This is a genomic window from Pseudomonadota bacterium, assembly GCA_039033415.1.
In the GTDB taxonomy this organism is placed as follows: Bacteria; Pseudomonadota; Gammaproteobacteria; order Xanthomonadales; family SZUA-38; genus JANQOZ01.
The window spans coordinates 1-115,343 of the sequence record JBCCCR010000003.1 but is presented as its reverse complement, the minus strand read 5'-3'; the positions used below and the strand labels follow the sequence as shown (position 1 = coordinate 115,343).

Sequence of the window (115,343 nt, the reverse complement as noted above, 5' to 3'; positions counted from 1 at the left end):
ATCAGCTATTCACCAAGGCAAATGGCGAAGGGACATTTCCTATGACGCCTATCGGAGACAACACTTTCCTTATTCGGGCGTACGGCAATAGAACCATGACTTTTCAGCAGGGCGCCGACGGTGTTGCCTCCGCTGTCGAGTACAACAACATTCTGGCGCCAAAGATCGTCCTGAACGACCGAGAAGAGGTTGCGAGCTACGCGGAATATGAAGGCGTTTACTACAGCGTGGAGCTGGAGTTGATGCTGAGTTTTGTGTTGGAAGAGCAGGGGCTGTTCGCCAACAGTATCCGCCACGGCAATTTCAAGCTAATCGCCGTCGAGAAGGATCTCTTCATGGGAGATGGGGTGGTAAGAAGCGTCAAATTTGCCCGCGACCAGGCGGGGCAGGTCATCGGGTTTCATGTGACTAACTCCAAAGGCGAGAACCGGGCCGCCTTCACCAAGGCCTAACAAGCCGCGACGTCATTCAATGCTTGTGATTACAGATGTAGTCCATTAGACTACATCTGTAATCTATGACAAAGCCAATCAACATCAGCGACGCCGAGATGCACATTATGAATGTGCTTTGGGACGAATCGCCTCTGACTGCGGCAGACATTGATGCGCGGCTTAGCACAAAGACCGGCTGGCATCGCAAGACGGTCAACACGTTAATCAGCCGGCTGGTCAGCAAGAATGCCGTGGGATTCACGCCGCACCGGTCGGGACGCCAATATTTCCCGCAGGTTGAGCGCGCCGATTACTCGCAAGCCGCAGCCATGCAAGTCGTCGACCGCCTTTTTGGTGGTCGGGTTGCGCCGCTTGTCGCACATTTTGTTGAGGAGCAGGGTCTTTCGAAAGAGGACCTGAAGGAACTCAGATCAATCCTCAAGGAGCTTCCCGATGATGACTGAAACGCTGATCGCGTTGTTTGAAGTAACCGTAGAGCTAAGTCTGTTGGTGCTGCTGGTTCTCGTGCTTCGAGAGCCGATTGCGCGGTTTTCTAACGTTCGTTGGGCCTACCTGATCTGGGCTCTCCCCGCAGTGCGGCTGATGATGGCGCTGCTGCCGGCCGAGCTCAGCGCTATACCGGCTGCGGTTGCGCAAAGTTTGGGCGTAACTCTGGCCGCCGGGACGGGCAGCTGGCTGGAGTGGCTGCCGGCAATTCCTGCGGTCCTGGCCGGAATGCTCCTTGGTATTTGGATAGTCGGTATGCTGGTGCTGGGCACGCGTCTCGTCGTTGCACAGGTACAGTTTCGTCGGCGACTGGTTGACTCAAGCCGGCCGCCTTCTATGCAGCAGCGGAAGCTGCTAGGCCGATTCTTCGATCGCATGCAGGTCTTCCCGATGATCGATTGCCGGCTTTCGGAGGCCGTGAAAAGCCCCGTGCTGTTGGGCGTCGTCAAGCCGCTACTGGTGTTGCCTGCAAGTTTTTTTGAGTCCAGCCGAGAGCCTGAGCTGGTGATTCGCCATGAGTTGGTGCATTTTCGCCGACGAGACCTTTGGGCAAACCTGATCGTTGCGATCATCCGCTGTGTCTTTTGGTTCAACCCCCTGCTGACCTGGGCCGAGCGCCGGTTTCGAGACGACCAGGAGATGGCTTGTGATCGAGTGGTGCTGGAGGATGAAAGCCCAGCGAAACTGCGCCGGTACGCGGCGGCGCTCGTCGGAGCGGCTGGCGGCCGAGAGGCACTTTCCGTAGCTTTCGTCAGCACCGAGCCGGCGGTCACGCAGCGCACGCGAGCCCTTGTTCGGCACCGTCGCAGCTACCTGAGGGATGCCCGCGGGGGTCTTGTGGCCGCGGTCTTGCTCGTTGGTACTCTGATAGTGGGCGTGGACTCTTCAGCCGTCGACCTCACTTTAGTCTCTCCGCTGACCTTTCCTGGGCCCATACCCGGCACCTGCGGCGGTTAGGCAACCGCTTCGATTGATGAATAGATTTCCGATTGCGAACGCAGCGGCAATGAAAATTGTCGCTACGTTCTGGATCGCGATTGTCCAAAGCTTGACGGCCCCCGCCTATGCCGCGGACTTCGACGCCGATCGGTTTGCCCAACGCTACTTCGACGCCTGGGTCATGAGCCAAAGTCCGGAGGCTACAAGGCAGAACCTTGAGCGCTATTTGGCACTGCTCGCCGACGACGTTGGTCATCAACACCTGCCGTACGACCCTGACGATTCTCGGATTCCAACCGGCAAGCAGGACATGCGCGACGGCATGGGCCGGTACCTCGGGGCCCACACACAACATGAAGCCAACCTGATTAGCTACATGGCAGGCCACGACGTTATTGTCATCCACTACAGCACCCTATCGAAGGATATCCACCCGCAAACCCACGAGGAAATTGCTCAGGATTACCTGACCGTAGAGGTGCTCGAAATCGAAGATGGCAAGGTTGCCATGATCCGAAAATACAGCCCGTAGCACAGGCAATTATCGATTCTGCGCGTGACTCATCCTTCAAAGTCCTCGCGGAAAATCAGTCTGCCGGGATTCGACTTGACCTCGACTGTCAGCCAGTCAGAACAGGCGCTTTCCGTCAGTGAGTCAGTGAGCGACGCGACGCAGTAGTCATAGGTCTGGCCTGGATACGAGAGCATATCCATGAATCCGTTGGTGGGCGTCACGCCGACCTGTATGACTTCGGATTCACCGGTGTTGCGTCGGTACACGCGAAACTTCGTCACCCGTGAGTCTTCAACCGAGCCCCACTCCAGGAATGCCGTGGTTCCGCTGCTGTCCAGAAAGGAGTCGATATTGGTTGGCGGCAGCAGTTGGTTGAGCGCCAACACAATTTGGTTATTGTCGCCAATCGATTCCTGGATCGTCCGGTCATCGTTGACGACCACATAGAGCAGGCGCAGCGTATCGGCGTTCACAGCCGCTGGAATGTCGATGGCGAACTCGACCTCGGTTTTCACCGGATCGGTGATCGTCACGGGCTCTGCGGTCCCAACGAAGCTGCCGATGCCGGGTGGCCCGTCAATAAACGCACTGATACTGAACTCGTTTTGCAGTGGGGCTCCAAGGTTGGCCACGATGACCTGCACGTCAGCCGATTCTTCACCATTCACGATGCTGGAGCCGAGAATCCGGGCGGAAGAAATTGTCAGGTCCGGACCGTCGGTGGCCTGAAACAGCGTGACGGCTCGGTCCGTGCCGAGCTTTTGCCGATTGACGCTGCCCAGGGCCTGGGAAACAAATCCAAATTTCTCCGCCTTGGCGGCAATCTGGTCTGCCTGGGCGCTGATGATCACGGCTGAGTCGTTAAGCGGGTCAAAGATTGCCGCGGTTTGCCAATTGACCAAGCCGTCGATCGTGACCGGATTGACCTGGACCGCCTGTTCCTCTGCGCCGGGGAAATCGGGTAGCGCCAGGATTTGCATAGCGGTATCGCCGAGGCCAGTCACTCCAAACGGATCGCCCTGCTTGATCTCTCCGCTGGTCCCCAGCCAGCGGTGTGCGACCATGGGCGTACCGCCGGCGCTGACCATCAATCGAGGCTTTTCCGAGAAGATATCCCTGCCGTGCTGGTCCTGCTGCTTCTGTTTGAGCCAGGTGCTGCAGATGCCTGTCTGGATGTTGCACGCGCCCCTTACGCCCCACAGTGCCCGGCGCGTTCCGATGAACGGGTCCTGAGAACCTGAGCTGGTATAGGTTATGGCAATTCCGGTGCCCAGCACGCCAGCGCTGGGAGAAGCGATACGGTTTTCCCCGGCTTCCACAAAGTTGCCTGAGGGGCTTGGGTTGAACACTTCTTGTGTGCCTCCGGTGCGCCGCAAGAACTGGTAGACCAGTCGGCGGCTTTCCGTCTGTAGTCCGGTAGCAGTGTTCCCGGCGTCGGTGTTGCGAACCCAGACGACGGCTGGGTCACCCATCAGATAAAGCGGTGATGGCTGCACGTCCTTGACGTTAGCGCCGGCATCGATCTCTACCGGCGCTGTCCAGACGCCATTGCCGAAGTAAGCGTAGAACAGCTTGATCTGGTTATCATCGAGGTCCGCGCTCAACGACCGGTGCCAGACCGCCAGCACTTCGCCGCCCAGCGGGCAGTCCACGTCAGCGCTGAGGCACGAGGCGAGCTTGACCCCTCCTTCGCCCATGGAGTTCACGTTCATCGGCGGCGTCAGATTCATGGGTTGGCTCCAGGCCAGGCCGTCCCAGAGTGAATACACCATGTGCTGGGATTGCTGGGCATCGAACAGTTCCTGGTCGGTGCACACCTGGCCATCCGCCGTTTCTTCGCTGGTGCACTGGTAGTCGGTGTTAACGAGCAGGTCAAAGTCTTCTTCGCTCAACCCGCTCTGAGCCCACACTGCAACCGCCTTGTTACCGTCGTAGAAGATCACCTCCGGCTGCATGGCGCCTCGTCCGGACGCGAGAGTGTAAACAGTACCCAGGAACTGGCCGGCAAGAATCTCCTGGATTTTGACGCCGGTGCTGTCGGTGCTTGCAACAAAGGTAAAGCCAAGGCCATTGGTGGCAATCCCGATGCTGTCCGACGAAGGTGCCTCAGCGATCGCCTTCTGAGATCGTTTGGCGTTAGCGGCGATTACGCAGTCGTCGGGGTTTGACTCCTGCAGAGGTGTGTCGGAGTAAGAACCTTTCACGCAGAATGGGCAGGGGCCTACGGAGACTTCAAACTCCAGCTCGAGTCCAAACTGAAAGCAGGTTCCGGAGGCATCCCTATCCAGCTCGCTGTCGATGATCACCATAGGCATGGAAACAGCAATCTCGGGGCCCGCGGCGACGCTGGCCTTCACCAGGCCAAAGATTGCGCTGAAATCGAAAAATACGGACAGGGTGACGAAGCTAGACGGCTCGGTGAGCGAGTCGACGCTAATATCAAAATCCGTTGCCTCGATGTAGGCGAAGTAGACAAACGACGCGCCGTAAATCAGGTCGGCGCCGAGTACCGCAGCAGCAATGGGCGGGACGCCCCATGCATAGCGGAACAGCGGTACAAAAGAAAAGAACAGCTCCTGCGGGACTTTACTCCCAACGTCCGGGTTGCCCGGCCGGTCAACCAGCGTCTGGACACTGCCTTTCTCCGGTTCCAGAAAATCGATCATGCCGTAGGCCTCGGCAACAGCGTTGATGTGGCCCAGTTTCTGGGTGGCCTTCGGGAGTTCGTTGTTGTTGTCGAATACGGTGACGGCCGCGTCGCGAGTGCGTGTCGGTTGATTTTGCGACGCGATACCAAAGGTTTGCCTGACCACGGCGGCCTCGAGGTTGTCGTTTTGGATGGTCCCCAGATCGAGCGTTGAACCAAAGCTGTTGCTAGCGTCTACGTCTTTGGTTTTTTCCTGCGCAGTTATGCTGGCCTGCTGCGGCGACCATGAAATGGCGACCGGCTGTTCATAGGCGACGTCGTCAAACCAGGTTGGGCCATCAATCGTGTTGATCTGGATCGGCTTTCGCCACAGGGTTTCACCCACGACCATAAAAACCTCGCCGTTGATGGGGCCCTTTTCAACCGCCAGCCCGGGGATAGTCGCTGAGTATGTCACTTCAGGGGCGCAAGGATTGCTCCCTTCTAAAACCAGCGGAAATTGGCCGATATTGTCGAGAGTCAGGAAGGAGCCGTCGGGCCCTTCATCGGGGTTGCCGTAGAGTTCTCCGGACCACAGCAGATGAATGCGGATCTCCTGTGTGTTGAGACTAGGGTTGTCTTTTTCGTTCGGGAACGTCAGCAGGCCATCCCAGACATAGGTGGAAAAGTCGTCTTTGGTCTCGCCGGGCACGTCGGTTGGTGGTGCGAGCCCATCGATCAAGATGTCAGACAGGATTTCGTTTTCTGTGCCGGGCGGTACGGGGCCAAATTGATTGGTCAGCAGTGTCTGCGTGAGCGGATTGAAGGACACGCCGTTTTGGTCGCAATCCAGGTCGGACTCCAGGCAAACCTTGTACTCGCCGGCATTGGTGCGCTCAAAATCGTAGCGAATGCCCCGGTATTTCGGGGTTGATCCCGGTTGGGTGTTGTCGGACGCCAAGATGCCAAAAGCATCGTCCAGATGCAGCGCAGAAATTCGAACGCGAAAGTAGTCTTCCACCTGGGCCGGTGCCGTGACGTAAGCGACTCCGGCCTCGGCCTGCTCAATCAGAAACGCTCGAAGCGCCTGAATGTAGTCGGTCAGCGCCGGCGAAAAGGTAAATGACCAGTCGCCGTTTTCATCGGTGGTGAAGGTCGACAGGGTCAGCGGGCAGTCTCCCGGCCTAAAATCAGGGGGCGGAACCTGCGAAGGATCTGCGAAGCCGATCACCTCCAGCGCGTCGCTCATCTGTGTGTCGGGGATATAGGGAGCAGCCGACCGGCTAATCAATGATTGGCCAGGGCCTGGTGGCTCAACGCCGGATACGCCAAAGAAAATGTCCTGGGGATTCCGGCCGATCTGTTCGGGATAGATCAGCTGCGTATCGGCGTTGATAGAAACGATAGCGCCTTGTATCGGAACCGTGATGGGGTTTTGGTCGGTCCCGCCAACTCTGCCCTCTACCCGACCATTGATGGTGATGCCCAGCTCGTCATCGTAGGGCAGGCCCTCCTGGATGACGATCAGGTTCCCGTCGATATCAACGTAGGCATTCTGAGCGAGCTCTGCGGCGCCGTTGGGGTCTGCGGGTTCGGAACCTACAAATTGAGGGATCTGGTAGAAAAGCCCAAGTCCGTCGACGCTTCCCTCGATGGGAATTTGGGTATAGCCGGACAACAGCCCAGGCAAGACGAACTCCACGGCGTAGTTGTGGATGTTGTCATCGCCTTTGCCCATCGTTGGCGTCCACTCGATTGGCCTGACGTTGATGGGCGATAGCGTGCCGTCCTGGCTGATCAGCACGAGGGTCCAGAGAAAAGACTCGGGATCCATGCCGTCGGGCAGACGCAGTTCGCCGCTCAGGGCGCGCAGGGCATTTCGTTCCAGTCGCTCGCTGGGCAAGCTGATGCTGAGGGGTTCAATTTGATTATTGACGGTTTGCGAACGGCGGAATGTGGTCTCGACTGACGCCAGCGTTCGGTTGCCGCCTTGGCTCTCAACGCGAACCGTCAGGACGCCCGCATCCCCGGCGGGTACGATAAAGCGCCGCTCAAGCAATCCGTCCGCAACGGTGACAGGCCCCACAATCGCCAGATCGTCCAGGAACACGGTCGATTGTCCTGCCGGCAGTCCGGTTACGCTGACTTCCACGGATTCACCGGAGAAAGCGCTGTCAGGTTCAACGCGAACCTGCGGCGGCTCCAGAACTTCCAGGCCAGCCACGTCAATGACCGCCCCGCCGCGCGCGGTCAGCATTTCTACCAGGTAAAGGCCGGGCGCCAGGTCTGGCAAGTCCGCGCGGAAGCTCGCCGAACCCGCTCGGTTGGTCGTGGCATCGCCGAGGGGAAACAGCGCGTCAGCACCAGGATCGCGGATTCGTAGCGAGCGGGCTATGCCTCCGGGTTGGTCAAATATCGAGAGGATGATCTCGGCTCCCGGGTAGAGTTGTGGCGGCAGCAGCTGGATATTGCCCGCACCGCTCGAGGCCATGCGGGGCAAAGTAGCGAGCGCCAGCAACAGGCAAAACGCGGTGCTAGAGGCCAGTTTTTTCACGGTTTTCTCCTAGGTCCTAGTCCAGACAACGCGCCTGGCCCTGGATATGCACAAAAATCTGGGGCGTTGGAGAAAGTTGCATTGTTAAGGGCCCAGAAGCAGGCTGGGTCGAAAAAAGGGCGAGTTCAGCGCATCACACCGATTCGATCAATCCACTCATGCGCGCAATGGCGAACACGATCACGCCAGCAGCGGCCACCAGATAGAGCGCGATGCTCAGATAAAATCTCGGCCCTACGTCAGAAGCCCCTAGATGAGGTGCACTGGGGTCGTAGAGCACCTTTCTTGTTGCGCCGAGCGTGTAAGAATTGCGATTCGTTGAATGGCCTGAGCTTCCCGGGATTCGGTGCTCGTTTCCCTCTTCGTCCTGGAAGGCCCAGATGGGCCTGTACATCACCTGCTTTCGTTGACCCAGGAACTCCTTGATCTCAACCACTTTTGCCACGGTTTCGACGCCCTCTTTCTGGAGTCGACGGTGTTCGCTGAAGCTACGCCATCCGGCCAGCAGCATGATGGCGCCAAAAACGATCAGTATTGCGTCGAGCATTTGCGAGGTTTCTCCTGCTGGGATATTGAACCCGCGTGGTGGCGCTAGAACCAGAATCGAATGCCGGCTACCCATGCGAACTCGTCGAGCTGGCGATCATCGACTGGCTCAAAGTCGCGCGTTTGGCCGAAGCTCTCGATCCAGCTGATACCCACGTATGGAGCAAACTCACGCCGCACCTCGTAGCGCAGGCGCAGCCCTAGGTCCGCCGTCGACAGGCCGGAACCCACACCGATTTCAGCATCATCCGAGAACGCGGCGTTGAGCTCCATGCGGGGTTGGAGAATGAGGCGCTGCGTGAGCCTCAGCTCATACTCGGCCTCGAATCTCAGGGAGAAGTCGCCTTGGTCACTCAGAAAGAGCTGACTATCGAGTTCAAACCAATACGGCGCCAGGCCCTGGAGGCCGGCTACTGCGTAGGTTCTGGACGGATCCGGTCGAGCATCGTGGCGCAGGCCCACCTGCAGGTCCCAGAATGGGCTTACGGCTCGGCTGTAAAGGGCCTGGAGTTCCGCCTCTTCGAATCGACCATCAGCATACTCACCCTCGGTTTTGAACCAGAGTTTGTGCTCATCCCCGCCGATCCAGCCTTGCGCCTCCCAAACCGTTTCGGTGTCGCCGTCCCGGGTTTGCGCCTCCAGGCGCTCACCGAGGATCAGCGAGTTGATCTGAGCACCATGCGAAGCCTTGAGCGCTGCGCGGGCTGCGGCCATGGCCGTCGGATCGTAGTAGGCGTCGGCAGCGGTTTGACTCAGCGCCGTCTCGGCCAAAAGCAATAAGGCCAGCCAAAGAAAAACCCGCCTCAAGTCATCGCCTCGGAATCAACAACCGACACAATGCGCATCATGCCGGCATGCATGTGGTAGAGCAGATGGCAGTGAAACGCCCAGTCGCCGACGGCTTCGGCGGTAATGTCCACCGACAGCTTCTCGCCGGGTTTGGCGACAACCGTGTGTTTCCGAGGCTTATGATTGTGATCGCCCGTCACAAGGTCGAAGAACATCCCGTGCAAATGAATCGGATGCGGCATCATGGTGTTGTTCACGAGCGTGAGCCGCAGACGTTCGTCCTTGTGGAAAACGATCGGTTCATCGACCTCGGAAAACTTGAGCCCGTCAAACGACCACATGTAGCGCTCCATGTTGCTCGTCAGGTGGAGTTCAAGTTCCCGACCTGGTGGGCGGGTGTCCGGGTTTCTCTCCAGCGCTTTAAGGTCGGTGTACACCAGCACTCGATGATCAACGTGCTGAAGCCCTAAAGGCCGCTCACTCAAACGATTGGTCGGGCACATCGCGCGCCCCACAATGCCGGGGCCCGATGGAAAATCATTGGCCGGATCCTGTTCGTCAATGCACTCCTCGGCGGGCCCTGCACCATGTTTCATCGCTCCGTGGTGGCCCATGGCGCCGTGATCCATGCCCCCGTGATCCATGGCGCCGTGATCCATGGAATCCATGTCGTGTTTCATCGCCATGTCTTTCATGGTCAGGGTCGGCCGCGCGCGGCGTTTGGGCACGGCGACACTGAGACCCATTTCCGGTGTCAGCGTGGCGCGGGCAAGCCCACTGCGGTCGTTGCTTTCGGCAATGAAGGAATAGGCCTGATGCTTGGTCGGTTGGACGACTACATCGAAGGTCTCGGCCGTGCCAATCTGAAACTCGTCGGTTTCCACCGGCTGAACGTTGAGACCGTCTGCCTGGACAACCGTCATCGGCAGCCCGGGAATACGCACATCAAAGATACTCATGGCCGAGGCGTTGATGATCCGTAGGCGAACCCGCTCGCCGGGCACGAACATTCCGGTCCAGTTATCGCGAGGACCGTGGCCGTTGATCAGATAGATGTAGGTGGCTCCGGTCACGTCGGCGATGTCGGTCGGGTTCATCCGCATCTGCCCCCACATCGCCCGATCATCCACCGTGCGGTCCCAGCCGTCGCTCCTTACGTCGTCAAAGAAGTCGCTAACCGTGCGCTGCTGATAGTTATAGTTGTCGCTCATCTTCTTGAGCTTCGCGAACACCCGGTGGGGGTCTTCAAAGGTCCAGTCAGACAGAAGGATGACGTACTCTCGGTCGTAGGCCACCGGATCTGCGTCTTTCGGCTCGATCACGATCGGGCCGTAATGGCCGGCCTGTTCCTGCAATCCGGAGTGGCTGTGATACCAATAGGTTCCGGCCTGCATCAGCGGAAAACGATAGGTGAATGTCTCCCTCGGCCTAATGCCCGGGAAGGTCACGCCGGGTACCCCGTCCATCTGAAACGGTAGGAGAATCCCGTGCCAATGAATGGAAGTATCCACATGCAGGTTGTTGTGAACGCGAAGCGTGATCTCATCACCCTCTCGCCATCGGAGCAGCGGAGCGGGCAGCTGCCCGTTCACGAGAATGGACCGACCGACGCGACCGTCGATGGCTGTCTTTGCCATTCCCACCGTGAGGTCAAACTCTGTGCCAGACATCGGCTGAAGACCAATCATGCTGTTCGCTTCACCGCTCCGCGCCCAGGCGGGCAATACGGACTGCAGCCCGAACCCGGCGCCAAGTGTGCTCGCCTGAGTCAGGAAACGCCGTCGAGATGGCTTAAGGGGTTGGTTATCTCGGCTCATGTGCGAAACTACATACCCCTAGGGGGTATATGTCAACTCATATGAGAGGCCGATGAGCAACGAAGCCGTGATCAGGCGCCTGCATCGAATTGAAGGTCAGGTGAGGGGTATTTCCCGAATGCTCGAGGAAGATCGCTACTGCATCGATATCCTGCACCAGATGCAGGCGGTGAAGTCGGCTTTCGCGAGAGTCGAAGATGCCATATTGAAAGACCATTCGGCCACCTGCGTTGAAGCTGCGATCGCCTCCGGTGACCCCGACGCGCAGCGGCGAAAGTTCAGCGAACTCGTCGATCTTATGTCCAAGGTCAAGAAATAGGCTCCATCACCACTGAGGACACAGGCGCGATCCGTTTTCGCTCTCTTCGATCTGCCAGCGGATGTCGGTCAATCCCGTCAAAAAGCGCTCGTCATGGCTGACCAGCAGCAATCCGCACCCGCACTGCCCGAGAGCGCCCTCCAGCGCCTCAATCGAGGGCAAATCGAGATGGTTGGTCGGTTCATCCATGATCAACAGATAGGGTCGGCGGGTCATGCCAAGCGCCAGCAGCAGCTTGCGCAACTCACCGGGGCTTGGCCGAACGCTTTCGAGCAGCATGCTGGGGTTCGATCCAAGTGAGCTGACGACGGTCATGGCATGGCCTAGGGCTTCCCGCGGCAAGGATTTCACGGCCTGGAGTATGGCTGCTCCGCGTTCCGCACGAATCTCCTGGGGCATAGTGACCACACGGTCGCGTTCGATATTGAGGTGTTCCTCCACATGCTTCAGCAGCGTCGATTTTCCGATGCCGTTAGCACCCATCACCGCGACCCGATCGGTGGGACGCAGGAAAAGGTCGGGAAAGCGCAACGTTCTGTCATCGCTCAGCGGCAGCTCCCCGGCCGAAAGCTGGAGCAGCGTGTCGCGCCGGCAGACAGTCCCCGGCATTTCAATGCCAATCGAATACGTCTTTCCGACGCGCGCCTCGGCGACGGCCCGTTCGGCTCGGCCGACCCGTCCGTCAAGCTGGCGAAGCCGCTGGCCGTCTTTGGCGTCAGTGTTTTTTCTGGCGTTAACCGCAGCTTTTGCTGAGTGGTCTTTCCGGTCGATGCCCCGTTTGGACCGAGCCCGATTGGCCCGCTGGGCCTGCTCTCGCCGAGTCGTTTGTTCTCGAACGATAGCCGCTCGATCGCGAACCGCCTTTGAGCGTTTTCTTTCTGCGGTCAGCTGATCTACGGCCCGCGTTTCCTGCATCGCGCTGTAACCCCCGGCGTACACTTGGCTGTTGTCCCCGAGCCAAAGGCACTGCGAGCACAGCTCATCGAGTAGCTGGCGGTCGTGGCTCACCAGTATTCCGATTCCCCTATAGCGGGCAAGGGCATGGATGAGCTGACGCCGAGCCATGCCGTCGAGATGATTGGTCGGCTCATCGATGGCCAGCACCGTGGGTTCGCGCCATAGCGCCACACAGATCTGCGCGCGTTTACGTTCACCGTGACTTAAAGTATGCCAGCGGTCCAGCCAGTCCGCATCCACACCCAGCCGGCTTCTGAGCGCATAGACAGCGGATCCGGTGTCGTCGAGAAGCGAGTCCAGGCCGTCGGGCGGATCATCCGTGCGTTGGGCGCAATAACAGGAGCCCGGCAGCACGCTGACGGTACCGCTTTCAGCCTCCAGCAAACCGGCCGCAAGTTTGAGCAGCGTCGTCTTTCCGGCGCCGTTTGCGCCCACGACGCCAGTGAACCCGGTTGGGAAGCACACGGACAGGCCCTTGATGATCGAACCGGGGGATTGAGGATAAGAAAAGCTAACGTCGCTGAGCGACAGCGTTGCAAAGGCCATAAGCACGCCTCCAAAAGCGGTGTAGTGGAAAACCGGGCAGTTGGAATTAGCTGTGCTTCATCAGACCTCTCGCTGCTTGTGAGGCGAGTATAGAGGAGTCAGCCGGAGACAAACAAATGAACCGGCCGCTGCTGGCCCCTTGCGCTGGTTGGCAATAATCGTCGGACTGGGACTTGGTCCCGGACCCTCGCACTTGCAGTGAAGGTAGGGCTAGGGCGACGTCACCGCAAGCTCGCGCTCCAGGAACGCCACCGAGGTCTCGTAAGCGGCCACCCAGTTCCGGTACAACAGAAATCCGTGCACCTCATCAGGGAAAACCAGTAGTTCGACGGGCGTGCCCTGACGCCGCAGCGCTTCGGTCAGACTCACGGACTCGCTGAAGGGGACGTTTCGGTCATCATCGCCGTGGATCAGCAGAACTGGCGCACGCCATCTCGACAGGTCTGAGATGGGGGACGACGCGGCGGCCAGTCGCGCAAACTCTTCGCGAGCCTGCGGATCATAATTTGACTCGAAGTTGCCGATCACCACGTTCCAGTCGTGCACGCCGTGCAGATCGACACCCGCGGTGAACAGATCCGGCGCGCGGGCCAGCCCCATGGCCGTCAGGTAGCCACCGTAGGAGCCGCCCCAGAGGCCGATGCGGTTTTCGTCGACGTCCGCTCGGCTAGCCAGGTACAGCCCGCCGCCTATCACGTCACGAAACTCCGACGCTCCGCGCGCGCCGTAGTCCAGCGCCTCGCGGAACTCAAGGCCGTAGCCGACGCCGCTGCGGAAGTTCACGGCCAGCACGACGAAACATCGCCGGGCCATCATTTGGTTGAAGGCGTAAGCGTTCGAGTAGTAGTTGCTCGGGTGGAAGCCGAGCATCATCTGACGGCGGGAGCCGCCGTGAAGGAAGAGCAGGCCTGGATGCGGGCCTTTGCCGCAGCGCCGAGGCGGCGTGAAAAGCTGGCCGGGGACGGTCATGCCGTCGGATGCCTGGAAGGTCACCGGCTCGGGCGTCACGATAGATTTTGCCGGGAAGTTATCGCCCGCTGCCTCAGTGAGGATACGACGGCCGGACCGCGTGCGCACGGCTGCATGGGCGGGCTGCCGCGCGCCAGACGCCAGAAATGTCAGCGTTTCGCTAGCCGCCGTCAGTTTCGGTGCCCACTCGATGCCATCGCCGTTGGTTAGGCGGGTGAAGGCGCCACCGCCGACCTCACTGCGCCATATATGGCGTCGGTCGATATCGCCATGGTTGGAGGCCAAAAGCATCGCCCGACCGTCGAGCGTAATTTCGGCATACTGCACCGCGCCTTCGCCGGGCGTGAGATCGACCGGTTCGCCGCCGCTCGCGGCGATCGACCACAGGTGCAGCCACCCGGTCTTTTCCCAGGTGAACACAATGCGCTCGTCAGTCCCCCACCAGAGGCGGTCACCCACAAACCAGTAGCCTGCACCCGGCGCGCTGCCGGGCCCCACCGATGCGCGGAAGATCTCGCGCGTCTCGCCGGAACGCGCATCACCGACGTGGATAGACCAGGGCAGCCCTTCACGTCGCGGCATGAAAGGCAATATCTGGGCCTCATGCGGGGTGCGCCGGAACGCCACCCGCATGCTGTCCGGGGACCATGCCGGAGTGTCGTCGTGATCGACGGAGGGGGCCAGCCATGTCAGCGATTTCGAAGCCATCTCGTAAACGCCAACGAAGCTGTGGTCTCCTCGGTCGGAAACAAAGGCAATGCGGGCACCATCTGGGGAGATAATGAACCTCGCGACACCGCGGCGCACAGAAAAAATCTGCTCTGCCCCGTCGCTAGCTTCGGTCGCAGCCAGCGGTTCAGACTCCTCGGTATTCTCCGAACTGGGCGCCTTAACAGGTCCACTAGCCAGGGGCATTACCCAGACTTGTTTGTCCTTCAGGTACGCAACCCTTTTGCCGTCCGGGAAGACTTCAAATGCCCCCGTATCAGCCAGCTTCCTCGGCGCCTCGGCGCCGTCGAAGGGCACCAGCCAGAGAGTCTGCTTTACGCCTTCGGGATCGCTGGTTGGATTTGGAAACTCACCGTTACTGTTGGCTCGTCCGCCCCGCAGGTAAAGCACCGACTCGCCGTCCGGCGTAAAGGCGAGGGCCGTGATCTCCTGTCCATCGTCCGCCTCGAGCGTCGTGATCGCCTGGCCTTTCCACTCGGGGCCTTCGGCTACCCAGACATTCCGAACGCCACGGTAATGGCTGACCCATGCGACGCGATCCCCCACCGTGGCTGCCGTTAGGGAAGTTGCGTGGGAAAAGTCTAACGCTGCTGTGACAGTATCAGGGCGCTCGGCAGCCCTACAGTCAATTGACGCACTCAGCAGCGCCGCGAGAACGCAAAAAAGGTACCTGGCGGCCATGGGTTCCATCTCGTCACGGGAAAGAGCGCTAAGTGTACCTCTGCACGGAGGAGACCCGAATTCCGAAGGGTCGTTTGAGCCGGGATCAGGCGGCATGGCTGAACCGCCACCGCGCCGGTCAAGGGAAGGTTCGGGAATGCCTCACGCCGACAGCAATTGTGTCACCGCCGAGCGTCGCCGGCTTAGCGAATCGCAACGTCTTTCAGCAGATTGGGTACCGGCGGAGTTTCCCCGGCCATCGCCAGTTCACCGTAAAGCGTAAAGCCGGTGGTTTCGTTCACGTACACGTCGAGCATCTCGCCCGTATGGCGCTGTCGGTTTCCTTCAAAAATCACAATCTTGTTCTGTGAGGTGCGGCCCATCAGGGTGTTCGGGTTAGTCTTGCTCACCCCCTCACACAGGATCTGGACCCGCTGTCCGACATAGCGGCGGTTTTTCTCTAGAGCGATCTGGTTTACCAGCTCCAGCAAGTCCTGATTGCGTTCTTCTTTGACGTGCTCAGGCAGCTGCAGCTCATCGGGCATTTCAGCGGCGGGTGTATCCCGACGTTTGCTGTAGCGAAAAACGAACGCGTTATCGAACTGCAGCTGGCGCACAACCTCTTTGGTGGCCTCGTAGTCCGCTTCTGTTTCGCCGGGAAAGCCGACAATGATGTCGGTACTGATAGCGATGTCGGGACGCGCCTCCTTCATCTTTTCGCAAATGCTGATGAATTTCTCGGCCTTGTAGGGTCGATGCATCGCCCGCAGAATGCGGTCGCTGCCCGACTGCATCGGAAAATGCACGTGGGATGCCAGCTTCGGCAGATATCGGAACGCGTCGATCAGGTCGTCCCGGTAGCCGATAGGATGCGGCGAGGTAAATCGAATGCGTTCGATACCGTCTACCTCGTGGACAGCCTCGAGCAGCTGCACAAACGGCGACTTGCCGTCCACTTTCGGGAACTCCTTGCGACCGTAAAGGTTGACGATCTGACCGAGCAGCGTGACTTCACGCACGCCTCGGTCGGCAAGCTGGCGAACCTCATCGGTGATTTCCGCAATCGGACGACCACGCTCGCGGCCTCGGGTATACGGCACAATGCAGAAAGTGCATTTCATGTTGCACCCTTGCATGATGCTCACGAAAGCCGTGGCCTGCTGCTCCTTGAGCTTGTGGTTACGGATGGTGTTTTGTGAGCCCTCTTCCTCGGCCACGTCCACGATAGAAAACCTGACGTCGTCCATCTGCTGCTGAAGACGGTGATTCAGGATCTCGTCCACGTGATCCACCACCTTGTGATACTTCTGCGTACCGGCCACCAGATCGAGGTGCGCAATGTTGTCGATGAGTTCATCACCGCGGCTCTGGGCCATACAGCCCAGAAAGCCATACACAACGTGAGGCTTACGCTTTCGATAACGCCCCATCAGACCCATCTTGCCCAGGGCCTTCTGTTCCGCCTGATCGCGGACGCTGCAGGTGTTGATCAAGATCACGTCCGCCTCTTCCTCTTTCGGAGTCATGGCGTAGCCACCCCGATCGAGGAACATCTGCGAGACCTGTTCCGAATCTCGCTCGTTCATCTGGCAGCCGTAAGTTTTTATGAAGACCTTGTGCATCGTTCTCAATCAGCTCTGCAGCGGTTTCGGCGCAGCCGTCTGTCGCTTAGCGACGCTCGATAAGGAAGGGATCTGCCCGGACCGCGTGAAAATTTTGCCCGGGTCTGCGGCGCTTCACGCCTTTGGAACCCAGGAGGCCAGGGATTTTATGCAATTCCTGGCGCTCAGAGAAGGGCGGTCGCCTGGATCCGTCGCTTCGCCACGACGTTTCGTGTCGGAGCAAGCCAGCGTACCTCGGCCATACTGCCCGTTCGCGCAGCGGCGATAGATGGCGCCGAACCAACGCGCATGATCAGCGGGCCAAGGTCAAAACAGCGTTACGGAAACTCTTGGAGTTCTAATGGCACAGTCTGTTCTTTTCCAACCGGCTGTCGGTATTGAACCTACTGCTGAATGATCCGGAGGCGGCCTATCAGGCGGCAGCAGCGTCTATTCACCGAAAAATAGATGTGCACTTTGGAGACTGGCCTCCGTTTGGAAAGAAAGTTTTCGAACGGGAGACATGATGGACCGACGTGCACTGACGCTGGCCGGCGTACTTGCTATCGCCGTGAACCCAAACAATCCACAGGCTGCTACGCATACCGTGTGCAGCGGGCCGTGTGACTTTACCTCCGTGCACGCGGCGCATGCTGCCGCCGCGCCCGGTGACACGATTCGGCTTGACTACGTAGGGGCACTCACGGAGCAAAACATCGCTATACGAAAAAGTCTCACGATTGAGGGTGAGTCGGCTGCGGTTACGTGGCTCCAGCCCTCCCAGTTTCCGTTCGTCGGTGGTGGGCGCGTCATCCTGGTTTCTGCTCCGAATCCCGACACGCCCATTACCGTGACTCTGCGCGGTTTTACCATCCGCCACGGAGATAGCGGCGCCCAAGCGGGTGGAGGTTTGCTCATTCAACAAGGCGCCACCGTGCACCTAGAGGACATGATTCTCACCGCAAACAACGCCCGTCTGGGCGGCGCCATGTCGATTGTTGGTGCGGCGACCATCACTCGAAGCGAGCTGAGCCTCAATTCTGCTGAGCTGGGCGGCGGCATCTTTCAGACCAGTGCGCTGTCGATCCCCCTGATCATCCGACACAGCGCGTTGACCGATAATACCGCTGAGTCCGGTGGGGCTGTCTATGCTAACGAGCCATTGGACATTGAGGACTCCACTTTGGAATTCAATGACGCTTCGGATTTTGGTGGAGCACTGCTCCTTACAAGTTCGATTGGCGATATGACCCGGGTTCAAATGAATGACAACGTCGCCCGCTTAGACGGGGGTGGTATCACTACGCTGACCGGGCAGGTTTTGCGAATTCGGGACTCCGCAATTTATGGCAATTCCGCAGGTCGCGATGGAGGAGGGCTGCTCAATGACTCTGGCGTGCAGATCAGTCTTACCAACGTTCACATCGACAACAACTCCGCAGAGAGAAGCGGTGGCGCTATCTACCAACGTGGAGGCACGCTGGAGTTGGCCCACACGACAATCCGCTCCAACCTGGCTGACGCCAACGGCAACGGTGAAGGAAACGCTGGTGGGGTCTTTCTCGCGGAGGGCACGGACAGCCGGATCGTGAGTTCCATCCTCGCGCTCAATAGCGACAATGGGCAGGAATATCCGGACTGCGCGGGTCGGTTTAGCTCGGGTAATTACTCCCTCATCAGCGATTCCGGACCAATTCTTGGCGGACTGCCTTGTTCTGTCTCCGGTTTCACTGCCGGTATGCTTTTCGACGTTCCCGCTGGGCTTGCTCAAATTGCGGGAACCGGACAGTTGCGAACGTCGCCTCTTGCTGCGACTAGCCCTGCCATTGATGCCGGGCGCTGTGTGGACGCTGCTGGCGTTTCGTTGAGCGCCGACCAGCGGGGCGCGCCCATGCCGGTCGACGGAGACAGCAGCGGCTCAGCCCAGTGTGACATGGGGGCGTTCGAGTTTCTTAGCTCCGCTCCGGCGGAGGCGTTGGTCTTCAGGGATGGATTTGAGGACGGTCCGTGATTCTCCGACTCCCGGTTGTTGTCGGTGTGGTGTGGTTCGCTGCATTTGTTGTAGCTCATGCGCAGCCGGAGATGGTACTGGATATCAACCCAGGGCCCGCAGGATTGCCGCTACCGCTTGGCCAAGTGCGCGACGAGCAGCTTTTTTTCCAGGCGTTGCATCCTGACAGCGGGACGGAAATCTGGGTCAGCGACGGAACGGCGGCCAACACCGTCCTGGCTGCCGAATTTATCCCCGGCCCAACGGGTTCCGGCGCACGGGTTCTGGGCATCGATAAGGGGTTGGTCTATGTCTCAGCTGCCAACGCCAACGGTAATCTAGAGTTATGGTCGATCAGTTCGCCGGCTTTTCCCGCGACGGCTTACCAGGGGATCACCTCGCCAAACTGGCTCGGTAACGTCGGCGGCCGATTGCTGGTTTCGGCGACTAGTCCGACGGTACAAAATGAGGTGTTCTGGGCTGACGCGGTCGGCGGGCCGCAGCTCTGGGTGGATGTCAACGGGTCATCGCTGACTTCGGCTCCCTGCTGCCTGATACCCACGGGACCGAACAGCGCTCTACTGTCGGCACGCGCCTCCTCCGACCCAATCATCAGTTCGGCGCCTCATTGGCTGATAGAAGATTCAGCGACAGAAATCCGATCCAGCGCTGGCAACAAGGTGTCGCCGCGCGGCGTTTTCCGACCGGTGGAGAACGGGTATTTCTTTTTTGGCACGGAGGATGCCGGCTTCGACAGCCTGGGCACCGAGCCTTGGCTAATTGATTTCCTCGGCTCACAGGCAACCCTGATTGATGACCTTAATCCAGGAGGGGAGTCGAGCGGAGCTTTGGCTTATCCGATCAGTCTTACCTATAAGGGCGAGGTATATTTCGCTGCGGATACTCCTGGCCGCGGGCTTGAAGTATGGAAGTCAAACGGAGTCGGCGCTCAGCTGGTGGGAGACTTTGCGCCGGGCGAAGATGGCTCGGATCCTATTGCATTCCTCGAGTATCGCGAAGAGCTGTACTTCGGCGTCAGGACCCGGGGCGGCCCCCAACTGTGGAAAACGGACGGCGCCTCGACCACTCTGGTTGCCTCATTGGGGAGCAACCCCAATTTTGAAGCACCGTGGCCGGTCGCCGTCGTCGATGGACACCTGCTGTTTCGAGTGGAAACCGAAGCCCATGGCCAGGAGCTGTGGGTCACCAACGGCCGGGCCGGGAGGGTTGCCATGGTATCGGATATCAATCCGGGCGCGGCAGACGGTATCGGAAGACCCATCGCCTGGGAAATCAATCCTTCGCGCCTGCTGTTCGTTGCTGATGATGGGGTACACGGACCGGAACTCTGGAGGCTGGGCGCCGGCTATCTCGATTCATTGCTGCCGCTTTTTGCCGACAGTTTTGAATGCGATTCCCCGCTTTGTCCTTAGGGTTGGTCTAACTGTGCATCAAGGAAGCAAAGGGGATTTTATAGCTCACCTGGCAATCGCATTGGCATTAGCCTTTCTGTTGTCGCCGTTAGCTGGCCTCACGGGAACCGTGCTCGAGCTAGAGGATCTCGGCCCGCGATATGGCTTTCGGATTACTCGGTCTCCGGTGGAATTTGTCGGGTTTGGGTTCGCTATGGCAGCCGTGGATTTTAATGGTGATGGACTATCGGATTTGGTTGTGTCGGCACCGAACGACTCGCCCCTGGGCAGAAACCTGGCGGGATCGGTCTACGTAGTCTTTGGAACCTCTCAAACCATTCCAGACCCTTTCAATGTGGCGACGTTGGATGGCAGCAGCGGGTTTAGGATTCTCGGCAAATCGGGTCGAGCTGGTTGGTCGGTGGCCAACGCCGGCGATATTAACAATGATGGCGTTGACGACCTCCTAGTTGGAGCTCCTTGGGCGGACCCAGAAGGCATAGGCGGGGCTGGGGAGAGCTTCCTGATTTTTGGCTCAGCATTGCCGGTGCCAGCGGAGCTCGATCTTACTAACCTACTCGGGTTCAATGGTTTCGCCATGGCAGGTGCCAGCGTGCAAGATCGGTCAGGGTTTTCCGTGGACGGAGCCGGGGATCTGAATGACGATGGGATTGATGACATTGTCGTTGGTGCTCCGAACGCTGAACGGCCCGTTGGCGTTTTCAGCATGCGCACGGGAGTGACCTATGTGGTCTTTGGCAGCGAAGATGATTTTCCGGAAACGCTGTCTTTGGGATCGACTGGTACCCTGTTTGGCACCCGCGGATCAAAGCTACTAGGAAGCCTGGACGGCGATCGGTTCGGTCACTCGGTGGCAGCAATGGACGACATGAACGGTGATGGGAGGAGCGACTTGCTGATTGCCGCTCCCAACGCGACCGCTGAAAATCGGAGCGGGGCCGGACGGGCGCACGTTTTCTTCGGTTCGGGCGCGCTTAGCGGAGAGATTCCCATTTCGAGTTTGGACGGAAGCAACGGGTTTGCGATCTTCGGTTCGACCGAATCTGAGTTTCTCGGATCCAGCCTCAGCGGCGCCGGCGACGTCAATGGTGACGGGCTCTCCGATCTTTTGCTTCACGGACGCGCAACACCAGATACCCCTAACTCATACCTGCTGCTTGGCGATAGTCAGTCGTTCAGCTCGGTGTTCAGGCTGTTTCAGATCAACGGACTGAACGGTAGCAATATTCCGGAGCCACCGTCCGACAACAACTCGCTTGGCGTTGAACGGGTTTCGATCGTGGGTGATATCAACGCTGATGGCATTGATGATTTTGCGATCGCCATTCCTTCCGCCGATTTAGGTGGAGTAAACAGCGCTGGTCGAATTGATTTGGTTTTTGGTCGAACACAAGCTTTGGATATCGTTACCTCCGTGGAAAACCTCGGCGCGGATCTTGGTTTCACGATCGGGGGGGGCGTCGATCTCAAGGGTGTCGGTTTTGTCAGCCCTGCGGGCGACTTCAATGGCGACGGGATTGATGATGTGTTGACTGCAACTCCGTCTGAAGACAACGTGTTCCTGATCTACGGAAATGCAGTTCCAGAAGATACGCTCGCGCCCCAGAACGCCATGTTGAGCTCAAGCAGCGAGGACGTAACCCCTCCCGGGGTTGATCTGCTAACGGTGGCCGCTGCTCGTTATGCCGACAACGATGTATTTGCTGGCGTCGGCGTCATTGGAAACGGTGCCGGAATGGAGGGTCAATGGCAGTACTATTCCGAATCGCTGAGCTGGCAATCCATTCGCGGGGACGTAAGCGACGAAAGCGCGCTGGTGCTGGCCGCTGACGCCCGGCTGCGCTTCTTGCCTGCTCCCGAATATTCTGGCGTCTCGCCGCCGCTGGTGCTGCGATTTTGGGATGGTCGGTGGGCGCAGGCCGGCGACGGGTTCGATATTTCGGACTGGGTTGATTCCCTTGGCGGGTTTGCCAATGACGCTAACCGCACCAGCGTGCTCTGGACCATTATTCCGACCAATGACCCTCCTACGCTCGAGGCGGACAACCCGCCGGCGATATATTCAAACGCTGGGCCGCAGAGGCTAGCAGGCTGGGCGACCATCACACCTGGACCGGCGAACGAATCAGATCAAAACGTGACGGTTAGCGTCACCAGCATTTTTCCCACCAGCCTGTTCGACGAAGTACCTCAGGTAACTGGAAGCGGCGACCTTACCTATACTCCGGCCGCTGGTCAGACTGGAATCGCTACGTTTACCGTTGTGGTCGCAGACGACGGCGGCGTCGCCAATGGGGGTGTGGACCGATCAGCGCCGCAGCAATACCTGATTACTCTTCTGGAAGACGCTATCTTTCAAAGCGGCTTCGAGCCCGAGTGATTACAGCTGCTGTCATGGCACTAAGGCCTGAGTGTTTCTCGCCACAGCTTGAGTTGTTCATACTCTGACAGCCCCGCGTAACCTGTTTCTGACAGCTCTTCGATTGCGGCCTCGAGCTTCACTTTCGGAGAAGTCTCCAGACTCCCGGCTCGAAATGCCGTGTAGCTGACCGCCGCCTCGTAATAAATCCTTTGGGCGCGGTACCGCCGTGTAGCTGATTCTTCGATAAGCCACTGAAAGGTATCTTGAGAACGTCTCCAGTGTCCTTGCGACGCGTAGTAGAGAGCGAGCTGGCGATTGGCCTGATGCCTGGAGGTGGATGATAGCTTGTCTCGTGCCAGGATCGCCTCGAGCGTCGCACGCGAGCGCTCCAGGTTGCCATTCCTGGCGTCCAGCTTGGCCTGCAATATCTCCAGCGTGTGCAGGCGTGAGCTGTCGTCAGGCAGTGAGGCTTGCATCAGGTTTCGCGCTCGGTCAATGCCCGCCTGTGCCTCATCCAGCCTGCCTGTTTCCACGAGAGCAATCGCAAGGCCAAGTAGCACGTACCCCATGCGCAGCGACTCTCCATCGCCCGCGGATACCAGCAGCGCCTCTGCCATCCTGAAGTTTTCGAGCGCCGAGGCATGGCCGCCGAAAGCATTCTGGGCCGTTCCGATGTTGTAGTAGTCAACCGCTGCGCGAACGCTTTTCTCACCGTAAAGCGCAAGCCGCTCGCCCAGTAGCTTCTGATGAGCGTCCGCACCCCGATGCCAGTCGCCCATCTCCCCCGCTAGGTTTGCCAGCCTGTTGTAGGCAGTGAGTCGAGCGGGGGCCGCGAGTTCGTCAGGTCCCCGAGAGAGCAGCGCTAGGGCCTGCTCTATGTCTCGCTGGGCGCCCTCCATGTCTCCAAGCTCCTCTCGAATGCTGCTGAGGTTGATCAGACTTTTTCCAAGTTTGATGAACGCGTCTGGTTCAGCATGGATCAGGGTCTGGTGTCCCTGCTCAGCGACCCCGAGCGCTTGTGTCAGGTGCCCGAGCTCGAACAGCCCTCTGGCTGCGATCAGCTGCAGCTCCGCTTGAGCGAGCGGGTACTCCTGGAGCTTGGCGTCTCCGAGTTCCGAAAGCGCTGAAAACAGCGCCGTGACGGACGCTGGACCGGACTGCGCCTCCGGCAGGCTGGCATCAACCGCTTCGATCACAACGTTTTTGATCTGCTCCACTCGTTCAGCCTCGGCGCCAAGGCGAAACGCAGCCCACGTTGCGATGCCTGCGACAAGCGCCAGCGACAGGCAAATACCGCCAATCGCCAGCTGCTTTCGCCGCCGGGAGCGGCGCGTCCTGAGCTGCTGTAGCAGGTCACCTAACCTGCTACAGGTAGCACGAGCCTTGGGGTTTGCATCCAGGCAACGAGCGAGCACGTCCCGCCACTCGCGCGGAACGCCGTTCATGCTGCCAGCCTCTTTCCTATGGTGACGTCGTGCGAGTTCCTCAAACGAACCGGCTTTCAGCGGGTAGCTACCCGTCAGCGCAAAAAACAACGTGCAGCCCAGAGCATAGAGGTCGGTGGCTGGTGAGGCGGGAGACCCGGCGAATTGCTCCGGCGCCATGACCACCGGAGATCCGAAGCCCGAAGGATCTCCCAGCGCAGCCTGCACCGCGCCAAAATCCACTAAGACCGGTGTGCCGTCCGGTTCGATCATAATGTTGCTCGGTTTCACATCGCCATGGCTCATCGCCCGGCGGTGCATCAGATCCAGAGCGCTGACCAGGGGTATGGCCCAAAAAATGGCGGTATCCGACGACACCGGCCCGTCCTTTCTAATCAGGTCTTCAAGGGTTTCACCGGTCAACAGATCGCTCCAGATGCCCGCCCGACCTGAGTCAATGTCGGCTCCGTGGACGGCAAGGATGTTCGGATGGCGGGCTTTTGCCATACGCTGCGCTTCGGCGATCATTAGCCGATCTCTGAGCTCAGACTGTGCGTCAGCCGGCACCAGCTTTAGGGCAACCGGTCGCTTCAGAACGGAATCCCAGGCCCGATAAACCTGGCCGAATCCGCCTTTGCCGAGTTCCTGTTCCACCTCCAGGTGCCGCCACCGAAATAGGCATGGCCGGACCTCAGCATTTGCCTCGCTGGTAGCGTTAAAAGCCTGAAAAAGGCGATGGAGATCTGAAAAATTTTGGCTTACTGAGTCGCTGCCGCCAGCTGGCATTTCAGTGCCGTCGGCCAGGGCCTGAGCCCGAGTGCGGTCTCGCGTGCTCATCTGGGCATCAGTTCGGCCAGCTCGTCTATTGCTCGCACAATCAGCATTCGCGTAGCGTTGACTGACGGGCGCTGAAGCTCTGCCGCAATTTCACGGTAGCTCATGCCGAATTCGACTCTCATGACGACTGCCATGCGTTTCGTTTCGTCCATTTTGCCGAGGCCCAGCTCGTACTTCGTGAGGATCTCCCCGCCGACCATCTCTTCCAGTATCGATGAATCGCCGGCCAGCAGGTTGTCTTCGATGGGCAAATGCTGGGGGGCGCGCCTGCGCCGCCGGATCTCGTCGCGAAGGGCACTGAGGCAAATGGCGCGAAGGTAGGCCAAAAAGGCTCCCGGTCGCTCTGACTCAAAGTCTTCCAGCCTATTTAGAGCCCGCAAGAACGTAATCTGAACCAGGTCATCGGTCTCCGAAAGATCTCGAGCGCTCGCCGGCAGCCTTCCTCGAGCCCAGCGGTGGAGCAGTGGGAGATACCGCTCGATGATTTCGTTGCGCGCCTGGACATCACCCTCGCGAATCTGGCGCAGCAGGTTGGTTGTACTTTTCAGCTCGGTCACAGGAGTCTGGATCTTGCGCCTTGAAAGCCTCGTTGTGGTTTTAACACAGCTTAGGAATGTGGAACACGAATCGAGCTGCAGACTCCGAGAATTCGAGTCGGAAAGTTCCTGAAAAAAAATGCCGATCCTCATAACTTTATTCGACCAATCATTCAGACACTAATGACGGCACGCCAGAATGCCTGGGCCGCGGGAGAACGCGCGATCGGCTCCATAACGAACATCGTTGCATTGGCGCAGACGGCCAGTAGGGTCGCTGGATGGCGTAGCTTGCCCAGCATGCTTGCAGCTACCAAGGTCATCGAAATAATAATCACCTGGCAAAGGTAAATGGGGGTCGTCAGCACGCTGGTAAGCTGCGGGCCAAAACCGTGAATAGCGATCCAGACTCCCTGGAGCCCGCGTCCCAACGCCGGCATCATCAGCAGGAAAGCGGTAGAGACCAGCCACCACGCGTGGTCTTCTGGCGACCGACGTTTTATTACGGCCATCACAACGGCGACCGAGAACGCAAAGATCAACACGATCTCGATCATCAATACCTGGAAGAAAAACCATTCGGTAAAGGGTCCGAGCTGCCCGTCACTGTCGCGGGCCCTATTTGCATAGTAGACGTCCCGATCTAATTGACCTATCGAAAGCAGTACCATCGCTCCGGCCAATAGGAGGCCAAGCATTCCAATGGTCCGATGTGCGTCCATCTTTCCCTTCGCAAATAGCCATGGCTGCGAAACCAGTAGGGCATACCACATGGTTGCGTTCCAATAGTGAACATGTACCGCCCACCTGTTCCGCGAGAATTCTCCCCAGTAGTCGACGAAGATTCCCGCCTGGATGATGATCATGGGTACGATCATCCAGATCCAAAGCGTTTTGTAGCGGTGCACGTGAGCTCTCCTGTCGTCTGTTTCCCCAGCTTGATGAACGCTGGCTAGACCACAAACTGCACATGCATTTTCTGGTGTGTGAGGCGGCAGGGCCCAAGAATCTAATTCGAGGCTTGAATTTCGCTATCCGATCACAGGGTGATGGTGAAGATTCCAAGGTCTAGACTTGAACTCCCAAGTTTGTCGTCGACCGCTGCAGGGGCCGTGGCACCTCGACCAAAAGTTGAATTCGAGCTGCTATGAGTGAGAGCTTTAGGTTAAGCGCCCCAATCGGTCGTGTGTTTCGACTAAGCAGAGATAACGAGTCTAGGCTTCCTGCATGCTGCGTGGCAGTTGTAGCGGTATTACGGAATAACTGTGACTGCTTTCAACTCCGGATTGCTTTCTCGAAAACAAGGTCCAGAAACCTACCGACGTGGGTATCGAATACCTCTTCGTTTAATTCATCGATGGTGACCATCAGGTCTCGCGTATTGTGTTTTGCCCGCCTGTCACGGATAGGAAACAGATAGCTGCTGAAAACCACTGACTTGTTGTAGTCAGACCAATAGACACTCAATTTGTGTCCGAGCACCTCGGCGTGAAAATGGAGTTTCTCAACGTCCTGTTCGGGGTCTGAGTCGTCGGATTGGCTGTTCTTGGACTTGTTGTCGACAAACCCAAATTTACAATCAACACCCTGGCTGTTGATGTCATCTGCTATGACTTTGAATTTGCTCTGCGCATAGCTCTTGGCGATTTCGTTAAATCTTAGTTGGCTGGACTTTAAATGAGCCTTTTCTTCTTCTGCAGTAAGTCGCCTTTCTTCTTTGCCGCCCTCTTTCTGGCGATTGACTAACCTTGCTAGATCCCTGTACTTCGTCATCAGTAACCTTTATCCAGTTAATAACCGGTGGTCAGTTTTCTCGACCCGGGCCGGTCAATTTTCGGCGTTGCGGGACGGATTGCCTCCATAGAGCTAGGTAGCTCGAGTAAGCGAATATGAGAAAGCATAATTCCTAATTGTGGAAGGTTCATGATCCGTTAGTTTAAGTTTGATTGAGGCAGTTCTGCTACCTCAAATTTCTGTGTCAATCACCTCCAGCTGGAGCAAATGGATGAAGATCGAGCGCCAGGTTCAGCCCGTCCTCGGCCCTGCTTCTGTCTCCGGGGTTTGTCCTGGATTCGGAAAGATAACCTGGCCTCGGCTTGCGCTGGGCGCGACTCAACGACGTGAATTCTGTTCGCCTTACGTTGGTCCCAGGGCTTGCTCTGAGCTGTTTCCGCGGTATGCGTCCGAAAAAGACCAAAAAAGGTACGAAATACCTAGCGTGACCCCTTTTCGATATCACCTGCGCTTCAGGAAATAGCTCAAACGAAGGCGAACCGCCATGAGAAGTTGGTACAACGCACCGGTAATACTGCTAGCTGGGACGCTGATAGTGGTCGGCAAAACGACTGCCGGAGGCCCGGACGAGCTATTCCTTGACGGTTTTGAAAGCCCGCCGCCGGGGACCAAAGCGTGGCAACTGCTTTATGGACGCCCAAGCGCGGGTGGTGTGGGCTCTGATAAAGATGGGTTAATCGCCCTAGATTCGGATTCGTCAGGAAACGTGTATGCGCTGCTTGATCGCCGATTCAGAGACGATAGATTGGGGCGGCCACTCATCTTGATTGAAGTCGACGCAACGGGAATGTTGGTGGACAGCCGTCAGCTTTTCTTTTCGAGCACCGTAGAACCGAAAGATCTTCGGCGCTTTGCGAACGGCGATTTCTTGATCGCCATTGATGATGAGCTCATCCGCATCGATGCATCGGGCGGACTGGTCTGGGAAAAGACCGTGAGGCGCGATCCATTTGCCTTTGGAAGAATGAACATCCGTCGCGTTCGTCTGGATGAGCAGGAAAACCTCTACGTCGCAGGCGATTTCAATCCGTCAGAGCCAGGTCCCGACCGTGCGTTTCTAGCCAAGTTGGATTCGAACGGCGAAGGCATTTGGCTTCGATCGTGGAATGTCGATACCTTTGAGGAGCGCGTGAGGTTGTCTGTTTCGGGCAACGGCAATGCCTGGGTGACTTCACGAGCTCCCGAAGAGTCAGACTTTGACCGCGCCTACTCAGTTTACGGCTTCGATGCGTCGGGCAACCCGTTGGGCCAGGCGTCATTTACCCACCCTGGGAACCTCAATATTCGAATTCGTCATATGGACACGGTCGCGAGCGATGCTGGGAGTCTTGTCGTTGGAATCTACGCGCCTCGTGTTGATGGCGAGTTTCAGGCGTTTGTGTTCCAAGCGGAGATGGACAACCTGGGTGCGATTTCGAGCGTCCAGCAAGCAGGGTGGGTGATCGACTCTTTCATTCAAGGTGTCACCCGGGTATCAGACCCCGTCAGAACCACCGACGGCAGGATTGCCGCCGTCATTGGAGCCGACGACAGCTATGCGGTGCTGCGCATTGGCCCTTCCGATTCATCGGATCGGTTTCTTTTCGCGATTCAGCGCGGCGATGGCACCAGCCCCTACATCGACGACGACGATCATCCGGTCTTTGTGGTCCCGGGAGAAAACGGAACCCTGCGCGTCGGCGGCACTTCCGAAGTACCTGAGACCGTATCGCCCCTCGCATTACCAGTCGCTTCCATTCGAGCTGATATTGCTGGGGCCGCTACCAATGAAACGATATTTTCAGACATATTGGTCATTGAAGACGGTGCGGAGAGTTTCAGCGTTAGCGACGATACCCTGGGCGTTTCGGACGACCCTGAGGAAGGCGACGAAGACACGCTGTTGTTCAGTATTTCCAGTGACTAGCTGGCGATAGGCTAGTCACACGGACACACGAACGAGTGGATCGGAACTGATTTTCTAGGCTCGCTGAGGCAGTTATCCGGTAGGATTGCGTACGAAATGTGTACGCCCTATGCGAATTCTTCTTCTTCGACATGCCAAATCCTCCTGGGACCACCCGGGACTTCGCGATCATGACCGCCCGCTCGCCGGTCGGGGCGAGCGCGCAGCCCCTGCGATGGGCGCGCACTTTGCTAGTTCCGATCTACGTATCGACCGGGTCATCAGCTCTACCGCCGAACGAGCGATAGCCACGGCCCGCCTTTTTTGCGAGTCTTTCGATCAACAGACCCCACTGACCAGCCACGCCGGCCTCTACCACGCCGACGAACTAACGCTTTTGTCCATAGCCATCGAAGGGGCGCACGGGGACGAAGGCGGCAGAGTCATGCTGGTCGGGCACAATCCTGGGATGCACGACCTTGCCCTCTTGCTCTGTTGCGAAGGCGATCCGGATGATGTCGCACGGATGCACGCTAAGTTCCCAACCGGCGCACTGGCGGAATTCGATCTGCCTCTACAGCAAATGGTGGGGCGCCAATCAGTAACGCAGCTACAGGCCCAATTGCCAGCAGGGCGACTGGTGCGGTTTATCCGACCCAAGGATTTGCCGGGCGCAAAGGAACTGAGGGTTTAGCGTGCCTCTGCGATCGTTACTGGGCGAAACTGCTCGAAGCTTGGAATCCGGCTTTACCTATGGACTGCGGCGCAGAGAACGGTCGCCGCATGTCGTGGTGTTGACGACTTCGCGCTCTGGTAGCACCTGGCTCTGTGACCTGTTGACGCGCTCACTGAAATGCCACCCGATCCGGGAAGACGTCAGGCCGGAACACGTTAAGGCCTTTCTCGATGGACAGCGAGATTTTGGCCGGTTTATTGAGCCCCTCGACCAGGCGTTGAACCGCGACGCATGGGTGCCTCGAATCGGAACCAAGCTGATCTGGGACTCGATGCTTCACGTCGAAAAGGCGTTGTCAGAAGAGCAGAAAACCCGTTTGGCGAATCTGTTCCAGGCAAAGAACCCCGTACTCATCCGGCTTCAAAGGACCGATCGAGCGTCGCAGGCCGTCTCTCGTTACCTGGCGATTCAGTCGGGAGTCTGGCATCGGTTTAATCACAGGTCGGCGGATCGCAAAGTCGCGGTGTTGCCGCCTTCCGAGCATGGCGACCCAGAATCCGCTGGTGAGTCGGACGCGCTAACGTATCGTTATGAAGCGGTCCTTCCTCACTACCAGACCCTGGTCCGGGCCGAGAATCACCTGGATGGATTTCTGCGGGATATGCAGCTTCCCTGCCTCGATGTCAGCTACGAGGCGCTCCGGGAAAACCCGGAGCATCAACTGCTAAACCTGCTTGGAGCGCTCTATGGGCGCCGCACGGCGGACAAGGCGCTCGGCTTGTGGGCACTCCGCGCGGTTGGTGCCACGCGATTCGTCTCTACGTCCCGATCCGCCAGCGTGGCCTGGTCCGACCAGTTTCGCCGAGACATTGGTGATAAAGCGGGCCTTGAATCTGAAATTTTGGGGTCAGAGTAAAAGGGGAAGAGATGAGAGGCCGAAGCGGTCTCGTCTCCACCCCGAAATCATGCCCTGGTTTTGAGTGGGAGCGCTTACCCACTGGAAGCGCTCCATGTCGCAGCGATTGATGCAGACCCCTACGCGCCGTTGCAACGACGCGAGGCCGGCATCTTAGGCGGCCGGATCGTACGGCAGTGAAGAGTGATGCAGCACGATGCGGAGAGTGCCAGCGGCGTCTTTCTTGTAGCCCCAGCTCTTGTCTACTTTGGTGATATTGCCGTCCTTGTCGGTAAACGTCACCCAACCCATCCACATGGCCACGTCGCCCTGGATGAAGCTCGCTGAGGTTTCGGACACAACGGTGCGCCACCCCTTAATCCCGAATCCACCGTCAAGAGGATACTGGTCGTTGTGGCCGACAAAATAGGACAGCGCACCTTCTCGAGTGGGTCGGAAGGTCTTTTCTCCGCTCGCCAGCGTCGGCTTGAACAGAACCGGGCCCATCTCGTAGGCGTAGGCTGCATCAAGCGCGCCGTTGGCAACTTCTGTTGCGGCGTCGATACCACCATCCTCGTAAGCTTTTGATACCGCAACGAGGGCATCGCCCCAGATTTTTCGGGCGTCAGCCAGTTCTTGTTCGGTGATGGCGGCGTTAGAGCCAGTATCGCTGATCATTCGTGATCTCCGTTCTTGGAAAGGTAAAGAAACATTCGATTCGACTCGCCAGGCCCAGGGCTGGTTTATGCGTTTCGAATGATGTGAAAGCCTGGGGTGTTGAGGACGTCTCGACACCCCAGGAGTCAATTTTTTTCACCGCGCGCCACCATGGCCACAAGCTGTCCGATCGAGCAGTGTTTCTCAATGGGATGTCGCAGCGGGAACTCCTGCCGAATCTCATAATGGTTGCGCCGGCCGTTGCGATGGCGTGTGAGCGCTCCCTCGTTCTCAAGGTCGCTGACGATGCGGTGCGCCGCGCGCTCGGTGATACCCACTCGCTCGGCCACCTCACGCATCGTTGCGTCGGGATTTGCGGCGAGGCTCAACAGCACATGTGCGTGATTAGTAAGAAAGGTCCAGCCAGCGTTCATGTGAAAAGCCTAACACCATTGCGAACGAATGTCATGAATGGTATAACATGACCGTGAATGCATGACTAATAATTCCGGTATCTGCTGACAGCATACGAGGGTGAAAACCAGATCTCATGGCAACAACGACAGACGCGGGTTCAAATGATGCGAGCGACGTGGCCAACGCCACCGCAAACGACGATGGCTTACGCTACACCGGACGATTCGCCGGTGGTTTGACGGACGATTTAAAACGTCGCCTTGTCTGGTACGTCGATGACTTTCGCCAGGGAATGCACAGCAAGGTTCTCGGCTCGACCCTGTTTCTGTACTTCGCATGTCTGGCAAATGCCATTGCGTTTGGTGCGTTGACCGGTTTCCTAACCGACGGACAGATCGGCACGACCGAAATGATGATCGCCACCGCCGCGGGTGGTGTGGCCTTCGCGCTGCTTTCCGGCCAACCGCTGACAATTCTTGGCGGCACCGGCCCCATCGTGATTTTTACCGCGCTGCTTTATCAGACGACGGGGGATCTGGGGCTCGAATTTCTGCCCACCTATGCCTGGGTCGGCGTCTGGTCCGGCCTTCTGCTAATGCTTTTAGCCGTGATCGACGCTAGCGCGTTGATGCGGTTTTTTACTCGCTTCACCGATGAAATTTTCGCGGCGCTGATCGCCGTGATTTTTATTGTCGAAGCGGTCACCGACATTTCGGCGGGCTTCACCGACCCAGACACCCCCTATGACGCTGCCCTGCTCGGCCTTGTGCTCGCGATCGGCACGTTTGTGGTGGCGCGCACGCTGCAGTGGTTCCGTAACTCGTCCTATCTGCGGTGGTGGGTTCGGGACTTTCTCGCTGATTTTGGTCCGGCCATCTCTATCGTGGTGATGACGATCATCGCCATCCTGATGAACGAGGTGCCACGCAGTCACGCTGAAGTTCCGGAAACGCTGGGAACGACAACTGGACGGCCGTGGATGGTGGACATGTTTGCGGTGCCGACCTGGATCTGGTTTGCGTCGATCGTGCCGGCTATTTTGGCGGTTGTGCTGCTCTTTCTCGACCAGAACATCACCACGCGTCTGGTCAATGCCAAACATCACAAGCTCAAGAAAGGCAGTGGTTATCACCTCGATCTTTTCATCGTGGGGCTGATCGTACTGGTCTGTTCGCTTTTCGGTCTGCCCTGGATCGTCGCCGCAACCGTGCACTCGCTGAACCACGTTCGCAGTCTGGCGACCCACCGCGTTGTGGACACCGGCGGGCAAGTTCGCGAAGAAATTGTGTCGGTTCGCGAAAATCGGATGTCGCCGCTGCTAGTGCACGCCCTGATCGGTGCATCGCTGCTGTTCCTGCCGCTTGTGGCAACTATCCCGATGTCGGTGCTGTTTGGCCTGTTCCTGTTTATGGGATTCGCCACCCTTGCCGGAAACGAGTTCTTTGAGCGAGTCAAAATGTGGGCAATGGATCCGCGGCTTTACCCCACATCGCACCATTTCATCGGAAAGGTCCCGATGAAGGTTGTACATGCCTTCACCGCCATTCAGGTGGTTTGTCTTGCGGCTCTGTGGGTTCTGAAGTCGAGCCCGTTGGGCCTGCTGTTTCCGGTGCTGATTGCGATGCTGGTGCCCATCCGCCGCTCGTTGCCGAAGTTCTTCGACCGCGAACACCTGGCGGCTCTGGATGAGGAAGAAGATGCTGAGGTCTTTGAGGAGACCGGTGGTGGACGCCTCGGTCCGTGAGGTCTTAAATTAAAATTCGCGCTTGGTCAGTGCCGGTGATTTGTCCCGGCACAGGACCAGTGCGTCGCTACTACTCAGTCCTTCTAGCCAAGAGGCTCTGCGCACGGAGTCAATTTCCGTTTCTGGCTCATCAATTCCGTTGCCCCGTCTAAGGGCGCGGAATTGTCGTTCTTGTCTGAGCGCTTCCAGCGCTCGTTTTTTGGCCAAAACCTCATCGGTAGCAGAGACGTAGCGATTGCTGTAGGCGCCGGCAAATCGGTCACCATCAGCCGAATCAATCAATGGCCCTTTGACAAGGATACGCACAGCGTAGGTGGCCACAGAGATACGGTCCCTCCTGGAAGGTCTTACGCGCATTATTGTTGGCTGGAGGACCGGCTGCAACTGGTCAAGGCATGGTTGGTTGGCAACACAACACCGAAACAACACTTGTGCCTAGACGAACCCATCGCAGGAACCCATGGGGGGGACGGAACCAATTTCCGAGTCCAACTCGATCTGACGCCTGGTCCTGACCCCGGGATACTGACCCCGGGCTATTGCAGGGTCTCCACATCGCGGCAGACGAAATGTGATGGAACTCTGGTTTGTCAACGCAAAACCAGAGCCCAATGGTCCGTGCCAAGTCACCTAGCTGGTTATGCATCTAACGCCACCGCCAAAAATCTGCGGCGCTTGTGCCGTTGTTGGGGCAGGGTCTTATTGCCCTCCCTTTCGCAGGCCCCAAGACGCCTATCGCCGCAGCTGAAAACGTGCAAAATTTCCTCTATCAAGGCAAACGTGGAAGAAATGCGGCGGAGCCGGACCCTGCAGTTTGGCCCCATGATCCATTATGTCCCGTTGTTATTATTCAGGTCGGCTCGTGACACTGAGTGACCGAGCAAATCGAGTGAGAAGGAACGGTATGGGTATTGCGACCAGCGAAAACAGGCCAAACCAATAGACGAAACCAAGAAAACTACCGCCGATAAATGCCACCACAAGACTGGCTAAGAGCAATACGTATCCTGTAGCACGCAATCCGATTCTTTGGTGGCCGGCCAAAGACTTTTGCATCAGAACCAGGAAGTGCTTTTCGAGCGACAAACAAAGGCAGATACAGCCTGCAAAGATCAGCGGGACTGACACAAGCAACTTCATTCTGCAGGGTCTAGGATCGGCTGCTGGTTTGCAGGTCTTTTCTCGGGTTGGACATCTTCTTGATGCGCAGCGCTTCGACGCGCCGCAAGCAAGAACAGGGCCGCGGTTGCAAACATCGTCAGATCAAAACCTGCCATCATCCAGTCGCCGGCCCAAAGACTCTTACCCAGGTGCCTGTCAGTGGTGAACGCATTGATGAGGGGGATCGCGGCATAAGAAAAGCATGCGACCCACATCAGTTCTGGCCAAATACGCGTCCGAGGGCGGATCGCTGCTATAACGAAAGTCAGCGCCCATGCGGCGAACATCGCATCCGCCTCAAGACTTGCACGGTTCTCCATTGCAACCGGGATGAGGCGGTTGGCGAGGAAGTAGCCGGCAACTCCAATCGGCAGGCCTATGATGGTAGCTACGTTCATGCGCTCGACAAAAACCACGCCATTGCCGAGTTCGGGTGCTGCGTTCGCCGCTTTTGTATCGCCAGTTTTCTTCGAAAAGCGCTTGAGCTTCGATTCGTATGCCTGTCTTCTTTTGCTTACCCATAAAACCGCGCCGGAGGCTATCATAGCTGCACCTGCCAAACCTGACAGAAAATAAAGCCAACGCAAGGCAATTGGCGAGAAGCGTCCTTCGTGTAGGCTTAGCACAACATTCCGTACATCTCCCGAAACGCTACCCAGTTTTTCTCGCGAAGGGTCGCTCAACAACTCGCCGGTCGTTGCACTGTAGGTTTCTTTGGCCGTCGGTTTGCCATCCAAACCTAGAGAGGACTGTATCGTCACGGTTGCACTCTCATCGTTGGGATGAACGAGTGAGAGGTAGGAAACGCGTTGACCCGGATAACGGTTGCGGAAATCTGAAAGCAACGACGGCAGGGGCACCATGTTTGTTTTTACACCTGTCGGTTGCGAGGAGACAGAACCTGAAACCCCCAGGGTTTCCGCCACAACAAGATCGTAGAGTTTCTTGTTCTTGGGGGACAGTCTTGTCTGGGGCGAGCTGAATGCACTCAAGGCGTTTTCTACATCAAAGCCGAGCGTTGCGGCCGGCCCGTAGGCAACCAAAGGCATAATCGAACCGACGAAAAAAAGCATGCCGCTGTAAGTGATCATCAGCTGGAATGGCAGGGTCATGACGGAAAAGATATTGTGAACATCGAGCCAGCTGCGCTGACCCTTTGCAGGGCGGAAAGTGAAGAAATCTCTAAAGATTTTCTTATGGATAACGATGCCCGAGATCAATGCGACAAACATCAGGATGGTGCATATGATCACAAGTTTCTTAGCAAGAGTCAGCGGCAGATAATGCAGAATATAGTGCATCCGGTAGATCCGATCGCCGCCGCCCGTATCCCGAACCTCGTCACCATAAGTGACGCCGGAAATCGGGTCGTAATCGAGGCTGCCCTGATTACTCTCGCGCAGCGCACGCTGCTCGTCTGGAGTTAGCGTCTGCAATTCCTCCGGTGCTAGCGTTCTGTACCAACGCATGTGCGCCGTCTCTTTGCGCCCGCTTGGAAAACTGACCGTCCATTTCGATGCTCCGGCCGCATTTTGGTTTAGATATTTGACCGCATGTTCGATCGTGATTGCGTCGTCGACCGTCCCGCCCACATGCACAACCTCTGGCGTCATCCAATTGTTCACTTCAAATCGGAAGTAGCCGACTGATCCTGTGATAAAGACGAAATAGAGCACCCAGATTGGCAATAAGCTCGACCAAGTATGGAGGATGCTCATCACCTGCCGAAAGCCGTTGGCCTCACCTTGGGCCGCCGCCGGGCGCACTTCAGGTGTATTGGCCACATTAACCGCCCAATGATTCTCGGACATGGGCTGGCAAAAGCAGGTAAATAAGACCTGCACCAAGCAGGCTGGGCACCAGCATGACGGTCCATGCGCGAGTCGCCGACCGGGCATAGAAGACCCACATGCCCGCGAGGGGATAAATCAGAAGGCTCAGCAAGACGGCTCCAAGCGCGGCGTTGCCTCCCGACGCCAATAAGTCGCGATTGACGGAGTCAGTCTCAAGATAAAGAAGGTCAGTATTGACGAAGACAAAGTACAGTAGCAACGAGATAACGTTAGTGAAGACATAGGCTCCGAGCACCGCAGCCATGACGCGTGAAAACACAGGATAGAAATAAAATCGCTTGAGGATCTGACTCATTGTCATCGCAGATTTCTGCCCACAACTCTAGCCGATGCCTGCTGGCTAAAATCTTGTCTCAATGGTTACCCCAAAGGTTTGCGGCTGACGTATGTCGAATTGAAATTCGTTCAGCAGCTGACCAGGATTAACTGCTGCGTTCTGCCCGCCGATATTGATACGGTCCGGTGATCCTTCATTGAACACATTGGTGCCGTAAACCGTGACCGTAACCTTATCCGAAAAACTGTAACCTACCTGCGCGTTCACGATGGTGGCGGCATCCGTTTTTTCAGTAAAGCCATCGCCCAGATCGTCGGCCTCGAGGTTGAATATGTCGGAGAAATAAGTTCCCTGATAATTGAGGTTTACCCCGGCAAAAAAGCCGCTTTGCAGCCGATAATTCGCACCCAAGTTGAAGGACAGGTTCGGCGAGCGATCCAGGTCGTTCCCAGCCAGGTCAAGGAATTCGTTTTCAGGCGAATTAGGATCGTCCTCCTGAACGACAAAATCATCTATGTTTGTTTCAAGCAGGCCCAGGCTGGCTGTCAATTCAAGCTCCGGCGTGGCTCTAAACGTGCCGGACAACTCAAGCCCGTAAAGCGATGTGGCTGCCGCATTTGCAATTATGAGAAAACCAGCATCGTCCGTTAGACCTATCTGCTGGTCTTCGTATTCACTGTAGAAAACGGTCCCGTTTACGATCAGTCGCTGGTCAAGCCACTGGGTGCGCCAGCCGGCCTCAAAGGTGTCTAGGAATTCAGGGTCATAGCTGCGCACTTCGAGCAAATCGATAGCATCAAAGGATTGGGAGAGATAGGTACCCCCTGCTCGATAGCCTCGCCGGTAGCCGGCAAAGACCGAAGCATCCGCCGTGACGTGGTAGGTTGCGGCTGCACTTGGGAGCAGCACGCCGAAACTATTGGATTGCAGAGGCTCGGTTTCCGGCACAAGCGCATCTTCGCCAAACGTACAGGGAACCGTGACTAGGTCAGGGGTTGGCAGACCTACGACAAATCCGGGTGCGGTGGCCTCGCAGCTTGCGGGTTCGGTCGTAACTGATGTTTCCGGGCGTTCAAAGGTACGGCGTTCGTCGTCGTAGCGCACTGCAAAATCTAACGTCCACTTATCGCTTGTTTCATAGCGCCAAGATGTGAATAACGCGAAGTTCTCTACATCGGTCAAATTTTGGACGTCAGTTCGATAGACGCTGTCTACTGGATCGATCAAAAAAGGTACGAGTTCGCTAATGACCAGTGTTGCCGATCTGTTGGTGTTGCTGTCGTCATTGAAATAGTACCCACCGAGCACACCGGTCAGCGCGCCGAAATCAAATGCCAATCGGGCCTCCGCAGAATAGGTCACGTTTTCCGTGCCAACCCGCACAAATTCGGTATCGGGTTGGTTCAACTCACGCTGTTTGCCAACGGTGACATTGTCAGCGTCTTCATACGTGCCCAAGAACTTTAGCGTTACGCTGTCGCTGAACCCGTATGTGATATCCGCGATCGCCTTAATCGATTCAAAGTCGCTTGTGATCTTTCTCTCGTCAAATGTTGTTCGCGCCTGTGGATCGAAACCCAAGTCACCGGCCTGTGAACGTACCTCCGGAACATCACCGTTAAGCCGGTCGTTGTGTTCAACTGTCAGCAGAGCGCTAAGTCCGCTCATGGCTTTGGGCTCAATCAAAAAGCGCCCACGAACAGTCAAAGCCTCGCGGGAATCGAACGGGTCTTCTGAGAATTGATCGTCGATGAATCCGTCGGTTTCCTGATAGTCGGCGCTGATTCGAAAGGCGAGTTGATCAGGGATGATCGGCCCTGAGACCGCGCCCGCGGTTTGCAATGTGCCAAATTCAGCAAATCGCGCGCGGGATGCGTATTCCCAATCATAGGTCGGCTTTTTTGACTGGAGAACAACTGCGCCGGCGATGGAATTTCGGCCCTGAACATTCGATTGCGATCCACGCAAGACTTCAAGCTGCTCAATGTCCCACGCGGTTGACGAGCCGAACCTTAAGGCCTCATTAGATAAGGGCACGCCGTCTTGAAATATGTTAACAGCTAAGCCCGTGCCCGCACCGTTTGTGCCATTACGGTTAACGCCACGAATATTGATGGTCGTGAGGTCGCCACGAATCAGCGATACATTTGGCGTGCGTTCTAATGCATCGGCAATGTCGAAAAGGTTCTCCCTGCTGAAACGTTCCGCTGTGAAAACTTCTACCGATTCAATGGTGCTCTGAGCGTCGACCGTGTTTTTAGTGCCATATACTAAGATCTCATCTAATCGGAGCGGCACCGCAACCGTTTCGGGAGGTGGAGTTACCCTTTTGCGGCCCGGTGCCTTGCTAGAGGAATCATCGCGACGAATGACGTAGGTGCCATCGGTCGTTCTAACTGCCTTGAGCTCTGATCCGAACAGTAGTGCGTCTATTGCTGCCTCCGGAGTGAACCGACCAACCAGCGCAGACGCGACTATATCTCCGGTTACACTGTCCGAGGCGACGATACGGAGCCCCGACTGACGTCCTAACTCGATTAAGGATTCGGCAAGAGAGCTTGCTGGGATCGACAAATCTATTTCGCGAGCTAATACCTCAGAGACCGCAACCTGCGAAAAGACGGACACCGTGCAAGTAGTGGACAGTGCGATTGTGAGTGCCAGGGTACGGAACCCGGCTCTTGTCAGCGTCTTCATTCATACCCCTTTTAGGTCGCGAGGGGCGCATTGCCCGTCAGCGCGACTAAGAATCATTCGTGGTAAAGAAGTAAGACGCCTTGCAGACGATTTGGTGAAAAGTTTTTTCTGATCGTAGGGCTACTAGGAAATGGCGATCAGGAAAACCCGTTTTACCCCTCGTATGGTCTCGTAATCAGGAAGGTTCCGTCGCTCAAGCGACTCACTCGTATAGGAACGACCGTTTCAAGCGTATTCAACAAACCCTCCGTGTCACCTGCGTCCAGAATAAGGCTGACGGAAAGGTCAGACAGTGAGGCGTCCATAATTTCTATGGTGCCGCTATAGTAACGATCGGCATCGCTTATGATTTCACTCAGGGGAGCCCGTACATAGGCCAGTTCCCCGCCCCGCCAGGCACCGACTGCGTCGATCGCAACAGTTTCTACTGACAATAATGCGCCTCCAACACTCTTAACACGCTGACCTTGGGTCAGACGGACGTCAGCCTCCTTGCTGGTTTGGGATCGGGACGCCACATCGACGATGCCTTCCACCACGGCGACGTCAACAGAGGCGCCCGCTCGTGACACTTCAAACGCTGTGCCTACCGCGGTAATGTTGAGGGCAGCACTAGAAACGGTAAACGGCCGCTTTGGATTCGATGCCACATCGAAAAAGACTTCACCTCTGTCGAGTGAGACGGTGCGGCGGCTATCGGTGTAAGTGACGCCGACTGTAGTTTCCGCACCAAGCGCCAGCAAAGTCCCATCCTCTAACATAACCTCTTTTATTTCGGCGACCTGCGTATTGTAGAGCGTAACTCCAGGCTTGATCTGGGCAGCACCCACTAGCCAAACAACCACGACCAAAGCGGCAGCGCTCGCTCCACCCCATGCCCAGGGTCGACGCCATCCTTGAGCCTTTTTGGATTGAATCAGCGCTGGATCTGGTGCGGGTGTAACTGGTGGCTGGATACCAAACCATTCGGGCGAACACTGCGAACGTGGAAGCTGTGCCAGCTTCTGCCAGGTCAGGTCGGCCAGTTCATAAGCTTCTCGATGTGCGTCGTCTCTTTGCAGCCAGAGTTCGAGTTTTTGGTGATCGACCTCGCTACAATTGTCGATCGAGCATCGAACAAGCCATTCCATCGCCTCATCGACAAGCTCTTCGGGTAAGCTGGATTTCGTCTCGTCTCTCACGTTCACATCCGCTGAGTGGCTTTTCGGAGCTCTTTCAACGCCAGTAAAAGGCGTTTCGATACGGCGGGACGCGAGATACCGAGACGCTTGCTGATGTCTAGGAGCGATAAGCCTTCTACCCGACTCATTAGAAACACCACTCGGCGTTTCTCAGGCATACTTTCCAAAGCATTGATGACCGCGGATAGCTCTTTATTAGCAAGTAAGACGCCTTCGGGGTCACGACCGTTACCTGAATCTGAGTAGAAAACGTCGGCCACGTTGATTGCATGCCGCTCTCGAACTGACATCGACCGCTGCTCGGACGACAGTATGTTCTGTGCGACCCTCCACAGAAAGGCATGAGGATTAGCGATTTTTTCTGGACAATCTAGGCTTGCAAGCCTCTCAAATGAAGCCTGCACAATGTCTCTCGGATCCGGAGGGCCACTTCCGATCAGGCTTCTTAGATAGCCCAATAAGTTGCCCGAATGCCGTTGATAGAGCGCATCGATCCATTGGAGTGGATCGGTGGACCTCTCAGACTGGCCCGTAGCTAGGGTATTCGACTGTTTGAAGGAAGAGCCTTGCTCTGAGAAGACTGGCTGGTCCCCTAAGGGTTCCGCAGTGGACTCAAGTCTGCGACGCAGCTTACCGTCACTTCCCATCACAGAAACCCAGTGGCGGACAAGTGAGCCGATGCAAGCCGGAGCCGAAAAAGCGCATGAAGAGTGACCGCCTAAATCCAAGTGCTTCTCATTTACGGTAACGCATTTTGCTGCCTTTGTGTGCGGATTGCCCGTCAAAAGATAGGCGAAGGCGCCTGACCGATAGATAAAAAGGTTGCTCGATTCGATTCTCGCAATCTAGTTTTGGTCAAATAACTATTGCAGTTTTGGTTGGCGCAATGGAAACACGCCGTAGGGGTTGTGGTGAGGGAAAGCGTGCTGCATCCGCGATAGAAGCGGAAAACACTATCATGCCCGAATGAGATTTGGGTCGTGAGGCGTTATCGAAACGGCTTGGGTTGTTGCTCTTGATATGCCTCCCACTGGGACACTTCCAATGGCGCGGTTGCGCAATCGCGTAGCTCAAGCGGACGCGCCACGTGACTGCGTTCCAGGTTCACAATCATCGAGTGTCCATTGGGATCGTCATTGTTCGGTGGTTCCCCAAACGGGACGGTCGCCGCTGTACGCGCTGAGAGACAGAGTTCGAGCTCCTGGCCAGTGGTTGCGTCCAGGCGAATCTGCCCATTTTTGATGTAGCGAAACGTCTGCCGATTCGAGTTTTGATTACATTCGACAAAATGCAGCAGAGACCCTGCTGCGACGTTGTCAGCTTCCATACACAACGCGGGCTCGACCAGCGTCGATTTTATGGGCGAAGCTTGGGTTCCATCGAAAAGGAGGATCATGTCCCGGACATCGCCGGGTTTGCATGTGTGCACCCAGGCCGGACGATCCAGCATCAGACGGAACGGGGGGCCGGGCAGGTCAATGCATAAGCCATCGGGTTCATCGAGCTTTCCAACCAGGCTGATTCGACCCTCGTACCCGCCGGCAACAGCCGCAGAGCCCGAAATCGCCAGCATGCATACCAGCGTCACACCCTTGATGCTAGTGTTCATGGTCGGCCCCGGCGTTTCTAGGATTGATTCCGATAGCGCCCCCGACTTTTTTCAGACCGGGCATATTCATTAGCGGCCCGGGTCCACCGACCTCAATGAAGGTCGTGTCCTCAAGCGCCTCAAATTCGTGCGCCAGGTATGCTGGAACAATGAAAATATCACCAGGGCCGATCGTGAAGGAGCTATCTCCGCCGACCACCTTCAGTTTGCCGGTCAGGATGTAGAAAACTTCTTCGTCCGGATGGTTGTGGTCCGGGCTTTTGGTTCCGGCCGGCATCTCCAGGTACTGCAGTCGTACCGTATCGGTGATGATGCCGCGAATGCCAATAGCGCGCTCGGCATCGAACGTGCATCCTTCGGGCATCATGTTGCCCTCACTGGTTCGGATACAGCCGTTGTCCAGCTGAAAAGGGTTCAGCTTTCCCATGTTCAGCACCCGTGCTTCGGCCTCTTTCACCTGGCCGTAGAGACTCGGCGCCGCGAGCAGCAGTGCAGCACCGAGCGGAACGATCCAACGCTTCAAGCTGCTAGGTGACGATGCGCGATTGGCCGCAGAATTTGCTGTACGTGTATTCATCGGAGTCAGTCCTGTGCGATTGTTGTCTACCACGGCAATTCCTTACCCTTATCGCCATAAAAAGCGCCGCTATTTTCCAGCGAAAACTCATCAATGATCCGGATCATGCCGGCGACCGAATCTTTAGCCGATGGCAGTTTGGACATGTCGGTTCCGGGCGGTTGGAACTCCGTGGCTGTCCTCGGCGGGGTCACTAGGCCAACAATCACCTCATCTGCGCGAAAATCCTCCGAAAGGTTGTGGTAGGCCATATTCAGCGCCGCTTTTGAGACGCGGTAGATGTAGATTCCGCCGTCGGTGTTTGTGATTGAAGACATGTTGGAAGAAACCGCGATGATCTTTTTTTGCCGGCTGGCCTTGATGTGGGGCATAAATGCCTCCGCCATCTTGATGGGGCCGTAGGTGTTTACGGCGATGGCGAGATTGAAGAGCTCGTAATCAATCCGGCCAAACTCGTTTCTGGATTTGGCTCCGGACACTCCGGCGTTGTTGACCAGAATATCGATCGGGCTACCCCGATATTGCTCAGCGATTTCCTCGATTCGCGCGTGATCGGTCACGTCGAGTTGAATAACGGTAACGTCCGGATCGTCTGCCGCGAGCGCATTGAGATCTTCAGCGCGTTCTGGCGAGCGGGCGGTGGCAATCACGCGATACCCCAACGCCGCATACTGGCGTGCAAACTCAAGCCCCATGCCGCGATTCGCCCCCGTGATCAGTACCGTGTACGGGTCACTATGGTTGTCGGCCCGGAGTCCTTCCGGTGCCGCGAGCAGAATTAGCGCAGCGATGCAAAGCAGGTTTCGAAGCAATGGCATGGTTATTCCCCCATTTTCTCGGTGGCAGAAATCTGGCCGAGCATCGGGCCTGGACCTCCAAATTCGAGCAGCGATGAGTCGACCAGCGCTTCAAATTCATGGTCGACAAAGGCGGGCACCTTGAGCACGTCGCCCGGTTCAAGTTCAAAGACCTGATCGCCGGCGATCACACGGAACTTGCCGGTCAGGATGTAAAACATCTCCTCGTCGGCATGGTTGTGGTGGGGGCTCTTGACGCCCGCGGGAAAGTCGAGCCGATGCAGGCGCGACGTATCGCCGATGATGGTCCTGGCGGTCAGGCTCTTTTCCGGGTCAAGGTTGCAATCCGCTGGCATGGTCTTGTTGCCAACCTGGATGCACTGGTCCTGCACCTTGACCGCGGGTGCATCCATCAATTTCATTTTGTCCGCGCGTGGTGTCGCAAGCTGGGCGATGCAGGGCGTGACGGCGAGAGCCGCCAGACCACATCCAAGGAGGGTTCGTGGCGTCATGCGTCAGCTCCAGGTTTGCTTTAGGTTGCTTTTGTCCACCGCCGCCTGCGGCTTCAGCTTGGCGAGCAACGATTTGGCGATTCCCCGCAACACCTCTTTTTTTGCCGGCGGTTCGGGCTTAACTCGCTGCGCCCGTTCGCTCGGAATGTGGCTGGGGATAATGCGCGGAAAGGCAGCGCCTCTGAGCGGACCGCCTTCGACCGATTCGTGCTTAAAGTTAATGCCCATGCGCGTGGGTGAAGGCGCGTAAATCACGTCGTCACCAACCCAGCGAAACGCTATCGCGCGGCGACGTCGCTCTCGGTGCGAGTTGCCGTAAGAGCCATGGAGTGTAAGCGGATGAAACATCAGGATGTCCCCCGGTTCCATATCCCAATCGACCAGGTCGTAGGCGTCCGGGTCGGCGTTGATGTCCGGGATGTCATCCATTTGTTCGTCGATAATCGGTTCGAAATAATCCGGCGAAATGGCTTTGAAACGCTGCGGCCAGCGATGGGAGCCTTTGACGTACATGAGACCTGAAGACTCGCGGCTGACGGGATCAACCGGCATCCACATGGAACAGATTTGCTCGCCGCGAATGGGCCAGAAAGAAAGGTCCTGGTGCCAGGGGGTTGGCGCGTCCGTGCCCGCTTCTTTGACAAACATCTGGTCATAGAAAAAGCGGACTTCTGCGCTGCCCATAAGTTCTTGCGCCCACTGCGCGAAGGGTCCGTAATAAATGGCGTCGCGAAGCTCATCGATGCGTTTCCAGAGAAACACATCCATCTCATAGCCCTGGGTGCCACGAGACATAAATTTGCCGATCATGGAGAGCTCGCTGCGACCCCTTTCGATCCCAGCCTCGACGAGTTCCAGCCAGTTTGGTTCCAGCGCGTTGCGAAGGAGAATGACGCCGTCCTCCCGGAAGCGTTCGACCTCTTCGGACGTCAACTGTCGTTTGGGTTGTGCTGCAAAGGTCATGGGTGCACCTCTCTTGTGCCCGTTCTACCTCGTTAAAACGTGCTTGTATGCATTTTTTATTGCTTTTAATTTGCGTCCAGACATAATATTAGGCGGTTTAGTGGTCCGCAGTCCAGCGGCGTCGGGCCCAAAAAAGAAGCCATCGCATTGAAGGGAGAAAGTGAATGGACATGAGTCCTGAACAGGTGCAGGCCATGCAGGCGGCACAGCAGGCAGCAGCAGACCTTAAGTCTCGCTATCGCCCCCTGGACAATGACCACCTCGACATTCTCTTCCGCGAGGCTCGCAGTCAAAACGGCTGGAAAGATGAGCCGGTCAGTGAGGCGACGCTCCGGGCGTTGTACGATCTGGTGAAAATGGGTCCCACCAGCATGAACTGCTGTCCGGCCCGCTTCGTTTTCTTATCATCTGATGACAGCAAGGCGCGCATCAAACCGTTTCTCATGGAGGGAAATGTGGACAAATCCATGGCTGCGCCGGTGCTTGCCATTGTTGCCCACGACCTGGCCTTCTATGAGCAGATGGGCAAACTGCTTCCGATCAGGGATGTTCGTCCCATGTTCGAAAACAATGCCGAACTGGCGGCGAGCACCGCCTTTCGAAACGGCACACTCCAGGGCGCCTATTTTATGCTCGCCGCTCGCTCCCTGGGGCTGGACTGTGGTCCTATGTCGGGATTCAACAATGCCGAAGTGGACAAAGAATTTTTTGCCGGAACGCAGGTCCGATCAAACTTTATTTGTGGGTTGGGTCACGGCGACCCGGGGAAGGTCTACCCACGACTGCCGCGCCTAGGGTTCGAAGAAACCTGCCAGACCCTGTGAGCCAGGGCTTATGAAAGCCATCGTCCTGCGTGTCATTCTTTTCATGCTGGGGCCGATCATCAATCGGACCAGCAAAAAGTATCCCGCCTTTCGGGAGGAAGCTCGTCGGCACGACTGCATTCTGCAGATCAAACTAAAAAACAACAGCATCGGCAGGCATTACTTCTTTAAGGACGGCCTGGTGAAGTCGGCCGCAGGCATTCACCCGTCGCCGGATGCGGCCATTGTCTTTAAGAATCTGGATATCGCAGCGCAGGGGCTGCGCCCCGATGCGGACATGGCGTTTAAAGTGCACGCCGCCAAAAACTTTCTGATGACCGTTGAAGGGTCTGATCCGATCGTCAACTGGATGCTGAAGCTGCTGCAGCGGGTCAACTACGAAGGGTTCAAGTTTGGCGAGGAGATGCCCGACGGGTGCATGCGGTATACCACCGTAACCAACGGTGGCCCGCTGCATGTGCACGTGCGCGACGGCAAGATCGTACGCATGACGCCAATCGAATTTACCGAGGACGACGCGCCGAGCTGGAAGATCCGAGCCCGGGGCAAAGAGTTCTCACCAAAGCGCCAGGCCACAATTGCTCCGCATGGGTGCTCGATGAAGAGCACGGTTTACTCAGACGGGCGCCTGTTGTACCCCATGAAGCGAGTCGACTTCGATCCCGAGGGTGAGCGAAATCCCCAGAACCGGGGAATTTCAGGATACGAGCGGATCAGCTGGGATGAAGCCCTCGACATCGTAGCGGGCGAAATCAAGCGACAGAAAAAGAAGTACGGGCCAGGCGCCATTCTTCTCCAGCACTGCTCGCATCACCAATGGGGCAATGTGGGCTACTACCTCAGCGCCATGATGCGCTTTGGCAACCTGATTGGCTATACCCGCATGGCCATGAATCCCGACAGTTGGGAGGGGTGGTACTGGGGCGCGCAGCATCATGTGGGTTTTACCCAGCGTGTCGGCACGCCATCAAGTTACGGCACGCTCGAAGATTGCCTTCAAGAGGCCGAGCAGATCGTGTTCTGGTCCAGTGATCCGGAAAGCACTAACGCCTCTTATGCTGGGTTTGAGTCGACGCCCCGGCGCCTTTGGGCCAAAGAGCTAGGTTTCGACTTTGTCCACATCGACCCGCACTACAACCCGACGGCGCAGCTGCTGGGCGGAAAATGGATACCGATCAAGCCCACAACGGACCCGGCGTTTGCCATTGCCATCATGTACGTCTGGATGACGGAGGATCTATACGACAAGGACTACGTTGCCGAACGAACCACGGGTTTTGATGAGTGGCGAGACTACGTGCTTGGCACCGACGATGGCGTTCCCAAGACGCCGGAGTGGCAAGAATCAGAAACCGGCGTTGCGGCACGGGACGTGCGGGCTCTGGCGCGCAGCTGGGCGAAGAAGAAGACCTACCTGTCCTGCGGCATGAGTGGAACCGGCTTCGGCGGCGCCTGTCGCGGTGCCACCGGCACCCAGTGGGCGCGCTGCATGATCCTGATGATGGCCATGCAGGGTTGGGGAAAGCCCGGCATCAACATGGGCGGCCTGATCGGCGGTGCGCCGGTGGACCTGCAGTTCTACTTTCCGGGCTATGCCGACGGTGGGATCTCCGGCGATCTGAACTTCACGGGCAACGCGGTCAGCAACTACCAGCGAATGCCCCACATCCTGACCGTCAACCCATGTTCCCAGCAGGTGCCCAAGCAGAAAATTCCTGAGGCCATCATCAACGGTGAAGCGGAAGGGTATCTGTGGGACGGTATGTCTCAGGAAGGCCAGTTTGTGCCGTTTCATTACCCGCTGCCGGGTTTTTCGCCGATTCATATGATCTACCGCTACGGATCTTCGGCCTTCAGCACCACTACCAACTCCGGCCGCTTCGCCAGGTCCTATCGCCACGACAGCATCGAGTTTGTCGTGAACCAGACCATCTTCATGGAAGGAGAGGCTCAGTTTGCAGACGTGATTCTGCCGGCCTGTTCCAATCTTGAACGCTGGGATATTGGCGAATGGAATAGCGCCGGTGGCTATGGTCTCCACAACACCGAGGTGCTCAATCACCGTGTCATTGCGATGCAGCACAAATGTATCGAGCCGCTGGGTGAGTCCAAATCCGATTACCAGATCTTTACCGAGATACTCGAGCGCCTCGGGATGGGAGCGATATTCACTGAGGGTTGCAGCGAGCTCGACTGGGCGAAACGAGTTTTTGATAGCTCCGACCTGCCGGCCCACATTTCCTGGAAGGAGTTTGTCAAGAAAGGCTACTTCGTCGTCCCGGGGGAAAACGAAGAAAGCCTGAGACCACCGGTTTCGATGCGCTGGTTTGCCGAAGGCCGGAAAAAAGATGTGCCTGAACCGCACCCGCTACCGTCGCAATGGGCTGAGGACTTTGGCTACGGCGTGCACACGCCCAGCGGCAAAATTGAGTTTGTGCCGACCATCCTCAAGCGCAACGAGGACAAACATCCAGAGCGCCCGGCGCTGAATCGCTACATCCCTTCCTGGGAGGGACCGCGCACCAAAGACCTCGTGGGGCGGTTCCCGATGCAGATGATTGCGACGCATAGCCGCTATAGCTTCCATACCTTTTCTGACGGTTCACCGTTTACCAACCAGATTCGCGATCATCGTACCTGCATCGACGGGCAGTACTATTGGATCGCACGCTTGAGTCCGGAAGACGCGAAGGCCCGGGGCATCAAGCAGGATGATCTGGTTAAGGTCTATAACGATCGTGGGGCGGTGATCTGTGCGGCGGACATCTCTTTCCTGGTCAAATCCGGCGTCGTGAAGAGCTACGAGTCGAGCGCAAACTACCAGGTGCTGACCGTTGAGGGCGAAGAGATCGAGGTCGGCGGCAGTCTGAATATCCTGACGCCGGACCGGCCCCAGGCACTCGGTACCCATTCCATGAGTCCCAACTCCACGCTCGTTGAAGTGGAAAAATACGCCCATGCTGATCAACTCAAGAAGCTGAGGGCGGCATGAAGAAGTGGAACCTCATCATCGACGTTGAGAAGGGGGTCGACTTCATCAACGCGGTGCTTTCGGCGAAAGATGAGTACGTTGGGAACAACCACCCGGGTTACAGCGCGCCCGTGGCGCTCGAGAGTTCGGATATTGTGACGCTGGAGCGCAAGGTGCGGGGCCAGACGCCCATGGTCGACGCCGTCAATGTCGTGCGCATGTGCAATCACTGTGACAACGCGCCCTGCCTCGAGGTGGGCGGTGAGGCGGTGAGAAAGCGCGACGACGGCATCATGATTATTGATCCTGAAAAGGCGGTGGGTCGAAAAGACATTGTGGACGCGTGCCCCCACAATGCGGTGGTCTGGAATGAGGAACTCCAGCTGCCGCAGATCTGGGTTTTTGATGCGCATCTGCTTGATCAGGGCTGGGACAAGCCGCGTTGTGTCTCGGCTTGTGCTACCGGCGGCATCGAGGCGGTCAAAATTTCCGATGAGGAGATGCAGCGCCGGGTGAGTGAAGAAGGCCTGGAAACGCTGAACCCGGAGCTGGATACACGGCCGCGGGTTTACTACCGGAATCTCTATCGCTACAACACCTGCTTCCTAAGTGGCACCGTGGTGGCATCCATAGAGGGCACGGAAGACTGCCTTGAGGGGGCCACGGCGACGCTGGTCCTAAATGGTTCCGATGCGCAGCAGACCCAGACGAGTGTGTTTGGCGAATTCAAGATCGATCGTCTGGAACCGGGACTTGGCGCCTGCGAGGTGCGGATCGAACATCCGGACTATCAGTCGATCACGATTCCCGCTGAGATCACGGACAGCGTTTACCTCGGCGTAATCCCCCTCCAAAAACGATGAAGCTGTCACGCAGGTGCGATTGATCCTCGCCTGCGCAGGTCTTGTTCTTTGCGCCCTGTTTCTGGTTGGCTGCAATATCAATGCCCCGCAGGAGGTGGAAGTTGTGGCCGTCATGCCGCCGGATGGCGCCTTCGGTCAGGCGCCGGAAACCTTGGCGGATGATGTTGCCACGCTGACCGCCGGTTCTCTCCGCCTAACCATTCTCACACCCGCTGCCGCGGCTGTTTCTGTGTCTGAGATCTTCGATCGGGTCGACGCTGGCGACCTGGACCTGGCGGTTGCCCCGCCGGCGGCCTTTGCGGTCAGCGGTGAGCCGCTATCGATCGGGCCGCTGCTGGTATCCGGCATGCCGTTCGGATTTAAGGCCCACGAGTTCCTCGCGTGGTATCTGGGGGCCGGTGGACGGGAACTGGTTCAGGAGATTTACGATCGCCGCAGTGCCCATGGCAACACGTTGCTCCTTCCGCTGGTGGTCACCAGCAGCGAACCTCCTGGCTTTTTCACCGAACCGGTTCCCGACGACCCTGACGCCTTTGATCAAAGTGGTATCACCTATCGCATCAATATGCTGGGCGCGAAGGTGATGAAGGAAGCGTTTCCCAACATCAAGCTGGTGAGCAGCCCCCCGGGTGTCGTGCCGGTCGATGATCTGTGTGAGGGCCGGATTCAAGGGGCTGAACTGGGCACGCTGTCGGTCTACCCGACGCTGTTTGTGGAGCGCTTCAGCCACGAAAAAGGCCAAAACATCGTCGAGTGCGGTTTCCGGCACCTTTACCTGTCGAGCTGGCAGCAGCTGATGCTCAGCAACTGGCTGATCGTCAATAAAACCTTCTTCGACAGCCTGGACTCGCACGAACAGCACGCCATCCGGACGGCCGCGCTGGCGCAGCTAACGCGGTCACTGTCCACTGATCTTGCCGCCGGGGCCGACGTCGCGGCGCAATTTGCCGCCGCCGGCGCTACTATTCACGGGTCTTTGCCGCCGGCAATTCTCGAGCGACTCCGCGAAGCGACGGCCGTGGTAGCGGCGCGGGAGTCGTCTGTCGATGCAGATTTTGCGGCGCTCGTCGAGAGCATGCGAACATTCGCCCGGCGCAATCATGCCGGGTTGTTATATGACGGCGTTGCGCCGGATCGACGCTTCAATCTGCTGCCGGGCTGGCAACCTGAATACGAGACGCAGACGCACTAGACAAAGTACTTCAAAATGGATGGGTCTTCAGCCATTCGAGATAGTCGGAAAACGCGTCGTCAATCCTGTCGAACGCCGGCCGCCAGCCAAAGTCCTCCCGGAGTCGATTGGCGTTGAATCCAGCTTCCGGCTTGCCGTTGCCGTCCAGGAGGTCCAGGTTGATCTCGATGCGTTCCTCTGCATCAGGCACCAGCCGATACAGCGTTTCCAGCTGGTCCCGGGCGATGTCGTTGAAGCCGCTCGACACGTTGTAGACCGGGCGCGGCAAATGGTCCGCCAGCATTGTCGTCACAATTGCGCTGGCGCTGTCTTTGACGTAGCACGATGCGGTACCTGAAAGGATGTTCCAGAACTCGTGCACCGGCAGCCCCAGATAACCGACACGCCCGGCCAGCGATGAGATCCGGCCGGCGGCAGCATGGGTCACCAGGCTGAATGGGTTGCCCATCGCGGTATAGCCGGGACCCCACTGAATCGGGTAGCGCAGCGCAACCACCTGCAGCGGCCGATCGATACTTTCTGTTGCCAGCCCCGACGTTGGTGCCGGCATCGGTATTGAGTAGTCGAAGGCGATCATCTCCACCGCACGCTTAACGGCCGTTTCAAACTCCGGAATGCGGGGCAAACCGAGTTTTTCTTCCATGGTGCCGGCGTAGGAGACTCGCGTTGGAAAGGTGGCCGTCTCATCAAATGGGGGGTTGAGTCCGCCGTAAATCGCCACCGAACTGGCGAGGACAACCCGTTCAACCCCGGTGGACTGAGCGCCGTCCAGGCAGTTCAGCGTCATCGGATAGATGGCATTGCTGGCGGCCCGCGTTCGCGCATACTGGTGGGCGTGGGCGAGCATCACCACCCCGGAAAACTGGTGCCGTGCGTAAAGGTCAAAAACTGCGGCGGACTGGCTTAAGTCGACATATTCGATCGAGATGAGTTCGTTCTTTCCCGCCAGCGTTTCGCCGGCGTCGTCGTGACGCTTGCGGCTTGTGATGACCACGGGAATGCCGCGGTCGGCAAAAGCGCGGGCTGCATTGATGCCCACAAATCCGGTGCCACCGGCGATGAGAATTTTCGTCATCAGGGTGTTTTAACGACCGTGTTACGCACCTCGCCAAGCCCGATGCGCGGAGCACCATCCCGTTCACACCAGCCTCGAAGCACAACGGTATCGCCATCGTCGAGAAAGCCGCGGGTTTCTCCATTGCTCAGGGTGAGCGGATTTCGCCCCCCGCTGGTCAACTCCAGGAGACAGCCACTCTGGTCCAGCTCGGGTCCCGACTGGGTGCCGCTTCCCAGCAGATCGCCCGGCCGCAGGTTGCAGCCACTGACGGTGTGGTGTGTCACCATCTGGGCCATGGTCCAGTAGCAATCGGCAAAGTTTGAGTGGCCAATACGCTCTGCTGGCTGGCCTTCGCGGCGCATGGAAGACGTCTGCAGCAGCACTTCCAGATGCATATCGACGGCGCCGTGCGACGTATTGTCATCACTGGTCAGATACCCGAGAGGCTGGGGATCCTCGGGCGCGCGGGAAAAGGGCGCGCGATACGGCGCCAGCGCCTCCAGCGTGACGATCCAGGGCGAAACGGTGGTTGCAAAGTTCTTTCCCAGGAAGGGTCCCAGCGGGCGCGCTTCCCAGGCCTGGATGTCCCGCGCTGACCAGTCATTCAGCAAACCCACGCCAAACACACAGTCTTCCGCCTGCTCGATGGTGACCGGTTCGCCTCGGGCGTTGCCCGTGCCCACATAGAAGCCCAGCTCCAGCTCGTGGTCGAGTCGTTCGGTGGGCGCGAGGACCGGCGGTGACTCGCGATCGCGCCGAAGCTGCCCCAGGGGCCGATGCACCGTCTCGCCGGATAAACCGATGCTGGATGACCGGCCGTGATAACAAATTGGGATCCACGAGTAATTAGGGGGCAGGGGATTGTCAGGACGGTAGACGCTACCCGCTTTGGTTGCGTGGTGGATCGAGGCAAAAAAATCTGTGTAATCCCCAATCGTGCAAGGCAACGCGTGATCGATTTCTGCCTGCGGTACGAGGCAGGCCCGCCAGGGGACTTCCCGCGCTGCTCCGGCGCGCAGTTCTCGCGAAAGGTGACGGCGCACCGCGGTCCAGGTTGGTTGCCCGAGGGCCATGAACCCATTCAACGATGACTGAGTGACCGTGCGAACCGCCTTCGGGTCCTGGGCGTCGAACAGGCCAGCCTCCGCCGCTGCCCTGAGATCAACGACCTGATCGCCAATCGCGACACCGCCTCTAAAGGATTCCTGCAGGTCGCGGCGACGAAAGACCCCAAAAGGCAGATTCTGAATCGGAAAGTTCGAACGGGGTTCGTTCGCTGATTCAACCCAACTGGTTAACGCGGGGTCATGGGTCTCGTTAAGCCCCGCCATTGCGCTCAGTCACTGGAACGGGATAGCAACAGGTCGACCATCATCTGGGCATGTCGATCGATGATTTCCTCACTGCTGACGTCGACATCGAACAGCCGCGCGGCTTCGGGTGCCATAGAGAAAATTAGCGCGCCTCCACCGGCAAAGATGTAGTGCCAGTGGATAAACTCCTCGTCGGTCAGGCCGAGATCCTCTTTGAGCTGCACGCGAAGCCCAATGGTGTCGGACTGCAGGAAGTTGTCGACCAGCCAGTGCATTCGCCAGCTGTCGTGTTTGCCTTCCTGGATCATCAGCCGATTGAATTCCGGGTTGGCGGCGGCAAACCGCACGTAGCTGCGAATCGAGTAGGCGACCCGCTCGTGCGCAGACAGGTCGCGAACGAGTTCTTCCCGGGGACTCATGAACCCACGAAGTTTTTCGATCAGGTGGCGGGCGGCGGCCTCCCAGATACCGTCCTTATTCCCGAAATGATAGTTGAGCAGATTGCGCTGCACGCCCGCGCGAATCTCGATGTCGCGCACGGTTACGGCGTCAAAACCACGCTCGGAAAACTCGTGGATAGCCGTATCGAGGAGTTGTTTCTTGGTTTTTTCCGCTCGTTCCTGCGGTCGGCGCTGGCGGGTTTTTGTGCTGGTGGCTTCCACCTAGGCGATCTCAAACAGGCCAGCAGCTCCCATGCCGCCACCGACGCACATGGAGACAACAACATATTTGACGCCGCGGCGTTTGCCTTCAATCAGCGCATGGCCGGTCAAGCGTGAGCCGGTCATGCCGTAAGGATGACCGATCGAAATGCTGCCGCCGTTAACGTTGTAGATGTCGGGATCGATGCCTAGGTGATCCCGGCAGTAAAGGCATTGCACGGCAAACGCCTCATTGAGCTCCCATAGGCCAATGTCATCGACGGTGAGACCGGCTTGCTTAAGCAGCTTCGGCACCGCGTAAATTGGCCCAATGCCCATTTCTTCAGGCAAGGTGCCAGCAACCGCCATGCCACGGTAAATTCCGAGCGGTTCGAGCCCGCGTTTTTCGGCGAGGCTGCCCTCCATCAGTACGCAGGCTGATGCCCCGTCGGAAAGCTGGCTGGCGTTGCCGGCGGTGATACAGCCTCCCTCAACTACGGGGTTCAACCCCTGCAATCCTTCCAGTGTCGTTCCTGGCCGATTTCCCTCATCCCGGTCGAGCGTCACCTGCTCGTAGCTGACCTCCCCGGTTTCTTTGTCTTTGATCGCCTTCGTTGCGGTAATCGGAACGATTTCGTCGTCAAACTTGCCCGCCGCCTGGGCGGCAGCCGTTCGCTGCTGCGACTGCAGGGCGTATTCGTCCTGCGCATCGCGGCTCACGTTGTATACCTTGGCGACGTGTTCTGCGGTATGCAGCATGGGCATGTAGGCGTGGGGTTGGTTGGCTATCGAGTTTTCGTCGGTTACCGAGCGCGACCATTCGAAATATTGGTTTTGCACGGCGGTGATGTTCTCCTGTCCTCCCGCCAGGGCCACATCCTGGCCGTCGACAATCACCTGCTTGGCGGCTGTGGCGATAGCCATGAGGCCCGAAGCGCATTGACGATTCATCGTCTGGCCTGAAACTTCTGCCGGCAAACCTGCCGCCAGGACCGCGTGTCGGGCGACATTGCTCCCGGCGGTGCCGCCCGTCAAAGCGCTGCCCATGACGGCGTCTTCAATCTCCTTGCCGTCCACGCCTGCACGTTCCACCGCATGGCGGATCACGTGACCGAGCAAAGTCGGAGACTTTATGTTATTGAGCGATCCGCGGTAGGCTTTGCCAATGCCGGTTCGGGCGGTGGATACAACAACAGCTTCTCTCATGGGATCCAGCTTCTCCGGGTTGTTCAGTTGGGTGGAGTGACCTAGTTATCCAGTCGGGTTAGCAACAGGTCTACCATCATGTCGGCATGCCGGCTGACGATATCGTCCGCACAGACGTCAATGCCAAACAGTAATTGGGCTTCCGGCGCCATGGAAAACATCACCGGAACGCCGCCGGCGAAGAGGTAATACCAGTGCACAAAATCTGCGTCGTCCAGGCCGACATCCCGCCCCAGCATGGCGCGCAGCTCTTTGGCGTTCTCTCGAACGAAGTTGTCGACGATCCAGCGCAGCCGCCAGCTTTCCTGCTTGCCTTCCTGGATCATCAGCCGATGCAGCTCGGGGTTGCTCGCCGAGTATCTCGAGAAACTTCGGATGATATAAGCCACGCGTTCGCGCGGGGGCAAGTCGCGCATGAGTTCCTGCCGCGAAGCCATAAAGGCGTCCAGGCCCTCGAAAATCTCCTGGGCCGCAGCTTTCCAGATGTCGTCTTTACTGCCGAAATGATACTTAAGAAGGTTTCGCTGAACGCCGGCCTCGACCTCGATATCGCGGACGGCCACCGCATCAAAATCATGTCGCGTGAATTTTTTAATCGCCACGTCAAGCAGTTTGCGCTTGGTGGTCTCAGCGCGCTCTTGGGGTCGACGCTTGCGAGTGATTGGTGAGCTTGCTGCCAAGCTGTCTTTTCCCATGTGTTGTCCGCGGCGACGAAAGCCCAATAATATAGCGGAGCCGCTGCGTGGAGAATTCAAGTATATATACGTATATATTTGTCGGTAAGCAAAATTACGGGTTATTGAGTTCCTCAGCAAAGCTGCTGCCGCGTCAAGTTCTGGCGTGACGTCCACCGCCATCGGGTATCCTTCCTGCAGCCTGGAACGGCAGGCCAGACTCGGCGAACCTCCCGCGTAATTTTCGTGAGCACAGTTAGTCGGGATGACGATAGAGTTCCAGGACATCTTTATGAGGCATCATCCAGGAACCTCCGGATCGCGCCGTTGACGGCCTGGGGATTTTCGATGTGCGAGAAATGATTGGCATCGACGAATTCGACGCGTAGATCTTTGACAAAGTCCGCCGACTTGGCGTATTCCTCGGGGTGCTGCCCGGCGTCGTAACGCCCCTGCAGAATGAGGATAGGCATCGACATGTGGCCAAACAGAAAACCATGTCGGTCCTTGTGTTCGATGTCGAAGTTGTTGGACTGAAAGTAGCGACGTACGGCCTTTGCGACACCCTCGAATTTGAATTCGTAGTTGAGGCGCTTAATGGTGCTTGGGCTCAGGCCCGCCGACATCACCTTGTCATAGATAACGTTGATGACGTTTTTGTAGGCAAAGTTGCCTTCACCCAGCCGGGTTGCAAACATTTCATGGGGCGGACGCGGTTCGCCGTGCGGTTCGTTAAATGACTGCTGCATGCGTACGTAGCGGGTGATGCGTCCCTTGAGCGACTCGATACTGGTCATGTGGTCGGCGATCACGGCACCCCGATCGTGGGCGATCAGGATGAAGGCATCGATGCCAAGTTGGTCGATCAGCGTGGCGGTTTCTTTGGCCATCCCTGCTGCGCTGTAGTCAAGGTCCAGCCGTTTGTCGCTCTGGCCGTACCCTTTGCAGTCGAGCGCCACCACATAGTAGTCCCTGGAAAGGTTCGAAATCTGGTGATGAAACGCCCACCAGGACTCCGGCAATCCGTGCAGCATCACAATGGGCGTGTTCTGCGGATCTCCGGCGGTGACAAAATGCCAGATAACGCCGGCGGCCTCGGCATACCAGTGGGTGGCGGGCGTGCCGTCCTGCAGAATCTCGATCTCGCCGTGGAGATTGGCCGTATTTGGCGGCGGTGGCGTCGCTGGATAGCGCAGATCGTCCGCAACTTGTGGGCCCACGGTGGGCTGGCCGGTGTGTGAGTCCGGCCAGATGACGCCCTGAATGGCGTTCACGAGGTGGTAAGGCGGTGGCGGGGGACGCCGGGTGCCCATGAACTGGTAGATCAACACCAGCATGATCAGAACCAGCAATAACGTCGTCACGATCGCTACAATCCGGCAACGTTAGCGAGCGTTGTGTTGTCCGACCTCTGCTGATGGTGCATGGCGGTCCGCAGCTCGACGATTTTCGGCGGCTCCATCACTTCTTTTGCCAGTTCCGGCCGAGCCTTCAGCGCGGCAAACCAGCGATACAGGTTTGGGTGCATGCCCTCCAGCGGATAACCCGAGCCGTGGAGACGTACGCAGTAGATGAACCAAGCAATATCCACTAAGGAAACGTCGTCACCGAGCAGGTAGGGTGAGGTTTCGAGGCGATGTTCCAGGTTGTCAAATGCCGCCTTAAAATTGGCGACGGCCTCGCGAACTCGGTCGTCCGATATACCCCCATGCTCGCGCATCTCGCGATGAAACCGAAGCTCCTGTTCCTTATGTGAATCCGCCTCACCGCCGACGGTGCCGGAGCCGAGCTTCACATATTGCTGATCCAGCTCTTCGGGACGCGGCGGCACGCCGGGGAAAAAATAGCGGAATGAGATGGCCCGCAGATCATGGTGTAAGGCATCTTCAGTATCGAGAAGCTCCTGCGCCTCAGCGTTGCCGTCGGCGGGAATCAGCGGCGGCTCCGGAAACTTGTTTTCCAGATAGTTCAGGATGTCGTTGCTTTCGATAATGACCTTGCCGTCGTCAACCAGCACCGGTACCAGTCCACGCGGATTGATCCCCATAAACCACTCGGTGTAGTTCTCGCGCTCCGGGAGATTGACGTGATGGGATTCCCACTTGATCCCTTTCAGGTGCAGAAAGATGCGGGTCTTCTGCGAACAGGAAGAGCCCATGAAATGAAGCAGGTGGATGCCTTCCCAATCGAGCACTTCGCGGGTCCGAATGTCATCGTCTCTGAGTATTGGCATAGTTCTATCTCAAGCTGGGTTTGGCGGGCCTAATTGAGCCATCCGATTACTTTGAATTTTGTTTCACACCACCAGCTGCATTCGCCGGGGTAAAGCGCGCGAAGTTCGGCTTTCAGCGGTGACTCGGCGGGCAGGATAACTTCATTGGCGGCGAGATAGTTATCGTATTCGCTGAGGAGTTCTTGGAGCTTTTCCGGCATCGCCGACGCTAGGTCCCGAACCTCGCCCGGGTCGTTAGCCAGGTTAAACAGCTGCCACTGGCCGGAGCCCAGGGGTGGGCCGATGTTGCTGATTTTCCACTCACCTTTGCGAAGTCCGCGGTTGCCAAACAGGTGCACGCCGAAGGACGCTCGAACGGTTTCAGTCTTCCCGGCCAGCGCCGGCATTAGGGAAGCGCCTTGCGGTGCAACCTTTCCTTTGAACAGATCATCGTCCTCTGGGCTAACGCCGACGAGTTCGTAAATGGTTGGGGCTATATCGGTGACGTGGGCCAAGGCCTTATTGAATGTGTTCGCAGCCACCCCCGGACCGCTCACAATCAGCGGCGAGCGAATGCCGCCTTCGGCCACCGTGTTCTTAAACATCTTCCAGGGAGTCCCGGCCGCGCTGGCCCATTCGCGACCCATGGAGGTGAAGCTGCGCGGCTTGCCCGGCGTCACCCAGGTTTTGTCCCAGTTCTCTTCGAGCCAATCTTTGGTCACGCCCGGATAGACAAATGGGCCGGTTCTCCCGGCGCCATTGTCGGAAAAGAATACGATATAGGTGTTCTCAAGCTCTCCCTGCGCCGTCAAATAGGCGATTACGCGACCAATCTGCTGATCCATCAGCTCGACCATCGAGGCATAGATCTCCATCGGCCGGGAGTCGACGTCCCGCTCGGCTGCGCTTCGCTCGTTCCAGGGCTCGGCGTGATTCGGAAACCAACCGGGAAATCTGGCATACGGCCAAAGGCCCGCCTCGGCGGAGATCAGGCCCAGTTCGACCTGGCGTTTCGCTCGGGCCTCACGCGTGGCGACCGGGCCGATGTCGTAGTGGCCATCGTAGCGGTCCAGCCATTCATCCGGGACCTGCAGAGGGTCGTGAGGCGCAGTGAAGGCCAGATAGGCAAAAAACGGAGTCTCCCGTTCCCGGGCGTCAAGGTATTCCAGGATCTTGTCGGTGTACCCGATGCTCGAGTACCAGTCGGCAGGCAGCGTTTTGATCGTCTGCCCATTTTCCACGTAATGGGCGACTTCCATCGGGCTAATCGACAGCTGGTCGCCAAAATGGCTGGCGCCGCCCGGGATCAGAGCAAAAGACTGGTCAAAGCCCCGATTCTGCGGCTCCTGGGCCGTGTCGTAGGACAGGTGCCACTTGCCGGCCATGAAGGTCTGGTAGCGCTTGGATGAAAGCACTTCGGCCACCGTGACAACGCCGTCGTGTAGCTGGCCTTCGTAGTTGATGCCCACCTGATTGGCGGCGCGCAGGCCGGACTGAACGCCGAGCCCTGCCTGGTGGTTGTCGACGCCCGTAATGAGCATGGAGCGCGTGGGGGCGCAGGTAGGCGCAACGTAATAGTCGGTCATCAGCGTGCCGCGCCGGGCCAATTCGTTCAGCGTCGGCGTGCGAATTTCCCCGCCCAACGCGCCAACGTCGGACCAGCCCATATCGTCGGCCACAATAACGAGAAAGTTAGGTCGTTTTTTTGGGGCTTCGTCGGTGTCCTGCGCGAGCGCAATTCCTGACAGAAACAGTGCGATTAGGCCCAGCATCTTGATCGACTGCCGGGGACTGGGGAGATATGGAACGGGGAAGGGTCCGATCACGGCCATTTACTTATTATTTGATGCTAGGCAAAATATAATCGAATAAAATATGTCTAGCAACACAAAAAATGTAGGCGAAAAATGACCTCAGCCGACTTCAGATCCATCGTCTCCGCAGCAAATCGCCAGCTTGGCACCAACAACCGAAATCGGATAATCGGGGGGTCAGCCGGCAGCAACATCCGGTTTGAGCTTTATCACGCCGGCCCGTCGCTCTGTTCACACAAGGTGCGCACCGTGATGGCGGAAAAGGAGATTACCTACCGGTCTCACGATATGAACATCATGCCGGACGGCAAGGCGATCCCGGAGAACTACCGTCCCACCTACGTGCGCATGCGGCTGCTCGGGCAGCACAACGAAGGTTATGCCACGGGCTACACCGGCGAGTCCTCGGTCAGTCAGCAGGGGCTTGATCCGTGCGTGGTGCCGACCCTGGTCGATCACCAGAAGGAGCACGTCGTCGTTGACTCCTCTGCCATCTGTGAGTATCTCGAGGGCGAAGTTGACACCGGTACTCGGCTGGTGCCGGAAGGCCTGGCGGAAGCCATTGCTGAACAGGGCGACATTGTGGATCGGGCGCCGCACGTGGCGATTCTCTATGGCGCTAATCCGGACGGTGACCGCAGGCCCCCCGGTCTCGCCTCCAATATCGAGGGTGTTCAGGATCGCAAGATCCGAGCACTCAACGCGATGGCTGCTGAACTGCATCCGGGAGACCCGCTGATTGAGGCCTACAAGGCGAAGATTTCCAAGGAATCCGGCAGCGACAAGTTTGTCCACGACGCTGACAGCATGCGCCACGCCTACGCCGAGATGGCTAACCACGCTGATGACCTCGAGGCCCAACTGAAGACCCACTCTGGCCCATGGACCTTCGGTGCCGATTTCACCATGGCCGACGTGATGTGGACGGTCAGCCTATACCGCCTCTACTGGCTGGGTCTGGGGGACTCGCTGAAAGGTGCCGCGGGCCGGCCGCGCGTCGAAGAATATGTGGCGCGGGCGTTTTCGCGGCCGTCGTTTGAATTCGCGGTTGTCAATTGGCCCTTCGGCTACTCGCCATCGCCGCACGTGCCGGAAATGGACAGTTTTGGCTTCAAGATGAAATTCCTCGCGACCATGATCGGGCGGCGCAGCTGGCGCGAAGCGCTGTTCGGCTGATTCAGCAACGCCCGCGTGTCAAGCCTCTACCGAATTATCGGGTCAGAGCTGTCTCCGTTTTCGGTCAAGATCCGATCCTGGTTTCGATTCAAAGGTATCGATCACGAATGGATTGTTGCCAGCGCAGCAGCTCGAACCGAGTTCCAGGAGCACTTCCGAATCCCGGTGATCCCCGTCGTAATCACGCCGAACGGCACCGGGATGCAGGACTCAACCCCCATCATCGAGAAGCTTGAGTCGGTCAGCGACGGTCCGACTATGGATCCCGCGGATCCCGCGTTGCGATTTGTCTCCTGCCTGCTTGAGGAATTCGGAGACGAATGGGCTAATAAGTGGATGTTCCACTTTCGCTGGGCGCGCCCGGTGGACCAGCGGAGCGCGGCGCTTCGAATTGCCGCCATGCGTGAGCCGGACGTGGAAATCGATGCCCTCACCTCGGCGGCGGACGCGGTCATCGAGCGAATGACCGGGCGCGTATGGTTCGTCGGATCCAACGAACACAATGCACGGCACATTGAAAACGGGTTCAGCGAAGCCCTGTCTTTGCTCGACGCACATCTGGCGTCCCGGGCTTATCTGCTGGGAGATCGGCCGGCGTTTGCCGACTTTGGACTGGCGCCGCAGATCCAGAGCGCGGCCACCGATCCCTCGCCGGGCGCCTTGATCCTCGCAAGGTTTAATCACGTCCTGGCGTGGCTGCAGCGCATGATGTGGCCACGGGTTGAGGGAGACTTCGAGTCCTTGGATGAGCTGGCGCCGACGCTCACCCCTTTTCTGGCCAGCCAGGTGGGTGCGCGATTTCTGCCGTGGTCGCTGGCCAACCGGGAAGCACTGAAGTCGGGCGCGGAGTCATTCAGCGTCGAACTTGCGGGGCACACCTGGACTCAGAGGCCGCAGAAATATCACGCGAAATCTCTGGCAGCACTGCAGCAGAAGTTCAACGGCCTGGTGGACCGGCAGGCGCTCGATCCGATCCTTGGTGACGCCGGTTGTTTGCAGCCTTTGCTGGCCCTGAACGATGGAGCCTGACCTGGCTTAACCTCCGCCGTCTCACAAGGAACCCGCTCATGAGCGAACCTGTAACCTTCACCACCCACGGCGATATCGCCGTCGTGACCATTGATTATCCGCCGGTCAACGCGCTGTCGCTGACGGTGCGACAGGGGATTGATGACGCGGTTGGCCGTCTGAACCAGGATGTTGCGCTCAAGGCCGCCGTCCTGATCTGCGCCGGCCGCACGTTTATTGCCGGGGCAGACATTACCGAGTTCGGCAAGCCGCCAGTGGACCCGATCACACCGGATTTGATGCTTACCATTGCTCGGAGTCAAAAGCCGATCATCGCTGCCCTGCATGGAACGGTGCTTGGCGGTGGATTTGAGACGGCTCTCGCGTGCCACTACCGCATTGCCCATCCCGGGACCAGAGTTGGCTTTCCGGAGGTGACGCTCGGCCTGCTGCCCGGGGCCGGCGGTACCCAGCTGCTGCCCAGGCTCGCCGGTATTCCGGTTGCGCTGGATCTGATCACCTCCGGTCGGCAGGTGAAGGTGCGCTCAGAACTGGGTCGCCAGCTTGTGGACGAGGTGGTCGATACGGAGAGCCATGACGCGCTGTTAGACGCTGCGCTTAACGCAGGCCGACGCCTTATCGATAGTGGGGCCGCAATCCGGCGCCTAGCCGATGTGGTGCTCGAACAAGACACTCAGTACGCCAGCCTGTTCGCACAGTGGCGGGACAGGATGGCGAAAAAGAAACGCGGTCAGCTGGCGGTTCAGTACGGCATCGACTCGATTGAAAACGCCGTACAGCTGCCCTTTGATCAAGCGATCATCGAGGAACGGCGGCTGTTCCAGGCCTGTCGAGAATCGTCCCAGTCGCGTGCCATGCGCCACGCTTTTTTTGCCGAGCGGCGCTGCGCGAAGATTGAAGACGTTAACGAGTCGGCGCAGCCTAGGTCGGTTGAGCAGGTGGCCGTTATTGGTGCCGGTCTCATGGGCGTCGGGATTGCGATCTGCTTTGCCAACGCCGGAATCCCGGTTGTGCTGCTGGAGCTTGATCAGACCAAGGTGGACGCGGGTCTCGACAAGATCCGGAGTAACTACGAACGTCAGGTCAGCCGCGGTCGGATGGAGGAAGCTGAGCTTGCCAGGCGATGCGATCTCGTAGCCGGGACTACAGAATATAGCGCCCTGGCTGATGTCGATCTGGTTGTCGAGGCGGCGTTTGAGAGCCTGGACGTCAAGACCATCATCTTCACGGAACTGGACGCGGTCTGTAAGCCTGATGCGATTTTGGCCAGCAACACGTCCTACCTGGATATCGATCAGATCGCGCAGGTGACCCGTCGCCCGGAGCAGGTGGTGGGCATGCATTTTTTCAGCCCCGCCCACATCATGAAATTACTCGAGGTGGTTCGGGCGGCTGATACGTCAGACGAGGTGCTGTTGACGATCGTTGCATTGGGCAAGCGATTGCAAAAGATTCCCGTTACCGTCCGGGTTTGCTACGGATTCGCCGGCAATCGTATTTATGCGCGCTACGGTGCAGAGGCGCAGAACCTGTTGCTGGAAGGGGCGACGCCGGACCAGGTTGACTCGGCGTTCCGCGACTGGGGGATGGCCATGGGTCCGCTGCAGGTGGTTGATCTCACCGGCCTGGAAATTGGTTATAAGGCCCGCAAACACCAGCCGAATCTGCCTGACGATCCCACTTACTTTGCGCTGTCCACGGTATTTGTGGAAGAGGGCCGAATCGGGCAGAAGTCCGGTGCCGGGTTTTACCGATACGAAGACGGCCAACGCCTGGTGGACGACGGTGCCATCACCCTGATTCGCGAAACGGCGGCCCGACTGGGCATTGAGCAAAGGAAGTTTTCCGCTGACGAGATCTGCCGGCGGCTGGTGTCGGCCATTGTGGACGAGGGCAGGGCGGTTCTTGCCGAGGGGATCGTGCAGCGAGCCAGCGATATCGATGTGATCTGGCTAAACGGCTATGGATTTCCTCGCTACCGTGGAGGTCCTATGTGGTACGCGGAAGAAGAAGGTCTGTAGGTTAGCCATCCGTCGCACCGGGGACTGTGTTCGCCCAGAGACTGGCTGCTGGGTCGGTCAGACTCCGCGTACCCGATCCATAATTTCCCCCGCCGCGTGAAGGTCTGCCGGGGCCGCGTTGCCGCGCCAGGCGACGTGCTGGTCCGGGCGAATCAATACCAGATTGCGGTCGTAGAGCCTGGCCGCATGCTCGTCGCGAATCTCAACCACATCAAGCGGTATCGAGGCCGCCTCCGCCGCTGCCACCAGCGTGGCGCAATCAAGACCTGCAAAATTTAACAGCGTAAAACCGGTGCCGAAGCGATCGAATAGCGGTTGGCCGTCTTCAAGAAATACGTTGGGAGGGCGGCCACCGGGCCAGGACGATGGGTCGTAATATTCCCATTCATAGGCCGGCGCCGGGCCGTCTTCGTGGCAGATGACGGGTGAATCGTCATAGCGATAACCCCACTCGATGCCCCAGGCGTCGTTTTCCAGGTTGCCTGCGTCCTGGATATACGCGCCAATCTCATGCCGGGCTTGCTCTCCGGCGGACCCCTCGGCGCGAAAGTCTTCCGGCGTATTTCGATTGATGTGGTAACGGATTGCGGAGTGACGGGCAGACGCCAGGCGATTGCGCGCACCGACATGGCGGCGCTCGTTCTCGTAAGCCTGAAAGAGCTTCTCGCCTCCCCAGCCATTGACGTTGGCCGCCAGCACCCAGCCCAGCGCCGTCGCGTCTCCGACGCCGGTGTTCATGCCGTAGCCGCCCGTGGGGATCACCTGGTGTACCGAATCACCCGCCAGCCATACTCGGCCCGAGCCATAGGCATCCGCCAGGCCGAGGCGCGGATACCAGGGGTTGGCGACGAGCACCCGGCAATCGAACTCACATCCCAGGAGCTTAAACAGAAACTCCTTTGGGTCCATTTGCTCCACTTCAGGATAAAGGGGAACCGGCACGTGGATGGTCCAGGTATCTTTGTCGTTCTGGGAAATAATGCTCCAGCGTAAAGGCGACTGCAGGTGCCAGGCGATACCGTACCGCTCGAAGACGTCCAGATCATTCGATTCCCAGTGGATCATGAACATGGGGTCGACGCGTGGGGCGTCAGCTGGCGGTTCGCCCCGGGCCACGTCGCGGTAGTTGGTTCGGTCGTCGTCAGCGACAAAATCGAGTGGCGTAATCGTATTGACAGGAATGCCCAGAGTTTTCCGCGCCACGCTGCCCGCGCCGTCACAACCGGCCAGGTATTGGCTGCGAACCTGCTGGGTCTCGCCAGTTTCGGTGGATCGAATGGTTGCGGTGACGCCCTCTTCATCCTGCGTCAGCGACTCAAGGCTCCAGCCAAACATGAGCGTGATGTGTTGGCTGTGGTCATCAAGGTGTTGCTTCAAGACCGGCTCAAGCAGCACCTGGGAAACCCGCATGCCCGGCTCCAGTGCCATGGTCCCATCATTTTTCTCGGCCAGAAGCTTTCGCATCTCCTGCACGCTTGGATAATCGAACCGCGCCAGTTCCGTTCCTACCATGTCATCGCACCAGATCACGGAAACGGGATGGTCTTCCGGAACTGCGACGGCGCGCAGAGCATCCACCAGACCTAGCCGGCGAAAAATCTCCATGCTGCGCCCGTTGGTGATGTCCATCTTCGGGTGTCGCGTGGTTGTTGGATTTCGCTCCAGCAAAATGGCATCGACACCCAGCCGATTGAGTTCGTGAGCCAGCACAAGCCCAACCGGCCCGCCGCCGGCAATGAGTATCGGTGTCTCAATCATGATGAGGAAACCTCTGTCCCCACTGAGTACCGCGGAGCACGTCGACCGAGTGGAAGCCTGGCGGATGGTCTGCGTCGAAGACGTCGCCATCAGAAAAGTGCTCGAGGATATGTCCGTAGGGGTCGTGCCAGTAATCAAACACCTGGCTGCCCAGGATATGCTTGCCGATGCCCCACTGAGGTTTGTAGTTCTTATCGATCAAATAATCGTGGCCTAGCATCACGTCGTCCCAATCGTTGACCTCAAAAGCTGCATGCTGCAGCGCCGGCGCAGCGTCGGGGTTGCCGATCAAAAAGATGCTGTGGTGATCCGTGGGTATCGGGCCGCGATCGCAGCGTAGGAAGGCGCCGAGAACGTTGGACTCGTCTTCGACCCAGATTTCGTCCGACGTGACGAACCCGAAGCGTTCCTTGTACCAGGCCTCGCTGTCGCGAAAGTGGTTGACAAAAAGCACCACGTGGCCCAGCCGCTTCACGTGAGCGGGGCCTGCCTTCAGGCGTACCGGTGCACCTCGCCGGGCGCGGTTTTCGCCAGAATTGACCGGCACCCGTTGCTCCGGACATGCTAGAGCGGTGCCTTCCCAGCCGAAAAACCCGTCAACGACAAATCCCTGAGGATCCTCAAATCGAACGCGATGGCCACCGCCGGGCGTTTCCATGGCTTCGATTGGCGATGCACCTGGCAAGCCGGCAAGCAATTCCAGATCGTTGGCCGCAGACATCACAAAACCCAGGCCAAGAAAACGCGGTTCACCCTCTTCAACTGAGTGGATAAAGGGGTCGGCGTCGGTGCCCCGGCTGAACAGGGCCGGCGTTCCATCCGAGGTTTCTCCCCGAGTGACCTTTAGGCCGAAGTCTTTGAGAAACGTATGCATTACATCCAAATCCGGGGCGCTGAAGCGAAGGTAGGAGAGATCGGATGCTTTGGGACCGGAGACCGGAGTGTTCATGTTTACTCCACTTATCGAAATTCTGGCCGCAAAATATGTTGACCAGCACGCATGGTTGGCCTATATTTTGAACCAATTCAAAAAACAAGTAAATTGTTTGCGCTAGCTGACTAATTCTAGCCGGGCGCCGGCCCAAGGTCTCTCGCCACACCAAAGCCGCCGAAACAGGCATAAGGACGATACGCGTTAATGGCGTTCTTCCGGATTTTGGAGCTTCGCTTCGGTGTCATTAGACGACCTGGACCGCAGCAAGATCATAAAGGATCTATCCGCAGGGTTGCAGTCGTCGCCCGCGGATTGGGGCTAGCAAAACATCCTTACGGTGAGGGGAATCACATGTTCGGAATATTTGAGATCACTGCGCGGCGCTGTCGATGATCCCTTCCGGAAATATTGCTTGGTTTGTCAATTCTGATGCCTTCGCCGTGTCGGCTACGACACCAAAAATGGGGCTAATGCTCGAAGAAATTGTGATGACTGCGCAGAAACGCGTGCGGTCGCTTCAGGCTGCGCCCGATTTGATTGCCGCTGTCACGGTCGAATCTTTGGAGAGCATCAGCATTGCCTAGTAATCGGGCCTGTCAGGTGGGACGTCAGCCTACGCACGTCGTTCCGAATGGAGTTCTTTGATGGATTACGCGGACCACATCAAGAGCGTCAAAAGCTACATTCGCCTGCCGTTGGTTTATAACCATTGGTACGTCGCTGGACTGGCGGAGGAGTTTACCCGCGAGCCTCGCGCCAAGACGCTGCTCGAACGTTCGATTGTCTTTTATCGAACCGAGGCAGGTGAACCGGTGGCGTTTCAGAATCGTTGCCTGCACCGGTCTTTTCCGCTGGCGAAAGGCTATCTGGAAGGCGACAACCTGGTTTGCCGATACCACGGGCTGCGCTACGCCCCGGACGGGTCAATCGCGCGAATTCCATGCCAGGAAAAGACGTCAAAACGACGCCTGCATAAGTACCCATTGCGTGAAATGGGCCCATTCGTGTTCATCTGGATGGGCGATCCGGAACAGCCCGATGAAAGTACGCTGCCGGACCTGCCGTTTCTCTCCGATCCAGGTTTTCGAACCGTCTTTGACTCGGCAGACTACCAGGGCAGCTACATGCTCATGCAGGAAAACCTGAATGACCTGACCCATTTTGCGTACCTTCACAAGGATACGTTCTACTTCGGGGATTTTTTCTTCGAATTACCCACCGAGGTAAAAAAGGTCGATGGCCGCGTATGGTGCAACCGCATCGATAAGGATCCCAGGTCCATCGGCATCTTGCCGCCAGACATTCAGGAGCGGATAAAGGATAGGCCCGTTGAACGGTGGGACGGCGGCATGTTCGTGTCGCCAGGCGTTTTTAAGGGTTATGCGCCGATATATGTGGGCGAGCCAGACGCGCCCGACCGGGAAGTGTTCAAACAGCACATCATGCACTACCTGACCCCGGAAACCCGGTCATCCACCCATTACTGGTGGTCGATGTCCAACGACTTTGCCTTGGACAACGAGGCGTACTACGCGGGCCTGAAGTCTCATCTGGCCGAAGGTTTCGCAGAAGACCGCTGGGCCTGCAACCACATGCAGACCCTGCTCGACAACGACCACATTGATTACAACGAAATGAAAATTGCCGGCGACCAGGCGGGCCTGCTTTTTAGGCGGGTGATGCTCGACTGGGTGCAGCAAGAGTACTCCGAATGAAAAACAATCTGACCACAGCGAGGCGATCCAGATGAGAAAAACATCCAAGCTGACCGGCGGCTTTGTCGTCATAGCCATGCTCTGTAGCGTCGTCGCGACCTCGATGCCGAGGATCGCACTGGCCCAGGGCTCCGACGCGGCGCTCGAAGAAATCATCGTCACTGCCGCACGCAAAGCTGAAAGCATTCAGGATTCGTCCCTGATCATTGAAGCTTTTGATGCAGACACCATCTTCGAACGAGGTTTGAACACGATCGTCGATGTATCCACCCAGGTGCCGGCGCTGCAGATTGGGTTGGCGGGGCCGCAGCTGCAGATGTTTATCCGCGGGGTCGGAACGCCGAACGCGACGGTTGTTGGCAGTCCGGCAATTGCCCTCAGTAAAGACGGCGCCTACCTGGCCCGCACCCAGTCGGTGCACGCGGCGTTTTTTGATCTTGAGCGGATCGAGGTGTTGAAGGGGCCCCAGGGCACGCTTTATGGCCGCAACGCAACCGGCGGCGCGGTCAACCTGATTACTCGTGGGCCGACGCTCGGCGAGCAGGAGGGCTACATCTCCGGCGACTTCGGCAACTTCGGCAAGATCCAGGTTGACGGCGCCATCAACATCCCGATTGGGGATACCTTTGCCACCAGAATCTCAGCGCTGAGCATCGACCGCGATGGCTTCATGTCTGACGACACCATGGACGATGACCACTGGGCCCTGCGCGTGCAGACCCTGTGGGAGCCGAACGAACGGGTTTCACTGCGGGCGCAGGCACAATACGCCGACTTTGGCGGGCGCGGTCTCGGTGGATTTACCTACGCCGGTGCTTCCGACCCCTGGGAGTCGATCTTTCCCGGTGGGAACGACGTCATTCTGGCTAACGTTTTTGGTAACGGTTTTGCCTTCCCGGACTTTGCTTTCCCTTGGGTTACTGACGCGCTGAATCTAGGCCCCGCACCGTCGCCTCCGTTCCCCCCCGATACCAGCTTTATTTCAGGGGTTCGGCTGATCGGTGACACCGCAACCCAGGACATGCAGACTTGGGATATCAGCGCCACGCTCGAGGTGGATTTGGATTTTGGCACCTTAACGGTTGTGCCTTCGTATCAGGAAATCGAGTCGTTCTTCCTGAATACGCCTGGCCCCCAGTTCCAGATCGGCGACCCGTTTACCGGCGAGCCGGAAACCTCCGAAGCAACCGTCTTTGAGGCGCGCCTGGCCAACAGCACAGAACGGTTTGACTGGGTGGCCGGGCTGTTTCTCTTTGACGAAGACCAATACGGTCCCACCCGAGTCAATCAGGGGCCGGTTCAAACCATCTTCGTCGAAAACCGATTCGAAAATGAAGGTTTCGGGATCTTTGCCGAATCGACGTACTCGTTCACCGACAGCACCCGGTTGATCACCGGCCTGCGCTACAGTGACGACGAGCAGGTTAAACCCGATTTCCGTCGCTGGTCGATCGATCAGGCGTTTGACTGTCCGCCCGTGGCGCCAAACCGACAGGTTATCAATGGCGTTGCGGCGTGCCTGGTGTCCGGCCCCGATACGCAGAAGGTCAGCTTCGACAGCACCGATTTTAAGATTGGTATCGAGCATGACCTGACCCCGGACAACATGGTGTTTGTCACTTTCTCCACGGGCTACAAAGCCGGTGGGTTGTCGGCAGTTGTCGGGGAAGCATTCGAGCCGGAAGAGCTGGACGCATTCGAAATTGGTTTCCGCAATCTCTTTCTGGATGGCCGCCTGCAGCTGAATGGCGATATCTTTTTCTGGGACTACACGAACCGGCAGGAAAATGTGGTCGGGCCGGATGAGCTGGGCATCATCGGCCAGGACACCATCAATGCCGGTGAAACGACGATTCAGGGGGCGAGTTTTGATCTGCTGTTTGCCGCAACCGAGAACGACCTGATTCGCTTTGGCGCAGAGTTTCTGGACGCGGAATATGATTCCTTCAGCTATACGCAGGCGGCACCGTTTACACCACCCAACGTGTCGTGCCCCATAGCACCGACCGGCGTAACTCTGCCATTGCCACCGCCGTTTGGGCCAACGCCCGAGCTGCTCATCGATTGCAGCGGTTTTGAAGCCACCCGGTCGCCGCGCTGGACGGCTAACGCGGATTACACTCACACCTTCAATCTTGATTCCGGCGGAACCATCGACGCCAACATCAACGCCTCCTATCGAGACCAGGTCTGGACGACCGCCCTGTTCCTGGCTGAGCAGCGGGTCCCGGATCTGACGGTCTTTAACGCCAGTCTCACGTACCGACCAGCCGACGACCGGTTCTCGGTTGTGGCGTATATCAATAACATCGACGAGGACGCGACCTTTACCGCCGGTTTGAATCACACCCAGATCTACCAGCTGGTGGGTTACAGCCCCACGCCACCTCGTACCTACGGTGTGCGGATGCGATATAACTTCTAACGCGCGACCGGAAAGGAATTGGCGATGATGCGCCCTTTGATCGTCGCTTTGGGTGCGCTGGGCATTCTGCTGCTCGGCGCACCTTCGTTCAGCACTGCGGAAGAAAACTATGGCAGTACCCGGTTTGAAGCCACCGGGTCGGGTGAGGCCCACGCGGTGTTTCTGCGCGGACTGCTGCAGCTGCACAACTTTGAATACGCTGACGCCCGGGGCTCCTTCAGGGAAGTCCGTTCTCTTGATCCCGATTTCACCATGGCCTGGTGGGGCGAAGCGTTAACCTGGTGGCACCCGCTGTGGCCGTCAACGGACCTGGATTCGGCGCGTGCGGTGCTCAAGCAAATGGGTCCGGATTCGGCATCGCGCGTCGCTCTCGGGCGCACCGAACGGGAACGTGGCTATCTTGCAAGCATCGAAGTCCTGTTTGCCGAGGGGGATCTTCAGACTCGGCGAAACGGATACTCCGATGCGCTCCAGGCCCTACATGAAACCTACCCGGATGATCTGGACGCCGCTGCCTTCTACGCGATGTCGATTCTGGCGAAATCCAACGGCCGCAATTACCACTACTACATGCAGGCCGGCGCCATCACGGAGGAAATACTCGACCGCAACCCACTTCACCCTGGCGCACTGCACTACAACATTCACAGCTACGACGACACGATCCATGCCCCGCTAGGCCTTCGTGCGGCGCGCGACTACTACAAGGTGGCGCCGTCGGCGGTTCATGCGCTACACATGGGCGCGCATATCTACTACGCCACGGGTCGCTGGCAGCTGGGCCTTGAACGCAACATCGATTCCTTTGAGGAAGCGGTCTCGCGAATGAAAGACCCCGATTCGCCCTACCACCCCGAGACCTTTCACTCGCTGCACTGGATTCCCTATGGGTTTCAGCAGACCGGCGAGCACGACAAGGCACGTCAATATCTAGCGAAAATCGCCCGGCAGGCGGAGAAGTATGGGCACGTTCATCCCATGGCGCGGCAGGTGTTTGTGGAAGCGCGGGCGTCCTACATCGTTGATACACTCGACTGGGACAGCGATTTGCTAAAGGTCCAGGTGGACCTAACCGGGTTACCAGATTACTGGGTAGTCACGGACCATTATGTGCGTGGTCTTGCGGCCTTGAAGCTGGCGGATGTCGAAACGGCGGGTCAGTACTTTGCCCAGATGGGCGCCCCCATCTTGCCTGACACGGGTCCGCGCACGGTCATGGGCGCAGCGCTGCTGAAGATGGCGCTGGAGGCGCAGCTGGCGCTTGCCAAAGGGAACAAAGAACGCGCCCTAGCGCTTTTGCACAGGGCGACGGAAATTGACCTAGACTGGCCCGCAGAGGCGGGCCCCATCAAACCGGTTCAGCCGATGGCGGAACTGCTGGCCGCTACCTACCTAACGCTGGGTGACCGGGTAAACGCCAGAAAATTTTTTGAGCTGACTCAGCTTTATTCGGTGGGCAGGGCGCGCACGCTAGCGGGTCTTAAACGCCTCGATCGGGAGATACCATGACACAACGACTCACCGGACGCCGGCGCGAAGATCTGCCGGAATTTGAACCTGTATGGAAAACGATTGAGCAGGTGATGGGCGGTTTTGTGCCCAACTCAATGTTTATTATGTCTCATCACATAGAACTCATGCAGGGCTTTGGCATGTTGTCCGAGGCCGTGTTTCGCGGTGCCAGCGAATCCAAGACCAAGCCCCTCAAGGCCATCCTTGCCAGCATTCGCTACAAGTTTAACCACCGGAAGGATCCGACCCCGGAACCCATTACCCAGGAACTGCGCAGTCTCGTGTTTTTTGCCGTTAGCTTATCGTCCGGCTGCCGCTATTGTCAGGCCCACAGCGCCATGCTTTGTGCTCACCACGATGCAAGCCGCGAGAAGGTCGACGATATCCTGAACTACGAAACCAGCGAGCACTACAGTCCCGCGGAACGGGCTGCCGTCAGCATCGCGTTTGCGGCCGGTCAGGTGCCCAACGCCACGACCAGCCAGCATTTTGATGAGCTGAAAAAACACTTCAGCGATGCGCAGATCATCGATATCGTCGCTGCCATCGCCTACATGGGGTTTCTGAACCGGTGGAATGACACCTTTGCCACGACGCTTGAAAAATCGCCGCTGGATTACTCAAATGACCACCTGAGCCAGGTGGAGTGGAGCGTCGGCCGGCACGCGTCCTAGTGGTCTATGGGTCCGGTAACCTATTTCGTCAGCGTTCCAAACGCACCGCTTTGATAGGCGCGGATGGTTTCATGCATTTCCGCCGGGCTGTTGGCGACAAACGGGCCGTGGCGAACCATCTGGTCTGGGACCCGGTCGCCCCCCAACACAAGCACCTCGGCGTTCTTTTCTGGTGCCAGCTGGAGGTCGCTGGTGGGATCCAGGATCGCGAGTTCGTCCGCGTTGACGGCAGCGCCGTCAACTTTGACCGTGCCGGTCAGCACAAATAGGCCCAACTCCTCCTGTGGGGGTAGCGTAACCAGGCTGGATTGTCCCGCCCGAAGTGAACCATGCAGCAGCAACGGGTTGCCCCAGGTCTCAAGGGGCGCGCGCGACGTCGGCAGGTGACCCAGGACTAATCGAAAGCGAGCTCCACCGGCAAAGTCGACGGTGGGAATCGCATCTCGGGCTAGCGTTTGGTAAGCCGGCGGTTCCCCTTTCCGGTCCCCCGGCATATTGATCCAAAGCTGTACCATGTGGCTTCGGCCACCGTGACGCCGCATCTCCTCGTCCGGTCCCTCATCGTGAATGATGCCGCGACCGGCGCGCATCCACTGGGCTTCGCCCGGCCCGGTGATGGCACGATTGCCGAGGCTGTCATAGTGCAACCCGCTGCCTTCCAGAAAATAGGACAGCGTTTCGATGCCGGCATGAGGATGGGTCGGGGCGCCTACGGCTTTTCCCGGCGCCACTTCAGTGGGGCCAATGTGGTCAAGCAGGATAAACGGACCGAGGGAGGGCAGAGCGGATAGCGGCAGTGGTCGTTTGACCTCAAAGCCGGCGCCTTCGAGGGTGTGATGGGCTGCGAAGGTCTGGACGACCGGCACCTACGCGCCCTCGAGTACACCGCGCAGGTTGGGATCCTGAGCTTTGCTGTCCCGCAGGCGCTCCGTGCCGTAAACCACGATGGGGTGTTTGTGGTCGATGATGGCCTGACGGTACGCCGGTCGCTCGCGCAACCGCTGCCAGTAGGCTGTGCATTCCGGCCGCTGGTCTTCGCTGACGAACACCTCTAGCACTGCCGCCTGAAGCAGTCGCTCAAAAATCACCAGCCAGGATACATCCGCCAGCGTGTAGTCTTTGCCGACAATCCAGGGGCCATCGCTTGCCTTTAGCTGCTGCTCTAACGCATCCAGGTGCGTGTGCATATGCTCCCGAGAGTCGGCCAGGAGCTTCGCAGGCATCTCGTCACCGGCGAAGATGGCCAATCCCCTCAGCTTCAGCGCCACAAACAACATCGGCATGCGCCTTTTGTGGTGAAACAGCAGACCCTCAACAATCCGCCAGAATGCGATTTTCTCGATCATCGTGGCAAACAGTGGCAGGGTCTGCCCGGGTACGGAATTGCCGGCGCTGGCCGCCATGTTGCTTAGCGGATCGACGGTGAGGGATGAGCGGTCAACCCATTCTTCCATTAAGGCTCGCAGCTGCGGGTCCGCTGGAACCAGAGGCTCCACGCCGGCCGGACAGTACTGCGCCGCGTAGCGGATTTGCTCGTGAGACTGGTAGATGGGATGGCCATTGTGTACCAGTACCGGCACCGTCCCCGCGGGATTGATGCGTCGGAAACTGGCCCGGGTCGTTTCGTAGGCGCCGGTTTCAATCAGGTCGATATGATGGCTTTTGTACGGAATCTGTAGCTCGGCCATGCACACCCGTACCTTCATGGAGCACACCGAGAGCGCGTTGTGGTAAAGCTCAAACTCCTGCTCGTACGGCAGGCTGATCTCGGGCCGGTGTCCGTCTGGCACTGGATGCGGATCGCGCCTTCGGTTCTCAAAAAACCAGATCAGCACGAGCGCAGCAATAAATATTGCGCAGCTGAGGAGAATACCGCTCATCCTTCCTCCTCCGGTGTGGCCGCGGTAATGGTGCAGGCCACGCTGCCATCACCTCCAAAGTCCACACGAATCTGGTCTCCCGGTCTGGCCGCATGCACCCCCGTTGTGGCGCCCGTCGTAATCAGGGAACCTGGCGTGAGAGGGTGGCCACGTTGGTGGGTGGCCTGAAGGATCGCCTGCACCGAGCGGGCCACGCCATCATTCAGATTGCGCGGTCCGCCCCGGCCGACGGATTTTTCGTTGATAAAGGCCTCGCACTCGAGGCTGTCCAAATCTCTCTCTCTCCACCCGTCGATGGACCCGCCGACCACCAGGCCGCCGTGCGCCCCAAAATCGGAAACAACGGCCGCAGCGCCGCGCTTGTTGAGGGCCGGCAGCGGGCTGCCCGCGGTCTCGATTCCGAGGCGCAGGTCTGCGATGGCGTCCATGGATTCGTCGAGGGTCCACTCAGCTTTGCCGGGCGGCACATTGTCACCAAGGACCGCAATGTATTCCGCCTCGATCACGGCAAACCCGCCTTCAAACAACGGCATCTCGGGTCCGCTTGAATCCGTACACTCAAAGATATGCTGGCGAAAAAGTGGACCGAGAATTCGATCGGAGCCAAACCTTGCTCGATGCTCAACCCGGATCTGTCCGACCTTCCAGCCGCCGATCGTGTCCTGCCAAAGCGCGATGGCGGCGTCCTGGATGCGATACCCATCGTCGAGCGATTCCGGAATCTTCCCGGGGTAGGCATCGAGTATGCATGCCGTCCGCCGCGCATGCACAAATGCGTCGGCGATGCCGGAGATTTCATCGGCGTTCATATCAATTGATACCCACCTCTTTGACCCACCCGGGTTCGCGAGGCTCAGGCAGCACGTGAAACGTATTCAGCGTAAAGGAGATCAGCGTGTAGTAGCCCAGAATGCCGTTCAGGTCGACCAAAGCGTCCTGGCCCAGTTCGTCGACACCTCTGGCATAAAGGTCATCGGACAAATGACGGTTTAGCAGAATGTCGCGCGTGATCTCATAGACGAGCTGCTCGTCGGCCTCGCGGAACTCGGGCGTTTGGCCCTGCTTCAGTGCCTCCACCGCAGCTTCAGGTACGCCGGCCTTGATCGCTAGCGGCGCATGGATCCATTCAAACTCAGCACCCCAGTGACGTACCGTGACCAAAATGGCCAGTTCCGACAGCCTGGCGGGCAGAGCGGTGTTGTAGCGAAGATACACGCCCAGTTCCTGGGCCCGATCCGCCAGCTCCGGGCGGTGCAGCCAGAACTGCAGCGCTCCGGCGATCCGCCCACGCGGACCGGCCACCACCTTGTCATAAACCGTCTGTTGGTCCGGCGTCAGCGAGTCCGCCGCCGGCATGGGCAGACGTTTCATGCCTGGATGGGTTCGCTGACGTTGACAACGACTTTGCCAAAGTTTGATCCGTGCAGGAGCCCGATAAACGCTTCCGGCGCATTCTCAAGCCCATCAACTCGACTCTCGCGATATTGGATCTTGCCTTCAGCGAGCCATTGCGCCATCTGTTCGCGAAACTCATTCATATGCTCGGGGAAGTTTTGCAGGGCAACAAACCCCTGGATCTGGAGCTGCTTCACCAGCACCGTGCGCATAAACTGCGGTATGCGGTCTGGCCCATCGGCTGCGGCGGGGGATCCATAGAAGGCCATCAGGCCACACACCGGTATGCGGGCGCCGGTATTCAGCAGCGGTTCGACGGCATCAAATACCTTCCCGCCGATGTTCTCAAAATAGATGTCGACGCCGTCGGGACAAGCAGCGGCCAGCTGCTCGGCAAAGTCCTCCGCGCGGTGATCAATGCAGTCGTCGAAGCCAAGAACTTCTTTGCCGTGCCGACACTTCTCCTCACCGCCTGCGATACCGACTACGCGGCATCCCTTGATCTTGGCCACCTGGCCCACGGTTGATCCGACCGGGCCGGTTGCCGCTGCCACGACCAGCGTGTCGCCGGGATTGGGTTTGCCGATCTGGGTCAGGCCGATGTAGCCGGTAAATCCAGGCATTCCCAAAATGCCCAGCGCATAGGACGGCATCTCCGGTTCTGCACCGAGCTTCCGCAGACCTTCGCCGTTGGAAATCGAATAGCTTTGCCAGCCTGTGGGTGCCACTACCCACTCGCCAACCTGGTAGCCGTCGTGGTTGGAGGCTTCGACCTGGCATACCGATGAACCCACCATCACGCCGTCTATGTCGACCGATGCGGCGTAGTTTTTTGATGCGCTCATGCGGCCGAACATATAGGGGTCGAGCGAAAGAAAGATGCTGCGCAGCAGGATTTCGCCGTCTCCGGCGGTGGGTTTTTCCGCTGTTTCAAAGCGCAGGTTTTCGGCTTTGGCGGCGCCATCCGGGCGGGAGGCCAGAACCACCCGCTGGTTTTGCTCATTGCTGGTCATTTGCTGATTCCTGGTTTGATATGTCGTAGACAATGGTGAACTGATCGAGGGCCTTGCCCGCATTCTGCGTGGTCGCAACTGTCGCGTCCGGAGGAAGCGTAACGGCGGCCAGCATGCCGCGCTGGTCGTCTTTGCTGACGGAAATTCGGATCTCGGGATGGACCTCGTGCAAAGCTGCTCCGAGGACTCGCTGGATCGCGAGCATCTGGAGGTCGGGCTTGAAGATCTTGCCGACGGCGGTCATCGGCATGGCGTCAACGACCTCAACGTGCACGGGTGCGGCCGCTCGCTCACTGATGTGTTGTTTAGCGAAATCGCGCAGCGCCTGCGGCAGGGCCGCCAGATCACCGTCGAAATCCTCGCTGATCGTCACGTAGGCGCAGGGGAGCTCGCCAGCATAGGCGTCGGGTTGTCCCACGGCCGCGGCCAGCGCCACCGCCGGATGAGTCATGAGCGTATCTTCAATGCCCTTCGGATCAATATTGTTGCCGCCGCGAATGATCAGGTCCTTGGCCCGCCCGACCAGATAGAAATACCCATCGGCATCCTGGCGCGCGAGATCGCCGGTGATGAACCAATCATCCATAAACTGGCCGACATTGGCTTCGGCTTGTTTGTAGCCCATGAATACATTTGGTCCGCGAATCACAATCACGCCGACCTCGTCCACATCGCAGTCTCGCACCCACTCGTTGTTCTCATTGAGAACCACACACTTCATCTGCTGGTACGGGTAGCGCAGCCCAATGGAGCCCAGTCGTTTCTCGCCGTCCTTAGGATTGCTGCTGCTCGACAGGGTGCCTTCGGTCAGCCCATAGCCCTCAAGAATGTTGGCCCCCGTCGCTTCCTGAAACTGACGGAAGACTTCCCGGGAAATCGGCGCTGCCCCGCAGCTGACGAAATCCAGGGAGCTGATGTCGATATGGTTAAGCGGCCGTTCCAGCAAGGCGGAAACCACGGTGGGTACGGTGTTAAACATCGTGCCGCGATAGCGGGCGATCAGCTGCCAGAAATGGTCAATGAGCCCTCGGGTGCGAAAGCCCTGCGGTGTGAGGTATACGACGTGTCCGCCCGCGGCGAAAAAATTGAGCCCCGTATTGAAAACGGCGTTGACGTGAAACAGCGGTAGCGCACAGATTCCCACACTGCTTGTGGTGAGATTAAAGAGTTCTGCCTTGGTGGAAGCGACGTGGACCTGGTTCCGATGGCTGATCTGGGCAATCTTAGGGGTCCCGGTGGTACCGCCGGTATGAAAGTAGATCCCGACTTCTTCTTTATCAATTTCCCGCTCGAAACTGAGCCGGGCGCCGTCAGCGGCGTTGAGCGCGGCCGCAAAATCCACGATTGGAATTCCCCCCGTGGACCGGGTTTCCTGGACGGGCTGCGAGCCGGGAATGGCAACCTGAAATATGGCCTTTAGTGATGGGACCTCGTCGACAATCGCCAGAGTCTTTTCCCAGATGGTGTAATCCGGGTGAGGGCTCAGCACAAACACCGCCTCGGTGCCCGACGCGAGCATGATGTCGCGCAGAGCGTTGGATTCCAGCATGTAATTGATGGGGCCGGCGATCCCCAGCGTCTGGGCGCCCCAGTTGGCGAAGTGGTGTTCGGCGATGTTGGGAAGAATGATTGACGCAATCCCTCCCGGAGCCAGGCCCGCTGCGAAAAGACTGTTGGCGCTCTGGTGTATTCGACGCAGAAGCTCCGCGTAAGAATAGACGAGCGGCGCTTCGTCCACAGCGACAGAAAACTGAAACTTCATCGCTGGCCGTTCCGGATGAAGGTCGGCGGTGCGCCGAATCAGGTTGTAAGTGCTGTTCCCGCGCCAGCGTTCCTCGCAGGGCGTTTCCTCATAGGCCTCGATGTCGGCAAGCGAGGTGATTTTGACCGCGCCGGTCATGCAACTCTCGCGTCGGACGAGGCGACGGGTTTGGCCCGAAGGGTGCTAACGCCGTTGATGTAGTCTTCCCAGTGTTGTGCCAGCAGCGCCAGCGGACCGCCGCCAAAAACAATCCGGTCGGGTTTCACCAGCAGCGCTTGCTGGTCGGCAAGCATTTCTTGCACATGGTTGTCCGGATCCTGGATTGTGAGGAATTCCGGATCTTCGGAGCCGAGCTTACAGATACGCAGGTCCGGCGAAGCGGCGAGGATTTTCTTCAGCGCCACCTCAGTTTCTGAGGAGCGTTCAAAGTCTTTGCCGACGATCAACAGCGGCACGTAGCCGGCAACATCATCGAGCCGCGCGGGCGGCGCACCACGGCTTGGAACAAACGGCTCAGGAAACACCTTGCCAGCTGTGGCGTCGCTGAGTACGCCGTTATGAATCTCCGGCATCGGGGGAAATGGTGGTGGCCGGCCGGCCGCCTGATCGGCCTTGAACTGCCGGTCCCGCTCCGCAGCCTCGGTGGGGTCGGTGACGCAGACGAGTCTTCCAAGCTCAATGGCTGCAGCCGTGATGGCTTTCACGTGAGGCGCGCGTTCGAATGCCACCGTATCCAGTAAGGCGTCGCTGGCGTTCCCTGCCGCTACGGCCGCGAGCTTCCAGCCCAGGTTGAGCGCGTCCCGCACGCCAGAGCACAAACCCTGGCCAAGAAACGGTGGCATCTGGTGGGCGGCATCCCCAACGATCATGATCCGGTTAGCACGCCAGTTTTCCGCCACCAGCCCGTGAAATCGGTAGACGGCGGAACGTTCGATGGTGACGGCCTCAGGATCGACCCAGTCCGCCAGCCGTTGGCGAATGGCCTCGTGATCTGTCACTTCGTCCGTTGCCTCACCGGGCATAAGCATGAATTCCCACCGGTGGCGCCCGGGGCCCGATTGGGTGCTGGTTGTCGGTCGGTCCGGGTCGCACAGCTGCATGCCCTTGGTGGAGATGGTTTCCACGCCATCGGGCAGTCTAACGTCGACAACAAGCCACGGTTCGTCAAACTCGAGATCCTCCATCGGGGTCTCGAGCCAGCGTCGCACAAAGCTGCGGCCGCCGTCACAGCCGATGAGGTAACGGGAAGAGAGTGAGTCGATGCCGCCGGGCGTTTTAATCGATGCCCTCACCTCGTCGTCGCTTTGCTCCAGCGCAACCAGTTCGCTACCCAGCAGGATTTGAACGTTGTTAAGCTCCGCCAGCCGACGGCGCACAGCAGCCTCAAATGAAGGCTGATGGAACATGTTGGCAAAAGGGTATCCGGTGGGCATCAGACCGGTTTGATACCGGGCGACCAAAATCTCCCGCCGGCTATTGACGAATTCGTAGCCTTCCGAGGGGTTGCTGGCAGCCAACACGTCTTGAGCCACGCCAATCAGATTGACCTGCCGCAATACCTCGTGATCCATCGCCACCGCGCGCGGCAGTCGATAGACCTCCGTGTCCCGTTCAATCACCGTGACCGACAGCCCGGACTGGGCGCACAGTGCCGCCAGCACACCGCCAACTGGCCCAAGCCCAATGATGACGACGTCAGGGTTGCCCGGCATCTTTAGCGACCTGTGCTACGCAGCCTGCGCGTTTGGCCGGGAGCGCAGCGCCGCAACTGCCGTCCACAGTACCCAGGCAAAAATGACCGCATCAAAGATGGGCACAATAAGAGGCAGTTTGCCCTGCAGATAGCCGTTTAGGGCGGCTACCGGCGTGAGAATGCTCAGCACCACGGCTATCCATGCGACCGGCTTCGGCCAGCGACCATACGCAAACGACAAGCCAAGCAAGACCGCCACCACCACCAGGGGCGGCAGCATGAGTTGCTTGAGAACGACGTACTCGCCGATCACCATCAACACGATCAATCCGCCGACAATTCGTAGTACGTTGGGAAGACTCATGCCGCTTAGACTGGTTAAGAGACCATGCGATGAATGCTGTCGCGATGCTTATCGATGAAATGGTGTTTCAGCGCGCCGATAACGTGGGCGCCGATGATGATCATGCACAGGTATGGCAGTACCACCTTGTGCATCAGGCCGAACGGCTTGATGGCCTCAAGATCCTCTCCCCACCACAAAGGCAGATCCCAGATAAAGAAATGTGACCACTTGCCGCCATAGGTGGACATGACGAAACCGGAAACGGGCAGGGCAATCATCATGAAGTAGAGCAGAATATGGGCCGACTTTGCTGACGCCCGTTCCCACCATCTGAGCCCGGCGTCCAGCCCAGGGGGCTTACTCTTGAGATGCCAGACGATACGGACAAACACCAGCAACAGCACCATGAATCCGATGGTCTTATGCACCACGTAGTACCCCTGCCGCCAGGCAACGTCGTAGGGAATCATCGAGGTGAAAAATCCCATGGGTATCAGCGAGATGAACATGATGGCGGTGGACCAATGCAGCACGCGGGAAAAGCGGCCGTAGCGCTCCGGCGTATTGCTGGCGGGCAGCTGAAGCTCGTCGGTGCGCTTGTTCTGCCAAGCCGCCACCCGGAGCAAAAAGAGGCCTGAGATCAGGCTTGCCGCAGCCAGTACGGTCAGGACTTTGGGTTTAATCGCATCGCTGGGAAACAAGGCCTCGCGCGGGGCCTCGAAGATGCCCGTACCTTTCACCATCAGGAACCAGCCGCACACCGACAGGCAGCCGAGAGCTGCTAAAACTGTTCCGGCGGTGCGCACCGCCGGCGCGGCGCTGTTGAGACCCGCGGCAATCAGCAGGGATGTCACCACAATGGCGAGCGCGATCCAGCTGTCGATGTGGCCTGGTAGCCGGTGGTACTCCTCGAGGTTTGGGACGCCGGCAGCCGTTTCCGCCGCCATACCTGGCAAGGCATACCCCAGTGCTGCCGTCAGCAGTAATGCTGCGGTGGCGCGCGCCAATGACCACGACTTCATCGGATGAAGCTCACGCCCTTGTCTTTGACGACCAGGTTTTCAATGTGGCCGAGCCCTTCGATCTCTACCCGTACCCGCTGTCCCTCCTTGAGCCACGGTTGGCCCTCAGCAAACAGCGCTACGCCGGCGGCGGTCCCGGTGGCGATCACGTCCCCAGGCTGAAGTGTGAATGCCGTCGACAGATACTCAATAATGGAGGCCACGTCGAACAGCATGTCGCCGGTGTTGAAATCCTGCTTCACCTCACCATCCACAATCGTGCGGGCATTGAGGGTCTCGGGTTCGGGCATCTCGTCTTTGGTAACAATGGTTGGGCCCATCGGACAGTGGGTATCCCAGGACTTGCCCATCGTCATCGTCATGGCGGCGCGCTGCCAGTCACGGACGGAGACGTCGTTGATGACGGTATACCCGGCGACCACCTCAAATGCGTCTGCTTTGCTTACGCGTCGTGCGGTCTTCCCGATTATGACCCCCAGTTCGGCCTCCCAGTCCAGTTCCGGTGATTCCGGCGGCAGCATGACGTCGTCATAGGGGCCGGTAATCGAGGTGTTCTGCTTGTTGAACATCATGGGCGTCTTCGGCAGTCCGAGGCTTCGCTTTTTCTTGATCTCTTCCGGAATCTCGTTGAAATGTGATTCATAGTTGAGTCCGATCGCCAGGATCCTTGGCGGGACTAGAATGGGGCTCTCCAAATGGACGTCGGCCAGCGCGATTGCCGGGTCGCCCGTATCCGCCGCGGCGCGGGCCCGATCGAGCATGGCGTCGCCGCCTTGAAGCAGGGCTACCATCTCGTCTGGAATACCGGCGTCGGTGGCGTTCAGGTCTACGATATGGTCGCCGCGCAGCGCCCCCGTGCGCGTTGCGCCGTTGTGGGTAAAGGTCAGTAGCCTCATGTGAATTTTCCTTTGAATTGCGGCGAAATAGTTCGAATTAGGGACTGCCGTCCGCTCGATTATATATGCTTGCGTGCAAAAATAAAGTTCTTTAGTATGCTTTCGTGCGCATAATAATGAGGTCAATTTGGCCTCCCAGGGGATTGTAGTGAGCGACAAACAAGACGAGCGCGAGCGCCGGGGAACCGAACTGTTAGCGACCCTATTCGGCCGTCACCCCAGTGAGCTTCCGTGGCCGGAGCGGTTAACCGAATACACCATTTCTCACCTATTTGGTGACGTCTGGCAGCGTGGCTCGCTGGAGATGCAGGAGCGTTCTCTGATTACCTGCACCGCCCTTGTTGCTTTGGGCAAGGAAGCTGAGCAACGTGCCCACTTCAAAGGTGCCCGCAACTTGGGAATCCCTCGTAAAAAGCTGGAGGACATGATCATCCACATCGCTCACTACGCCGGCTGGCCAGCGGGCGTGAGCGCAATGCGCGTCCTGGATGAAGTGTGGCCTCTCGGCGAAGACTAGGCGGGTACGACTTCCCGGGCCGGCTCTTTGAGCCCGAAGATCACCACAATGATCGCAAACACCGCCGCGATCAGTGAAATGTAAGGGATCACCGCGATACCATTTTCCTGAGCGATCCCGCCCGCGATGGCCGGGGCGAAAGCGCCCCCAACCATCTCGCCGGCGCCGCTGACAATGCCCGTTGCCGTCGCCGTGATGGTCGGCGGCACTGACCCGTTGATGAACGGCCCGACGGTGATTGCGACCACGCCCGAGATCGATGCGCTCACGACAAAGAGGCAGGCCGAGATCGCCAGGGCTCCAGAGCTGAGGCGGGTCAGCGCGAACAGCGCCAGCACGGCAAAGATCAGCGCGATCACCATCACCCGTTTGCGGCCGGCACGATCGGATAGCGCCGGTATCAAGATCATTCCGAGCACACCACCCGCTCCAAGCGAGGACAACACAAATCCCATGCGGTCGATCGACATACCGATGTGGTCCGTCAGGTAATTGGGCATAAACGCAGACAGCGTATGCAGGCTGGAAAGGAATCCGAGCATCGCCAGCGCGCAGAAAATCACGTTGCGGTTTTTGATGGCGGTTCCAAAAGAGGCCTTGGGACTGGTGTTTAGCGGAGTCTCATTCGATGGGCTTCCGGGCACCGTGTCCCGGATCACGCGCCACAGCAAGAAAGCGACGATAAAACCCGGAATGGCGACCATGGCAAACACCCACTCCCAGCCTGGGAGAACCCGCAGCAGCCCGATGGCGATAATTGGCCCCAGAAACAGACCGACCAGCGGCGCAGACATCTGCTGAAGACCCACCATCAGCCCGCTGCGGCTGGGTTTTGCCGCGCGAAGCGTTGCCACGATGCTGGCCGGGAGAAAGCCGCCCTCGGCAAACCCCATCAGCCCGCGGAGGAGCAGCAGGGTGAGCAACCCGGTGGCAAGCCCGCTAGCGGCAACCAGAACCGAAAACGCAATTGTTGTGGTCACCAGCACGCGGCGATAGCCAAACCGGTCGGACAGGCTGCCGGTGATCACCGCCGCCAGCCCCCAGGTCAGGGCGAGGACACCCGCAATCAGTCCGAGGTCCTGGTAGTTGAGGCCCAGGTCCTCCGATATAAGGGGAAACAGCGGCAGAATGATGAATCGGTCAAGCCCCACGAGGCCGAAGCTCAGCGCCAGCAGAGTCACCGCTTTGAGCTCGTAGGCCTTATCCCAGCCGGCTTCGTTCTCATTATTCATTGGCTTTCTCCGGCGGGAAATTAAAGTTGTTAAAGTGCAATTTTAAAAATATTATATTCGCCTGCGTTCAAAGTTAAAGAATTTTGTGGCAACTTGGCGATCACGGGCGGCAGACCTGCCGCGACGGCTCGTCGATCCGCAGTGAGGTCTTCATGAAAGCCGTTCCCCAGGTCACAGCAGAGCAGGCCGTGAGCCACGTGAAAGCTGGCGATACGATCATCGCCGGCGGCTTCGGCATGACGGGCCATCCTGTGAATCTGCTGCACGCGTTGGCCGAAACGCCGGTCAACGAGCTGACCTACATCGGTAACAACGTGGGGGAGCCTGGGCTGGGCGGCGGGCGGTTGCTGCGCCGCGGCAAAATCCGCAAAGCCGTCGGTTCTTACTTCACTTCCAATCGCGAAGCGGTGCAGGCCGCCCAGGAAGGGAGTATGGAAGTGGAGCTGCTGCCTCAGGGCACGCTGGCGGAGGCCCTGCGGGCTGGCGGTGCAGGCATCGGTGGGTTTTATACGCCGACCGCGGCTGGTACGCCGCTGGCTGAAGGTCGGGAAACGCGGGATTTCGACGGTACGGAAATGGTGTTTGTCCCCGCGCTTCGCGCAAACGTTGCCTTGGTGCGAGCTTGGAAAGCGGACACCGCAGGCAACCTTCAGTATCGACTGACGGAAAGTAATTTTAACAATGCCGCAGCGACCGCCGCCGATCTGGTTATCGCAGAGGTCGAGCACATCGTGCCGGTGGGCAAGCTGGAGCCAGAACACGTCCACACACCGTGCTGTTTTGTCGACTATCTGGTGCAGGCGAGCATTGGCCTTGAACAGTTGGGCACCTCAGCGTCAGTCTCGGCAAGCGAAAAGCGAACGGACGAGCAGCGCGAGAACATGGCCCGGGCGGCGCTGATGGAGTTGTCTACGGGCGACATCGTCAACCTTGGGATCGGCATACCGACCCTGGTGGCCGATCTCATCGGGCCCGAGGACGGCATCATCCTCCATACGGAAAATGGACTGCTGGGTGTGGGCCCTGAGCCGGAAAGCGGCGGCGCGCTGGAACACCCGGTCAACGCCGGTAAGGTCCCGGTAACGGCGCTCCCCGGGGCGAGCTATTTCGACAGCGCCACCTCCTTCGCCATGATCCGCGGGGGGCATGTGGATGTCGCCATCATGGGCGGCCTGCAGGTGGATGAACACGGCAACCTGGCGAACTGGGCGGTACCCGGCAAGCCGCTGCTGGGAGTCGGCGGCGCAATGGACCTGGCAGGCGGCGCCCGGAAGCTCATTGTCACCATGACCCACTGCGCCCGCGATGGCACAAGCAAAGTGGTGGATCGCTGCAATCTTCCGCTCACGGCCAGCGGAGTCGTCGACCTGCTGATCACCGATCTCGGGGTCTTTCGCTTTGATGAGTCCGGCATGGTCCTCGAGCGCCTGCTGCCGGGCGCAACCCTTGAGGACGTTGCCGCCAACACGACCGCAACCTACCGGGTGGCCAACCTATGAGTAAGCCGATTTGCCGCATTGCCGACCTGTTGTTTCTACGCTTTCAGCTCACCGATTTTGAAGCGCAAAAGGAGTATCTGGATCATTTTGGTCTAGAACTCATCCGGGAAAGTGACGACGCGATCTACTTTCGAGGTTCCGGCCTGGCGCCGTTTTGCTATTGCGCACGCCGAGGCGCCGATAACCGCTTTCTGGGAGCAGGCTATTACGTCGATTCCCCGGACGAACTCCAGTCGCTGGCAAACGCATTTGATGCCCCTATTGTCGAGAGCCAGGAACCCGGCGGCGGACAGGCCGTCAAGATTGCCGACCCCGACGGGCTCGGCGTAGAGGTGTATTACGGTGTTGATTTTGCCGAGCCTGATACACGGCCGGCTCCGGCACTAAACTCCGGCACCCAAAAGTCACGCGTCAACGTGCTGCAACGCATCGGGCGGGACGCGGGAGAGTGGTCTTTACGAGACGACAAATGGCGCTACAACCTCGCGTCGCGGGTTCTGCGCGTCGGGCACTACGCCATCAACGTGACGGACGCGGACACGTCCATCGAATGGTATGCCAATACCCTTGGGCTTCTGGTGACCGACAATCTTGTGATGCTCGACGGAAAACGCTCCGGCGCGTTCATGCGGGCCAATCGCGGGGACACGCTGGTAGACCATCACATTGTCAACATCGTCGGGCCGCGGAAAGGCAGGGAAGGGCACGTTGGTACCTTTGGCCACGGCGGTTTTGAGCTTAGCGGCAGTATCGACGACCTGTTAGCCGGTCACTATCGGATGAAAACGCAAGGTCAATATCTCCACGAGTGGGGAATCGGCAGGCACTTGCTGGGCAGCCAGATCTACGACTATTGGCGAGACCCGGCTGGGTTCACCCTTGAGCACTGGACCGACGGTGATCTGGTTGACGCTTCCCGGCCGCCTGCCGACGTGCCGGCGCGGAGCTTCGCTTTGGGCCAGTACGGTCCCCTGCCACCAAGCACCTTCAATCTCAGTATTCCCAACGAAATGGTGGATGCCTGGAGGAAAGAGCACCCGGCGGTGGTTGACCTACTGAAAGCTTTCGAAGAATGAGCCGGCCTAATCGGACGAGAACACTGAGACGGAATCCCTAAGAGGGTTAAACGGACTCTTTACACCGCTAGGTTCAAAACAAGCTGTGACTTCGAAACAGCCTTGTTGTCGCTGCTGATGCCTTACTCAGGCCGCGATCGAATTCCGTCGACAAGCAGATTGGCCACCAAATCGGCATGGCGCTCAATCGCCGGGTCGGACTCCAATGGCTCACCTTCGAAATGTGCGGATAGTGCCGGCGCACAGAACGGAATAGAACCGCCAAAGGTGATGAGGAAAAATAATGTCCGAGCATCGGGGGGCTGAATGCCGGCACTTTCGTCAAGTTGCGCTATGGCTTCCACCCATGCCTTACCGATGGGGTCGAGATATTCGGACAGCAGGTAGTCAAGACGCTCACCCCCTTGCGCGCCTTCATCCAGCAGTATGCGGACGCAGCCGGGAAATCGTGCCGAGAGCTTCACCGAAACGCGGATGAATTCCCGCGCGGCTTCTGCCGGCGGTATGGACTTCTCCGGGACGGGTGCAAGGGCAATCATCTTATCGCGGAGGGCGCGGAAATAAACGTCGACGCAGGCCTCCCAGAGTTGGCGTTTGGAGCCGAAGTAATGGTGAATCAGGCCGTGGCTTACGTTCAGTTCTCGAGTCAGTGCGCGGATGGACATGGCTTCGAATCCCGAAGCGGCAAATGCACTTATGGCGACGTTTAGGATCTGGTCGCGGGATACAGCGCCCTCATGGGTTTGAGGACGTCCCCGTCGTCGGCGTGCTTGCTGGGGTTTCAACCTTGCCTCTGATTGCTTTGTGGTTTTAGACGAAGGCTAAGATTCCACCCAAAACGGCTCAAGAAAGGAAGCCCTGTGTGCGGGTCCACATCAGGGGAAACTCATCACACTCGATCGGGTCTCCGTTTTTCAGGCTAGCACTTTTCGGGGAGTCGGGAGGCGTCCCCGGGCGCTCCAGATAGCGGACGTCATCACCCAGGTAGCGCAGCGTCAGTGCCCGGCGGTGGCGGGTGGGGCTGACGTTGCCGGTTGATCCGTGCCAGGTTTTGACGTGGTGAACAATAATGTCCCCGGGTTCCGCCGGGTAGTACACCACATCAAACTCATCTTCATTGCCCTCTACGTCAGGCAGCGGTTGGCCCTCGGACCCCGGAAAAGATGCCTGGCTGACAAACAGGTTGGGCTTGTAGAGTGCGCCCCGATGGGAGCTTCTCGCGTAGCCCATCATGCCGTTTTCTTCATCCACTTTGTCCATCGGCATCCAGAACGTGCAGCATTGCTCGCCCTCATGATGGAAGTAGGTGGCGTCCTGATGAAAGGCCGTGCGTTGCAGTGAGTTTGGCTGCTTCCAAAAGAGCTGATCACCATAAAAGCAGATTTTGCTGGAGCCCATGAGATCGGCTGCGATTTGGCCAAATGGAGCCTTTTGTCCAAGGCTGTTGAGCGATGGGTAGTTATAGCAGTTGAAACTGCCCGCTTTGAACTTGCCCCGGTGCTTGGCGGATGTATCGCTCGGGTCTTTCTTTTCGTTCAAAATTTCCAGCCCCTGTGCCTCCAGCCCTTTCGCGAGTTCCTCAAAATCTGAACTCGCCATTCCCTCGGACTGAGTATCCATGACTTCCATGAAGACACTCTCCATTCGATTGACCAGCCCGAGATCGAGAATACCGGGCAAGTGCACAACACCGTGCTTCTCATAATGCGCAATTTCTTCTTGTGTGACCGCCCTAATTTGGCCTGCGGCTAACGGTTCAGCTGACATATTCCTTCGCTCCAGAAAGATAAATTAGACATATGGCTAATTAATTCTCATATTAGCCATATGTCTAATTAAATACAACTTGGTTTGGATGGACGTCGTAAGCTGGTGTCAGCGATACCGGCCTCAAATCGTAAAGACGCGGATCGACAAAGGTCTCCCAAGGAAAGACTCTGGTTAATCCGCGGCAGCCGCGTAGGATGGAGCTTGAATACAGCAGAAGTCACTCTATTCCCAACCGTCCAAATTGATGGGGTAGAACCCGGGGAAACCACCATGTTCATCAGACTATTTACCGTGTTGGCGCTCATCAGCACGGCCGCCGCAGCACAGGATCAGCATCCACTTCAGCGGGACCTGCAGATTATTGCCCACTTGTTCCCCGGGTCTTACGACAACAACGAGCAGGTCTATTTCGATAATCGACTGAACCTGTCAGATGACGTCCGGCACGAGCGCGTATCGTCAGGGGTAAGGCGTATCCCCAGCGACAGGTTCGGCGAACATGCGTTCTTCATCCTCGACTACTGGTACGAGCAAGATCGGTGGCACCCTCGGATCTATTCCTTTCATCGGGATGAAGAGGAAAACGCCATCCGCATGAAGCTCCATATGTTTATCGGTATTGATGGAGAGCCGTACCGCAACGCTATTGATGATTTGTCGTTGCTGAACAGCCTGTCGCTTGATGACCTTACCCACCTCCCGGAATGCGACCTGTTCTGGAAGCCGATTGTTCATGGCTATCACGGTGTTATGAAAGAGAAGGCCTGCGTGTATGAAGAGGGAGGAGAGACCGTCTACGCCGATTATCAGATGATGCTGGACGACCGAGCGTTATGGAAAGGCGACGTGGTCCGACGCTTGGCCGATGATGTTCAAGTCAACTCCGAGCCGGAAGTGCTCCACAAGCAGCTGCGCGCCCGCTGGTTCACCTGCAACATGGGATTTTCTGGCGAGGGAACATCAGGCAACTTTGGCGATATTCGAATGCATGACCAGGGCGGCGAATACTTCGTGCCTCAGCCAACAGACGAAAAACCAGACCGGCAGATTGGTATCCGTTTGCGCAACGTCGACTGGGCCATGAACAACGTCGCCACGGGTTTCACCAACGATGTGTTTGTCATGTATGTCGTAGAACGCTCAGGCGGCAAAGACCGCAACCTGACCTACTCTTGGGGTGCGCCCGAAGAAACGAGTGTCGGCCTTAACCTGATATGGATGATTACGTCCTGCTACATCAAGCCGACAAGTGAAACGCAGCCCTACCTCAGGAAACCCCCAGCCGGCCCTTGGCAAAGCCCGCCGCCCTAGAATGGCAGTGGTTGAGGAAACAAGCTCAGCTTCCCAGGGACTTGAGCAAGCTCCAGAACGCCCAGATGAGAAGGCCCACAAAACCTGCCAGTAGCGGAAGCATCGACCAGCGCATGGAGGGGCGTTCGCCCTGAGAGCGTGCTTGCTCAACCCAGCGCGTCTGAAACTCGTCGATGAGCTCGCGGGCTCGCCGATGGTCAGCATCGTCATAGAGCCAGAGCCCCGCGCTGCCGAAGCCCCAGGTCCCGGTTTTGGTTTCATAGTATTGAATGCCGGCCCCATCCAACGTTTCCTTTACGCCCTGGATCTCTTCCTCCGGCGCTGACCGGGCATCAAAAACGCGCTTGCTCATGGCGTCATTGTGACATGGGGTGCCCACCCAAGCTCAGAAGTATCGACAGGTTTCGAGGTTGTTCAGCGGACTTTCAGTGAATGTGTCCTAGCCTAGCTTCATTCAGCGCTTGGGGATTGGGGTTGTGTGGTTTAGGCGAGCTTTTCAAGGAATGGCAGGCTAACCGGCATGACGGGGCGCGAGGGGATGTTCTGGGGCGCTCTGGTTTTGATCACCGCCGTATTGGCTGGCGGTCTGAGTGAGCTAGCGGTCTGGTCCTGGGTCAGCGCCACGCGACCGGCCAATCTCCATCTTTACCCGGCCAATCAGGTGTGGCTCGGCGGCTTTGTTCCTCAGCTGACGGGTATTTTCTATGCGCCCAAGCCCCATCACGAAAGGCGTTTTTGCCGCGATGAGTTTTGCACTCAGGTAAGGACAAATGCCCAGGGTTTTCGGTCTGATCGAAAGGTCCTGGCCCAGCCCGACGTGACTATCGTGGGAGACTCCTTCGCCTTCGGTTGGGCGGTAGAGGTTGAGGAGCGGTATGGCGCCCAGCTGGAAAAACTGTTGGTGAACCGAAGAGTGGAACCGCTGGCGTACCCCAATGGGCATAGCCCCCCATACTACGATTTTTTCCTCAAGCAAAATCCGCAATACCTGCCAAAGGAACTCTTGGTGGTTCAGCTGTTCGCCTGGAACGATCTCGGTGCGGATCAACAGGACGTTATCTATTGGTACGACGAGCGCGAACAATGGATCGGTCTCGGCAGCCGCAGCCTGATGGTCAACGCCGAGGGCTATTTCGACTCACCAGCCCGGCCTTTTGTGCCGCGGCTGCAAGGGGTTGGTCGGTTGCTGGCGCAATCGTGGACGGGCCGCCTGGTGCTGGCGAACCTCCGTCGGAACAACGCTACTCCTGTCCTGCCGTCGGAGCTGGAGCCCCTCGATCGAGGAGCGCTCGATTTCAGCGCGCAGCGAGCGCTCGGGCACGTTCGCGACCTGGCACGCCGGGCTCGTAAACGGGGCAGTAATGTGGTCCTGCTTTATGTGCCTTTTGCGACGCTCATCGGGCAGTACCCGCGTCTGTGTCAATACGAGGCGGAGCTATGCGCCCAGCGAGCCGCCAACGACGATCCGCTGGCCGCTGCCCTGGCAGCGTGGGGGGATTCGGAATCTATTCCGGTGCTCGACCCGACGCAGGCACTCCGCGCCGCCGAGCGAACAGGCGAGCGCACGTACTTCGAAAATGACGGGCACTGGACGCCGGCGGGACATCGTGTGGTGGCAGAGGTGCTCCGCCAGTGGATCGAGGAGCGAGACCCCTTTGATGCTGAGCTCTGAGATTCCCAGTAGCAATCAATCTGGCGAGCTGGCGATTATCGTCCGGGACCTTTCCGTTCTGCAACTGAAGGACCACCAAATCGTACCAGCCACGACTGCCACAAAAAGGAACTGTTCAAAGTACCCGGAAAAACTATTAAAAAAAACGAGAAGCGGATCTTCCGCCTTGACACTGTCAATGTTGGGGAGCGCGATTCTGTCGTACCACACTCCCAAAGCGGCTTGACTGTCCGCGATGCCAAAGTACTGTCGAGTCAGGAACATCAGATAAAAAACGTGCGCTGCGATGAATTGCGACATTTTTAACTGCTTCGCGGTGAAGAACATCGCGATCAGCCATGCGAAGACGATCTGGATCGTAAATTCAATTTGCGAATGTATGTAGTTCCAGAGAAAGTCGATGTGCTCCAACATCTCCCCTCTTGTCATCCCCAGTTCGGGCGCGCCCAAGGGCAACAACTCCGTTTCCATCTTCGCCCATTCCTTACTCTGTTGGAGCGCCACTATAGCAAGCATGATCCGAAGCACGGATTTCGGCTCCGTGTCGATACCCGAAGTGGCTGATGCCCCTGAATTCCTTGCCCCGGACGCCCCCTGAGCTTCTTGTCCCTAGAGTTTGAAGGAATACCCTGAAAGAAAATTAACCTGACCCCGTTTCAGACTCCGTTTCACACAGGTGCACACTCAACATCCCGCGTGGTAAGAGCCAAGACTCCACAGTTTCTCCTTATTCTCCGCACAATTGATACCTAGGCTTCACCCATCCATAGAGCGGAGTCTTCCAAAATGTTCAGAATTCGAGCTTCGGTTTTTACCGTGTTCATGGCGTTCTCCTGTTCCGCCCTGGCCGCGGAATATCCGGAAGACGGGTGGTGGTGGAATCCAAACGAGCCGGGGCGTGGCTACCTGATCGAGCGACAGAACAACATCATGTTCATCGCCTCTTTTCACTACGCCGCGGACGGGCTCCCCGAATGGCTCACAATCCAGGGGATTTATAGTCCGGACGAGACCTCCACAACCGAAATCGGAACCTTTGTTGGCGATACCTTCGAAAGCCTGAACGGACAGTGCATCGCCTGTGCCTTTAATGCCCCCACAACGAGCGATTCCGCCCAGGGTGTCGCCGTCATCAACTTCACCAGCAATCAGGCCGGTACCCTCGCCTGGGAAGGTGAGACCATTCCTATCGAGCGTACCTTTTGGGCCTTTGGCGGAACCCTGGAGCAGCTGTCCGGCCAATGGGCCTTGTCGACCCTGGACAGCGGCATCGGCAGCATGCAGCTGGTGCAGATCGAAACAGACAGCGGGACCAGCAGTACGGTCAGCAGCCTGGCAAGCGGGGAGAGCATCGGCAGCATTTCCTCCAGCGACACCGGGCTGAGCCTTACCTTTGCACAGGACGATATAGCACTTCCTATCAAAATGCCGGAGACCAACCGATTCTATGCCGGTGAGAGCAGCGCAGACTCAACCCAGGTTGTCGCCACCCGCGTAGACGATGTGCCCCTGGATACCGCAAGCGAAACCGCCAGCGAGCTGCCGCTTACCTTTTCTGCTTTTGGCAGCAACGTGACTGTTGTCGGCAACATCGAAGACGGGACGGTGACGCTGGAAGCTGCTGGCCGGCCCGATCATCCGTCCCCCTATTGGGATCCCGATGGCGACAGCGGACTATATGTCGAGGCGGGGCCGGAAACGACCGTCAGCAGGATGTCGCCGGGCTTCATTGAGAGCTACACCAATCGCTATTTTCTCACCGTGCCGATCAACCCCGCGCTGGCCGACTCACCAACCAGCACCACGCTGGGGCCGATCGGCATCGCAATCACAGGCGCACCCATTTTTAACGACCAGGAAGGCCCAGCCGACAGCCTGAACCAAGGCGTAATTTCCGGCTTTGACGACTATGGTGCGCACACAGGCCCGCAGGTCTATCACTACCATCTGGAGCCGACTCCAATCACCAACGATGACTACGAGCTGTTCGCAATTTTACGAGACGGGTTTTTCCTTTACGGCCGCCGAGACTGGCCCAGTAATGAACATCCCACTGACCTCGATGCGTCCGGCGGACATGTTGGGCTCACCCAATACTCTCCGGATACCCCGGTCTATCACTACCACATCAAAAACCAGATCTACGCAACGGTGAACGGCAAGGATGCCTACGTGTTGTTTGACGACGCCTATCAAGGTACGCCGAACCCCATTACGAACTGAGAATTGGAGACTGTTGTCATGTGGATTTCACTCGTAATGATGCCTCTCACGGTGGCCATGCTCACTGGCAATGTACCTGACGCCGATGCGGGCAAAGGGGCTGTGACGGCCGAACAAATTCGTATCAACCCGCGCGACGGACTGCGCATGAAAAACAATGAGCCGTTTACTGGGGAGGTTTACGGGTACTACCACAATGGCGAAGTCGCAACGGCGGATCGTTTTGTGGACGGCAAGCGCCACGGGTTTTCACGCAATTTTTTTCCTGACGGTCGCCTGGGTTACGAGGTGTGGTTTGTTGACGGGAAGCGGCACGGCGGGTCGAGGACCTGGTGGGCCAACGGAACGCTGCGATCCAGTTCGCTTTATGTAAACGATTTGCCTCACGGTGAGTCTTGGGGCTGGTACCCGGATGGCAAAAAATTTAAGTTGGCCCGTTATCAAATGGGTGAGCCGACGGGGCTACAACAAGCCTGGCGAAAAAACGGCAAGCTTTTCCGGAATTTTGAGATACGTAACGGTCGGCTATATGGGCTCAATAATGCTGACCTCTGCGTAGAAATCGTTGATGAGGAGTCATCGTGAAGGCTCTCCTGGTCGGGTGCTTCACCTTTGTGATTCTCGCTCAATGCCAGCTGTCTGCTGCTGCTGAGACGTCAGCTCTGCCGTATTACAACGCCGAAAATTTTACCCCGCACTGGTTGGAAGATGATGCAGAAGAACTGCAAGGCTTTCACCGCATCCCGGATTTCAGCTTTACCAATCAGGACGGGGAAGCGGTCACCAACCAAGACTTCGACGGCAAGGTCTACGTTGCTTCCTTTTTCTTCACCAGCTGTCCTGGCATTTGCCCGACACTGGTTACAAGACTGTCTGTTATCCAAAAGACATTTCTAGCCAACGATAACGTCCGCATTCTTTCACACTCAGCGATGCCGGAAGTGGATCAGGTCCCGGTGCTGCACCGCTATGCCGACAGACACAAGATTCGCAGCGAAAAGTGGGATCTGGTCACCGGGCCCAAGGCGGCGATCTACAGTATCGCCAAGCAAGCCTACTTCGCCAGCGAAGACATGGGTGAGGCGAAGGGAGATGGCGATTTTTTGCACACCGAGAAGCTGCTGTTGATCGACAAAAACAAGCGTATTCGCGGGGTCTACAATGGCCTTTCTGAGACTGCGATCGTGGACTTGACTACGGACATAAACCTCTTGCTCCAAGAGTAGCGGCACATCACAGATAGCACAGGCAACTAAGGCGCGGAGTCAAGAAGCGGGGTCAGAACTTGCGGTGCAACATGCCAAACTCAACGGCGCGAAATTGTCGCAATTCAAGACCCCTGAATTTCCCAGCGGCCTACATTGCGGGCGGGACGTAGCCCGCGCCTAGCGCGGACTCGCCCCGAGGGTTTCGCATCGGCTGTCAGACAGGTTTCGCAGCAAGGGAACGGTGTCTTCAAGCGCATAACCGGGCAGCTCGAACTGAAAGGTGCCCGATAAACAGTCACTGAACACCAGGCTGGCGGTCCCAACGGGTGCCGTCGTGACCAATGACGGATCGTTGAACCGCCCGCCGGTGGTCTCAAACACCTCGAGCGTTGCTCGGTTGCCGACGAATTGGCCAAACGCGGTAAACCAGCGCTGGTTTGCGCCGATCAGATTTCCGGGGCTGTTGCCGTCGACCGTATCGAAGGTGAACCAGCCGACAAACACCGTGCCCGCCTGCGGGTCCAGATCAATGAAGATGCCCTGCCCGTCAGTCTCCGGGTTGTACCAGGCGCCCTCCATGGCCGGATTGATGAACACCGTTGCCTTGGCTCGCGCCAGATCAGCGGTCCAGGCCAGGGCCCGGTCAAACAGCGTCCCCTCGCCGGTCACAGCAGCGTCAAGGAAGCCTGTGGACCCGTAGCCATGTCCCGCCCCCTCAACCGGGTAGAACTCATACTCCAGGCCAACAGCCTGCGCGCGATCGACCAGCACTTCGGATTTCGCGAAGCTCACCGTTGCATCCGCCGTTCCGTGGACAATAAATAGCGGCGGCTCATTGCCATCAATCACAGTTGCTGCGGCAAGATCGTCTTCCGGTGGCAGACTGCTTCCGCCCCACAGATCAACGACAAAACTGTAGTCGTACCCGGCGATGTCGTACTCATCAACCGTATAGGCGGCGTTGATGGAGATAAAGGCTCCCGCCGACGACCCGAGCAGCCCGATTCGCGCCGCATCGGCGTTGATGTCTGGCGCATTGGCGATGATCCAATCCGTTGCCGTGGCCGCGTCCTCTGCGGCTGAAACAATCGTGTTCAGCGTCGTCTCCTCATCGCTGCTGACCCCCCGACCGAGCCCCGCAAGCGTTTCGTCGACCATCACCTGGTAGCGCTCAGAGGGAATCGGCTCGTCTCCAACCAGTCGATAGTCGATCGACGCGGCGATCCACCCGCGCGACGCAAAATCTTCCGCCATAGTTACCAGTCGGTCGTCGAGTCTGGAGCCGCCGGTATAGCCGCCGCCGTGGATCAAGATGACTACCGGCAGCGGCCCGACGCTGTTGTCCTCCAGGACCGGCTCATACAGGTCAAGCAGCAGGTCTTTGGTGGCTGTACCACCCTGGCTGGTACCCGAGCCGTAGGTGATAGCGCCGGTCACGCGGACCGCATAGGTAGCTTCATCAGCAGGCAACATCGTTCCGCCAGCCAGGCTTGGCAGCAGAAGGAGAAGAAAAGGAATGAATCGAGTTAGCATCACTGTGTTCCACGTGTCCGTGCAGCTAACAACGAGCCGGACCCAATTTGGTTGACTTCAGGGTGCAACCTGGTCATGACCTCTTTATTCGACGTCGCAAAAAGCCGCCTCATACTTACTCTGGAACTTTCAATGCACTTCTTTCAAGGATTGCAAAGCCATAGGGAACCGTAAGCGTCGCAAAGGCGTCTTGACTCGCTGCGACAGCGCTCAGGATAAACACGCCGAACGTACGTTCGACAAGCGCGATATCAAAGCCAACTAATCCTCGCGGCGTCAACTTGAGCTATGTGGGTTTACTCTGTCCCTTCACTCCGACCCCAGAAACTCACCCCGATACTGCTCTTCCCTCCAGAACAACCGCTGGGCGTCAGCGCAATCCGCCGGTCCGCGATCGGCTGTCCCTGTCCAAGCCGTTTGCGCCGTCGCGATTGCAGGAGGAGTTGCGCGCTGCATAAGAGGCACCATGTGCGCCGACTCGAGAATGATCTCGAGCTAGCAATTACTGACCCTGCATGCTCGCTTGCTCGGTCATCGTATTTTCAAACTGCGCATTGAGAGTATTGAACCGCGAATTGTCCTGCAGGTGCATGAACAGCGGCGACTGCAAAACCCGGGATCGCCACCAGACCGGAAAAATGCCGTTTGGCAACGACTCCAGGTAACCCAGCGCCAAATCATCCCTGTTTCGTATAGCGCTAACCTCGGCAAGAGCCAGGTGGTTTCTCGGCGAGAGTTTCGCCTGTCTACGCGTAAAGTGGTCCTCGTCCAGCAAGTCGAGGCTGCGAGCTACGGCTTGCGCTTCTTCTTCATTGCCCAGCGCACGCAATACCGTCGATAGTAACCCAATTGCCAAGGCGCCTTCATCTGACGACTTGGACTGCGGTTCGGTTGGCTTTACCAGGGCTCCGGCATCTGGATAGTGCTGGCGAATCAGTTGTTCCGCCGTCCGCAGCTCATTGCGATTCATGAGAACGGAAACCGCCTTTGCCAGGAGGTCGGCCCTCGTGACTCTGCGGTACGAGTATTGCGGGTCATCCAGAACACGCAGCGCCAACGCAAGGGCGGCCTCCTCGTCGCCGAGGTGAACAAGTGCATCGACTTTTGCAACGATCGCATCGCCCAGCCATTCGTTAAGCGCCAGCGACGCGTCCGCCGACTGAAGGGCACTCGCGCCATCACCCAGGCACAGTTCCAGGAAGGAAGTAAAGAGCGGACCCTCCGGGTCCAGCGGGTCGTAGGCCGCTGACAGGTTGTTGTAGTGAAGTGCTTTAGCCGGTTCGCCCATCTCGAAATAGTGTAACGACAGCGCGGCCAGGTAAAGACTGTCTGTGGTGTCTTTGTCTGCCGCGTTCAGTACTGCTTCTGCCTCATCGGACTCCTGCAGCGTATGCATGAGATAGTTGTAAAAGTAGTAGGTGACGCGAAAATTCAGCGGATCAATCCGCCTTGCCTGTGCAAACAGCTCCCGGGTTTTTTCCTCGCCCAGCTTGAAACCCAGCAAGGATGCATACCGGTTAATCACGCTAACGTCATGCGGATTGAGCTTGTAGGCGGCTCGAACGTAGTCTTCGGCCTGCTTGCGCTTGCCCTGCTTGGATGCAATCAGGGAGCGTACGAAATGAGCCTGTGCCTCGCCGGGGTCGCTGGCAAGAACACCGGTGAGAATCGAATCAGCCGTATCGAGAATCTCCCGGTCAAAGCGGCTGCCTGTCTGGATTTGAAACTGGTAAGTCTCTGCCAGCTTGATTATGGCCAGGGCAAAATCCGGTTCCAGTTCAATGGCAGACTGAAAGGCGCCAACCGCGGACTCAAGGCTGTCGAAGGTATAAATGTAGAGGTCTCGGAGGCCTTGCAGGTAGAGGTCATGTGCTTCTGGGTTGATGCTCCTGATTTCAGTGGCGGTTCTTACCAGGTCAATGCCAAGCGTCTCTTTCAGGGATGCAATAATCGCCGCGGAAATCTCATCCTGAATCACGAAGATATCGTCGAGTTCCCGGTCGTAGGTATCCGACCACATATGAAAGCCATCATCGGCTTTGATGAGCTGCGCTGTAATGCGCACCTTCGAGCCGCTCTTGCGGATGCTGCCTTCGAGAATGGTCTCAACGCCAAGCCTTGCCGCAATATCCTGAATGTCCTGGTTCTTGCCTTTGAACTGAAACGACGACGTTCGTGCCGCCACCTGCAGCCTGGGGATTTTCGTCAGCAGGTTGAGCAACTCCTCTGAAATGCCGTCCGAGAAATACTCCTGCTCCGGGTCGGACGACATATTGACGAAGGGCAACACGGCAATTGAGGTGTAATCGGTGCTGTCCGCTGACGCCTGTGACTCAGCGGCAGTCAGCCGTTCTTTCGAAGGAGCTGGCTCGGGGGCCGCCTCGGTTTTGGGGGCAAAACGGCTCTCGTAAATGAAGTAGCCTGCCACCAGCACCAGCAGGCAGATAACGCCCAGTGCCAGCTTGTTACCGGCGTGCGCACTGGCCGCTTCGGCAGGCGCGATATCAGATTCTTTCCTGATGCCGTCAGGAGTTATCTCAAAGACCCAGGCGAAAAACAGCGCGAACGGGAAACCAATCAGCGCGAAGAAAAAAACCGCGGTAACAATCCAGTCCGGCAGATGTAAGGCTGGAACGGCAGTATCGGCAATTTGTGCAACCAGCCAGGCGAGCACGAGGTAGGCAGCGCCCACCTTGAAGACGTTGCGCTTCTTGAGCTCGTTGAAAAAGGGTCCTGGCACGACTCCGCCTGTTGCTTTTGATTGTTCTTTAGGCCCCGTCGGCCACGCCGCCGTGACTATATCTCAAATGGTACGTTCAGTCCGGGAATTGGTCGGCATGCTTGCAATCTGTTAAACGCCGCTTTTGCGCAGCGAACAGTTGGTCGAGTTGACGGCGGGGCATCCATGCTTGTCTTCGTGCTTTTGCTAGAAGAATTGGGGCCAGAAGAATTGGGGCCAGGGTCAAGTGCCAGGTTGGAAGCGCCGGGGCCAGGACCAAGTGCCAGGTGGGGCCCGAGACTCGGCGTCAGGTCATGCGTGTGGCAGAATCGAGTAAACTGGCCTTTGGTCGTGGTTAGAGATTTGGAAGTGCAATCCTCCTGGTTCGCGGGACTACGGAGCAACATCGCGCTGGGTTCTGCATGAAAGTTAACCTGACCCCGATACTGCAATGCAGGCATGTTGAATTTACTGGCCGATTCCTACTTCAACAGCAACGGTTTCCAAATGACCGAAAAGGTGTTGGTCAACATTCAGTCCTTTTTCAACCTGGTGTTCTCGAGTTTGATGAGGACCCCAAGCTCGCTGTGATGTACCCGAAGCTGGAAAACGCGTTGGGTAAGCTGACGATTCCGGTCATGGCGATACTCGGGCGCCTTGATACGCAGGTTGACTGGGAGGCTGCAGGCAAGCTCTGCGCTAAGGCATTGGAAAGCGGCGAAATGCAGCTGACGCAGGGCTCCCTGGATAATTCAATCATGTCATGCGGAAGAGCGTGACAGACGTCGTCAACGAGGAGTTGCCTCCTGGTACCCCAGCCTGTGAAGGGTGCTTCGACGCTCTGTCGACATGGCTTGCGTCCCTCGATAGCGGCTGGGGCAATCAACCTTGAGCGTTTCCTGGCCCAATACACTCGCCAACGCCGATCCGGCACAGCGCGCGTTTGCCGCGCTGTTGGTGCTTCTCTTGGTCTGTTACACGGTTGTCTTCCTGTTGAGCTCCGGTGGCAGGATGCCGATCGGCGACGCGGTGGTGGCCGCCCTGATCAACGTTGGCGCCCTGGCTCTGTGGGGCTTAGCTGCTTGGTGGCTGAATACGCGTTTGCTGTTGGGGCTACGCCCGGCGTGGCAGGGCTTGCTGCAGCCGATCTGCGCGTTTGCCTACGCCTCTCTCTGGTACTTCACGGTAACTGTGCTGCTCGGCTGGCGGGACGGCAATTTTACCGGCGCGTTCTCAGTGCGGCCCTTCTCGAGCGTTGCCTTTATCTGGCAGACCTTTCAGGGCTTGACGATCTACGCACTGGTGGTGGCGCTGGCCGTGATCCAGTTGCTCTGGGTGCAGCGGCAGGCTCGGAAATCCGACCCGTCCAACGCGACCACCCGGCTTTTGGTGCGGTCTGAGGACGAGTTCGTCCCGGTGCCGGTCAGCGACATCCTCTGCATCGAGCGTGCCGGTGACTACGCGCAGATCGTGACGGCAAGTCAGTGCCACCTGACACGCAAGAGCCTGGCCGAGCTGGAGCGCCAGCTCCCGCAGGGGCGCTTCATCCGTGTGCACCGCGCGCACCTGATCAATCTCGACGCGCTCGAGTCGGTGGAATCGATCGGCGGCGGCCGCCTGCGGGTTTTTCTGGGAGGCGGGCGCAGCGTCGACACTAGTCGCAGCGGTGCACAAACGCTGCGCAGGCACGCCGCCTAGATCAATAACACCCACCACTCGCGGCGCGCGCGTGCCCATTCGCGGAAAATCTCGTCCGTTCAAGGCGTTTGATGCCAGCCTTAGGTCTGTTGCCCCTTAGGAGACCCGCTATGCCTGGCCGCGATCTATCGTTTTTTCTCTTCCTGTCTTGCGTCATTCTACAAGCCGGATGCGCGAACGTAACAGCGACCGAGCCGACCGATGTCGTCTCGGACGTTCAGATTGTCTTTTCCGCCAATCCGTCGCTCAGGGGGGACACCGTAAACGTCCGGGTCGAGTCGCTGCCGGCCGGTAAGGAGGTTGTTATCGAGGCGTCGCGGGCCGGCGTCTGGGTGCCGGACGACCTCTATCGTAGCAAGGTCCGCTTCGTGGCTGACGATCAGGGCGTCATCGACCTGACTGCCGATACGCCGGTCGATAGCCAGTGGAACAGTCCGGATGCCAACGGGCTGTTCTGGACGATGAGCAACACCGGCGAACAAACACCGGCGGGGCTCGGACCGGAGGAGATCGCCCTGCGTGTTGTGGACAGCGCTGACACAGAGCTTGCCGCCGCGCGGCTGACGCTTCGGGCGTCTGCAAAGGAGCTGGTCGAGACTCCGCTAGGAGAGCGCTTCCCGGGTGCGTTTGTGCTGCGGTCTGAGGGCGACGAGCCGCTGCCCGCGATCATCGTGCTTGGTGGCTCGGAGGGTGGCGACAGCGGCGCTCGTAATTCCGCGCCCTTGTGGGCCGCGCGAGGATATCTCGTGGTGGGCTACCCCTACTATTCGCCGGCATGGGGCGACCAGCCGCAAGCAGTGCCAGGCTTGCCTCGGGCATTTGCCGACATCCCCGTCGACCGGCTCGCCGAAGTTCGCGATGCCTTGCGCGCGCGCGGCGATGTGCAGATGGACCGCATCGGTTTGTACGGCGTGTCGAAAGGTGCTGAATTTGTGCTCGCCGCCGCCAGCCGTATCGACGGCTTCGCTGCTGTCGCGGCGATCGTTCCCAGCGACGTTATCTGGGAAGGTTGGGGCGCTGGTACAACGGCCGCGCGGAGTTCGAGCTTTTCCTGGCGTGGTGAGCCCATGGCCTTCGTGCCCTATCTCGACATGGGCCGCGTGTTTCGCCCACCCTCGGATGGCGAGAGGGTGGCGATGCGCGTGCCGCATGCCGAGGGTCGCCTCGCCCACCCCGACGCTGTCGATCCGGCGCGCATTCCGGTCGAAGACATCGACGCGCCGGTTTTTCTCCTGGGTGGCGGCCGGGACCAGGTTTGGGACTCGGGTCTCATGGCGGTCAACATTGCCAAGACTCGTGCCGATGCCGGCCGGGTAACAGAGACGCTGGTTTTTGCCGATGCGGGCCATGGTCTCAGCGGGCCACCGCAGAATCCTACCCGCCCCGAAAACGCACGAGCAAAGGCTGCAGCCTGGCCAGCGCTCAACGCTTTTTTCACCCGCCACCTTCGACCGGACGCCGACTGACAACTGCGCCTCTCGATTCTTCTCAAGCACGGACATCAGGCCGAATCAGAAGGCGACCGCGCCGAGAAACGCGCCCAAGACAAAGCAGTACGTCAAGCGCCGGGGCCAGGACGCAAGTGTCAGGTCGGGTCCGAGACTCGGCGCCAGTTCCAGCGTTTGGCGCAATCGAGCACACTGACATGCCTATCGTAGCGTTGGCTTGTTCCGGAAAGAGTCGATCGCCATGGTGACTGGAGACTCTTGGCTATGGAGGGCCGGACACTTTCCAGGCTCCATGGTGTATCGCGTCACGAGCCATAAACTTTCGCGACACAAGTTTGGCCCACAATAGCAGGTAAGTGCCGAGTTGTTGCAGCTCGAATAGACGTAAATTATTGATTTTTAAGAAGAAAAATGGTGGGCCGTATAGGATTCGAACCTATGACCAATGGATTAAAAGACGGCCCTAACCGATTTTTCACTCATATTAATCAATAAGTTAGCGGCGGCCGCTCATCGATTCGCTACTGAAAAGGACCAAAAACGACTCCGGGCCATTTACCGATTGGCCCAAATTTGGCCCAAGTTGAGCAGATAAAAGCTTCAGTCCATTTATCCCCCCTTCGTGCCCGCGAATGCGCAAACCCTTGAAATATGCTTTGAACAATGTCTCGCAGGGCTAGGGGTGATTCGGGGCAAAACAGTCTTATTGAAAGAACGAGCCCGGGCAAATCTCTCCCGATAATCGGGTGCCTCTATTTTCGTGATGATTCAACTCAACTAGGCTTACCCCCGTATGGACCTGTGTATTCATGTTGCCGCGAAGACCCGCTTGGCAACTTTGCTCGTCATTGCTTTGCTCATTGGCAGCACGTCGATCGCACAAACCCCACTACCTGAGGCCGATCTTTCCTTTGAGATCGAACTCAATCCTCCCGAGCCTATAGCTGCAGGAACCGTTGGTGAGTACACCATCACCATGTTTAACGCCGGGCCAGAGCCTGCAACTCCAGGCGTACGCACCAGTGCAGTTCCAGAGGGCTTAGTCTTCGTCGGACTTCGAGACGATACCTGCTTTTTCGTCGTGACTGACTTTAGCCGTCCGCCGCCACTCCCGCCTTTTTTCGTCTACGGGGTCTCGACCATCAACCTCCTTCCCGCGGGCGAGTCGATTCAATGCAGTGGCAATTACTTCCTTTCTGCAGATTTCGAAGGATCGTTGGAAATCACATGGACTATCGGAAACATTAGTGGCGGCCTGACAGGGCCGATGACTGACCCAAACGATAGCAACAACACGCAGCGGACCGTATTTGGTATTCCTCTCCCGACCGCAGTTCCTGCGATTGGGCCTGTCGCGGTTACCACCGTGGTATTGCTAATCATTACATTCACCGCGAACTTTTTGAGGAGAAGATAATGAAACAGGTTTTCGGATTGGCGCTCCTAACTCTAACTAACGATTCATCCGCACCGGGTGATGTCAAGCAAATCCTGTCCCATGATGTATGGAGACGAAAGATCTGAGCCTCGATTCTCCACAGGCCAACTGGTCAGCTTCGTTTCGTCCCGAGCAAATCGAAAATTTCCTTAAGCAAGGTCAACGTGTTCTTAAGCCAGGGAGCTAGCTCGCCAAGTAGATCCTTTAAACTTCCGATCCCAACCGAGTATGCATCGAGCTGCTGTTTCTCGGAAAGCGTGTCGTCTTCCGTTATCTCCTCAATTTCCTCCCCGAGTGAATTCAGAATTTCATTGCTAGCAATTCGCATTTCCGAGTTGGACGAGGTGCTGCGATGCTCCACAGAAAAAGCATCTAGCAAGTCGTTGACCTCAGTTCTTTCCATCTCTAAGAGGTGAGAGATAATTTGCTGACCGTTTTCTCGCGATCGCGGAAAGTCTGAGGACCGGCCTAAGACCGCCTTTGCTCCTATCCAGAATATTCGCCAGCTGTCGTAAAACGCCATTTTCTGTTCTCAAGTTGTGTTGCCGCATAATAACGGCGGAAAAATTTCAGTACGGATTAGCCAAGCAAAATGGATTCATGTAGAAGTGTTCGTTACCCCCGTAATGGTACCTAATTTGGCTGAGCGGTTTCCCATAGGATTGACCGATGGAACGAGGAGACCGGATAAAGACACAGAAAGAATTAGAAAAAAGGTGATTCGCTTTCGAGAACGAACGATTGTGTCGCATCCCTTTTTGGGGCAGGAAGATCCCGATCCAGCGAATGACACCGCAACCTTTGTTTTTGACACCCGGCCCGATCCGGTAGCCGCCCAGTCCTCGGGTCCGTTGGCCCCATTGATCCTAACGGTCTTGCTTGCGGGCGCTGAGCTGCGACGATTAAGGCTCGAACTCTGGGGTCAGGATCAAGTCCTAGATCCAATCCGACATGGCACCCGGTACTGACCCCTGAGTTTCTTGTCGGCTCTTGCCAGACCCCGAGAGCAAGACACCAGCGTACTCATCAGCATTCGACAGGATTTTATCCTTGAGAGGTTTTGTGTCAATCTCTTGGGTAAGGGGGTGTTCTGGGCGACTGGTGTTTAAGTAACAGGGAGGGAAACCGTGGGTCGAAGAGTTGGCATCCTTGCCGCGATCAATCGAGAACTGAAGAGAAGCGCGCGTGAGAATGAGCGTCGAATAAGACAGCGCGAGAAGGACCGCCTCGCGGCCGCAAGGAAGCTTGAGGCCGCCAGACGTCAGGAGGAAAAGCTCGCGCGAAAACTCGCCGCTGCCAAAGTCGCCTCTGATGCGGCGGAAAAGAAGCGATTGGCGGCTGAGCAGAAACGTCTTGAAAAGGAACTAAAAGCTGCGCACATCGCGTCGATGGAACGCGAGGCGGAAGACAAAAATTCAGTGCTCGAGTCCACCTATTCCGAAATTGACGGGCTTCTCGAAGCGACACTGGCCGTTGATGACTATGTAGATCTGGAAACGCTTAGGGGGACGGTCAAACACCCTCCTTTCGAACACCCTGAGCTGGAGAACCCGCTCCCTGAGCCCAAACCACCTGAGCTCCCCGTCAAGCCAATCTTTGCACCACCACCAGCTCCGCGGGGCTTGAAGAGCATCTTGGGAAAGAAGAAGTTTGAGCGCGAGCTGAAGCAAGCGAAAGCGGCCCATACGGAAAGCATTGAGGACTGGAAAAGGCTGAAAAAGGCTGCTGCAGTTGCTCTCGTAAAAGCTAAAGAGGATTGGAAGACAAAGGAAGCCGCAAGAAAGACCGATTTGGCGAATGCGAAAAAACGTTATAGGCAGGACTGCGATGCGCGAGAAAGAAAGGTTGAAGAGCAAAATCGGAACCTTGATACGCTGATTGCCAACCTCGGGTATGGCACCGAGGAAGCCGTGCAGGAATACGTTTCGATTGTTCTCTCGAATTCGATCTATCCAGACACGTTTCCTGTTTCCCATGATTTTGATTTTGACTCGAAGACGGCTGAGCTAGACCTCAAGGTCTCAATCCCCTCGCCTGACGAAATTCCCGCGGTAAAGCACTACAAGTACAACAAGACTGCCGACGAGATTAAGGCGACCAATCAGACTCAGAAGGCGTCAAAGGATCGGTATCTGCTCGCTGTCCAGCGCGTCAGTCTTCGGTCTTTCCATGAGGTCTTTGAAGCAGATCGCCGCGGCCTGATCCACTCGATAAAGCTCGTGGTCGGGACCTCGACAACTGACCCGGCGACCGGACAAGAAACGAATATCCCGTTTATCGCAGCTTCTGCCGCGCGTGAGGAGTTCCTAAAAATCAACTTGGCGAAGGTGGTGCCGGGCGCCACGCTCGAGATGCTCGGAGCCAGTGTGTCGAAGAATCCGCTTGGCTTGGTCGCCGTTAACGTGGAAGGCGTTAGAAGTGCGTGACACAGAAAACGCTTAAGTTTAATCCGCCGCCTGGTTGGCCAAAGCCACCGGATAACTGGGAGCCACCAAAAGGTTGGACTCCCGATCCCAGCTGGCCGGCCCCGCCTGATGGTTGGGAGATGTGGGTTGATGACAATGCCCCTAAGGGTAGGGGAAGCAAGGAGGTTTCCACGCCGACACCCGAAGATACGCCAGAAAGGGGCACCATCGAGCAGCCCTCGGCGGACACATCCGTCCGCCTCCGATTTCTTGAGTCTGAGAACCAAGCGCTTCGGGCTCAGCTTGCTGAAGCGGGTGAATCAGACGAGGATTTGGCTAGCCTCAACGATGAAGTGGTGCTTCAGCAAGTTGGGATTTACCGGTATCACCACCCGTTAGAAAATGCAGAGGCGTACAAGACAAAGCTGAAGGAATTGAATAGCAAGATCTCTGCGATGGTCAAATCCAGGACCGCAATAGAAGTCTCGAGCATGTTCACCTTCGACAATTCCTTGGCTCAGGGTAAGAAGATGACTCGGGACTTCTCGAAGCTGATGCTGATCGCCTACAACTCTCAGGTGGATGCCTGTATTCGCGCACTCCGAGCCGGGAATGTGCTGGCAGCCAAGAAGCGAGTAGAGCGCACCCGAGACGCAATCGCGAGACTTGGTTCGATGATGGAAATGCGCGTTAGCAATGAATTCCATGGCCTTCGACTCCAGGAAATCGAACTCACTGCGGACTTCCAGATGAAGAAACAGGAAGAAAGGGAGGCGGCAAAGGAGGAGCGAGCCCGACTACGCGAAGAGAAAAGAGTTCAGGCCGAGTTGGCCGCCGAACGCGAACGGCTCGACAAAGAGCGTACCCACTTGGTTCAGGCTCTTGAGGCGCTGTCTCGCTCAGGACAATCTGATTCAGTACTTGAGTCGAAGCTTGCGGAGATCGATCAGGCGATCGAGCAAAACGACTATCGGCAAGCGAATGTTCGGGCAGGCTACGTCTACGTAATCTCGAACCTTGGCGCATTTGGTAAGAACGTCGTCAAGATCGGACTCACTCGGCGTCTTGAGCCGATTGACCGAGTAAACGAACTAGGGGGCGCATCTGTTCCGTTCAAGTTTGACGTGCACGCACTGTTTTTCTCAGAAGACGCCGTGACGTTGGAAAAGGAACTGCATGATCACTTTTCCGACCGGCGGCTCAATCACGCAAATGCGCGAAAAGAGTTCTTCTTCGCTAAGCCGAGCGAGGTGCGCGACGTGTTGCTCTCTATGGTTGGAAATCTCCTCGAATTTTGCGAGGAGGTGGAGTCTACGGAATTCTTCCAAAGCAGGGGCTATTGGCCTGAAATCCCCTCAGATCGCTGATGCCCGCTCGGAATTAGCGAAACCAGGTGCCGAAAAGGTCTTACCAAAAGGACTCCGGAAAACCCTGGGGTCGTTCAATTTCATCGGATCTGACAACCGCTCTCGCCATTTCCACTGACTGGCTTGTTGCTCCTCGAAACAAAGGGGCAAGTAGAGCCTTAACCTAGGCGTTCTCTTGAATACGGAAAATTGACCGACGTGTTTACCCCAGTGTAAGGTTTAGCACAATCGCGTGGAAGCCACTCTGCGCGGCTTAAGGGGATTGATAGTGCCGTGTAGCCGACGAATCAAACGCGTTCGGTGTTAAAGGGGGGGCGAACGTCCGATGTCGACGATACCGCGACATTACTCTATCGAGTGGAAGGCAAATCCAGATACCCGGTGCTTGTATTACTCGGCTTCGTTAGCGGTTGCCACCAAGGATCTTGGTTCGGAGAAAACGTGTGCCTCCCAGCTTTTGAACACATTGGAAATCCATATTGATGGCAGAAAAACACGCAATACTATTTGCTGATATCAGCGGCTACTCAAAACTCGACTACCATGAAACAGGGGCGTTCCACGAATACCTTATGGAGTGCCTATATGAAAGGATCTCTACTGTGGTTGACGGGGCAAAGTATACGAACTCTTGGGGTGATGGTGTGATAGTGATTCATGAACGCACGTTACTTCTAGCCAGTGCCGCTCGCACAATGAACGAATATCTGAACTCGAACGAATACCGGCACGAACCTAAAGGGGATGCCAGGTTTATTCCGCCAGGCCTAAAGATGCGAGTCGCACTGCATTATGGTGGCTATGAGAAATCGCTGGACCCTTTTCGAGGCAGAGAGGAAACGCCGTACGGTCCAAGTATCGTCACTGCTGCACGGCTCGAACCGAAGGTGGAGCCGGGGCAAATTTGGGCCACGGACGAATATGTTAGCGAGTTGAAGACGGAGTTTTTTGAACGACAGGGCTCCGATATTTCCGGTGAAATGTCGATACGCCCTCTTGGGGAAATAGAGCTTGCGAAAGGATTTGGAAATCACATAGTGCATGAGTTGTATGCGAAAGAAGGCCATACAGGCCAACAAGAGGAATCTCCCCAACAGCATGAGGAAACATCGTCTCGAAGTCAGGGTGGCAACGGACAGGTTGTGAAAAGAGCGTCATATGTTTTAGGAACGGATGTAAAAAATTATGTTGAGTCAGACGAAGCTCATTCCGACTTTCGAACCGAATCCTTAGGTCTGATTACCACCATGTTTCGAACTGCCGAGATATCTCGCTTAGACCTTAAGGTCTATTTTGAACTCATAAAGATCTCGAAGGGTCTCAAGAAACTAATTAATGCAAGAGGATCCTCCGAGCGTGGCCTGCAGGCGGAGGTTGTAGTTGGTGCGGTCGATGGGTTATTCGCGTTGATTGGATACAAAAGGTCTGCCGATGAAACGAATTACCCGAAAGATCTAGCTCTACAGAGGAAACTCGATTTCATGAAAGCCTTTCCAATGGAAGGAGCGCATGGACAAAAGTTTGCGAGCGATCTGGCGCAGCTCCAAGAAGAACTTAGGAAAATTTCTGGCGGCTCCAAGGGTTGGGTAAACGTGATTCCTCGCAGAAAGGTGTCTCCTGATTCGTCGAAACTTGAAGCGATGCTTAAGCAAACCACGGTGGTTCAGGGCCGGGCATTAGACTTCATTCTTAGACGTCTCAGCGCACCGATAAGGGCAAAGCGAAGATTCTCGGCTCACCTGCAGAACGACGAGAACGAAGTAATGAAGAAATCGCGCTATGCATTCCTAGATAGAGTCCCCGGAAGGCTTTATCGAAATGACTGAGAGTCAAGAAGATAGGGAGGCTCGCAGGCCCGACTATGACGTCTTTTTTGCTCAAATGCAGGACGCGTTGCGAGACTTGAGCAGAGCTAAAGACTCTGCGCAGAAAGTGGCGGCTGCAGACTCACTTACTCGTTTGATAAAGATAATGTACTTAATCGAACGAAAGACTAATGCCGATAATAAGGCGATTAGTCTGTTTCGCCAATTGAGAGGCACGCTGACGTCCGCCGGCAGTCGATACCCAGACGAACTAGAGACTTTGCTCTTTGAATCCGGCAGCGCGAAAGTTGGTTTGAATGATTGGCGAGACTATACGTTGCCTGTAGCTTCAAACGAAACATCGGTACCTACTGAAAAACCCGGGCTCTTGCGGCGTCTTCTGCATCATCGCCAGCGTGAACCCGACTACACGTACTCAATAAAAACGGGCTCTTCTTCAACCCACAAAATTGACGCTGCTCACAAGTTATGCCGTTAGGCGGACGTAAATTTGCATCAGAGTTAAGGCAAGTACTCGCATTTGTAGAGTTCTTAAATTACGAGTTTGCAATGGACCGCGTCGATGGGCAGGGGCTTGCTCCCAAACTCATCACGCGACAAGCCGCTGCCACTTTTGCCAAGGCAGATATATGGGAAGTCGCGAAAACCTCTCCGATTATGAGGCATATTCAAAGAGGTGGATTCACGCCTTCCCACTCAATTGCCTCATCAATAGAAAACATGCTGCTTCGTCCCCCGGCGGGGAAAACAAGTTCTAATTTGCGTCTCCCAGACCTGTTCTCGGACAACTATGCGGGTTTTATTGTTTTCGATTCGGATTCGATCGATCCACACTGGACCATCAAGCCAGTAAACGACCCGAGTGCAGCTCGTCAATTCAAGGGGGTTGCTGCAACATATATAGGTGAATCGGTTGATCCTATAGCTGTATTAAAGAACTATTTGATCGAGACTTACGGCAAAACCGATTCTCTCGCGGAAATCCACATCCAAGACTGGATTCGTCGAGAATTCGGGATTCGTTTTAATACTGAGCAGAAATATGCTCTCAATCTCGTTTGCAATCGAGTGAATGAGATCTTTTACGGCGAAGCGCACCCGTCTATAAGGGATGTCAGAGCAAATAGGCCCAATACGGTTAGCTTGAGTTTTCTGCTTTCAAGAGTTTCGAGCTTGTACGAGACTGTTTCCGATACTCCCGATCGAGTTGCTCTTGGTGTCTATCTGTTCTATCGACTCGTTAACGGCGTACGGCTTCAATATCGAGTGGGGGATGATGAATACTTGAAACCTTCTCGCGTTTGTGCGGTGAGCCCTTTACGCGTTCTTGATAATAGTTATCTACAGGCGCGAGTCTTTGGCCACTATTCAAATATTCCGGGATTAGACTTCATTTTTTGCGGTGGGTTACTACCAAATACCGATACTGGTCCCGGTTGGGTGATCGACGGAACAGCCGGATCTGGGAAAACTACTTTTGCTCTCACTCTCTTAGCAAATTTTGCAAAGGCTGGAAAAGCGGCGATTTACTTTTCCTTAGAGGAAAGTTATTCGATGCTCGTTGATAGGCTGGTATCGCTGAATCTGCTTGATCCCTCTGCCTATGATTTGGTTGAGTTTTCTGATGAAAGTGCAACCGGTGTTTTTGCTGAGATAGAAGACTCGCGGGGTGTGCTGGCATTCTTTTGCGAACCTGCCAGTGATGCTCGACCTAAGGGTATCAAGAGACGAGACCTGGTCGGCGCGCTGGAGCGTCTTTCGGGGGGGCTGAGGCACCGTAATTGGAAAGCTGTCGCAATAGATAGTGTTAACGCCCTTAAGGGCGCCGATCCGGAGAACAGTAGGGAGTGGTTGGGAGGTTTTTTTGACGTCCTCAGACGCAATGGATTCTGGGGGCTAGCTGTTCATGAAGACGACGACGACCCTGAGTTTTCCAAGATTTCTTATCTAGCAGATACTGTAATTCGGCTAGGAATCGATAACGGAAATCAACGATGGATGGAAATCGAGAAGTGTCGCGCCCAAAGGTTTCAGCCTGGCAAACACCCATTTCGAATCAATAGTGAGAAAGGTGTGAGCGTATACCCATCTGCTGACGCGACGATAAGTGCCTTGCGGAGGCGGCGGCGGTCAATTCCAAGTACGCAGAAATTCATTTCGCTTCCCAAACCTATAAACAGTCTAGTAAATACGCTTGGCATTCGTGAGAAGAGTTCAACGTTAATCAAAGGAAGCAATGGGACCGCCAAGCCTTGGCTTGCAATGGAGCTAGCGACAGAGCCTTCTATTGACACCATCACTGAAAGCCGAATGCTGCCTACCAAAGTCTTGGTGGTAACTTTTAGGATCCCAGAGTCTCAATACATTAGAAACCTTGGTGCGTCACTTGCAAAAAGGTGGGATCAGCTTCCCACAAAATCGATTAGGTGGTTCTCAGTCGGTAGAAACTTTCGGGCCGAGCATTTCCTAGCTGAGTTGCGAGGTACATTTATTGCGTCCCGTCGCGCCGGAACTCCAATAGATCGCGTTATTTTCGATCATATCGAGGTTGCAGATTTTATCCTCCCAGAGTTGGGCAATGATCCTCTCTTTTGGCCAGCTCTGTTCGAACTAGTCACCACCGAGCCCATTACCAGTTTTTTCATCTTTGGTGAATCAAAAGCGTCAACCGATTCACTCGATTTTCTATTGTCGGGGGCCGACTACTGTATCGAACTCGAGCGACGGAAGGAGTCAGGATATCAAGCAACGCTAAGTAAGGACTCAGGGCGTTGGATTGACCTGAGAAATCGCCGAGCAAGGTTTGTTCTTCGCGACGGGCTGCTGGCCGAGGTTGTATCCACTGCGACAGTTGGCGAAGTGCGCAGGAGACTGCCGGGTATAAAGCAGCGGTAGCTCCAATAGATCTTGCCATCATTGGCAGTTCGGGTTAACCCGGCCACCTAGTTCTAACCCCTCGGTATTTGCATATCTTCTCTTGAGTCCAAATCTGAACCGCCAACGTTATCGCCAGTCCTGATATTGCGATAGCCGCAACCGATATGGTGCGACTTTGCGTTCATTGAGACTGATCAAAGCCGTGACCGCGACCAGCCGAATCGCAGTCGAGTCTAGCCGCAGGTATTTTTGGCCGGTGGTCTGGTTTCACCAAATAGAGGTAAGCAATTGAACGGAGAAGCCCCTGAAATTCTGAACTTGTTCAAAGAGCAACTGGGAAATCAAATTGCAGCAATAGTTGAAGCTGAAGAATTCAATGACGACGGCTATGGGTTTGCTTACTGGTATTTTAGAAATGTCTTAGGCATGACCGAGATTGAGGCTAAAGAACAGATCTGTGACGGCGCGGGTGACCTAGGTATCGATGCGATTGAAATTCGCGACGACGTCGTCTTTTTCTACCAGTTTAAGAACCCTCAGTCGGTCGAAAAACCGATTGCTGCAGGTGATATTGATAAGCTTCTATCTGGCCTAGAGGTAATTCTAGGCCGGAACCACGAAAAAATTGCGAATCAAGAATTACGCGGTCGGCTGGACGAGATTTATGGATTTACTCCTTCCGGTTACCGTATTGTAGTTGCGATTTCTAGTCTTCCTGGTTTACCAGATGAAGCTCAAACCAAACTTAACAGTTTCTGCCAGAAAAACAGCGGTGCGGCAAAAGACTTGTTTCGCTGGGATTTCCAGAACCTAAATGACATTCACAACAAGTTTTATAGCGTGAATCTACCAACGCTAGATGCGACGCTCGACATACCCCTTGCTCGGCAGCCATACATGACAAGAATCGGCGAACATGAAACTTACCTTTTTGATCTCAGTGGAGAATATCTTGCAAATCTCTACGACACCCATGGCGAAACGATCCTGCAGCAGAACGTCCGTATGTTTGAAGGCGATAAAGGGACCAATTTGGCTATTGCGAAAACCGCATCAACGCCACAAGAAGCTAGCGACTTTTTTCACTTCAACAATGGGTTATCGATCATCTGTGACTCTGCAACCTATCAGCCTTTCAACACTCACATCAGCTTGGTGCGTCCACAGGTCGTAAATGGGGGGCAAACGCTACGGATTCTTCACCGGTGTTTCAAACAGGGTGTTTTGCAATCAAAGGTTCACACCGCCGTTCGCGTGATAACCACTGGAAGAGATAAAGAGTTCGCGTCCAATGTCGCGATCAATCTCAACAACCAAACGCGAGTAGATAATACGTTTCTCCGCTCGAACGATCCTAGGATTGTTCAGCTGTTGCATTCACTTGCAACTCTTGGCTACTTCCTGGAACGAAGAGCCGGCGAAATTGAAGCTATGTTGCCAGATGAGGTAGCTGAGTTGGAAAATACCTTCGGCAGCCCTCTTGCCCATAAGGTAATTCCGCTGAAAGACGGCATGCAAGCGTATGTTTCAACCTATTATGGAGACCCGCAATTAGCAAAGAAGGACCCATCCAAAATCTTTACAGATGATGGAGGTAGTTTCTCGAAGATTCTTCAATCGGAATTAACAGCAGAGCGGTTCCGGGACGCATATGAACTGAGTAGGCTGATCGCTGAACAAGTTGATCTATTCAAACGGTTGAAGCGGAAACGACATTCCAATGAGGCGGAGCGAAAGTCGGCCTACGTTAAGACTTTCGGAACAGCTTTGGAGCCTTTGTTCGATCAATTGGATTCAGCGATTCCGCAGATTACAGTGTTTGGAACCGCGCTAATTTTCGAGAAACATGTCACGGTTTTTGGTAATGATTTGGAGGCGGTAGTCGCAGAGCTTAGGGGCGATCCTAATATCATTTGGGGGGTACTGCTGGAATTGATCTCAGCTCGTGCTGCGCTTGAAGATGAACGAAGCTGGCCGACCCTTCTGAAGTCGGGAGCATTCTACCGAGACGTTGTAGATCATCTAAGCGAAACTTGGGTGGCCTAAACAATGCTTTTTGGGGTCGTGTTTTATGTCCTAAGAAATGAACGTTGGTTACGCCGTTGTCCAAGGAAATCCAGATTGCTCATTTTTTCATCTGCAGTTTTCCGTTTCAGCTAATGTGCCTATCTCAAGGTTCTACTTGAATGATCGGAGTATCCAGCGCCTGGCGAGACCAGTTGAACTCTGACACCTCGATGTCGTCTCTTGATGCGAGGAAAACAAGAAGTTCGCTCACCTCTACATTGCCGCTGTCGTCTGTATCAACTTGCGGCGGGTCCATTTCCGTCAGAGCCTTAGCAATACTACCCCGATCTCTTTCACACTTTGCGAAGCCAAAGGCGCTGCTCTGAATATCGTCCGAGATAAAACTCGAACCAGAGTCAAGACAAACGTCTAGCAGGAAGAGAACTCGTTCGGATGCAAACTTTGATGGATCAACAGAAAGGTACTCCGCATATTTTGGAAGCCCATCATGAGCAGTCAAGCGGAGCCCCCCGGCTGTTATTGATGCTCGTCCGCTGAAATACACAATTCCTATTGTAATCCCCCCATTTTTACTCGGGTTAACGAGTAGAGATTCAAGCAGCTGACAACAGCTGCCTTGGGGGTACGCCGCCGATGGCGGAGTTGGGTCGTTCGTTATTGTATTGCCACAGCCACTGCGTCGCTAAATGCTGAG

95 protein-coding genes (1 of these 95 running past the window's edge) are annotated in these 115,343 nt (G+C 57.2%); 42 read left to right on the top strand and 53 right to left on the bottom strand.

What is annotated here, in order from left to right; genetic code table 11:
* The 4 genes from AAF358_03370 to AAF358_03355 form a co-directional block, all read left to right on the top strand.
* Positions 1-452: the end of a serine hydrolase domain-containing protein gene (locus tag AAF358_03370; GenBank protein ID MEM7704564.1), read on the top strand. The gene continues 1,204 nt to the left of window position 1, outside the view; the window shows 452 of its 1,656 coding nt (coding positions 1,205-1,656); its start codon lies beyond the left edge, outside the window; its stop codon occupies positions 450-452.
* A 65-nt stretch (positions 453-517) separates the two neighbouring features.
* Positions 518-898, top strand: a complete 381-nt coding sequence (locus AAF358_03365; GenBank protein MEM7704563.1) for a BlaI/MecI/CopY family transcriptional regulator — start codon at positions 518-520, stop codon at positions 896-898.
* Positions 888-1,898, top strand: coding sequence for a M56 family metallopeptidase (locus AAF358_03360; protein ID MEM7704562.1), 1,011 nt, complete (start codon positions 888-890; stop codon positions 1,896-1,898). Before AAF358_03365 ends, AAF358_03360 begins: the two co-directional genes overlap by 11 nt.
* Positions 1,899-1,914: 16 nt before the next feature.
* Positions 1,915-2,412, top strand: coding sequence for a nuclear transport factor 2 family protein (locus AAF358_03355; GenBank protein MEM7704561.1), 498 nt, complete (start codon positions 1,915-1,917; stop codon positions 2,410-2,412).
* A 29-nt stretch (positions 2,413-2,441) separates the two neighbouring features.
* On the opposite strand, the gene AAF358_03350 is transcribed toward AAF358_03355, so the two are convergent.
* From AAF358_03350 to AAF358_03335, 4 genes are all read right to left on the bottom strand, one after another.
* Positions 2,442-7,574 carry a hypothetical protein gene (locus tag AAF358_03350; GenBank protein MEM7704560.1) on the bottom strand — a complete coding sequence of 1,711 codons (5,133 nt, stop codon included), beginning with the start codon at positions 7,572-7,574 and terminating at the stop codon, positions 2,442-2,444.
* 133 nt (positions 7,575-7,707) lie between these two features.
* Positions 7,708-8,121, bottom strand: a complete 414-nt coding sequence (locus AAF358_03345) for a DUF3592 domain-containing protein (protein MEM7704559.1) — start codon at positions 8,119-8,121, stop codon at positions 7,708-7,710.
* A gap of 44 nt (positions 8,122-8,165) precedes the next feature.
* The gene (locus AAF358_03340; GenBank protein ID MEM7704558.1) at positions 8,166-8,927 is read right to left on the bottom strand and encodes a copper resistance protein B; all 762 of its coding nucleotides are present in this window, start codon (positions 8,925-8,927) and stop codon (positions 8,166-8,168) included.
* The gene (locus AAF358_03335) at positions 8,924-10,726 is read right to left on the bottom strand and encodes a copper resistance system multicopper oxidase (GenBank protein ID MEM7704557.1); all 1,803 of its coding nucleotides are present in this window, start codon (positions 10,724-10,726) and stop codon (positions 8,924-8,926) included. The genes AAF358_03340 and AAF358_03335 overlap by 4 nt, the downstream gene beginning before the upstream one ends.
* A 52-nt stretch (positions 10,727-10,778) precedes the next feature.
* On the opposite strand from AAF358_03335, the gene AAF358_03330 reads away from it, so the two are divergent.
* Positions 10,779-11,045 (top strand): metal-sensitive transcriptional regulator, encoded by a 267-nt coding sequence (locus AAF358_03330; GenBank protein MEM7704556.1) that lies wholly within the window; start codon positions 10,779-10,781, stop codon positions 11,043-11,045.
* Between the two features lie 6 nt (positions 11,046-11,051).
* On the opposite strand, the gene AAF358_03325 is transcribed toward AAF358_03330, so the two are convergent.
* The 3 genes from AAF358_03325 to miaB all read right to left on the bottom strand — a co-directional run bounded on the left by AAF358_03325 (position 11,052) and on the right by miaB (position 16,528).
* On the bottom strand, positions 11,052-12,548 hold the full coding sequence (locus tag AAF358_03325) for an ATP-binding cassette domain-containing protein (protein ID MEM7704555.1): 1,497 nt from the start codon (positions 12,546-12,548) through the stop codon (positions 11,052-11,054).
* A gap of 210 nt (positions 12,549-12,758) precedes the next feature.
* Positions 12,759-14,792 carry a prolyl oligopeptidase family serine peptidase gene (locus tag AAF358_03320; GenBank protein ID MEM7704554.1) on the bottom strand — a complete coding sequence of 678 codons (2,034 nt, stop codon included), beginning with the start codon at positions 14,790-14,792 and terminating at the stop codon, positions 12,759-12,761.
* Between the two features lie 317 nt (positions 14,793-15,109).
* On the bottom strand, positions 15,110-16,528 hold the full coding sequence (gene miaB / locus AAF358_03315) for a tRNA (N6-isopentenyl adenosine(37)-C2)-methylthiotransferase MiaB (protein ID MEM7704553.1): 1,419 nt from the start codon (positions 16,526-16,528) through the stop codon (positions 15,110-15,112).
* 502 nt (positions 16,529-17,030) lie between these two features.
* Here miaB and AAF358_03310 point away from each other — a divergent pair.
* The 3 genes from AAF358_03310 (at position 17,031) to AAF358_03300 (ending at position 22,310) form a co-directional block, all read left to right on the top strand.
* On the top strand, positions 17,031-18,518 hold the full coding sequence (locus tag AAF358_03310; GenBank protein MEM7704552.1) for a choice-of-anchor Q domain-containing protein: 1,488 nt from the start codon (positions 17,031-17,033) through the stop codon (positions 18,516-18,518).
* Positions 18,515-19,930, top strand: coding sequence for a hypothetical protein (locus AAF358_03305; GenBank protein ID MEM7704551.1), 1,416 nt, complete (start codon positions 18,515-18,517; stop codon positions 19,928-19,930). The genes AAF358_03310 and AAF358_03305 overlap by 4 nt, the downstream gene beginning before the upstream one ends.
* Positions 19,931-19,991: 61 nt before the next feature.
* Entirely contained in the window at positions 19,992-22,310 is a 2,319-nt protein-coding gene (locus AAF358_03300) for an Ig-like domain-containing protein (protein ID MEM7704550.1), read from the top strand.
* A gap of 20 nt (positions 22,311-22,330) precedes the next feature.
* Here AAF358_03300 and AAF358_03295 read toward each other — a convergent pair whose 3' ends face one another.
* The 4 genes from AAF358_03295 to AAF358_03280 form a co-directional block, all read right to left on the bottom strand.
* The gene (locus AAF358_03295) at positions 22,331-24,553 is read right to left on the bottom strand and encodes a serine/threonine-protein kinase (GenBank protein MEM7704549.1); all 2,223 of its coding nucleotides are present in this window, start codon (positions 24,551-24,553) and stop codon (positions 22,331-22,333) included.
* Positions 24,550-25,110: a sigma-70 family RNA polymerase sigma factor gene (locus AAF358_03290; GenBank protein ID MEM7704548.1), complete on the bottom strand. Its 561-nt coding sequence runs from the start codon at positions 25,108-25,110 to the stop codon at positions 24,550-24,552. The genes AAF358_03295 and AAF358_03290 overlap by 4 nt, the downstream gene beginning before the upstream one ends.
* Positions 25,111-25,262: 152 nt before the next feature.
* Entirely contained in the window at positions 25,263-25,997 is a 735-nt protein-coding gene (locus AAF358_03285) for a hypothetical protein (GenBank protein MEM7704547.1), read from the bottom strand.
* Positions 25,998-26,364: 367 nt separating this feature from the next.
* Positions 26,365-26,862, bottom strand: coding sequence for a hypothetical protein (locus AAF358_03280; GenBank protein MEM7704546.1), 498 nt, complete (start codon positions 26,860-26,862; stop codon positions 26,365-26,367).
* 556 nt (positions 26,863-27,418) lie between these two features.
* On the opposite strand from AAF358_03280, the gene AAF358_03275 reads away from it, so the two are divergent.
* From AAF358_03275 to AAF358_03265, 3 genes are all read left to right on the top strand, one after another.
* Positions 27,419-28,789 (top strand): hypothetical protein, encoded by a 1,371-nt coding sequence (locus tag AAF358_03275; protein ID MEM7704545.1) that lies wholly within the window; start codon positions 27,419-27,421, stop codon positions 28,787-28,789.
* Between the two features lie 109 nt (positions 28,790-28,898).
* Positions 28,899-29,462 carry a histidine phosphatase family protein gene (locus AAF358_03270; protein MEM7704544.1) on the top strand — a complete coding sequence of 188 codons (564 nt, stop codon included), beginning with the start codon at positions 28,899-28,901 and terminating at the stop codon, positions 29,460-29,462.
* 142 nt (positions 29,463-29,604) lie between these two features.
* On the top strand, positions 29,605-30,360 hold the full coding sequence (locus AAF358_03265) for a Stf0 family sulfotransferase (protein MEM7704543.1): 756 nt from the start codon (positions 29,605-29,607) through the stop codon (positions 30,358-30,360).
* Positions 30,361-30,513: 153 nt separating this feature from the next.
* On the opposite strand, the gene AAF358_03260 is transcribed toward AAF358_03265, so the two are convergent.
* Together AAF358_03260 and AAF358_03255 are read right to left on the bottom strand one after the other, a co-directional pair.
* Complete coding sequence (locus AAF358_03260; GenBank protein MEM7704542.1) at positions 30,514-31,017, bottom strand: phosphoribosyl-AMP cyclohydrolase; 504 nt, start codon at positions 31,015-31,017, stop codon at positions 30,514-30,516.
* Positions 31,018-31,142: 125 nt separating this feature from the next.
* Positions 31,143-31,430 carry a winged helix-turn-helix domain-containing protein gene (locus AAF358_03255; protein ID MEM7704541.1) on the bottom strand — a complete coding sequence of 96 codons (288 nt, stop codon included), beginning with the start codon at positions 31,428-31,430 and terminating at the stop codon, positions 31,143-31,145.
* A gap of 116 nt (positions 31,431-31,546) precedes the next feature.
* Between AAF358_03255 and AAF358_03250 the strand changes: the two genes are divergently transcribed.
* Positions 31,547-33,157 carry a sodium bicarbonate transporter family protein gene (locus AAF358_03250; protein ID MEM7704540.1) on the top strand — a complete coding sequence of 537 codons (1,611 nt, stop codon included), beginning with the start codon at positions 31,547-31,549 and terminating at the stop codon, positions 33,155-33,157.
* Between the two features lie 9 nt (positions 33,158-33,166).
* Here AAF358_03250 and AAF358_03245 read toward each other — a convergent pair whose 3' ends face one another.
* From AAF358_03245 to AAF358_03195, 11 genes are all read right to left on the bottom strand, one after another.
* Positions 33,167-33,478, bottom strand: coding sequence for a hypothetical protein (locus AAF358_03245; protein ID MEM7704539.1), 312 nt, complete (start codon positions 33,476-33,478; stop codon positions 33,167-33,169).
* A gap of 815 nt (positions 33,479-34,293) precedes the next feature.
* Positions 34,294-36,129 (bottom strand): PepSY-associated TM helix domain-containing protein, encoded by a 1,836-nt coding sequence (locus AAF358_03240; protein MEM7704538.1) that lies wholly within the window; start codon positions 36,127-36,129, stop codon positions 34,294-34,296.
* Positions 36,104-36,466, bottom strand: coding sequence for a DUF3649 domain-containing protein (locus AAF358_03235; GenBank protein MEM7704537.1), 363 nt, complete (start codon positions 36,464-36,466; stop codon positions 36,104-36,106). Before AAF358_03235 ends, AAF358_03240 begins: the two co-directional genes overlap by 26 nt.
* Positions 36,467-36,511: 45 nt before the next feature.
* Positions 36,512-39,145, bottom strand: a complete 2,634-nt coding sequence (locus AAF358_03230; protein MEM7704536.1) for a TonB-dependent receptor — start codon at positions 39,143-39,145, stop codon at positions 36,512-36,514.
* A 152-nt stretch (positions 39,146-39,297) separates the two neighbouring features.
* On the bottom strand, positions 39,298-40,326 hold the full coding sequence (locus AAF358_03225; GenBank protein ID MEM7704535.1) for a FecR domain-containing protein: 1,029 nt from the start codon (positions 40,324-40,326) through the stop codon (positions 39,298-39,300).
* Positions 40,327-40,328: 2 nt separating this feature from the next.
* Positions 40,329-40,973, bottom strand: coding sequence for a sigma-70 family RNA polymerase sigma factor (locus tag AAF358_03220; GenBank protein MEM7704534.1), 645 nt, complete (start codon positions 40,971-40,973; stop codon positions 40,329-40,331).
* A 341-nt stretch (positions 40,974-41,314) separates the two neighbouring features.
* On the bottom strand, positions 41,315-41,935 hold the full coding sequence (locus AAF358_03215; GenBank protein ID MEM7704533.1) for an RICIN domain-containing protein: 621 nt from the start codon (positions 41,933-41,935) through the stop codon (positions 41,315-41,317).
* Positions 41,925-42,512: a cupin domain-containing protein gene (locus AAF358_03210; GenBank protein ID MEM7704532.1), complete on the bottom strand. Its 588-nt coding sequence runs from the start codon at positions 42,510-42,512 to the stop codon at positions 41,925-41,927. Before AAF358_03210 ends, AAF358_03215 begins: the two co-directional genes overlap by 11 nt.
* A 26-nt stretch (positions 42,513-42,538) precedes the next feature.
* Positions 42,539-43,330: an SDR family oxidoreductase gene (locus tag AAF358_03205; GenBank protein MEM7704531.1), complete on the bottom strand. Its 792-nt coding sequence runs from the start codon at positions 43,328-43,330 to the stop codon at positions 42,539-42,541.
* 2 nt (positions 43,331-43,332) lie between these two features.
* Entirely contained in the window at positions 43,333-43,821 is a 489-nt protein-coding gene (locus AAF358_03200; GenBank protein MEM7704530.1) for a cupin domain-containing protein, read from the bottom strand.
* Positions 43,822-43,824: 3 nt separating this feature from the next.
* Complete coding sequence (locus AAF358_03195) at positions 43,825-44,784, bottom strand: phytanoyl-CoA dioxygenase family protein (GenBank protein MEM7704529.1); 960 nt, start codon at positions 44,782-44,784, stop codon at positions 43,825-43,827.
* Positions 44,785-44,978: 194 nt separating this feature from the next.
* Between AAF358_03195 and AAF358_03190 the strand changes: the two genes are divergently transcribed.
* From AAF358_03190 to AAF358_03175, 4 genes are read left to right on the top strand one after another with little or no spacing between them, the layout of a single operon-like run.
* Positions 44,979-45,608 (top strand): malonic semialdehyde reductase, encoded by a 630-nt coding sequence (locus AAF358_03190; protein MEM7704528.1) that lies wholly within the window; start codon positions 44,979-44,981, stop codon positions 45,606-45,608.
* Positions 45,609-45,618: 10 nt separating this feature from the next.
* Positions 45,619-48,600: a molybdopterin-dependent oxidoreductase gene (locus AAF358_03185; GenBank protein MEM7704527.1), complete on the top strand. Its 2,982-nt coding sequence runs from the start codon at positions 45,619-45,621 to the stop codon at positions 48,598-48,600.
* Positions 48,597-49,442, top strand: coding sequence for a 4Fe-4S dicluster domain-containing protein (locus tag AAF358_03180; protein ID MEM7704526.1), 846 nt, complete (start codon positions 48,597-48,599; stop codon positions 49,440-49,442). The genes AAF358_03185 and AAF358_03180 overlap by 4 nt, the downstream gene beginning before the upstream one ends.
* A gap of 13 nt (positions 49,443-49,455) precedes the next feature.
* Positions 49,456-50,634 (top strand): hypothetical protein, encoded by a 1,179-nt coding sequence (locus AAF358_03175; GenBank protein ID MEM7704525.1) that lies wholly within the window; start codon positions 49,456-49,458, stop codon positions 50,632-50,634.
* Positions 50,635-50,644: 10 nt separating this feature from the next.
* Here AAF358_03175 and AAF358_03170 read toward each other — a convergent pair whose 3' ends face one another.
* From AAF358_03170 to AAF358_03135, 8 genes are all read right to left on the bottom strand, one after another.
* Positions 50,645-51,709: an NAD(P)-dependent oxidoreductase gene (locus AAF358_03170; protein ID MEM7704524.1), complete on the bottom strand. Its 1,065-nt coding sequence runs from the start codon at positions 51,707-51,709 to the stop codon at positions 50,645-50,647.
* Positions 51,709-53,022 (bottom strand): fumarylacetoacetase, encoded by a 1,314-nt coding sequence (gene fahA / locus AAF358_03165; protein ID MEM7704523.1) that lies wholly within the window; start codon positions 53,020-53,022, stop codon positions 51,709-51,711. Before fahA ends, AAF358_03170 begins: the two co-directional genes overlap by 1 nt.
* Before the next feature lie 5 nt (positions 53,023-53,027).
* Positions 53,028-53,666 (bottom strand): TetR family transcriptional regulator, encoded by a 639-nt coding sequence (locus AAF358_03160; protein ID MEM7704522.1) that lies wholly within the window; start codon positions 53,664-53,666, stop codon positions 53,028-53,030.
* The gene (locus tag AAF358_03155) at positions 53,667-54,851 is read right to left on the bottom strand and encodes an acetyl-CoA C-acyltransferase (protein MEM7704521.1); all 1,185 of its coding nucleotides are present in this window, start codon (positions 54,849-54,851) and stop codon (positions 53,667-53,669) included.
* 41 nt (positions 54,852-54,892) lie between these two features.
* The gene (locus AAF358_03150; GenBank protein MEM7704520.1) at positions 54,893-55,708 is read right to left on the bottom strand and encodes a TetR family transcriptional regulator; all 816 of its coding nucleotides are present in this window, start codon (positions 55,706-55,708) and stop codon (positions 54,893-54,895) included.
* Between the two features lie 107 nt (positions 55,709-55,815).
* On the bottom strand, positions 55,816-56,889 hold the full coding sequence (locus AAF358_03145) for an alpha/beta hydrolase (protein MEM7704519.1): 1,074 nt from the start codon (positions 56,887-56,889) through the stop codon (positions 55,816-55,818).
* 5 nt (positions 56,890-56,894) lie between these two features.
* A complete protein-coding gene (locus AAF358_03140; GenBank protein ID MEM7704518.1) occupies positions 56,895-57,758 on the bottom strand; it encodes a glutathione S-transferase family protein in 864 nt (287 codons plus the stop codon).
* A gap of 29 nt (positions 57,759-57,787) precedes the next feature.
* Positions 57,788-59,509 carry an arylsulfatase gene (locus tag AAF358_03135; GenBank protein ID MEM7704517.1) on the bottom strand — a complete coding sequence of 574 codons (1,722 nt, stop codon included), beginning with the start codon at positions 59,507-59,509 and terminating at the stop codon, positions 57,788-57,790.
* A 135-nt stretch (positions 59,510-59,644) separates the two neighbouring features.
* Here AAF358_03135 and AAF358_03130 point away from each other — a divergent pair, with 135 nt between their 5' ends.
* Genes AAF358_03130 through AAF358_03120 form a run of 3 tightly spaced genes read left to right on the top strand, consistent with a single transcriptional unit; the run spans position 59,645 to position 63,777 of the window.
* The gene (locus tag AAF358_03130) at positions 59,645-60,727 is read left to right on the top strand and encodes a glutathione S-transferase family protein (protein MEM7704516.1); all 1,083 of its coding nucleotides are present in this window, start codon (positions 59,645-59,647) and stop codon (positions 60,725-60,727) included.
* A 15-nt stretch (positions 60,728-60,742) separates the two neighbouring features.
* Positions 60,743-61,756: a glutathione S-transferase family protein gene (locus AAF358_03125; protein ID MEM7704515.1), complete on the top strand. Its 1,014-nt coding sequence runs from the start codon at positions 60,743-60,745 to the stop codon at positions 61,754-61,756.
* Positions 61,757-61,794: 38 nt separating this feature from the next.
* On the top strand, positions 61,795-63,777 hold the full coding sequence (locus tag AAF358_03120) for a 3-hydroxyacyl-CoA dehydrogenase NAD-binding domain-containing protein (GenBank protein MEM7704514.1): 1,983 nt from the start codon (positions 61,795-61,797) through the stop codon (positions 63,775-63,777).
* A gap of 57 nt (positions 63,778-63,834) precedes the next feature.
* Here AAF358_03120 and AAF358_03115 read toward each other — a convergent pair whose 3' ends face one another.
* On the bottom strand, positions 63,835-65,535 hold the full coding sequence (locus tag AAF358_03115) for an FAD-dependent monooxygenase (protein ID MEM7704513.1): 1,701 nt from the start codon (positions 65,533-65,535) through the stop codon (positions 63,835-63,837).
* Complete coding sequence (locus AAF358_03110; protein ID MEM7704512.1) at positions 65,528-66,484, bottom strand: VOC family protein; 957 nt, start codon at positions 66,482-66,484, stop codon at positions 65,528-65,530. Before AAF358_03110 ends, AAF358_03115 begins: the two co-directional genes overlap by 8 nt.
* A 374-nt stretch (positions 66,485-66,858) precedes the next feature.
* Between AAF358_03110 and AAF358_03105 the strand changes: the two genes are divergently transcribed.
* The 5 genes from AAF358_03105 to AAF358_03085 are packed head-to-tail and all read left to right on the top strand — an operon-like array spanning position 66,859 to position 72,795.
* Positions 66,859-67,053, top strand: coding sequence for a hypothetical protein (locus AAF358_03105; protein MEM7704511.1), 195 nt, complete (start codon positions 66,859-66,861; stop codon positions 67,051-67,053).
* Between the two features lie 60 nt (positions 67,054-67,113).
* Complete coding sequence (locus AAF358_03100) at positions 67,114-68,184, top strand: aromatic ring-hydroxylating dioxygenase subunit alpha (protein ID MEM7704510.1); 1,071 nt, start codon at positions 67,114-67,116, stop codon at positions 68,182-68,184.
* A gap of 31 nt (positions 68,185-68,215) precedes the next feature.
* Positions 68,216-70,609 carry a TonB-dependent receptor gene (locus tag AAF358_03095; protein ID MEM7704509.1) on the top strand — a complete coding sequence of 798 codons (2,394 nt, stop codon included), beginning with the start codon at positions 68,216-68,218 and terminating at the stop codon, positions 70,607-70,609.
* A gap of 24 nt (positions 70,610-70,633) precedes the next feature.
* Complete coding sequence (locus tag AAF358_03090; protein ID MEM7704508.1) at positions 70,634-72,118, top strand: hypothetical protein; 1,485 nt, start codon at positions 70,634-70,636, stop codon at positions 72,116-72,118.
* Positions 72,115-72,795: a carboxymuconolactone decarboxylase family protein gene (locus AAF358_03085; protein ID MEM7704507.1), complete on the top strand. Its 681-nt coding sequence runs from the start codon at positions 72,115-72,117 to the stop codon at positions 72,793-72,795. The genes AAF358_03090 and AAF358_03085 overlap by 4 nt, the downstream gene beginning before the upstream one ends.
* Before the next feature lie 20 nt (positions 72,796-72,815).
* Here AAF358_03085 and AAF358_03080 read toward each other — a convergent pair whose 3' ends face one another.
* From AAF358_03080 to AAF358_03035, 10 genes are read right to left on the bottom strand one after another with little or no spacing between them, the layout of a single operon-like run.
* The gene (locus AAF358_03080) at positions 72,816-73,661 is read right to left on the bottom strand and encodes a pirin family protein (GenBank protein ID MEM7704506.1); all 846 of its coding nucleotides are present in this window, start codon (positions 73,659-73,661) and stop codon (positions 72,816-72,818) included.
* Entirely contained in the window at positions 73,662-74,675 is a 1,014-nt protein-coding gene (locus AAF358_03075) for a glutathione S-transferase family protein (protein MEM7704505.1), read from the bottom strand.
* Entirely contained in the window at positions 74,672-75,484 is an 813-nt protein-coding gene (locus AAF358_03070) for a fumarylacetoacetate hydrolase family protein (protein ID MEM7704504.1), read from the bottom strand. The genes AAF358_03075 and AAF358_03070 overlap by 4 nt, the downstream gene beginning before the upstream one ends.
* A gap of 1 nt (position 75,485) precedes the next feature.
* A complete protein-coding gene (locus AAF358_03065; GenBank protein MEM7704503.1) occupies positions 75,486-76,046 on the bottom strand; it encodes a carboxymuconolactone decarboxylase family protein in 561 nt (186 codons plus the stop codon).
* The gene (locus AAF358_03060) at positions 76,043-77,083 is read right to left on the bottom strand and encodes an NADP-dependent oxidoreductase (protein ID MEM7704502.1); all 1,041 of its coding nucleotides are present in this window, start codon (positions 77,081-77,083) and stop codon (positions 76,043-76,045) included. Before AAF358_03060 ends, AAF358_03065 begins: the two co-directional genes overlap by 4 nt.
* Complete coding sequence (locus AAF358_03055) at positions 77,070-78,983, bottom strand: acyl-CoA synthetase (GenBank protein MEM7704501.1); 1,914 nt, start codon at positions 78,981-78,983, stop codon at positions 77,070-77,072. The genes AAF358_03060 and AAF358_03055 overlap by 14 nt, the downstream gene beginning before the upstream one ends.
* Positions 78,980-80,557 (bottom strand): bifunctional 3-(3-hydroxy-phenyl)propionate/3-hydroxycinnamic acid hydroxylase, encoded by a 1,578-nt coding sequence (locus tag AAF358_03050; GenBank protein ID MEM7704500.1) that lies wholly within the window; start codon positions 80,555-80,557, stop codon positions 78,980-78,982. The genes AAF358_03055 and AAF358_03050 overlap by 4 nt, the downstream gene beginning before the upstream one ends.
* Before the next feature lie 15 nt (positions 80,558-80,572).
* Entirely contained in the window at positions 80,573-80,902 is a 330-nt protein-coding gene (locus tag AAF358_03045) for a hypothetical protein (protein ID MEM7704499.1), read from the bottom strand.
* A gap of 14 nt (positions 80,903-80,916) precedes the next feature.
* Positions 80,917-81,906, bottom strand: coding sequence for a cytochrome b (locus AAF358_03040; GenBank protein ID MEM7704498.1), 990 nt, complete (start codon positions 81,904-81,906; stop codon positions 80,917-80,919).
* Positions 81,903-82,802 (bottom strand): fumarylacetoacetate hydrolase family protein, encoded by a 900-nt coding sequence (locus tag AAF358_03035; protein ID MEM7704497.1) that lies wholly within the window; start codon positions 82,800-82,802, stop codon positions 81,903-81,905. Before AAF358_03035 ends, AAF358_03040 begins: the two co-directional genes overlap by 4 nt.
* A 148-nt stretch (positions 82,803-82,950) precedes the next feature.
* Between AAF358_03035 and AAF358_03030 the strand changes: the two genes are divergently transcribed.
* Positions 82,951-83,319 carry a carboxymuconolactone decarboxylase family protein gene (locus tag AAF358_03030; GenBank protein MEM7704496.1) on the top strand — a complete coding sequence of 123 codons (369 nt, stop codon included), beginning with the start codon at positions 82,951-82,953 and terminating at the stop codon, positions 83,317-83,319.
* Here AAF358_03030 and AAF358_03025 read toward each other — a convergent pair.
* Complete coding sequence (locus AAF358_03025) at positions 83,316-84,551, bottom strand: MFS transporter (protein ID MEM7704495.1); 1,236 nt, start codon at positions 84,549-84,551, stop codon at positions 83,316-83,318. The genes AAF358_03030 and AAF358_03025 overlap by 4 nt on opposite strands.
* A 152-nt stretch (positions 84,552-84,703) precedes the next feature.
* On the opposite strand from AAF358_03025, the gene AAF358_03020 reads away from it, so the two are divergent.
* Both AAF358_03020 and AAF358_03015 read left to right on the top strand, forming a co-directional pair.
* Positions 84,704-86,050: a 3-oxoacid CoA-transferase gene (locus tag AAF358_03020; protein MEM7704494.1), complete on the top strand. Its 1,347-nt coding sequence runs from the start codon at positions 84,704-84,706 to the stop codon at positions 86,048-86,050.
* Positions 86,047-87,126 (top strand): VOC family protein, encoded by a 1,080-nt coding sequence (locus AAF358_03015; GenBank protein ID MEM7704493.1) that lies wholly within the window; start codon positions 86,047-86,049, stop codon positions 87,124-87,126. The genes AAF358_03020 and AAF358_03015 overlap by 4 nt, the downstream gene beginning before the upstream one ends.
* 122 nt (positions 87,127-87,248) lie before the next feature.
* Here AAF358_03015 and AAF358_03010 read toward each other — a convergent pair whose 3' ends face one another.
* Complete coding sequence (locus AAF358_03010) at positions 87,249-87,911, bottom strand: TetR/AcrR family transcriptional regulator (protein MEM7704492.1); 663 nt, start codon at positions 87,909-87,911, stop codon at positions 87,249-87,251.
* 58 nt (positions 87,912-87,969) lie between these two features.
* A complete protein-coding gene (locus AAF358_03005) occupies positions 87,970-88,893 on the bottom strand; it encodes a phytanoyl-CoA dioxygenase family protein (GenBank protein MEM7704491.1) in 924 nt (307 codons plus the stop codon).
* 273 nt (positions 88,894-89,166) lie between these two features.
* Between AAF358_03005 and AAF358_03000 the strand changes: the two genes are divergently transcribed.
* Positions 89,167-90,207: a CpcT/CpeT family chromophore lyase gene (locus AAF358_03000; protein ID MEM7704490.1), complete on the top strand. Its 1,041-nt coding sequence runs from the start codon at positions 89,167-89,169 to the stop codon at positions 90,205-90,207.
* A gap of 25 nt (positions 90,208-90,232) precedes the next feature.
* On the opposite strand, the gene AAF358_02995 is transcribed toward AAF358_03000, so the two are convergent.
* Positions 90,233-90,559, bottom strand: a complete 327-nt coding sequence (locus tag AAF358_02995) for a DUF6164 family protein (GenBank protein MEM7704489.1) — start codon at positions 90,557-90,559, stop codon at positions 90,233-90,235.
* Positions 90,560-90,727: 168 nt separating this feature from the next.
* On the opposite strand from AAF358_02995, the gene AAF358_02990 reads away from it, so the two are divergent.
* Positions 90,728-91,879: a hypothetical protein gene (locus tag AAF358_02990; GenBank protein ID MEM7704488.1), complete on the top strand. Its 1,152-nt coding sequence runs from the start codon at positions 90,728-90,730 to the stop codon at positions 91,877-91,879.
* Positions 91,880-91,894: 15 nt separating this feature from the next.
* Here the strand turns inward: AAF358_02990 and AAF358_02985 are convergent, their stop codons facing one another.
* Positions 91,895-92,350 (bottom strand): hypothetical protein, encoded by a 456-nt coding sequence (locus AAF358_02985; protein ID MEM7704487.1) that lies wholly within the window; start codon positions 92,348-92,350, stop codon positions 91,895-91,897.
* Positions 92,351-92,665: 315 nt separating this feature from the next.
* On the opposite strand from AAF358_02985, the gene AAF358_02980 reads away from it, so the two are divergent.
* Genes AAF358_02980 through AAF358_02970 form a run of 3 tightly spaced genes read left to right on the top strand, consistent with a single transcriptional unit; the run spans position 92,666 to position 95,328 of the window.
* Positions 92,666-94,102, top strand: coding sequence for a hypothetical protein (locus AAF358_02980; protein MEM7704486.1), 1,437 nt, complete (start codon positions 92,666-92,668; stop codon positions 94,100-94,102).
* A gap of 18 nt (positions 94,103-94,120) precedes the next feature.
* On the top strand, positions 94,121-94,687 hold the full coding sequence (locus AAF358_02975; protein ID MEM7704485.1) for a toxin-antitoxin system YwqK family antitoxin: 567 nt from the start codon (positions 94,121-94,123) through the stop codon (positions 94,685-94,687).
* The gene (locus tag AAF358_02970; protein MEM7704484.1) at positions 94,684-95,328 is read left to right on the top strand and encodes an SCO family protein; all 645 of its coding nucleotides are present in this window, start codon (positions 94,684-94,686) and stop codon (positions 95,326-95,328) included. The genes AAF358_02975 and AAF358_02970 overlap by 4 nt, the downstream gene beginning before the upstream one ends.
* 159 nt (positions 95,329-95,487) lie before the next feature.
* On the opposite strand, the gene AAF358_02965 is transcribed toward AAF358_02970, so the two are convergent.
* A complete protein-coding gene (locus tag AAF358_02965) occupies positions 95,488-96,843 on the bottom strand; it encodes an alpha/beta hydrolase (protein MEM7704483.1) in 1,356 nt (451 codons plus the stop codon).
* A 502-nt stretch (positions 96,844-97,345) separates the two neighbouring features.
* The gene (locus AAF358_02960; GenBank protein ID MEM7704482.1) at positions 97,346-99,583 is read right to left on the bottom strand and encodes a hypothetical protein; all 2,238 of its coding nucleotides are present in this window, start codon (positions 99,581-99,583) and stop codon (positions 97,346-97,348) included.
* 401 nt (positions 99,584-99,984) lie between these two features.
* Between AAF358_02960 and AAF358_02955 the strand changes: the two genes are divergently transcribed.
* The 4 genes from AAF358_02955 to AAF358_02940 all read left to right on the top strand — a co-directional run bounded on the left by AAF358_02955 (position 99,985) and on the right by AAF358_02940 (position 104,125).
* Positions 99,985-100,341 (top strand): hypothetical protein, encoded by a 357-nt coding sequence (locus tag AAF358_02955; protein MEM7704481.1) that lies wholly within the window; start codon positions 99,985-99,987, stop codon positions 100,339-100,341.
* Positions 100,342-100,450: 109 nt separating this feature from the next.
* The gene (locus AAF358_02950) at positions 100,451-101,260 is read left to right on the top strand and encodes a LytTR family DNA-binding domain-containing protein (protein MEM7704480.1); all 810 of its coding nucleotides are present in this window, start codon (positions 100,451-100,453) and stop codon (positions 101,258-101,260) included.
* A 110-nt stretch (positions 101,261-101,370) separates the two neighbouring features.
* Positions 101,371-102,726, top strand: coding sequence for an acyl-CoA thioester hydrolase/BAAT C-terminal domain-containing protein (locus AAF358_02945; GenBank protein ID MEM7704479.1), 1,356 nt, complete (start codon positions 101,371-101,373; stop codon positions 102,724-102,726).
* A gap of 775 nt (positions 102,727-103,501) precedes the next feature.
* Positions 103,502-104,125: a hypothetical protein gene (locus tag AAF358_02940; protein ID MEM7704478.1), complete on the top strand. Its 624-nt coding sequence runs from the start codon at positions 103,502-103,504 to the stop codon at positions 104,123-104,125.
* 133 nt (positions 104,126-104,258) lie between these two features.
* Here the strand turns inward: AAF358_02940 and AAF358_02935 are convergent, their stop codons facing one another.
* Positions 104,259-104,669: a hypothetical protein gene (locus AAF358_02935; GenBank protein ID MEM7704477.1), complete on the bottom strand. Its 411-nt coding sequence runs from the start codon at positions 104,667-104,669 to the stop codon at positions 104,259-104,261.
* Between the two features lie 604 nt (positions 104,670-105,273).
* On the opposite strand from AAF358_02935, the gene AAF358_02930 reads away from it, so the two are divergent.
* The 6 genes from AAF358_02930 (at position 105,274) to AAF358_02905 (ending at position 114,667) form a co-directional block, all read left to right on the top strand.
* Positions 105,274-106,572: a hypothetical protein gene (locus tag AAF358_02930; GenBank protein MEM7704476.1), complete on the top strand. Its 1,299-nt coding sequence runs from the start codon at positions 105,274-105,276 to the stop codon at positions 106,570-106,572.
* Positions 106,569-107,918 carry a DUF4041 domain-containing protein gene (locus AAF358_02925; protein MEM7704475.1) on the top strand — a complete coding sequence of 450 codons (1,350 nt, stop codon included), beginning with the start codon at positions 106,569-106,571 and terminating at the stop codon, positions 107,916-107,918. The genes AAF358_02930 and AAF358_02925 overlap by 4 nt, the downstream gene beginning before the upstream one ends.
* 482 nt (positions 107,919-108,400) lie before the next feature.
* Positions 108,401-109,744, top strand: coding sequence for a hypothetical protein (locus tag AAF358_02920; protein MEM7704474.1), 1,344 nt, complete (start codon positions 108,401-108,403; stop codon positions 109,742-109,744).
* Positions 109,737-110,222 carry a hypothetical protein gene (locus AAF358_02915; GenBank protein MEM7704473.1) on the top strand — a complete coding sequence of 162 codons (486 nt, stop codon included), beginning with the start codon at positions 109,737-109,739 and terminating at the stop codon, positions 110,220-110,222. The genes AAF358_02920 and AAF358_02915 overlap by 8 nt, the downstream gene beginning before the upstream one ends.
* On the top strand, positions 110,213-112,639 hold the full coding sequence (locus tag AAF358_02910) for an ATPase domain-containing protein (GenBank protein MEM7704472.1): 2,427 nt from the start codon (positions 110,213-110,215) through the stop codon (positions 112,637-112,639). The genes AAF358_02915 and AAF358_02910 overlap by 10 nt, the downstream gene beginning before the upstream one ends.
* Before the next feature lie 270 nt (positions 112,640-112,909).
* Positions 112,910-114,667: an AIPR family protein gene (locus AAF358_02905; protein MEM7704471.1), complete on the top strand. Its 1,758-nt coding sequence runs from the start codon at positions 112,910-112,912 to the stop codon at positions 114,665-114,667.
* A 124-nt stretch (positions 114,668-114,791) separates the two neighbouring features.
* On the opposite strand, the gene AAF358_02900 is transcribed toward AAF358_02905, so the two are convergent.
* Positions 114,792-115,148, bottom strand: a complete 357-nt coding sequence (locus AAF358_02900) for a hypothetical protein (protein ID MEM7704470.1) — start codon at positions 115,146-115,148, stop codon at positions 114,792-114,794.
* Positions 115,149-115,343 lie beyond the last annotated feature (195 nt).

Excerpts from the sequence above, each read along its gene's own strand:
- AAF358_03055 (MEM7704501.1), bottom strand. The coding sequence starts at position 78,983 with ATGACCGGCGCGGTCAAAATCACCTCGCTTGCCGACATCGAGGCCTAT.
- AAF358_03020 (MEM7704494.1), top strand. The coding sequence starts at position 84,704 with ATGAAAGCCGTTCCCCAGGTCACAGCAGAGCAGGCCGTGAGCCACGTG.
- AAF358_03045 (MEM7704499.1), bottom strand. The coding sequence starts at position 80,902 with ATGAGTCTTCCCAACGTACTACGAATTGTCGGCGGATTGATCGTGTTG.
- AAF358_03240 (MEM7704538.1), bottom strand. The coding sequence starts at position 36,129 with ATGTCCGAGAATCATTGGGCGGTTAATGTGGCCAATACACCTGAAGTG.
- AAF358_02985 (MEM7704487.1), bottom strand. The coding sequence starts at position 92,350 with ATGGAAACGGAGTTGTTGCCCTTGGGCGCGCCCGAACTGGGGATGACA.
- AAF358_03330 (MEM7704556.1), top strand. The coding sequence starts at position 10,779 with ATGAGCAACGAAGCCGTGATCAGGCGCCTGCATCGAATTGAAGGTCAG.
- AAF358_03230 (MEM7704536.1), bottom strand. The coding sequence starts at position 39,145 with ATGAAGACGCTGACAAGAGCCGGGTTCCGTACCCTGGCACTCACAATC.
- AAF358_03295 (MEM7704549.1), bottom strand. The coding sequence starts at position 24,553 with ATGAGCACGCGAGACCGCACTCGGGCTCAGGCCCTGGCCGACGGCACT.
- AAF358_03270 (MEM7704544.1), top strand. The coding sequence starts at position 28,899 with ATGCGAATTCTTCTTCTTCGACATGCCAAATCCTCCTGGGACCACCCG.
- AAF358_03035 (MEM7704497.1), bottom strand. The coding sequence starts at position 82,802 with ATGAGGCTACTGACCTTTACCCACAACGGCGCAACGCGCACGGGGGCG.
- AAF358_03260 (MEM7704542.1), bottom strand. The coding sequence starts at position 31,017 with ATGATCAGCGATACTGGCTCTAACGCCGCCATCACCGAACAAGAACTG.
- AAF358_03115 (MEM7704513.1), bottom strand. The coding sequence starts at position 65,535 with ATGATTGAGACACCGATACTCATTGCCGGCGGCGGGCCGGTTGGGCTT.
- AAF358_03280 (MEM7704546.1), bottom strand. The coding sequence starts at position 26,862 with ATGACGAAGTACAGGGATCTAGCAAGGTTAGTCAATCGCCAGAAAGAG.
- AAF358_03170 (MEM7704524.1), bottom strand. The coding sequence starts at position 51,709 with ATGACGAAAATTCTCATCGCCGGTGGCACCGGATTTGTGGGCATCAAT.
- AAF358_03185 (MEM7704527.1), top strand. The coding sequence starts at position 45,619 with ATGAAAGCCATCGTCCTGCGTGTCATTCTTTTCATGCTGGGGCCGATC.
- AAF358_03090 (MEM7704508.1), top strand. The coding sequence starts at position 70,634 with ATGATGCGCCCTTTGATCGTCGCTTTGGGTGCGCTGGGCATTCTGCTG.
- AAF358_03335 (MEM7704557.1), bottom strand. The coding sequence starts at position 10,726 with ATGAGCCGAGATAACCAACCCCTTAAGCCATCTCGACGGCGTTTCCTG.
- AAF358_03365 (MEM7704563.1), top strand. The coding sequence starts at position 518 with ATGACAAAGCCAATCAACATCAGCGACGCCGAGATGCACATTATGAAT.
- AAF358_02995 (MEM7704489.1), bottom strand. The coding sequence starts at position 90,559 with ATGAGCAAGCGCGTTTTTGATGCCCGGTCAGCGCCGGAGGAAGAGATC.
- AAF358_03070 (MEM7704504.1), bottom strand. The coding sequence starts at position 75,484 with ATGAACGCCGATGAAATCTCCGGCATCGCCGACGCATTTGTGCATGCG.
- AAF358_03100 (MEM7704510.1), top strand. The coding sequence starts at position 67,114 with ATGGATTACGCGGACCACATCAAGAGCGTCAAAAGCTACATTCGCCTG.
- AAF358_03195 (MEM7704529.1), bottom strand. The coding sequence starts at position 44,784 with ATGACCTTTGCAGCACAACCCAAACGACAGTTGACGTCCGAAGAGGTC.
- AAF358_03130 (MEM7704516.1), top strand. The coding sequence starts at position 59,645 with ATGACCTCAGCCGACTTCAGATCCATCGTCTCCGCAGCAAATCGCCAG.
- AAF358_03310 (MEM7704552.1), top strand. The coding sequence starts at position 17,031 with ATGATGGACCGACGTGCACTGACGCTGGCCGGCGTACTTGCTATCGCC.
- AAF358_03325 (MEM7704555.1), bottom strand. The coding sequence starts at position 12,548 with ATGGCCTTTGCAACGCTGTCGCTCAGCGACGTTAGCTTTTCTTATCCT.
- AAF358_03005 (MEM7704491.1), bottom strand. The coding sequence starts at position 88,893 with ATGTCAGCTGAACCGTTAGCCGCAGGCCAAATTAGGGCGGTCACACAA.
- AAF358_03220 (MEM7704534.1), bottom strand. The coding sequence starts at position 40,973 with ATGGGAAGTGACGGTAAGCTGCGTCGCAGACTTGAGTCCACTGCGGAA.
- AAF358_03095 (MEM7704509.1), top strand. The coding sequence starts at position 68,216 with ATGAGAAAAACATCCAAGCTGACCGGCGGCTTTGTCGTCATAGCCATG.
- AAF358_03085 (MEM7704507.1), top strand. The coding sequence starts at position 72,115 with ATGACACAACGACTCACCGGACGCCGGCGCGAAGATCTGCCGGAATTT.
- AAF358_02945 (MEM7704479.1), top strand. The coding sequence starts at position 101,371 with ATGCCTGGCCGCGATCTATCGTTTTTTCTCTTCCTGTCTTGCGTCATT.
- AAF358_02940 (MEM7704478.1), top strand. The coding sequence starts at position 103,502 with ATGGACCTGTGTATTCATGTTGCCGCGAAGACCCGCTTGGCAACTTTG.
- AAF358_03190 (MEM7704528.1), top strand. The coding sequence starts at position 44,979 with ATGCAGGCGGCACAGCAGGCAGCAGCAGACCTTAAGTCTCGCTATCGC.
- AAF358_03000 (MEM7704490.1), top strand. The coding sequence starts at position 89,167 with ATGTTCATCAGACTATTTACCGTGTTGGCGCTCATCAGCACGGCCGCC.
- AAF358_03250 (MEM7704540.1), top strand. The coding sequence starts at position 31,547 with ATGGCAACAACGACAGACGCGGGTTCAAATGATGCGAGCGACGTGGCC.
- AAF358_03215 (MEM7704533.1), bottom strand. The coding sequence starts at position 41,935 with ATGAACACTAGCATCAAGGGTGTGACGCTGGTATGCATGCTGGCGATT.
- AAF358_03150 (MEM7704520.1), bottom strand. The coding sequence starts at position 55,708 with ATGGCGGTGGACGTCACGCCAGAACTTGACGCGGCAGCAGCTTTGCTG.
- AAF358_02955 (MEM7704481.1), top strand. The coding sequence starts at position 99,985 with ATGAAAGTTAACCTGACCCCGATACTGCAATGCAGGCATGTTGAATTT.
- AAF358_03025 (MEM7704495.1), bottom strand. The coding sequence starts at position 84,551 with ATGAATAATGAGAACGAAGCCGGCTGGGATAAGGCCTACGAGCTCAAA.
- AAF358_03065 (MEM7704503.1), bottom strand. The coding sequence starts at position 76,046 with ATGAAACGTCTGCCCATGCCGGCGGCGGACTCGCTGACGCCGGACCAA.
- AAF358_02990 (MEM7704488.1), top strand. The coding sequence starts at position 90,728 with ATGACGGGGCGCGAGGGGATGTTCTGGGGCGCTCTGGTTTTGATCACC.
- AAF358_03140 (MEM7704518.1), bottom strand. The coding sequence starts at position 57,758 with ATGCCAATACTCAGAGACGATGACATTCGGACCCGCGAAGTGCTCGAT.
- AAF358_03075 (MEM7704505.1), bottom strand. The coding sequence starts at position 74,675 with ATGAGCGGTATTCTCCTCAGCTGCGCAATATTTATTGCTGCGCTCGTG.
- AAF358_03210 (MEM7704532.1), bottom strand. The coding sequence starts at position 42,512 with ATGAATACACGTACAGCAAATTCTGCGGCCAATCGCGCATCGTCACCT.
- AAF358_03360 (MEM7704562.1), top strand. The coding sequence starts at position 888 with ATGATGACTGAAACGCTGATCGCGTTGTTTGAAGTAACCGTAGAGCTA.
- AAF358_03180 (MEM7704526.1), top strand. The coding sequence starts at position 48,597 with ATGAAGAAGTGGAACCTCATCATCGACGTTGAGAAGGGGGTCGACTTC.
- AAF358_03255 (MEM7704541.1), bottom strand. The coding sequence starts at position 31,430 with ATGAACGCTGGCTGGACCTTTCTTACTAATCACGCACATGTGCTGTTG.
- AAF358_03050 (MEM7704500.1), bottom strand. The coding sequence starts at position 80,557 with ATGCCGGGCAACCCTGACGTCGTCATCATTGGGCTTGGGCCAGTTGGC.
- AAF358_03205 (MEM7704531.1), bottom strand. The coding sequence starts at position 43,330 with ATGCCATTGCTTCGAAACCTGCTTTGCATCGCTGCGCTAATTCTGCTC.
- AAF358_02975 (MEM7704485.1), top strand. The coding sequence starts at position 94,121 with ATGTGGATTTCACTCGTAATGATGCCTCTCACGGTGGCCATGCTCACT.
- miaB (MEM7704553.1), bottom strand. The coding sequence starts at position 16,528 with ATGCACAAGGTCTTCATAAAAACTTACGGCTGCCAGATGAACGAGCGA.
- AAF358_02965 (MEM7704483.1), bottom strand. The coding sequence starts at position 96,843 with ATGCTAACTCGATTCATTCCTTTTCTTCTCCTTCTGCTGCCAAGCCTG.
- AAF358_03155 (MEM7704521.1), bottom strand. The coding sequence starts at position 54,851 with ATGAGAGAAGCTGTTGTTGTATCCACCGCCCGAACCGGCATTGGCAAA.
- AAF358_03200 (MEM7704530.1), bottom strand. The coding sequence starts at position 43,821 with ATGACGCCACGAACCCTCCTTGGATGTGGTCTGGCGGCTCTCGCCGTC.
- AAF358_03345 (MEM7704559.1), bottom strand. The coding sequence starts at position 8,121 with ATGCTCGACGCAATACTGATCGTTTTTGGCGCCATCATGCTGCTGGCC.
- AAF358_02920 (MEM7704474.1), top strand. The coding sequence starts at position 108,401 with ATGGCAGAAAAACACGCAATACTATTTGCTGATATCAGCGGCTACTCA.
- AAF358_03040 (MEM7704498.1), bottom strand. The coding sequence starts at position 81,906 with ATGAAGTCGTGGTCATTGGCGCGCGCCACCGCAGCATTACTGCTGACG.
- AAF358_02910 (MEM7704472.1), top strand. The coding sequence starts at position 110,213 with ATGCCGTTAGGCGGACGTAAATTTGCATCAGAGTTAAGGCAAGTACTC.
- AAF358_03060 (MEM7704502.1), bottom strand. The coding sequence starts at position 77,083 with ATGACCAGCAATGAGCAAAACCAGCGGGTGGTTCTGGCCTCCCGCCCG.
- AAF358_02935 (MEM7704477.1), bottom strand. The coding sequence starts at position 104,669 with ATGGCGTTTTACGACAGCTGGCGAATATTCTGGATAGGAGCAAAGGCG.
- AAF358_03355 (MEM7704561.1), top strand. The coding sequence starts at position 1,915 with ATGAATAGATTTCCGATTGCGAACGCAGCGGCAATGAAAATTGTCGCT.
- AAF358_02915 (MEM7704473.1), top strand. The coding sequence starts at position 109,737 with ATGACTGAGAGTCAAGAAGATAGGGAGGCTCGCAGGCCCGACTATGAC.
- AAF358_03135 (MEM7704517.1), bottom strand. The coding sequence starts at position 59,509 with ATGCTGGGCCTAATCGCACTGTTTCTGTCAGGAATTGCGCTCGCGCAG.
- AAF358_03235 (MEM7704537.1), bottom strand. The coding sequence starts at position 36,466 with ATGAGTCAGATCCTCAAGCGATTTTATTTCTATCCTGTGTTTTCACGC.
- AAF358_02980 (MEM7704486.1), top strand. The coding sequence starts at position 92,666 with ATGTTCAGAATTCGAGCTTCGGTTTTTACCGTGTTCATGGCGTTCTCC.
- AAF358_03120 (MEM7704514.1), top strand. The coding sequence starts at position 61,795 with ATGAGCGAACCTGTAACCTTCACCACCCACGGCGATATCGCCGTCGTG.
- AAF358_03015 (MEM7704493.1), top strand. The coding sequence starts at position 86,047 with ATGAGTAAGCCGATTTGCCGCATTGCCGACCTGTTGTTTCTACGCTTT.
- fahA (MEM7704523.1), bottom strand. The coding sequence starts at position 53,022 with ATGGCGGGGCTTAACGAGACCCATGACCCCGCGTTAACCAGTTGGGTT.
- AAF358_03105 (MEM7704511.1), top strand. The coding sequence starts at position 66,859 with ATGATCCCTTCCGGAAATATTGCTTGGTTTGTCAATTCTGATGCCTTC.
- AAF358_03110 (MEM7704512.1), bottom strand. The coding sequence starts at position 66,484 with ATGAACACTCCGGTCTCCGGTCCCAAAGCATCCGATCTCTCCTACCTT.